The organism is Gordonia lacunae (assembly GCF_002149015.1).
In the GTDB taxonomy this organism is placed as follows: domain Bacteria; phylum Actinomycetota; class Actinomycetes; order Mycobacteriales; family Mycobacteriaceae; genus Gordonia; species Gordonia lacunae.
Genome location: NZ_NGFO01000023.1, coordinates 1 through 97,584, shown reverse-complemented (window position 1 = coordinate 97,584; position 97,584 = coordinate 1). Strand labels below are relative to the sequence as shown.

89 protein-coding genes and 3 pseudogenes are annotated in these 97,584 nt (G+C 67.7%); 54 read left to right on the top strand and 38 right to left on the bottom strand.

Annotated elements, in window-relative coordinates; all coding sequences use genetic code 11:
* The 3 genes and pseudogenes from CA982_RS18630 to CA982_RS18620 form a co-directional block, all read right to left on the bottom strand.
* A pseudogene (locus CA982_RS18630) lies at positions 1-1,825 on the bottom strand (hypothetical protein); the annotation flags it as partial.
* A 785-nt stretch (positions 1,826-2,610) separates the two neighbouring features.
* A complete protein-coding gene (locus CA982_RS18625) occupies positions 2,611-2,913 on the bottom strand; it encodes a hypothetical protein (protein WP_086536745.1) in 303 nt (100 codons plus the stop codon).
* Between the two features lie 36 nt (positions 2,914-2,949).
* A complete protein-coding gene (locus tag CA982_RS18620) occupies positions 2,950-3,609 on the bottom strand; it encodes an MspA family porin (RefSeq protein WP_244176364.1) in 660 nt (219 codons plus the stop codon).
* Positions 3,610-3,861: 252 nt separating this feature from the next.
* Between CA982_RS18620 and CA982_RS18615 the strand changes: the two genes are divergently transcribed.
* Positions 3,862-4,248: a hypothetical protein gene (locus CA982_RS18615; protein WP_244176362.1), complete on the top strand. Its 387-nt coding sequence runs from the start codon at positions 3,862-3,864 to the stop codon at positions 4,246-4,248.
* A 361-nt stretch (positions 4,249-4,609) separates the two neighbouring features.
* On the opposite strand, the gene CA982_RS18610 is transcribed toward CA982_RS18615, so the two are convergent.
* Positions 4,610-5,203, bottom strand: a complete 594-nt coding sequence (locus CA982_RS18610; RefSeq protein ID WP_086536744.1) for a DUF6461 domain-containing protein — start codon at positions 5,201-5,203, stop codon at positions 4,610-4,612.
* Between the two features lie 116 nt (positions 5,204-5,319).
* Between CA982_RS18610 and CA982_RS18605 the strand changes: the two genes are divergently transcribed.
* Entirely contained in the window at positions 5,320-5,835 is a 516-nt protein-coding gene (locus CA982_RS18605) for a hypothetical protein (protein WP_144066056.1), read from the top strand.
* A 722-nt stretch (positions 5,836-6,557) separates the two neighbouring features.
* A complete protein-coding gene (locus CA982_RS18600; RefSeq protein WP_144066055.1) occupies positions 6,558-7,046 on the top strand; it encodes a hypothetical protein in 489 nt (162 codons plus the stop codon).
* Between the two features lie 58 nt (positions 7,047-7,104).
* Here CA982_RS18600 and CA982_RS18595 read toward each other — a convergent pair whose 3' ends face one another.
* From CA982_RS18595 to CA982_RS18585, 3 genes are all read right to left on the bottom strand, one after another.
* Positions 7,105-7,644: a hypothetical protein gene (locus tag CA982_RS18595; RefSeq protein ID WP_086536741.1), complete on the bottom strand. Its 540-nt coding sequence runs from the start codon at positions 7,642-7,644 to the stop codon at positions 7,105-7,107.
* 14 nt (positions 7,645-7,658) lie between these two features.
* The gene (locus tag CA982_RS18590) at positions 7,659-8,249 is read right to left on the bottom strand and encodes an LGFP repeat-containing protein (RefSeq protein WP_279627978.1); all 591 of its coding nucleotides are present in this window, start codon (positions 8,247-8,249) and stop codon (positions 7,659-7,661) included.
* A 75-nt stretch (positions 8,250-8,324) separates the two neighbouring features.
* Positions 8,325-8,600 carry an LGFP repeat-containing protein gene (locus CA982_RS18585; RefSeq protein ID WP_086536739.1) on the bottom strand — a complete coding sequence of 92 codons (276 nt, stop codon included), beginning with the start codon at positions 8,598-8,600 and terminating at the stop codon, positions 8,325-8,327.
* Between the two features lie 392 nt (positions 8,601-8,992).
* Here CA982_RS18585 and CA982_RS18580 point away from each other — a divergent pair, with 392 nt between their 5' ends.
* Positions 8,993-9,664 carry a hypothetical protein gene (locus CA982_RS18580; protein WP_086536738.1) on the top strand — a complete coding sequence of 224 codons (672 nt, stop codon included), beginning with the start codon at positions 8,993-8,995 and terminating at the stop codon, positions 9,662-9,664.
* Positions 9,665-10,424: 760 nt separating this feature from the next.
* On the opposite strand, the gene CA982_RS18575 is transcribed toward CA982_RS18580, so the two are convergent.
* Together CA982_RS18575 and CA982_RS26935 are read right to left on the bottom strand one after the other, a co-directional pair.
* Positions 10,425-11,375: an adenylate/guanylate cyclase domain-containing protein gene (locus CA982_RS18575; protein ID WP_086536737.1), complete on the bottom strand. Its 951-nt coding sequence runs from the start codon at positions 11,373-11,375 to the stop codon at positions 10,425-10,427.
* Between the two features lie 219 nt (positions 11,376-11,594).
* Positions 11,595-12,487 (bottom strand): annotated as a pseudogene (locus CA982_RS26935) (alpha/beta fold hydrolase).
* Between the two features lie 78 nt (positions 12,488-12,565).
* Between CA982_RS26935 and CA982_RS18565 the strand changes: the two are divergent.
* Positions 12,566-13,204 (top strand): winged helix-turn-helix transcriptional regulator, encoded by a 639-nt coding sequence (locus tag CA982_RS18565; RefSeq protein WP_086536736.1) that lies wholly within the window; start codon positions 12,566-12,568, stop codon positions 13,202-13,204.
* A 370-nt stretch (positions 13,205-13,574) separates the two neighbouring features.
* Here CA982_RS18565 and CA982_RS18560 read toward each other — a convergent pair whose 3' ends face one another.
* From CA982_RS18560 to CA982_RS18540, 5 genes are read right to left on the bottom strand one after another with little or no spacing between them, the layout of a single operon-like run.
* Positions 13,575-14,867 carry a DUF58 domain-containing protein gene (locus tag CA982_RS18560; protein WP_086536735.1) on the bottom strand — a complete coding sequence of 431 codons (1,293 nt, stop codon included), beginning with the start codon at positions 14,865-14,867 and terminating at the stop codon, positions 13,575-13,577.
* Complete coding sequence (locus tag CA982_RS18555) at positions 14,867-15,949, bottom strand: AAA family ATPase (protein WP_086536734.1); 1,083 nt, start codon at positions 15,947-15,949, stop codon at positions 14,867-14,869. The genes CA982_RS18560 and CA982_RS18555 overlap by 1 nt, the downstream gene beginning before the upstream one ends.
* Entirely contained in the window at positions 15,946-17,241 is a 1,296-nt protein-coding gene (locus tag CA982_RS18550; protein ID WP_244176361.1) for a DUF4350 domain-containing protein, read from the bottom strand. The genes CA982_RS18555 and CA982_RS18550 overlap by 4 nt, the downstream gene beginning before the upstream one ends.
* Positions 17,238-17,918, bottom strand: coding sequence for a DUF4129 domain-containing protein (locus tag CA982_RS18545; RefSeq protein WP_086536733.1), 681 nt, complete (start codon positions 17,916-17,918; stop codon positions 17,238-17,240). Before CA982_RS18545 ends, CA982_RS18550 begins: the two co-directional genes overlap by 4 nt.
* The gene (locus CA982_RS18540; protein ID WP_244176359.1) at positions 17,915-19,045 is read right to left on the bottom strand and encodes a glycerophosphoryl diester phosphodiesterase membrane domain-containing protein; all 1,131 of its coding nucleotides are present in this window, start codon (positions 19,043-19,045) and stop codon (positions 17,915-17,917) included. Before CA982_RS18540 ends, CA982_RS18545 begins: the two co-directional genes overlap by 4 nt.
* 148 nt (positions 19,046-19,193) lie before the next feature.
* On the opposite strand from CA982_RS18540, the gene CA982_RS18535 reads away from it, so the two are divergent.
* A complete protein-coding gene (locus CA982_RS18535) occupies positions 19,194-19,583 on the top strand; it encodes a nuclear transport factor 2 family protein (RefSeq protein ID WP_064572124.1) in 390 nt (129 codons plus the stop codon).
* 154 nt (positions 19,584-19,737) lie between these two features.
* On the top strand, positions 19,738-21,126 hold the full coding sequence (locus CA982_RS18530; RefSeq protein WP_086536755.1) for a DUF1254 domain-containing protein: 1,389 nt from the start codon (positions 19,738-19,740) through the stop codon (positions 21,124-21,126).
* Between the two features lie 28 nt (positions 21,127-21,154).
* Here the strand turns inward: CA982_RS18530 and CA982_RS18525 are convergent, their stop codons facing one another.
* Entirely contained in the window at positions 21,155-21,835 is a 681-nt protein-coding gene (locus tag CA982_RS18525) for an SDR family oxidoreductase (RefSeq protein ID WP_086536731.1), read from the bottom strand.
* 85 nt (positions 21,836-21,920) lie between these two features.
* Here CA982_RS18525 and ggh point away from each other — a divergent pair, with 85 nt between their 5' ends.
* Together ggh and CA982_RS18515 are read left to right on the top strand one after the other, a co-directional pair.
* The gene (gene ggh, locus CA982_RS18520) at positions 21,921-23,261 is read left to right on the top strand and encodes a glucosylglycerate hydrolase (RefSeq protein ID WP_086536730.1); all 1,341 of its coding nucleotides are present in this window, start codon (positions 21,921-21,923) and stop codon (positions 23,259-23,261) included.
* Between the two features lie 125 nt (positions 23,262-23,386).
* Entirely contained in the window at positions 23,387-23,785 is a 399-nt protein-coding gene (locus CA982_RS18515; RefSeq protein WP_158097821.1) for a DUF1214 domain-containing protein, read from the top strand.
* Positions 23,786-23,833: 48 nt separating this feature from the next.
* Here CA982_RS18515 and CA982_RS18510 read toward each other — a convergent pair whose 3' ends face one another.
* Complete coding sequence (locus tag CA982_RS18510) at positions 23,834-24,859, bottom strand: helix-turn-helix transcriptional regulator (RefSeq protein WP_086536728.1); 1,026 nt, start codon at positions 24,857-24,859, stop codon at positions 23,834-23,836.
* A gap of 103 nt (positions 24,860-24,962) precedes the next feature.
* On the opposite strand from CA982_RS18510, the gene CA982_RS18505 reads away from it, so the two are divergent.
* The gene (locus CA982_RS18505) at positions 24,963-25,412 is read left to right on the top strand and encodes a VOC family protein (protein ID WP_086536727.1); all 450 of its coding nucleotides are present in this window, start codon (positions 24,963-24,965) and stop codon (positions 25,410-25,412) included.
* A 9-nt stretch (positions 25,413-25,421) separates the two neighbouring features.
* On the opposite strand, the gene CA982_RS18500 is transcribed toward CA982_RS18505, so the two are convergent.
* A complete protein-coding gene (locus tag CA982_RS18500) occupies positions 25,422-26,045 on the bottom strand; it encodes a TetR family transcriptional regulator (protein ID WP_086536726.1) in 624 nt (207 codons plus the stop codon).
* 122 nt (positions 26,046-26,167) lie between these two features.
* Between CA982_RS18500 and CA982_RS18495 the strand changes: the two genes are divergently transcribed.
* Positions 26,168-27,643 (top strand): MDR family MFS transporter, encoded by a 1,476-nt coding sequence (locus CA982_RS18495; protein ID WP_144066053.1) that lies wholly within the window; start codon positions 26,168-26,170, stop codon positions 27,641-27,643.
* A 25-nt stretch (positions 27,644-27,668) separates the two neighbouring features.
* Here CA982_RS18495 and CA982_RS18490 read toward each other — a convergent pair whose 3' ends face one another.
* Positions 27,669-28,337, bottom strand: a complete 669-nt coding sequence (locus CA982_RS18490) for a FadR/GntR family transcriptional regulator (RefSeq protein WP_086536725.1) — start codon at positions 28,335-28,337, stop codon at positions 27,669-27,671.
* A gap of 234 nt (positions 28,338-28,571) precedes the next feature.
* Between CA982_RS18490 and CA982_RS18485 the strand changes: the two genes are divergently transcribed.
* Positions 28,572-30,329: a 2-isopropylmalate synthase gene (locus CA982_RS18485; RefSeq protein WP_341865040.1), complete on the top strand. Its 1,758-nt coding sequence runs from the start codon at positions 28,572-28,574 to the stop codon at positions 30,327-30,329.
* Here CA982_RS18485 and CA982_RS18480 read toward each other — a convergent pair.
* Complete coding sequence (locus CA982_RS18480) at positions 30,314-30,646, bottom strand: hypothetical protein (protein ID WP_086536723.1); 333 nt, start codon at positions 30,644-30,646, stop codon at positions 30,314-30,316. The two genes, CA982_RS18485 and CA982_RS18480, sit on opposite strands and share 16 nt — an antisense overlap.
* A gap of 139 nt (positions 30,647-30,785) precedes the next feature.
* On the bottom strand, positions 30,786-31,076 hold the full coding sequence (locus CA982_RS18475; RefSeq protein WP_086536722.1) for a WhiB family transcriptional regulator: 291 nt from the start codon (positions 31,074-31,076) through the stop codon (positions 30,786-30,788).
* A 557-nt stretch (positions 31,077-31,633) separates the two neighbouring features.
* Between CA982_RS18475 and CA982_RS18470 the strand changes: the two genes are divergently transcribed.
* From CA982_RS18470 to CA982_RS18410, 13 genes are all read left to right on the top strand, one after another.
* Positions 31,634-32,017, top strand: a complete 384-nt coding sequence (locus CA982_RS18470) for a cupin domain-containing protein (protein WP_058252945.1) — start codon at positions 31,634-31,636, stop codon at positions 32,015-32,017.
* A 9-nt stretch (positions 32,018-32,026) separates the two neighbouring features.
* Positions 32,027-32,596: a dimethylamine monooxygenase subunit DmmA family protein gene (locus CA982_RS18465; protein ID WP_086536721.1), complete on the top strand. Its 570-nt coding sequence runs from the start codon at positions 32,027-32,029 to the stop codon at positions 32,594-32,596.
* Entirely contained in the window at positions 32,593-33,594 is a 1,002-nt protein-coding gene (locus tag CA982_RS18460) for a PDR/VanB family oxidoreductase (RefSeq protein WP_086536720.1), read from the top strand. Before CA982_RS18465 ends, CA982_RS18460 begins: the two co-directional genes overlap by 4 nt.
* Positions 33,595-33,599: 5 nt before the next feature.
* Positions 33,600-35,123: a heme-dependent oxidative N-demethylase family protein gene (locus CA982_RS18455; protein ID WP_167383374.1), complete on the top strand. Its 1,524-nt coding sequence runs from the start codon at positions 33,600-33,602 to the stop codon at positions 35,121-35,123.
* Positions 35,120-36,118: a PDR/VanB family oxidoreductase gene (locus tag CA982_RS18450; protein ID WP_086536718.1), complete on the top strand. Its 999-nt coding sequence runs from the start codon at positions 35,120-35,122 to the stop codon at positions 36,116-36,118. The genes CA982_RS18455 and CA982_RS18450 overlap by 4 nt, the downstream gene beginning before the upstream one ends.
* The gene (locus CA982_RS18445; protein WP_086536717.1) at positions 36,115-37,116 is read left to right on the top strand and encodes a heme-dependent oxidative N-demethylase family protein; all 1,002 of its coding nucleotides are present in this window, start codon (positions 36,115-36,117) and stop codon (positions 37,114-37,116) included. The genes CA982_RS18450 and CA982_RS18445 overlap by 4 nt, the downstream gene beginning before the upstream one ends.
* Positions 37,117-37,180: 64 nt before the next feature.
* Positions 37,181-38,551 (top strand): ammonium transporter, encoded by a 1,371-nt coding sequence (locus CA982_RS18440; RefSeq protein WP_086536716.1) that lies wholly within the window; start codon positions 37,181-37,183, stop codon positions 38,549-38,551.
* Between the two features lie 227 nt (positions 38,552-38,778).
* Positions 38,779-40,137 (top strand): type III glutamate--ammonia ligase, encoded by a 1,359-nt coding sequence (glnT, locus tag CA982_RS18435; protein ID WP_425269090.1) that lies wholly within the window; start codon positions 38,779-38,781, stop codon positions 40,135-40,137.
* Between the two features lie 65 nt (positions 40,138-40,202).
* Positions 40,203-41,099: a class II glutamine amidotransferase domain-containing protein gene (locus tag CA982_RS18430; RefSeq protein WP_086536715.1), complete on the top strand. Its 897-nt coding sequence runs from the start codon at positions 40,203-40,205 to the stop codon at positions 41,097-41,099.
* Positions 41,087-41,845, top strand: a complete 759-nt coding sequence (locus tag CA982_RS18425; protein WP_086536714.1) for a GltB/FmdC/FwdC-like GXGXG domain-containing protein — start codon at positions 41,087-41,089, stop codon at positions 41,843-41,845. The genes CA982_RS18430 and CA982_RS18425 overlap by 13 nt, the downstream gene beginning before the upstream one ends.
* A gap of 276 nt (positions 41,846-42,121) precedes the next feature.
* On the top strand, positions 42,122-43,453 hold the full coding sequence (locus tag CA982_RS18420; protein WP_086536713.1) for an FMN-binding glutamate synthase family protein: 1,332 nt from the start codon (positions 42,122-42,124) through the stop codon (positions 43,451-43,453).
* Positions 43,450-44,640: an NAD(P)/FAD-dependent oxidoreductase gene (locus tag CA982_RS18415; protein ID WP_086536712.1), complete on the top strand. Its 1,191-nt coding sequence runs from the start codon at positions 43,450-43,452 to the stop codon at positions 44,638-44,640. Before CA982_RS18420 ends, CA982_RS18415 begins: the two co-directional genes overlap by 4 nt.
* Before the next feature lie 50 nt (positions 44,641-44,690).
* Positions 44,691-45,383, top strand: a complete 693-nt coding sequence (locus tag CA982_RS18410; protein WP_086536711.1) for a helix-turn-helix domain-containing protein — start codon at positions 44,691-44,693, stop codon at positions 45,381-45,383.
* Between the two features lie 9 nt (positions 45,384-45,392).
* On the opposite strand, the gene CA982_RS18405 is transcribed toward CA982_RS18410, so the two are convergent.
* From CA982_RS18405 to CA982_RS18360, 10 genes are all read right to left on the bottom strand, one after another.
* The gene (locus CA982_RS18405; RefSeq protein ID WP_086536710.1) at positions 45,393-46,079 is read right to left on the bottom strand and encodes an EthD domain-containing protein; all 687 of its coding nucleotides are present in this window, start codon (positions 46,077-46,079) and stop codon (positions 45,393-45,395) included.
* Between the two features lie 563 nt (positions 46,080-46,642).
* On the bottom strand, positions 46,643-47,929 hold the full coding sequence (locus CA982_RS18400; protein ID WP_086536709.1) for an MFS transporter: 1,287 nt from the start codon (positions 47,927-47,929) through the stop codon (positions 46,643-46,645).
* Between the two features lie 49 nt (positions 47,930-47,978).
* The gene (locus CA982_RS18395) at positions 47,979-48,452 is read right to left on the bottom strand and encodes a MarR family winged helix-turn-helix transcriptional regulator (RefSeq protein ID WP_086536708.1); all 474 of its coding nucleotides are present in this window, start codon (positions 48,450-48,452) and stop codon (positions 47,979-47,981) included.
* Between the two features lie 90 nt (positions 48,453-48,542).
* The gene (locus tag CA982_RS18390; RefSeq protein ID WP_086536707.1) at positions 48,543-49,172 is read right to left on the bottom strand and encodes a TetR/AcrR family transcriptional regulator; all 630 of its coding nucleotides are present in this window, start codon (positions 49,170-49,172) and stop codon (positions 48,543-48,545) included.
* A gap of 113 nt (positions 49,173-49,285) precedes the next feature.
* Positions 49,286-50,815 (bottom strand): acyl-CoA synthetase, encoded by a 1,530-nt coding sequence (locus CA982_RS18385; RefSeq protein WP_086536706.1) that lies wholly within the window; start codon positions 50,813-50,815, stop codon positions 49,286-49,288.
* Positions 50,816-50,822: 7 nt separating this feature from the next.
* The gene (locus CA982_RS18380) at positions 50,823-51,950 is read right to left on the bottom strand and encodes a DUF5938 domain-containing protein (protein ID WP_086536705.1); all 1,128 of its coding nucleotides are present in this window, start codon (positions 51,948-51,950) and stop codon (positions 50,823-50,825) included.
* Positions 51,951-52,020: 70 nt separating this feature from the next.
* Entirely contained in the window at positions 52,021-52,824 is an 804-nt protein-coding gene (locus CA982_RS18375) for an SDR family NAD(P)-dependent oxidoreductase (RefSeq protein ID WP_086536704.1), read from the bottom strand.
* 273 nt (positions 52,825-53,097) lie between these two features.
* Positions 53,098-55,188 carry a PhoX family protein gene (locus CA982_RS18370; RefSeq protein WP_086536703.1) on the bottom strand — a complete coding sequence of 697 codons (2,091 nt, stop codon included), beginning with the start codon at positions 55,186-55,188 and terminating at the stop codon, positions 53,098-53,100.
* A 221-nt stretch (positions 55,189-55,409) separates the two neighbouring features.
* Positions 55,410-57,440, bottom strand: coding sequence for a TPM domain-containing protein (locus tag CA982_RS18365; protein WP_086536752.1), 2,031 nt, complete (start codon positions 57,438-57,440; stop codon positions 55,410-55,412).
* Positions 57,441-57,549: 109 nt separating this feature from the next.
* Positions 57,550-58,341 (bottom strand): LLM class F420-dependent oxidoreductase, encoded by a 792-nt coding sequence (locus tag CA982_RS18360; protein WP_086536702.1) that lies wholly within the window; start codon positions 58,339-58,341, stop codon positions 57,550-57,552.
* A 153-nt stretch (positions 58,342-58,494) separates the two neighbouring features.
* Between CA982_RS18360 and CA982_RS18355 the strand changes: the two genes are divergently transcribed.
* The 4 genes from CA982_RS18355 to CA982_RS18340 all read left to right on the top strand — a co-directional run bounded on the left by CA982_RS18355 (position 58,495) and on the right by CA982_RS18340 (position 61,980).
* The gene (locus CA982_RS18355) at positions 58,495-59,139 is read left to right on the top strand and encodes a class I SAM-dependent methyltransferase (RefSeq protein ID WP_208617998.1); all 645 of its coding nucleotides are present in this window, start codon (positions 58,495-58,497) and stop codon (positions 59,137-59,139) included.
* A gap of 300 nt (positions 59,140-59,439) precedes the next feature.
* Positions 59,440-59,946 carry a peroxidase-related enzyme gene (locus CA982_RS18350; RefSeq protein WP_244176357.1) on the top strand — a complete coding sequence of 169 codons (507 nt, stop codon included), beginning with the start codon at positions 59,440-59,442 and terminating at the stop codon, positions 59,944-59,946.
* 34 nt (positions 59,947-59,980) lie between these two features.
* Positions 59,981-60,580 (top strand): peroxidase-related enzyme, encoded by a 600-nt coding sequence (locus CA982_RS18345; protein ID WP_086536700.1) that lies wholly within the window; start codon positions 59,981-59,983, stop codon positions 60,578-60,580.
* The gene (locus CA982_RS18340; RefSeq protein WP_086536699.1) at positions 60,577-61,980 is read left to right on the top strand and encodes an aldehyde dehydrogenase family protein; all 1,404 of its coding nucleotides are present in this window, start codon (positions 60,577-60,579) and stop codon (positions 61,978-61,980) included. The genes CA982_RS18345 and CA982_RS18340 overlap by 4 nt, the downstream gene beginning before the upstream one ends.
* Here the strand turns inward: CA982_RS18340 and CA982_RS18335 are convergent.
* Positions 61,920-62,861 (bottom strand): LysR family transcriptional regulator, encoded by a 942-nt coding sequence (locus CA982_RS18335; protein ID WP_158097820.1) that lies wholly within the window; start codon positions 62,859-62,861, stop codon positions 61,920-61,922. The two genes, CA982_RS18340 and CA982_RS18335, sit on opposite strands and share 61 nt — an antisense overlap.
* 50 nt (positions 62,862-62,911) lie before the next feature.
* On the opposite strand from CA982_RS18335, the gene CA982_RS18330 reads away from it, so the two are divergent.
* From CA982_RS18330 to CA982_RS18305, 6 genes are read left to right on the top strand one after another with little or no spacing between them, the layout of a single operon-like run.
* Complete coding sequence (locus CA982_RS18330; RefSeq protein ID WP_086536697.1) at positions 62,912-64,087, top strand: acyl-CoA dehydrogenase family protein; 1,176 nt, start codon at positions 62,912-62,914, stop codon at positions 64,085-64,087.
* A gap of 1 nt (position 64,088) precedes the next feature.
* Entirely contained in the window at positions 64,089-64,835 is a 747-nt protein-coding gene (locus CA982_RS18325) for an SDR family oxidoreductase (protein WP_086536696.1), read from the top strand.
* A complete protein-coding gene (locus tag CA982_RS18320) occupies positions 64,832-65,374 on the top strand; it encodes an LLM class flavin-dependent oxidoreductase (protein WP_158097819.1) in 543 nt (180 codons plus the stop codon). The genes CA982_RS18325 and CA982_RS18320 overlap by 4 nt, the downstream gene beginning before the upstream one ends.
* Positions 65,371-66,564 (top strand): LLM class flavin-dependent oxidoreductase, encoded by a 1,194-nt coding sequence (locus CA982_RS18315; protein ID WP_086536694.1) that lies wholly within the window; start codon positions 65,371-65,373, stop codon positions 66,562-66,564. Before CA982_RS18320 ends, CA982_RS18315 begins: the two co-directional genes overlap by 4 nt.
* Positions 66,561-67,487 carry a haloalkane dehalogenase gene (locus CA982_RS18310; protein ID WP_086536693.1) on the top strand — a complete coding sequence of 309 codons (927 nt, stop codon included), beginning with the start codon at positions 66,561-66,563 and terminating at the stop codon, positions 67,485-67,487. The genes CA982_RS18315 and CA982_RS18310 overlap by 4 nt, the downstream gene beginning before the upstream one ends.
* A 54-nt stretch (positions 67,488-67,541) precedes the next feature.
* Positions 67,542-68,792: an esterase/lipase family protein gene (locus CA982_RS18305; RefSeq protein WP_086536692.1), complete on the top strand. Its 1,251-nt coding sequence runs from the start codon at positions 67,542-67,544 to the stop codon at positions 68,790-68,792.
* A gap of 37 nt (positions 68,793-68,829) precedes the next feature.
* Here CA982_RS18305 and CA982_RS18300 read toward each other — a convergent pair whose 3' ends face one another.
* Positions 68,830-69,096 carry a lipopolysaccharide assembly protein LapA domain-containing protein gene (locus tag CA982_RS18300; RefSeq protein WP_208617995.1) on the bottom strand — a complete coding sequence of 89 codons (267 nt, stop codon included), beginning with the start codon at positions 69,094-69,096 and terminating at the stop codon, positions 68,830-68,832.
* A 99-nt stretch (positions 69,097-69,195) separates the two neighbouring features.
* On the bottom strand, positions 69,196-70,911 hold the full coding sequence (ilvD, locus tag CA982_RS18295; RefSeq protein ID WP_208617993.1) for a dihydroxy-acid dehydratase: 1,716 nt from the start codon (positions 70,909-70,911) through the stop codon (positions 69,196-69,198).
* A 307-nt stretch (positions 70,912-71,218) separates the two neighbouring features.
* On the opposite strand from ilvD, the gene CA982_RS18290 reads away from it, so the two are divergent.
* The 9 genes from CA982_RS18290 to CA982_RS18250 all read left to right on the top strand — a co-directional run bounded on the left by CA982_RS18290 (position 71,219) and on the right by CA982_RS18250 (position 82,304).
* Positions 71,219-71,911, top strand: coding sequence for a GntR family transcriptional regulator (locus tag CA982_RS18290; protein ID WP_086536749.1), 693 nt, complete (start codon positions 71,219-71,221; stop codon positions 71,909-71,911).
* Positions 71,908-72,135 carry a 4Fe-4S dicluster domain-containing protein gene (locus CA982_RS18285; RefSeq protein WP_010843879.1) on the top strand — a complete coding sequence of 76 codons (228 nt, stop codon included), beginning with the start codon at positions 71,908-71,910 and terminating at the stop codon, positions 72,133-72,135. Before CA982_RS18290 ends, CA982_RS18285 begins: the two co-directional genes overlap by 4 nt.
* 83 nt (positions 72,136-72,218) lie before the next feature.
* Positions 72,219-73,658: an ABC transporter substrate-binding protein gene (locus CA982_RS18280; protein ID WP_086536748.1), complete on the top strand. Its 1,440-nt coding sequence runs from the start codon at positions 72,219-72,221 to the stop codon at positions 73,656-73,658.
* The gene (locus CA982_RS18275; protein WP_086536690.1) at positions 73,655-74,512 is read left to right on the top strand and encodes an ABC transporter permease; all 858 of its coding nucleotides are present in this window, start codon (positions 73,655-73,657) and stop codon (positions 74,510-74,512) included. The genes CA982_RS18280 and CA982_RS18275 overlap by 4 nt, the downstream gene beginning before the upstream one ends.
* Positions 74,509-75,282 carry an ABC transporter ATP-binding protein gene (locus CA982_RS18270; protein WP_086536747.1) on the top strand — a complete coding sequence of 258 codons (774 nt, stop codon included), beginning with the start codon at positions 74,509-74,511 and terminating at the stop codon, positions 75,280-75,282. Before CA982_RS18275 ends, CA982_RS18270 begins: the two co-directional genes overlap by 4 nt.
* Positions 75,283-75,289: 7 nt before the next feature.
* Positions 75,290-78,025, top strand: a complete 2,736-nt coding sequence (locus CA982_RS18265; RefSeq protein ID WP_086536689.1) for a fumarate reductase/succinate dehydrogenase flavoprotein subunit — start codon at positions 75,290-75,292, stop codon at positions 78,023-78,025.
* Between the two features lie 429 nt (positions 78,026-78,454).
* Entirely contained in the window at positions 78,455-78,742 is a 288-nt protein-coding gene (locus CA982_RS18260) for a DUF1490 family protein (protein WP_086536688.1), read from the top strand.
* 87 nt (positions 78,743-78,829) lie between these two features.
* A complete protein-coding gene (locus CA982_RS18255; RefSeq protein WP_144066058.1) occupies positions 78,830-80,971 on the top strand; it encodes a heavy metal translocating P-type ATPase in 2,142 nt (713 codons plus the stop codon).
* Positions 80,964-82,304 (top strand): carboxylesterase family protein, encoded by a 1,341-nt coding sequence (locus tag CA982_RS18250; RefSeq protein WP_086536687.1) that lies wholly within the window; start codon positions 80,964-80,966, stop codon positions 82,302-82,304. The genes CA982_RS18255 and CA982_RS18250 overlap by 8 nt, the downstream gene beginning before the upstream one ends.
* A gap of 61 nt (positions 82,305-82,365) precedes the next feature.
* On the opposite strand, the gene CA982_RS18245 is transcribed toward CA982_RS18250, so the two are convergent.
* A complete protein-coding gene (locus CA982_RS18245) occupies positions 82,366-83,202 on the bottom strand; it encodes a class I SAM-dependent methyltransferase (protein ID WP_086536686.1) in 837 nt (278 codons plus the stop codon).
* An 80-nt stretch (positions 83,203-83,282) separates the two neighbouring features.
* Between CA982_RS18245 and CA982_RS18240 the strand changes: the two genes are divergently transcribed.
* The 7 genes from CA982_RS18240 to CA982_RS18205 all read left to right on the top strand — a co-directional run bounded on the left by CA982_RS18240 (position 83,283) and on the right by CA982_RS18205 (position 91,475).
* Positions 83,283-83,711 (top strand): YkvA family protein, encoded by a 429-nt coding sequence (locus CA982_RS18240; protein WP_086536685.1) that lies wholly within the window; start codon positions 83,283-83,285, stop codon positions 83,709-83,711.
* A 63-nt stretch (positions 83,712-83,774) separates the two neighbouring features.
* Positions 83,775-85,022 (top strand): DNA polymerase IV, encoded by a 1,248-nt coding sequence (dinB, locus tag CA982_RS18235; protein WP_086536684.1) that lies wholly within the window; start codon positions 83,775-83,777, stop codon positions 85,020-85,022.
* A 191-nt stretch (positions 85,023-85,213) separates the two neighbouring features.
* Positions 85,214-86,686 (top strand): CitMHS family transporter, encoded by a 1,473-nt coding sequence (locus CA982_RS18230; RefSeq protein WP_244176365.1) that lies wholly within the window; start codon positions 85,214-85,216, stop codon positions 86,684-86,686.
* Between the two features lie 162 nt (positions 86,687-86,848).
* Positions 86,849-88,582 carry a sensor histidine kinase gene (locus tag CA982_RS18225; RefSeq protein ID WP_086536682.1) on the top strand — a complete coding sequence of 578 codons (1,734 nt, stop codon included), beginning with the start codon at positions 86,849-86,851 and terminating at the stop codon, positions 88,580-88,582.
* Positions 88,579-89,244, top strand: coding sequence for a response regulator (locus tag CA982_RS18220; protein WP_086536681.1), 666 nt, complete (start codon positions 88,579-88,581; stop codon positions 89,242-89,244). The genes CA982_RS18225 and CA982_RS18220 overlap by 4 nt, the downstream gene beginning before the upstream one ends.
* A 216-nt stretch (positions 89,245-89,460) precedes the next feature.
* Complete coding sequence (locus CA982_RS18210) at positions 89,461-90,720, top strand: TrpB-like pyridoxal phosphate-dependent enzyme (protein WP_086536679.1); 1,260 nt, start codon at positions 89,461-89,463, stop codon at positions 90,718-90,720.
* A 26-nt stretch (positions 90,721-90,746) separates the two neighbouring features.
* The gene (locus CA982_RS18205) at positions 90,747-91,475 is read left to right on the top strand and encodes a DUF429 domain-containing protein (RefSeq protein WP_208617992.1); all 729 of its coding nucleotides are present in this window, start codon (positions 90,747-90,749) and stop codon (positions 91,473-91,475) included.
* A gap of 13 nt (positions 91,476-91,488) precedes the next feature.
* On the opposite strand, the gene CA982_RS18200 is transcribed toward CA982_RS18205, so the two are convergent.
* Positions 91,489-92,064: a GNAT family N-acetyltransferase gene (locus tag CA982_RS18200; RefSeq protein ID WP_086536677.1), complete on the bottom strand. Its 576-nt coding sequence runs from the start codon at positions 92,062-92,064 to the stop codon at positions 91,489-91,491.
* Positions 92,065-92,341: 277 nt separating this feature from the next.
* The gene (locus CA982_RS18195) at positions 92,342-92,959 is read right to left on the bottom strand and encodes a TetR/AcrR family transcriptional regulator (protein WP_086536676.1); all 618 of its coding nucleotides are present in this window, start codon (positions 92,957-92,959) and stop codon (positions 92,342-92,344) included.
* Positions 92,960-93,100: 141 nt separating this feature from the next.
* Here CA982_RS18195 and CA982_RS18190 point away from each other — a divergent pair, with 141 nt between their 5' ends.
* Entirely contained in the window at positions 93,101-94,219 is a 1,119-nt protein-coding gene (locus CA982_RS18190; protein ID WP_086536675.1) for a homogentisate 1,2-dioxygenase, read from the top strand.
* On the top strand, positions 94,216-95,403 hold the full coding sequence (locus tag CA982_RS18185; RefSeq protein ID WP_086536674.1) for an alpha/beta hydrolase: 1,188 nt from the start codon (positions 94,216-94,218) through the stop codon (positions 95,401-95,403). Before CA982_RS18190 ends, CA982_RS18185 begins: the two co-directional genes overlap by 4 nt.
* 34 nt (positions 95,404-95,437) lie before the next feature.
* Here CA982_RS18185 and CA982_RS18180 read toward each other — a convergent pair whose 3' ends face one another.
* Positions 95,438-96,829 carry an acyl-CoA synthetase gene (locus CA982_RS18180; RefSeq protein WP_086536673.1) on the bottom strand — a complete coding sequence of 464 codons (1,392 nt, stop codon included), beginning with the start codon at positions 96,827-96,829 and terminating at the stop codon, positions 95,438-95,440.
* A 271-nt stretch (positions 96,830-97,100) separates the two neighbouring features.
* Here CA982_RS18180 and CA982_RS18175 point away from each other — a divergent pair.
* Positions 97,101-97,283, top strand: a pseudogene (locus CA982_RS18175) (low temperature requirement protein A); the annotation flags it as partial.
* Between the two features lie 33 nt (positions 97,284-97,316).
* Here CA982_RS18175 and CA982_RS18170 read toward each other — a convergent pair.
* Positions 97,317-97,584 (bottom strand): IS3 family transposase (locus CA982_RS18170; RefSeq protein WP_244176355.1); only part of this gene is annotated, 268 nt, incomplete at its 5' end.

Here is a 97,584-nt window from a genome sequence, read left to right as displayed (position 1 = left end):
GAGTGAGGGGTGGGATGGCTGAGCGGGCGGAGTCGATGACGGCGCGTTCGAATCCGTTGAGTGGCTGCGGGACAGGTGTTCCCTTGGGCAGGGTTGCGATCTCGTCGGGGGTCAGTGGTTGTAGCGGCCGGGTGAGCAGTTGCTGGAATTGGTCAGGGGTGTAGCCGTGGTCGCGCAGTGCTGGAGCTATCGCGTCGGTGATCGGGGCGCGGGTCGCGCCGCGGCCGAGGGCTCCGGCCAGCGATTGTCCGGCCCGGGCAGCGGCCTGTCCGCCGCCGGGTATGACTGAGACTGCGGCGATGGCGCCGAGCATGCCCACGGCATAGGCGGGGCTGGTGCGCAGGTACTCGGGGTTGACTCCGGTCAGAGCTTGGAAGAGCGCGTTCTCGCGGTCGGGGCGCTGGTACCCCCCGTTGGGCCTGCCTGCGGTCGTCGCACCGTACATGGCATCTGACATGGAGTTGGGCAGATACATGATCACGGTGCCCAGGTTTTCGCCGAGACCTTTCCAGGTGTCAACTGTGCCGTGCGGGCCCAATCCGACCAAGGATCGTGTGCCGTCCCAGGCTCCCTTGGCGAGGTCGTAACCCGCATCGACGGGACTAAGAGCCGATCCGTCAGCGTGGGTGATCTCGTAGGGCTCGGTCTCTCCTGGCCGGAAATGCCATGCCCGATCGGTGTCGAGGTTGGCCAGGACGCTGCTGCCGTCGGGCTGGAGGGTGAGTTGTTCGTCGCCTTTGGTCAGCGTGACTGGCTGCCCGTCGCCGCTGTCGGCGAACTCGCGGGGTACTGCTTGGGCGATCTGCTCCCAGTCGTAGTCGGCGTCAGGATTGATCAGTGTCGCGTTGACCGAACCGTCGGGGGTGAGGAGAACGTTGACATTGCCATCCGACAAGGCACTGTTGTAGAGATCGCCGCCGTCGGTGGTGTTGAGGAACAGCTGTTCACCGTTCTGGTAGTCGAAGTATCGGATCGTCGTGCCTGCCGATGACCCGTCAGCGAGTGTGCCGCCGCTGTAGCGTTCCTCACGCAGAAGTTTGGTGCCGTCCTGGTCGAACACCTCGGCGACCTGCCCGCCGTACTCCCCGACGGTGAGGATTGTCTTGTTTCCGGTGGCCGGATCGGTGAACTCCACAACGGGGTTACCGGCAGCGTCGACCGACCGGTGGGCCGGCTTCTCTTGACCGTCGTGGCCACGAACCCAGCCCGTGCCGTCGTCATTCCACTGCGCCGCCGGACCGGCCTCAGCCGGCGGCGCAGCCGTAGTCTGCCCGGGCGGCGGCGTGTTGTACTCCACCGCCGGCGCGTCTTGGCCGACGTCTTGACCGAGGTAGTTGTTGGCGACCCAGTCGCCGTAGCCCAGTTGTTGGCCGGGGGCTGGTTCGGCGCCTTGGGTGGGGCTGGTTTCGGTCTCGGTTGCCGGTGGCTGGTCGGTGATGCCGGCGGTGAGCAGGTCAGATAGGCCGTCGTTGGCTGGTGGTGTTTCCTGCGCTTGTTTCGCGCGGGCTTGTTGTTGTTGTTCGGGGGTGACCGGCCCAACGAATCCGGGGTCACCGGGTCGGGGTTTGAGGTAGACGGGGCTGCTCGCAGGGGTGCTGTCCCCAGGGGGGTCGGCGAGGATGGGGTAGCGGGCGTCGGCGGCGGGTTCAACATGCTGGATGAGGTCGCCGTTGTCGTCGACGGTGTACCAGGTCTTTTGAGGTTGGCCGGTGGCGTCGAAGGCCCAGGGGCGGGCGACCTGCTGGATTGGGTTGCCGTCGCGGTCGTAGACCGTTGCTGTGCCGTCGGCGTTGACTTCGGTGTGCCCGCCCGGGGGCACGGTCATGGCGAACCGATAGCTGGTGGGGCTGGTCTCGTCATGGATCAGCACCAGTCGCGAGGAGCCGACTGTGGCGCGGGTTGATCCTCCGCGTGAGAGCAGTGAGCGTGTTCGTGGATGGGATGCGGCCAGGGCGGCGGCGCCGGCGAGGATCCAGATCGGCAGTGGGATCGATGCACCGTTGTCGGTCGCGGTGTCGATGCCGGTAGCGCTGTCGAGGCCGGCGATGGTGTCGGCGGGTGGGGGATCGATGGTCGCGGTGTTCTGTCCGCTGTCGGTGGGTGCAGTACTGCCGGTCGCCGGCGGTCCGGTTGGGGGTGCCGGCGGAACCGGTCGGCCGGTGGGGGGACCTTGTTCGGGCGAGGGCGTCGGGGTAGGCCTGGCTGTGGGCGGGGTTTGTGGTTCGCGGGGTGCTTGGGCCGAGGGTTGGCCGGGGACCGGGACGATGGGTGTGCCGTTRCCTTGGCCGGGGCCTGGTCCGGGGTTGCCGGCGATGCCGGGTCCGCCGGTGGAGCCTGGGTTACCTGGTGTGGTCGGGGTGGCAGGTGTGTTTTGGGTGGGTGGTGGGGTGTAGGTGGGGACGTTGATGCAGGGCCAGCTGGGCCCGTATTGGGCGCGCATCTGGTCGCAGAGTGGGTCGGCGTGCGCGGGCGAGGAGGGTCCGGTGAGCGCGGCTGTGGCGAGCGCGATAATGCCGGCGAGTGTGCCTGTCAGGGCGAGGAGTGTTGTGGCGCTGCGAGCGCGGGATCGTCGAGGGCGGCGGGTCCCGGGTTGTCGATTACGTGTGTGGGTCATTGGTTGCCGATGACTTTGGCGAGGATGGCGTCGGCGCCGGTCCAGAACCAGCGTCCGGCGATGGACATGAGGAGGAAGAAGCCGAGGAACACCGGGATCTGTCCCCACCGGTCGGCCCATTGGGCGAGGTGGGTGAGGTTGGCTGCGGCCAGGACCAGCAGGGCGCACCCGGCGACGAACAGGACCGCTTTCAGAACAGGAAAACCACTGCGATCGTCCTCGGCGCCGGGTGCCTGGCTGGCGGCGGAATGGGGTGACGGTGTGCGCGATTCGGCGCCGGTGGTGGTGGGTGTGGTCATGGCGGTGGGTCTCCTGGACGTACCGGGGCTGGGGTTTTAGAGGTAGTGGGGCTTTCCGTAGACGTTGATGGTGTTGTCGTTGGTGGGGGTGGAGATGGCGAGGGTGACGTAGGCGCGTACGGCGACGGGGCCGAGGCAGCCGTCGACTTTGACGTGGACGCCGTCGACGGTGAGTCCGGCAGAAGGTCCGGCGAGTTTTTTGGTGCCGAAGGGGATGTTGGCGATGGTGCCGGGTTTCAAGGTGGTGGAGATGTTGCCGTTGGCTTGGGCGCCGACGATCAGTGCTGGTGGCCAGGAGATCGACATCTGTGCGGTGGGGCCGGCGGTGATGCCGAGGGTTATCCCGGAGGTGACGTCGGTGTTGCAGCCGATCTGGAAGCCGGCGGTGATGGTGCCGGCCGAGACTGCGGTACGGCCGGCGCCGGTGATGCGTCCTTCGCCGCGTAGTGACAGGAATCCTTCACGGGTCCAGGGTGATTGGTTGAGGGGTGCGACGCTGCGGACTTTCTCGTCGGCTTTGATGGCGGTGACCCGCCATCCGTCGGCGGTGGTTTTCGACATGTGGTGATCGGGAAAGGTGGCCGCGGCCGCAGCACCGGGCCCGGCAACCGCACCGACCGCGACTGCGGCCGCCGCAACACCCGTGACCACACGTCGACGCGCGCTGCCCCGCAGACCATCCCCGATCATCAACATCAACACACCGACCCTTCGCTATCGTGAATACGGGAAGTTCACCACACGAGTCCGACATTCACTATCGGAAACTGCCGGTTGTGACAGAAGCAACATTGTGGGTTTGCTGGTCGTGGCGCAACGTTGCTCCCGTCCGTGGGGCGGCATAGCGCGGTCGCCCCGGATGGCGGAGGAGGTGTGATGGTGGGCGAATCGCCGGATGGCCTGCCCGGCAATGATATCGCAGGTGGCGATTTGTCGTGGGCGGAGTTGGTGTCTGCGTTGTTCGAGCACACGCCGGGCGCGGTGCCGGGTGTGCCGTTGACTGGGCGTGAGGTGTGTCGTCGCGCCAATCAGACTCGGGCGGGGCGGTTGCGAGAACCGATGCTCTCGTCGTTGCGCCGCGGACGGGCAGTCGAACCCGGCTTCGGCATCATCGTGGCGGTCGCCGACGGCTTCGGCGTCGACATCGCGTTCTTCACCCGAGAGTTCCACCACCAACACCAAGATCAGTCGATGGCACAACGGGTGCAGGCCGCGAATGCCACCTGGCCGCAGCTGCTGCGTCTGGCTGCCGACATCGACGACCTACCCGAACCGCACCGCGCCACCATCCAGACCCTCATCGCCATCCTCGCCACCCGGCGGCGGGACGAGTAGGCGGCACTCGTTCCCGGCGCCCCGCACCCATCTACCTGGCATAAAGTGATTGTCGGTGCTTGAGTGATGTTGCGCGAGAAGCGAATTAGGATGTCGACATGAGGGTTGGTTTTGCCCCCGGGCTTGACTGGCGGCTGGGCAGCGTCTATCTGTCGCGTGTGGGGATAGAGCGGGGGAGTGAAACTCCCCGACGACTGACGGGCGGAGTTCGGGCGGTGGGCTTCGATGTTGAGCACAACGGCTCACCAGCTCCGACGTCATAACCCAACATTATCGGCGCTTCAAAATGATTGGGAGACAGGTGTTCACCCACGAAACTGACATAAGCATGCTCCCTGCGGGGGCACCCGCGTCAGCGTTCTTAAGCTTCGCCGCAGGTGAATTCGGCGGTGCGCAGGAATTCAGGGGTGATCGCGAGACCGGTGTGGTTGGCGGCCATCGCCAGAGACCCATCAATGATGTGGTGCAACCCGTCGTCGCCGGTGCCGTCTTCGTAGGGATCGGGCTCGAGGACGGCGGTCTGCATGAGTGATGGCCAGTCGCCGGCGTTCGGGTCGCGGGTATACGCCGAACGCAGCAGCGGGTCGAAGCTGGTGACCTGGGTGCCGTCTTGCCAGATCGTGAACACGCTGACCGCTTCGACATCTCGGGACAGCGACACGATTTCGCGGCCGCGAGACAGTTCAGCCATATCGGTGTCGCTGCCGGCGGCCAGGCTGGTCGGCGCCACGGTGATCGTCCAGGTGTCGAGCTGGGCGGCTCCGATGACCTCGAAGTGCTCCCAGCTGGTTTCGTTGACACCCTCGAGGCCTTTCGTGTTCGGCAGCGATCGAGTGGTCAGCGCCGCGATCACCTCACGAGGGTCGGCGTTACTGACGTAAGCCATGCTGAATGCGTTGGTCGTCCAGGGGTAGTCGATCGCGAGCCATCCGAAGTCGCGGTAGGTGTACGCCATGCGCCGATCCTGACACGTCCGGCGGTCTCGCTGCTGTCCCCTGCTCTACGCATAGAATCGGATGGTTCCCAGCAGCGGTCTCGGTACTCGTCGCGCGTACTTCTATCAGGAGAGAGATGACCCGCTTCGGCCGACTTCGTTCGTGTGTGGTGGCCCTGGCGGTGATGTTGTGCGTCGGGATGCTGGCCTGCGCGTGCGGGTTTCAGGAGCCGCCTTATCGCAAGAGCGTCGACGCAGACGACGCTGCTGCTCGCGTCGAAGGCAAAGGGGTGCACGTGCCCGACGGCTTCACGTTTTCCAAGGGCTTTGTGTGGCCGATAAATTCAGTCGGCACCTCGGCGTTCGCCATCCGGTACGACGGGCCTGCCGATCAGTTCCGGACGTTGCGCGCCGCCGACGTCGGTCGCGACTTGATCGAGTTCGAGGATCTGCCGTGCGCGTCCATCCCCGCACCTGGAGCCAGCAAAGAGCTCGTCGAGCTGGGGTTGACCTGTCCCGCCGGCGGTGGCGCGAGGATCACTCGGACCCAGCGACTGCACGGGGGCCAATCCCTGGACCTTGGCACTCATGCCGTCGTTCTGAACCCCACCCCGTCGCACACCCAGTTGTTCGTTCTGTACGCGGGGACGTAGCCGAGCCACCGATGACAGTCCGGCGACTCGGCTCCTGACCTACCACTGCAGCCCTCCCCACGCGATCCGGGTGCCCGTGACCGAAGACTTGGAACCACTGCTGATTTCGAGCCTGACCCCGCGCGGCGCCAGTCGACCTCGGTCTCGACCTGCGCAGGCCGCACAACCCCGAAATTGAAGGCCTGGCGGTGCGGTGCGTCTCCTCGCCGAGAGGACAATGAACGAGATTCTTTCAACTGGTTGATTTCTTACGGAACGGGAATCCCTGGCTCATGTGGCATCCATCGCTTACGCGTCCAGAAGGCGATCGCGCCGAGGAACGGTAGCGCTGTGACCACCACCGCCCAGATCGCTCCCCGCAGCTTCCCTGTGGGTTCGGCCGCGACCGACCATAAGGCGACGGGCCATATCACCAGCCAGATGCACACCACACCAGCACCAAGCGGCGTAGAGGACTGTCTCCGTGACGAGTCCGTCCATGGTGCAGGTGGTGTCGGTCGCGCAGTCGGCAAGACCCGCCCCCTGCAACCTGACATACCCCACTCATGCCTCAACGGTACGGCTCCGAAGCGGCCGCCACCTACAGTCAGAATCGGTGAATGCAGTCAGGTCGTCCCGTCACACCCATGGCTTACGGTAGATCGATGCCGAGACGTCGACGACAACGAGTAACCGCATCAACAGGCTTGGGTTCCGGGATTGCTCAGTGGCGCAGTCCTGCGGTGCTCGCCGCCGCGGCTGCTGTGGCTGTCGCGGGGTTGTCGGGGTGCGCCGATGATCCGCAACCCCAACTCGAGATTCAGGCTCTGGACGAGGACACGGCGCGGTCGACGTTGACGGAGTCAGGTGTGGTCATTCCGCCGGGATTCAGGTTCGTTGCGGGTGTGAACAACCCGACGGGTTTTCCCGGGTCGCCCAGCAACTACGTGCGCTACGACGGACCTGCAGCAGTCTTCGCTGAGCCGCAGCCGATGTCAGATGCCAACCCGGCGTTTGGGGCCTTCCGTGACACCGACTGCAGTAGTCCGTTGGTGGTGCAGGTGCACGCGCTCACCAAGTTGGGTTTGTCGTGCACGCCGACAACACGCATGCAGGTTAGCCAGGCCGCAGACGAGCCCAATGACCAGGCTGTCCCGCCAGGCGGAAAGGCGCTGGTGCTCGTTGCTGGTAGCGGCGTCTCGCAGCTGTATGTGATCGTGCAGGGCACCTGAGCGCCCCGCCCCCTCGTCGCGGAGGGGGCGGGGCGCTCACGCCGCGCGCTCCATTACATCAGCGCAGCCCCTCCCAGAAGATCTGCGAGCCGCTTCCGTAGATGAAGAACCACTTGGCGATACCCAGTTCGAATGCATCCACGGCCACTTCAGCGGCCGCGTCAGCCTGCGGGTCGGCTCCCGGGTTGTCCCGCTTGAAGTCGTAGCCATCTTGGATATGGGCTTGCTGCGCGAGCTGGATCGGGTGCTTGCCCACCGGCCCTGGTGACGCGATCACCGCGGTCGCCGCCGCCATGGAGTACCTGCCCAACGACTGGACGTGGTCATTGTTCTGCGACCCGGCCCCGGTCACGACCCGGTAGGGGTCTGACACGACCACCTTGACCCGCTTGTTGAGCTTGTCGGCCTGTTCGATCGCTCGGGCCACCGCACGATTTCGATTGGCTGCCCGAACCGCCGCTGGGGCAGGCAGCGGTTTGCCGTCGTCGTCGACGTAGGCGGTGTGATCGGCTTCGTTCCACTGGTCGAGCAGCTCGGTCGGAATCCCGTACGACAGCCCCATGTTGGAGTAGAACCGCTGCCACAAGGTTGCTGCCATCGGGCGGCCTTCATTCACAAAGTAGGCGCCAATTGCCTGGGCACCAAGTCGGTTGTTCTCCGCCTTGGTGCCGTTCGGGTCGGGAGTGATCCCGTAGCGGCTGAAATCGAACTCGATGGTGTACTCGGGATAGGTGTTGGTATGGCATAGGTGATTGCCTCTGAATCGTCGACCGGACGAATGCCCTCGAGGTATCCGTCCCAGAGCCGCAACGTGCCGCGTTGGAACTGCTGCGAAACGTTGTCACCGGTGTAAACCGGATCACCGGTGGGGTATCCGAAGCTGCCCGCCTTGTAGCCGAAGTGAGCCCAGAACAGGTACAGCGGCCCGTACACCGGGTGCGCACCGGTTGCCGGGCTCCAGTAGATCGCCCCGCCCTGGAAGGTGGTGAAACGGCCCTTGCCGTCGGGGGCGACGATCTCATCCGAGGCCGGGAACTTCAGCACACCGGTCTCGGCGCCGAGGGCCTTCCACTTGTCGTAGATCAGGCCCTGGATCGAGTGCGCTCCGGTGGCCGGCGACCAGTAGATGTGGCCGCCCTGGAACTCCTGGCGGCGGCTGATGCCGTCAGACAGCACGATCTCGTCAGTCTTCGGGTACTTCAGGAAGCCGGTTTCATAGCCATGGTCACCCCATTTGAACAGGAATTCGTGCGCTACCGGGTGGGCGCCGGTGGCGGCCTACCAGTAGATGTTGCCGCCGATGAACTCTGATCGTTTGCCGGTGTTGCCCGGGTTGGTCAGCTCGTTGGACTTGGGCAGGAGCAGGAAGCTCGTCGGTCCTCCCATCTGGTTGTACTTGTCGCGGATCGCCCCGCAGACCTGGAACGTCGTGGGCGGGTAGATCTGGCAGCCGGCCGCTACCGCGGCAGTGGTTGCGAAGGCCGGCACGGCCGGCGCGGTGTCCTCGAGGGTGGTTGTCGCGGCCGTGGCCTCGGGGGTGGTGTTGTCGTGCATTACGAATACTCCCTGCGAGTGATGAAAATCCATCGCCGTTTAGTGGCGTCGGATGCTCGACGAGGTGACGAGCTAACGACAGGTTGGCATCCGACACCGACAATTCCGCATCACTCCAGGCCACACCATGAATTGACGCCAGAAATTAGCCAGCCGGTGCCACAGAATGCGTTGTGGACACCAGTCCTCCACACAACAACGCAGATCACACAGGACTTTTAAAACCTCCGACAGTGCATCTGTCGGCAGCTTGCGGTACACCTGAGAGTGGCTTTATACCAATGGGTTTGCGGGCTAGCGCGGTCAAATCAGGGCGGCGAAGCGTCACCGAACGACTCGTCCCCTGCCGTCCCGACAAGTCCCCCTGAATCATCAGAAATGGAGTAAAGATAATGACCGACACATTGTTTGCCGATATTTCCGAATGGCAGCCAACTATCGATGACAGTTATCCCTATAAATGGTTATCGATTCGATCTAATGACGGCACCTATCGTGACCGCAATTTCGCCCACAATTGGAATATCGCCAGGTCGTGGCTCGATTCAGGCCGGTTGCGGGGACTCGTCGTCTACTGCGTGTACCGGCGCAACTGGCGCGACGTGCTGGCCACCCATCGACAGATGCAAGGCGAGAACCGCCCCGACGTCGTGTCGATGGTCGACGTCGAATCGTGGGGCGGACAGATCACCGGCGACAACAGCGATTCGATCAACCGGCTCGTCTGGGGCATCAGCGACTGGCGCGGCCCCCATATCCACGGTCGTCCGCGGCGCGTGATCGGCTACCTCAACCCACACGACGCCCATATCTGGCCCACCCGCCCCCCGATCGGGTTCGTCGTCCCCTCCTACGGCTCACGGCCGCGGTTTACCGCCGGCACCCGCGACCTGGCCGCACAGATGATCGCCTACCAGTACACCGACGGCCAGGGCTACGGCAACGGCCTCCCCGAGGGTTACGGCACGGTCCGCTGCGACATGAACGCCGCCAACGGCTACGACCCCGAACAGCTACGCGCCGCCACCGGAATCGACCAAGCGGCACGATCACCCGCCCGGTAACCCAGACCGCACCCGACCCACCTCGACCCGCCCGGTTGTCACCCCCACCCCCTACAGTTCGCACACATGTTCGATCCGTCGATCGGGAGGTGGAATGCGCCTACTGGTCATTTTCTTCGACAACCGGGCGGGTCGCCGTCAGCCGCCCACCCCCGCCGCAGGGATCGCCGTGGAGGTCACCGTTGATGCACGCCGATAACAGTGCCCATCTGCGTGCGGCCGCGCGCCGCCGCCACGCCGCCACCCGCCGACGTGCCCTCGCAGCCTTCGACGCTCACCCTGCGCCCACGACTGTCGCAGGACTCGCCCGCGCCGCCGGCGTCGCACGCTCATGGATCTACACCCAACCTGACATCCTCGCCCGTATCAGAGCCTCGTCCGCCGCTACAGCCGGGAGGCCCACCGCACCCGACGCGGCCGCTCCCCCCACAGAAAGCCGACACCGTCACAACCCGGATCTCGCTGCCGAAAACGCTCGATTGCGCCACCAACTCGCCGCCGCGCACCGTCAACTACACGCCGCGCAGAACCGGCACGCTCACTAGACCCGCGGCGGTCTGCGCCGCCGCCGGCTCGATGTTGCGCTGAAGTCGGCGTTGAGGAATCGTGCTGGCGCCTACGTCGGGGTGATGACATAACCCATCGTTATCGGCACCTCAATGAGGCTGGGGGAGAACGGTTCTCGGTGCTCTCTGACGCAAGGTTTGTTGGTCGCGATCTAAGGATTCGACTGTCGGACCTTCATGAGGTCGGGGATCGATCAGTCGGAGTAGCGGGGCACGACGGCGAACACCTCGATGTCGCGCGGTACCCCCTTGGCGCGGAATCGCCGGCGACGAGTGGCGTACCGATCGGCGCCGGCGGCCTCGAGGGTCGCTCCGCTGGCCAACAGCTCACCGGCTCCCGCGGCTGCCGCGACCCGAGCGGCGACGTTCACATCGACACCGAGGAAATCGTCACCGACCGCCCGCGGTTCGCCGGTGTGGAGACCGGCTCGCAGCTGTGGCCGGTAGTCCCCGATCGTCAGGGCACTCACGGCGACGATCACCTCGTGACCGGCCTCGATCGCCTCGACACCGTCGATGAACACGGCCATCGTCCCGTCGCCGAGATGTTTGACGATGCGTCCGCCGCGGCTGCGCACGATGTTCTCGGTGACTCCGTTGACGTCGCGCAGGAGTTGAAGGACCTGGTCGTCTCCGGCATGCAGGGCCCACGTCGAGAATCCGACGAGATCGGTGAACAAGATGGTGGCGGGGACCGGGGTGCGATCGGATCGACGACGTCGTGTGGTCACCAACGCCTGCCACACCTGGATCGATGCGAGGCCGAGCTCTCGTATGGCACTGGGTTTCTCGGTCCGGGATTCGCTGATGAGGCGTGCCACGCGGTCGGATGCACGCGGCCCGGTGATCGGGTTCTCGTTGTGCGGGATCAGATCTCGTGCGGCGCGAGCCGCCTTGACGACCCCGGCGCTGGAGTCGGTGCGGGCCAGCAGGTCGGCCATCCGGCGCCCGGGTCCGGGACGGTCGGGATCGTCGCGTCGGACGGGAAGCCGGTCGCTCCGACGACGGGTCGACCCACCGGTCCTATCGTTCGCTGCGGAGGGTTCGTCCGGGCCGTCCGCGGCGGATGTCGCATCGTCGTCGGTCGGACCGGGATCATCCGGGAGACCGTCGTGGTCACGTGTCGAGTCGTCGGCTCCGGTCACGCCTTGATTCTAGTGGCCCCGCTCATCGCGAGACCGACACCGCCGCGTCCTCGGAGACGAACATTGGATATCCACCGGACAATGGCTTGGGAGCGAAGCGCCACACCCGCCGGGTCTTGAAAAGGGCTGAGCCGCGGACTCACGTACCTCAGCTGTCGAGCAACAGTGCTGAGTCGGGATGATGCCGAAATTGGCCGACGACTAACTGTCGGCCCCTCGTCACTCGGGCGCCGACGTTGATGCCCAGCTGCGGACCGCGGCGACGAATTCCGCCGGTGCGTCAGACTCTACGTAGGTGCCTGCGCCCTCGACTATCGCAGTGTGGTGGTGGGGAAAGGTTGCTTCCAGACGCTTGCGCTCCTGTGATCGGAACGCGATGTCGGCATCACCCCACACGATCAGAGTTGGCAAGTCAGCGAGACTGGGCAGGCTGGCCTCGATCTCGGCGAAGAACGCTCGACTGGCCAGAACCCGCCCGGGAAGTACCGCCGATGCGTGGCGGCGGTCAGATGTGTCGAGCGCCCGACGGTAGTGAGTCATCTCGGCCTCGGTCGGCTTTCTTCGCATGTGGCCGGTCGGAATGAACGCATTGACAAGGAGGTTGAGTCGCCGAACCAGGAAGCGGGCCGGAAGCCCGCCCATGATGCGGCCGAACGCCTCAAAGTGCAGACTTCCGTTGACCGGCCAGGCCCAAGTGTTGACAAGCACCAACCTCTCGAAGGCACCGGGCCGCCGGTGGGCGGCGGCCAGACCAATCGGGCCGCCCCAATCCTGCCCACCAGGGTGGCGCCGGTCAGGCCGATGGTGTCGACGAACGCAGCGACGACCTCAGCGTGTTCTTCAGGCAGGAACCGGTAGCCAGCTCTTGGCGTAGACAATCCGAACCCTGGGTAATCGAGCGCCACGCAACGGAAGTCATTGCGCAGCTCGCAGATTACGTCGCGCCAGAGAAATGACCAGGTCGGGTTACCGTGCAGAAGTAACAGCGTTGGTCCTGCACCCTCGTCGACGTAGCGCACGGTGTTGCCGTCGATGCCAACGAAGTGACTCTCGAACGGAAACAGGCCGTCGTCGACCCAGCCCGGTCGCACGGCGTGAGCGGCATCGAACATGTCGGGCCCCCTCATCAAATGATGTGCTTGACGATCTCATCTACACTTGAGAACGTCAAGCAAACGCAAGGAGATGCAATGCGAACCTACGGCCAGTACTGCGGGCTCGCCCGCTCTCTTGAAGTCGTGGGCGACCGATGGAATCTGCTCATCGTCCGCCAGCTGCTCCTCGCCCCCGCCCGGTACCGGGATCTGATCGATGGACTCCCTGGCATCGCCACCAACCTCCTCGCCGATCGGCTCCGCGACCTCGAGGCCGCCGGCGTCATCGAGCGGCAACTAGCCGGCGAAGGCAGCGTCGTTCACTACGCTCTGACCCCGTGGGGCGCCGAGCTCCGGCAGCCGATCGCAAGCCTGATCTGCTGGTCCACCCCACTCATGCTTCGCGGGCCCGGCGGTGACGCCTTCCGCGTCGAGTGGCTCACGCTTGCCATCCCCGCACTCCTCGGTTCGCGCATCGCGATCGGTGAGCGAGCCGCTATCGGTCTCGACGTCGGCGGGCCCCTACTCCAGCTTCACGCGACAAGCCACGGCTTCGACGTCGGCCGCCGTGACGACCGCGAACTCGCTGCAGTCCTTCGCACCGAGCCCGCTTTCGCTCTCGGCCTCGCCGCCAACGCACTTAGCCTCGACGACGCGACCGCCGCCGGACTGGTCGAGATCGACGGTGACGAATCGGCCGTACGCGGATACTTCACCGCCGAAACTCTCAAATAAGTGACTAGCCGCCGTCTTCCCAACCCCATCGTCCACTGATGATGATCGTTATCGGCGAGGCGCGAGAACGAGTTTGAAATGGATGCGGGCACTCGACTGTCCACATCCTTAGTGACTGTGCATGTGGCAGCGGAGCGTGTCGGTTGCTGTCGACTGTCGGTGTCCGTCGTCTCGCCTCGAGAGCAGAGGCTGCAGGTTGCCTGTCAAGACCAAGCTCACAATCGTCTCGGGCGACGCGCGATACAGCTGTGGGAATGCAACGACACCGGTGCCAGCTACAACACCTCACGTGATGGGCGCCGCTGGGATTCATAATTGAAAGCGGTGGTCGGACAGTCACTGTCATGACGAAGAGCGCGAGTCGCACCGGTCAGAGCAACCCCCGCGACTTGAGCAACAGATAGTGATCGGCGAGCCTGGCGGGCAGCTTGTCCGGCGGCGCATCCACCACGTCGACCCCGAGCCGACCCACTGCGGTGGCTGTTCGGTCGCGCAGTGTGAGTGTGCGGGCTGCTGCGGCGGCGTCGTAGATCTCGGTGGCGTCGGCGCGCTCGGCGAGCATGGCGTCGAGCGCGGGGTCGGCGACGGAGCCGATGATGACCTTGTACCGCTGCGCCAGTACCGCCAACGGGGGCAGCAGCGACTCCTCGACGGCCGCGGGTTCGAGAGGCGTGAGCAGGACAAGTAGTGCGCGCTGTCGCCCGATCTTGGCGACCTCGGCCCCGAGCAGCGGCCAATCCGCCTCCAGCAGAGCGGGTTCGAGATCCGCCATCGCGGTGACGAGGCTGTTCAGCAACATCGTGCGGCCGACGCCGACCACCCGTCGGTGGACCCGGCGGTCACCGGCGATGAGATCGACCCGGTCGCCGGCGTGCGACGCGAGCGCGGCCAAGAGCAAAGCGGCGTCCATGGCCGCGTCGAGGCGCGGGGTGTCGCCCACACGCCCCGCCGACGTCCGAGAGGTGTCCAGGACGATGACGATGTGCCGATCCTTCTCCGGTTGCCACGTGCGGACCACCGTCGAGCGACGCCGGGCGGTCGCGCGCCAGTCGATGCTGCGGACGTCGTCGCCCTCGACATAGTCACGCAGCGAGTCGAATTCGGTGCCCTGTCCGCGTACCCGCACCGCTGACCTGCCGTCGAGCTGGCGGAGATGGGCCAGCCGCGACGGCAGCAACCGCCGTGAGTCGAACGGCGGGAGTGCACGGACCCGCCCCGGCAGCGGCACGGACCGCTGGCGTCCGGCGAGGCCGAGCGGACCCACCCGACGAACGACGACCCGGACCGCCAGCCGATCACCGCGCCTGGTGGGGGTCAGAGTCGTTGCCACCGAACGAGTCTCCGCGCGCGGGACGGCCACGGGATGCGTGTTCCCCGACGCGCCGGCCGAGGGCTGCCAGCTGTCGCGCAGGACGCCACGGAAGGTCGTCGAACCGTGATTGGTGACTGCGATCGAACACGTCGTGCTCTGGCCGAGCCGGAGAGGACCGGGCGACGACCGCGACATGGTGATCGTCTTCGTGGATCCCGCCATCGCGATGTCGAGGCAGACGAGAAGGACGCAGAACAGCGCCCACAGCACGGGGACAGCGTAATTCGGCCAGGTCAGGATAGGCACTGCGCCGAGCAGCACCACAATCAGCAAGCGGCCGGTGAGGAACATCAGCGGGGGACGGGCACCGAGTTGATCGCCGCGTCGAGCACCGAACCCACCGACACGCCTTCGAGCTCGGCTTCCGGCCGCAACGACAGGCGGTGCGCCAGCGTGGACTGCGCGAGCGCCTGCACGTCGTCGGGCGTCACGAAGTCGCGACCGTTCAGCCACGCCCATGCGCGGCTCGTGCCCAGCAGGGCGGTGGCGCCGCGCGGGCTGACGCCCAGTGCCAGCGACGGGGAGAACCGGGTGGCCCGGGCGATGTCGACGATGTAGGCGGTGACCTGCGGCGCGACCGTCACCCGGCGGACCTGCTCGGCGCCGGCCTCCACGTCGGCGGCCGAGGCGACCGGTCGGAGTCCCGCGGCGGCCAGGTTCCGCGGATCGAATCCGGACGCGTGTCGCGTCAACACGGTGATCTCGTCATCGCGAGGGGGCAGCGGCAACGTGACCTTCAGCAGAAAACGGTCGAGCTGGGCTTCGGGCAGCGGGTAGGTGCCCTCGTACTCGACCGGGTTCTGTGTCGCCGCGACGAGGAACGGGCTCGGTAGCGGGCGTGGGTCGCCGTCGACGGTGACCTGCCGCTCCTCCATCGCCTCCAGCAGGGATGCCTGCGTTTTCGGCGGGGTGCGGTTGATCTCGTCGGCCAGCAGGAGATTGGTGAACACGGGCCCCTCCCGGAACGTGAACTCCGAGCTGGCGGAATCGAACACGAGCGATCCGGTGACATCGCCGGGCATGAGGTCCGGGGTGAACTGCACGCGTTTGGTCTCGACGTCGAGCGCGGCGGCCACCGACCGGACGAGCAGCGTCTTGGCGACGCCGGGAACACCCTCGAGGAGGATGTGCCCGCGGCAGAGCAGCGCGATCAAAATGCCTGCCACTGCCGGGTCCTGCCCGACGACGGCCTTCGCAACCTCGCCGCGCACGGCCCCGAGCGCATCGCGTGCGCGGTTCGGCGGTCCGCCCGGTCGGTGGTACGCGTTCTCCGGCGGCGGGCCGGCGGACGCCTTCGCGAACGGGTCCGACTGTGCGACAGAGTCTCGGGCGGTCGGACCGGGGCCTGGGTTGCGGGACGGGTCGACGGTCATGGTGTGTGTCGGACTTCCTTCTCGAGGTTGGTCAGTTCGGCGGTGAAGTAGACGAGCTGGGCGTCGGTGGTGGGGAGCGGACCCGCGAGCAGCGCACGGACCTCGCCGAGGTCGCGGTGTGTCGCCCCGGCCGCGGCGATGACGATCGCCGAGACCGACGGGTCCGCGGTCTCGGCCGGCGCGACGACGGCCTCCCAGTCGGGTCGGGAGAGTGCGTCGGTGGCCCGTGCCGCGTCGAACGGCAGGCCGAGATACGACGCCAGCGAACCGAGTGTGTGGATGCGCAGCGCTGCCGCGGCCCGGGCGTCGGCACCGGCGCGGTGATACATCCGGCCCCGTGCACGGGTGGTCTCGACGGCCTTGACGACCGCGGGGAGTGGCTCGGTGACCAGCGACCCGAAGCGCCGTCCGCGCCAGAGCATCAAGGCCAGAACGGCGAACACGGCCAGCACGATCAGCGGCCCGACGGCGGCCGGGATGTCGGACTCGTCGTCGTCGGACGCCACCTGGTCGGTGAAGAACGGTACATACCAGAGGATCTCGTCGGAGCTCGCAAAGATCCGGATGGCGACGCCCGCGTTGTCCTCTTGCGCCAGTCGCTCGTTGGTGAGCATCTCACCGCTGAGGACGACGTATTCGGGGCGCCCCGCGGTCCGCGGCACGATCACGAGATTCGACGCCGCACCGGCGGTGAAGCAGGCGGTCGCCGACGTCGACGTCGTCGAGTATCCGAAGGGGGTGGAGGCGACGATGTCGGTCTCGTCGATGTCGGCGGTGCGGCACCCTGCGGCGACCGCGGCCGGGCCGGCACCGTAACCGGAGGTGACGGGCAGATCGAGCGCGGTCAGCACGGTGTTGTCCGGCGCGATCAGGATCACGCGGTCGGCGTCTCGAACGCGCTCGCGGAACTGTTGAGTGGTACCGGGATTCAGCGACGACGTCGAGCTCACCACCACGGTCGTCCCCCGCTCGGGACGCGGAGCGTCGGTGAACTCGTCGAGTCCGCGCACCTGCCGCAGGTCCGCCCCGTGATCGTCCAGGATCTGCGCGAGCGCGCGGGACCCGGTGGGCTGGGCATTCTCGGGGTCGTTGCTGACGCCGGGCCCGGGCGTACCGCGAACGCCGGTGAGTGCGGTGATCCCGAGGAGTCCGATGCCGGCCACCACGACGACGATCACCAGGACGATGACCACCCAGACCCACGCCGGCGTCCTGTTTCTGGCGGCGGCCGGTCGTTGCGGCGACGACGTGACCGGCCCGGGCGGTGGCGTCGCCTGCGCGGTGCCGGTCATCGGGGTACCGCCAGTCGGCCCGGACGTGGGGCGTCGGCCTCGGCCGGTCGTGTGGACGAGAGAGTCCGCTCGAGGTCCAGGATCTCGCGGGCGGATTCGGAGTCTGCGTGGCGGTCGCCGTAGGCGATGGCGTCGAACAGGTCTGTCGCACCGCGCAACCGGGCGTCCTGTGCGGGGAAGCGGGGCCCGAGGTCGACAGCCACCTCGTGGGCGGTGAGTGAGGGCGTGTCGGCCAGCAGATCGCGCTCGATGCCGCGGCGCGCGACGGCACGTACGGCGGCGATCACGCACGCGTCGTACTGTCCCGCCGCGAAGGCGGACTCGGCGTCGGACCGGAAGTCGGCCGCCGACCGGGCCGGCCCTTTCAGCACCGTCTCGGAGGACGCCGAGCCGGTGGTCCGGGGGAGTCGGGGGTTGCGGCGGAGGTGCCGGACGACCGCGACGACGAGTCCGAGCACGAGTGCGATCGCCAGGACGATGACGATGGCGCGCAGGGTGTCGGATCCGCCGAACCAGCCGAAGACGTTGTCGGCGATCCACTCCCAGACACGTTCACCGAAGCGGTCGAGCCAGGACGGCTCGGGCGGCTGGTAGTCGGACTCGGAGAGTTCCTGCTCGGCCCACCGGCGGGCTTGCTCGTTGTCGGGGTCCAACGGCGCCGCGAGGACTCCGATCACCGGTCGCCCCCACCCGGGGGAAACGCTGTCGGGACCGACGCGGCATCGTCGTAGAGGACTGCCGGCACGACCGTCAGGACCGGTTGCACGACCATCGATGCGACCACGGTGCCGATCACCGAGAGAACGGTCGCGGCGACGCCGGAGTCCGAGGTGCCGAACCACGTGTCGGCGATCGATCCCACCAGATCGAACGGGTACATCATCGTCGTCATCGCGACCCACGCCAGCACGAGCATGACCGCCAGGACGCCGAACGTCCGCCAGAACCGGTCCGCCGTCAGCGAACCCGAGCGGGCGATCGCGTCACGCACCGAGAGTCCGTCCACCACGACCGCCGGAGCGGTGAACGCCGTGCGGACCAGCAGCCACGTGACCGGGACGAGCGCGACGAGGGTGAGGAGAAGGCTCCCGGCGAGCAGGACGAGCCCGCCGGAGGTGACGCCCAGGCCGAACAGCGCGAGGGCCGGGGTGAAGGCCGCCGCGATGGCGAGCCCGAGGAGTGCCGTCCAGGCCAGCAGTCGGGGGAGCGACCGCCGGGCGTGCCGCAGCGTGTCGACGAGGGTCGGACGTGAACCGACACGATGGCGGGTCACGGCGTGGGCGGCGACACCGCCCAGCGTGCCCGCCACGACGATCCACTGTACGAAGACGACCGCGAGGAACACGGAGAGCGGTGCGATGCCCGACGCCCACGTGCTCGGATCGTCGCGGGTGGCGTCCGCGGCCACCAGCCAGAAACTCGCGAACGCAAGCGGAACCGCCGCCGCGATCCAGGACAGGCCCACGAGGCCGAGGTACACCCGAGGTACCGCGACTGTCGTCGAGAAGATCCGCTGCAGCAGGACGCCGGCCGACACCGACGGTGGCTGCCCCCATCCCGCCCACGAGGCGTTCGGTGTGGATCCTGGGTGACCCCACCGGGTTGAACTCCACTGGGTTGAACCCCACTGGGCGGATCCCCATGCGGGCTGCGGCCCGGGCACGGTCGCCGGCTGCTGCGGCGGTGCCGGCGAACGGGCCGGCGCCTCCACCGACGGGACCGGGGCCCACTCGTCGGAGACATCGGGCGGTTGCCATCGGGGCTCACCGGTCGGCGGTGGCGGAACGCGCGGCGGCTCGGTCATCGAGAGGTGCACCGGCCTTTCCGCACGTGGGAGAACTGTGCGGCGAACGTATCAAACAACCGGGCGTGGGCGCCGAAATCATCCACCGGTTGACGGACGCCGTGCTACCGTGCCGAATTAGAACACGTTCTACTTTTCTGGAGGATTCATGACCGTGGAACAAGCCGGGCTCGCCGAGAAGATCGACGCCGCAGTCGATGCCTACATCGAGCTGCTGAATTCGGGTACTGCCGAACAGATCGCCGACCTCTACGCGGCCGATGCGACCGTCGAGGACCCCATCGGGGCCGACATCCGCGACACCCGCGAGCAGCTCGTCGAGTTCTACTCGGTGATCACCGGGATGGACGAGCGCACCGCGACGCTCAAGTGGAAGAAGATCGCCGGCGACACCGCCGTCTTCGAGTTCACCCTGGTCACCAAGACCGCCGGGCTGGCTTTCGAGATCACCCCCGTCGACATCATGGTCTTCGACGCCGAGGGCAAGGTGTCGACGATGCGCGCGGTCTGGCAGCAGTCGGACCTCAAGCAGCTCTGACAGCGCGCCGACGGGCGCTACACATCCACGCAGTTCTGACCGTCTCGGAGTCAGGCTGTGTCGGCCGCTGCGATGATGCACACTGGGTTGGCTGGTGGACCCGGCAATCCTGGCAACCCACGCGGACCACGCGTGCCCGATCCCGGAGGTTCTCGTGAGCGCATTGCCCGGCCGGTTGGGGCAGGTCCGACGCGACGGCGGACTCCCGCACCGAGACGACCTTCCTCTGGTGTTCGACGAGCTCGATTACCAGATGGCCTGTCAGGTCTACATCTGGGCGCTGCCGTTGGTGTCGTACGCGCAATGGCAGAAGGTGCACCGAGAAGTGTTCGGTGCCACGGAGTCCGACATCGTCCACTATGTGACCTACCGGGACCGGCTCGGGCTGATCACCGCCAACGCCACCACGCCGTACATCCTGAACTTCTTCGACCTGAACGACACGGGTCCGTTGGTGATCGAGCTCCCGCCGGGGCCGACCGCTGGTGGTCTGTCCGACTTCTGGCAGCGCGAGATCGGGGTCATGGGAGAAATGGGTCCCGACGCCGGGTCAGGGGGCAGACACCTCGTCATTCCGCCCGGCGCCACCGTGCCCGACGCGGCGGATGGCTTCTATCTCCAACGCGCCACCGGAATGAACATCATGTTCGGTTTCCGCACCCTCGATGCAGACCCGGCCCGTGCTCAGGAACTGGTCGACAAGGTCAGGGTCTACCCCTTCGCCGAACGGACCGACCCACCGGTGACCAGGGTGGTGTCCCCGCAGGGCCGTCCCTGGTCCGGGGATCAACCCCGCGGACTCGACTACTGGGTCCGGCTGCACGACATCTATCAACGTGAAGTCGTCGACGAGCGGGACCGGTTCTACACGGCCATGCTCGCCACGCTGGGCATCGAGAAGGGAAAGTCGTTCGCACCTGACTCGAGACTGACCACGATCCTCGAGACCGCCTCTGCCGCCGGGGAACTGATGGCCCAGGCGAATACATTCGCCAAACGGTTCCCGGGTTCGACGTACTGGGCCGACCGACACTGGGACCTCGTGCTGGCGCTGGACAACTCGAGTCAACGTGCGCAGTTCCACGATCAACTCCTCGAGAGGGCCGCATGGTTCTACGAGGCAGTGAGCTTCTCCGCAGCGATGAAGAGCACAACGCCGGGCCTCGGGCAGGCCTATCTGAGTTGCTATACCGACAGCGACGACCGGTGGCTCGACGGCGCGGAGAGCTACACGCTGCACGTGCCCGCCGATCCGCCCGCAAAGTTGTTCTGGTCGGTCACGGTGTACGACACCGACACGCGGTGCCTCGTCGACAACGACCAGCAGCGCGGCGACCGTGGTTCACGGGATGACGATCTGGCCTACAACGACGACGGCTCGGTCGATCTCCACTTCGGCCCGACCGCACCGGCCGGCCGGGAGAGCAACTGGATACAGACCATCCCCGGTGAGCACTGGTTCTCGTATTTTCGTCTGTACGGCCCGTTGGAGAGCTACTTCGATCGGAGCTGGAAGCTGGACGACATCGTGAGGTCGTCGTAGGGAAGACTCGACTCGATATCGGCAGCGGTCACCCCCGCCCGGTCGGCCTCAGCACGATTTCCTCGGGGTGGGCGTCGGCCGGGGTGTGGACGGCCTGCACGACTGCCCGGGCGACGGTCGCGGGACGAAGGAAACGCGACCCGTCGTAGTCGTCTCCCTCGATGGCGACGATGTCGCGCTGCATGTCGGTGTCGATGCGCCCGGGGAAGACGGACGTCACGCGGAGGCCCGGTTCCTCGGCGCGCAACCCGTCGGCCAGCGCACGTACCCCGAACTTGCTCGCGGCATACGGGGTCCAGCCGGGGTTCACCCGGCGTCCGGCGCCCGAGTTGATGAACACGACGTGGCCGCCGGCTGCCCGTAACGCGGGCAGGAGCAGCCGCGTGAGTTCGGCGACCGCGATGAGGTTGACCTCGAGGACGTGCTGCCATTCCTCGACGGGGGTCTCCGCGACCGGCTCGAGGCTGCTGGACACTCCGGCGTTGTGGACGAGGACGTCGAGTTCGCTGATCGCCTCCACGGCGGCCTCGACCTCGTCGTAGTCGGTGAGGTCGACGGCGAAGGTGCTCGCCCCGTCGAGTTCGGTGGCAAGTCTGTCGAGTTCGGGGGAGGGGCGTCCGCCGAGCAGGAGGTCGTGGGTCGGCGCGAGCTGACGGGCGATCTCGGCTCCGAGGCCACGGCTCGCCCCGGTGATCAACGCGGTGGGCATGCCTCGACCCTAGTGGGAATCCGCGACCGGGAGTCGCCTCGGGCTCGATGAGCAGACGCCGACGTCGCGGGGCACAATCGTCGACGTGGCCAGGTACGGATTCACCCCAACGCAGCTGTCGGCACGCGCCGCGTACCTGCTCCGAGGCAACGACCTGGGCACGATGACAAGCGCTGCGCCCAAGTTGTATCCGCACATGTGGAGCTGGGACGCCGCATTCGTCACGGTCGGTCTGGCGCCGTTGTCGGTGGAACGAGCCGTCATCGAGATGGACACCCTGCTGTCGGCGCAGTGGCGCAACGGCATGATCCCGCACATCGTGTTCGCCAACGGCCGCGACGGATACTTCCCCGGGCCGGCTCGCTGGGAGTGCGCCCGCCTGGCCGAGTGCGCGCCGGATTTCCCCGACACCTCCGGAATCACCCAGCCGCCCGTTCACGCGATCGCGGTGCAGCGGATCCTGGATCACTCCCGACGCCACGGTCGGACGACACGGGCGGTCGCCAACGAGTTCATCGATCGGCGGTGGAGCTCTCTCGTCCGCTGGCACCGCTGGCTGGCGCACGCTCGGGATCCCAACGGGCGCGGCCGGATCACGATCTTCCACGGCTGGGAATCGGGCATGGACAATTCGCCCCGCTGGGACTCCGCATACGCCAATGTGGTTCCCGGCGCGGACCTTCCGCCATACCAGCGCGCCGACCTCGACCATGTCGACGACTTCTCGATGCGACCCACCGACCTCGAGTACGACCGTTACATCTGGCTCGTCGAGCAGATGAAGCGGGCGAACTACGACGACGAGTTGCTCCCGAAGGCGATGAGCTTCGCGGTCGAGGACGTCTTCGTCAGCGCGATCTTCGCCGTCGCCTGCGATGTATTGGCGACGATCGGTGAGGACTACTCCAAACCGCGGTCGGATGTCCGGGATCTCCGCGCGTGGGCCGACCGTTTCCGCGCCGGGGTCGTCTCCGCTGCCAACGACCGCAACGGCTCTGCACGGGATTTCGACCTACGGGCCAACTCGTGGATCAACACCGAGACGATCGCGGTGTTCGCGCCGCTGCTGTGCGGCGGGCTCTCCCGGGACCGCGAACGCGCCCTGCTGCGCCTCTTCGACGGCCCGCGGTACTGCGGTCACCCGGACCTGCGCTACGCGGTCCCGCCGTCGACGTCGCCGATCTCGGCGGACTTCCGGCCCCGCGAGTACTGGCGCGGCCCGGTCTGGCCGGTGATGACCTGGCTCTTCAGTTGGGCATTCGCCCGCCGCGGTTGGACCGAACGGTCGGCACGGCTGCGTGAGGAAGGGCTCCGGCAGGCGACCGACGGCTCGTTCGCCGAGTACTACGAACCGTTCACCGGTGAGCCGCTCGGCAGCATGCAGCAGAGCTGGACCGCGGCGTCCGTCCTGGATTGGCTGGACTGACAGTATGCCCTGGTGGCGATCCGCATCCTCGTCGACCCTGCTGTGGCCGGGGACCTGGTCGCGGCGCAGCGGCTTCAGGACCTGATCGCGCACCACGTCTCGGAGCTCGGCTTCTCCGAGCGGCAGTGGCGTACTCGCAGATCTACATCAACCCGGCCACCGAGGCCGTGTATCCGGTATGCGAGACGGACCACCTCGGGCGGTCACTGACCGGAGCGCACAACTACTCGATCACGTTCGCGCCGGACGATCTCCCTCCAGCGGAACACTTCTGGTCGCTCACGATGTACCACCGGCGAGGGTTGTTGTGCGATAACGTCATCGGGCGCCATGCGATCACCGACCGGACGCCCGGTCTCGAGGTGAACGACGACGGGACGCTCGCTCTCCTCCTCCAGCACGCGAGACCGTCGTCCGCGGCGAACTGGCTACCGTGTCCGCCCGGCGAGTTCCGGGTCATGCTTCGGTTGTACGGGCCGCGGGACCTGTCCTGGTCGCCGCCGGCGATCGTGCGCGTCGGGTAGTCCCCGACGCGGCGTCGCTGCGCACCGGTGTCCGTTCATGTTCGTCGTTCACTCGGAACGTCTCCCGTACCACGTGTCGGCCGTGGTGGTGTTTCGAGCCGCGAGCATGCGGAAGGCGTCCGCGAGGTCGGCGGGGAAGACGACATCGACCGCGCAGTCGAAGCGGTTCAGCGATGCAGCCATGCCGATCCAGGACCAGGAACCGATCTCCAGGCTGCAGCAGGCGGATCCGAGCTCCTCGACGGTGCCGTCACCGGCGAACGGCGCGACTGCGCGAGCGGGCAGGTCGAGTATCACTTTGCCGCGGCACGGCCAGGTGTCGGAACCGGTCGAACCCTTGAATCGTGCACCGACGAACGATGCGGCATCCCCCGTCGGGAGGGCGCGTCGGGTGAACTCCGGGCCGGTGGGTACTCGCGGGCTCACGCGATCGGCTCGGAAGATGCGCCAGTCGTGCCGGTCGAGATCCCATGCCACCAGATACCAGCGTTGCCGTGCCGTCAGGAGGTGGTGAGGTTCTACCCGGCGCGGTGGGGAGATCTCGATCGAGCCTGCAGCGGAACGTGTTTCCGAGGAGCCGGCTGAACCTGGATGGCGCGGGTGGTCGAAGCGGAGGATCTGACGGTGATGGATCGCGTCCGCGATGGCACTCAGCACGTCCGGTGACGCCAGATCGGTGGGGTCACCGGCGGAAGTGGCGGCCGCGGGGAGCGCATCGAGGCGATGGCGGAGATGTGAGGGCATCAGTTGCCTGACGGTCGCCAAAGCGCGTGCGGCCGACTCGCCGACGTCCGCGCCGGTGGCGGTTGCTGTCTGCAGCGCGAGTGCGAGCGCGATCACCTGATCATCGTCGAACAGAAGTGGGGGCAGTCGGGCTCCGGCGTCGAGCCGATAACCGCCCTCCGGTCCCATCGTGGCGTGGATGTTGTAACCCATGGCCCGCAGACCGTCCACGTCCCGGCGAACGGTGCGATGACTGACCTGCAGGCGCTCGGCCAGGAGCGCGCCGGGCCACTCTCGTCGCGTCTGCAGTAGAGACAGCAGTTGCAGGTGCCGAGCGGTCGGTGTGCTCATCACACGAATCTAGGCGTAGTGGCGGACAGAATGTGACCTACTCGCAGGCCATCCTGGTCGTGCAGCCGGGGAATGCCTGGCGCCGACACCATCGAGGAGAACGATGATCACCACCACGACGCACCTCAACTTCCGCGGCACCGCGCGGGCAGCCCTGGAGTTCTACCGCTCGGTATTCGGCGGCGAGATCGTCCTCCGCACCTACGGCGATCTCGGGATGCCCGCCGACGCGCCGGACGCCGATCACGTGGTCTTCGGAACGGTGATGGCCGGCAACGGGTTCCGGGTGATGGCCTATGACGTCCCAGGTGCGGGAGCCGATTCGGCGCCGGTTGTCGACTCGACGAGGCGGGAGAACGGGATGACGATCACCGACGCGACCTTCTTTGTCTCCGTTCGCGGCGAGACCTTCGATGAGGTCCAGGGTTTCTGGGACGGCCTGTCCGTCGGGGCCGCCACCATCGAACCGTTCGCGGCGTCGCAGTGGAGCTCCGGTTTCGGCATGTTGACCGACCGGTTCGGGGTGACCTGGGTGCTGGACGTCGCGTCCTGACGCGTCGTCCTACAACTCCCGCATCCGACGACACACGTCGTCATAGACATCCACCAGCGCGCGGGCCGTCCCCGATGCGCCTGCGCCCTCGTTGATGTCGACCCATTCCTCGAAGGCGCATTGGACCTCCAGATTGGCGATCTCCAGGATCATCCTGATCTGGCCCCGGGTGCGCGCGGAACTGCGGTCGCCGAGAGCTTCGGGTCGTCGGCGTGACTTGTCGGCGTAGCGTCCGAGTGCTGCTCTACTCAGAGTGGGTGTCGCGAGCACGAGTTTCTGCACCCGCACGAAGTGTGCGGACACGTCGTCGCTGCGGTCGCCGAACCCGTCCAGGAGCGCTCGGTAGACGCGCTCGATGTCGGCGAGAGCCAGGGTGTCGGGATCGATCTCGGCCAGATGGTCGTCGAGTGCCTGATCGAAACCGAAGCGGTCGAAGAGCACGCACTCTTCTTTGGTCGGGAAGTAGCGGAAGAAGGTCCGCGGGGAGACCCCGGCAGCGGCGGCGATCTCGTCGACCGTCGTCTCGTCGAATCCGTTGCGCTCGAACAGTTCCACCGCGGCCTCGTGGATCTCCATGCGCGTCGCATCCCGCCGGCGGGCCCGCAGTCCGCCGGTCTCGGAGGAATCTGGCATGGATCGAGACTAGCGCGGCACCCCGCACGGGTGGCACCTACTGCCACTGCGGCAGTCTCTGCCACCTTCCGGTAGCGTCGTTCTGTGACCGACCGGACGACCGACGCGATGGAAGAACGACAGTGACCGAGAATGCAGCCCTGCAGGGCACCGGCAACCGCACCGACACCAGCACGGAGCGCAGCGCCGTGCTACTGATCGGCGTGCTGCTGGTCGCGGCCTTCGTGGTGATCCTCAACGAGACGATCCTGAGCGTCGCGTTGCCCACCCTGATGGCCGACCTCGACATCACCGCCGCCACCGCACAGTGGCTCACCAGCGGATTCCTCCTGACCATGGCGATCGTCATCCCGATCACCGGATACCTGATGCAGCGGTTCACGCTCCGCTCCATCTACATCGCGGCGATGACGCTGTTCACGGTCGGTACCCTCGTTGCCGCGCTCGCCCCGGGATTCGAGCTCCTGATCGTCGCTCGCGTGGTGCAGGCGTCCGGCACCGCATTGATGGTCCCGCTGCTCATGACGACGATCCTCAACGTCGTGCCAGAGCAGAACCGCGGCCGCACAATGGGGCTCGTCTCCATCGTCATCTCTGTCGCGCCGGCCATCGGGCCCACGGTGTCCGGTCTGATCCTGCAGTCCCTCAGCTGGCGAGCGATGTTCTGGATCGTGCTGCCCGTCGCGATCGGCGCGCTGATCCTCGGCGGGGTGTTCGTCCGCAATGTCACCGAGCGGCGGCCGGCGCGACTCGACATCATCTCGGTCCCGCTGTCGGCGTTGGGCTTCGGTGGGGTCGTCTACGGGTTGAGCAGCATCGGGGAATCCGCGGGCGGGCACGCGCCGGTCCCGCCGTGGGTACCGCTGGTCGTCGGCGCCGTCGCGCTGGCGCTGTTCGTCGCGCGACAGCTCACACTCGCCGACCGCGGTCTGGCGCTGCTCGATCTGCGGACCTTCGCGATCGCACCGTTCCGGCTGGCCGTCGTGCTGATGGCGGGCTTCATGCTGACGCTCTTCGGCGCCCTCATCCTGCTGCCGCTCTTTCTGCAGAACGTGATGGGCAAGGACGTCCTGACCACCGGCCTCGTGCTGCTGCCCGGCGGTCTCGTGATGGGATTGCTGGCGCCGTTCGTGGGAGCGTTGTTCGACAAGGTCGGCGCACGACCGCTGGTCCTACCCGGCACGGTCGCCGTCAGCGCGGGGACCTGGTTGCTCACCACGCTCGACGCCGGGTCGTCGTTGGGCATGGTGATCGCGGCCCACGTGATCCTCAGCGCCGGCATCGCTTTCGGGCTGACCCCGCTGATGACCTCGGCGCTGGGTTCGCTGAGCCCGGAACTGTACTCACATGGCAGCGCGACGGTCAGCACCATCCAACAGGTCGCCGGAGCGGCCGGCACCGCGTTGTTCATCACCCTGATGTCCCGGGGTACGCAGTCGGCCGTCGACGACGGGGTCAACCCGCTGCAGGCGGGTGCCGACGGCATCCATCTCGCATTCGTCGTCGCGGCCTGCCTGTCGGTCGTTCTCATCGCGGCGGCCGCGCTCGTCCGAGGCCGAACCGGTGCGCCGACTGCCGGAGTGCCCGAGCCGGTCTAGCCGGGCCGGACGTTCGCCGCCGGCCTCAGCTGAGCAGTTCCTTGAGCACGGTGAGGTGCGCCCGGGTGAGAGCTGCGGCCGCTTCGGGATCGCGTGAGGCGATCGCTTCGAAGATGTGCTCGTGAGTGTCCTGGTCGACGTCGTCTCCGTGGTGGCCGCGCAGGCGGAGCATCCCGGCCATGGCCCGACGACTCCGGGATTCGAAGCCGTCGAACAGTTCGAGCAGCACCGGACTGTGGGCTGCGACGATGATGCCGCGGTGAAAGGCGAGGTCGGTCTCGACATGCACGTCGAGGTCGGCACGGTGGCGGTTCCGATCGTCCAAAGCCCCTCGTAGAGAACGAAGCTCGGCAGACGTGCGACGTTCGGCAGCAAGAGCGGAAGCCTCGACCTCGATCGCGGTCCGTGCCTCGATGACCGCGACGATGTCTGCGCGCTGGAGGATCACCACCCAGCTCGCGGGGATGTCGGTGGCAGTGACGAACACGCCGGCCCCTTGGCGGGTGGCGAGGACACCGCGACCCGCGAGGATGCGGATCGCCTCCCGCGCGGTGGACCGGCCGACGCCGAGCTGGGGGGCGAGCGTCGTCTCACCGGGCAGTTTGCCGCCGACCTCCCATTCCCCGTCGCGGATTCGCGTGAGGAGGAGTTCGGCGGCCTGCTCGGCGAGGGATTCGCGGCGCACGGTCGGCATGGGGGCATTCTTCCATCGCGCACAACTCCTCTACTTGTCTGAGGAGTTGTGGTAGCTTGTGCGTCGTGTCCGACTCCTGGTCTCTCCTCCTTCGCCGCCACGGCGGGGCCTAGCCTGACCGGCTCCCCGACGTGGGGCCGAAACACGCGCCGGTCGACCGACTGTGAACGACCCGGACAGGACCAGGCAATGACCAGCAGCAGCACCTCTTCGACACTTTCCACGCCCACGGACATGATCCCGGCGGGCGCGCCGGCGTGGAATCGGCAGCGCCACTCGCAGATGCCCTCACATCGCTACCGAGATGTGTACTCGCGGGTCTCGGTACCGCTCACCACCCGCGACTGGCCGGCCAACCGGTTGACCCATGCGCCCCTGTGGGTGCCGGTTGATCTGCGCGACGGGAACCAGGCACTGGCCGAGCCCATGGACCCGGCGCGCAAGCGGCGCTTCTTCGAGCTCATGGTCGCGATGGGCTACAAGGAGATCGAGGTCGGTTATCCCTCGGCCTCGCAGACCGACTACGACTTCGTCCGTCTGATCGCGGAGACCGACATCGCTCCGGACGATGTGGCGATCGTGGTGTTCACGCCGGCGCGACGCGAGTTGATCGAGCGAACCGTGGCGTCCATCGGTGGAATCCACAACCAGGTCGTGATCCACATGTACACCGCCACCGCACCGACGTGGCGCGACGTCGTCCTCGGCCAGGATCGAGACGGATTGCGGGAGTTGATCACGGCGGGGGCCCGCGACGTCCTCGAATTCGCCGGGCACCTGCCGAACGTGCGCTTCGAGTTCAGCCCGGAGGTGTTCAACCTCACCGAACCCGAGTACGCCCTCGACATCTGCGACGCCATGACCGAGCTGTGGGAGGCGACCCCGGAACGGCCGGTCATCCTCAATCTGCCCGCCACCGTGGAGATCGCGACGCCGAACGTGTACGCCGACCAGATCGAGTACATGCACAAGAATCTCGCTCGTCGCGATGCGGTGATCCTGTCCGTTCACCCGCACAACGACCGAGGCACCGGAATCGCCTGCGCAGAGCTCGCCGTCCTCGCCGGCGCGCAGCGCGTCGAGGGATGCCTCTTCGGCAACGGCGAACGCACCGGGAACGTCGATCTCGCCACCCTCGCGCTGAACCTGCACGCCCAGGGCATCGATCCGATGATCGACTTCTCCGACATCGACGAGATCCGCCGCACCGTCGAGCACTGCAACCGTATCGAGATCCACCCGCGCCACCCGTACGTCGGAGACCTCGTGCACACTGCCTTCTCCGGCACGCATCAGGATGCGATCAGCAAAGGCTTCGCCGAGCACCGTTTCCGGGCGACCGCCGAAGGCCGGCCCGAGCGAGACCTCGAGTGGAGAGTGCCCTACCTGCCGATCGACCCCGCGGACGTCGGACGCAGCTACGACGCCGTCATCCGGGTCAATTCGCAGTCCGGCAAGGGTGGCATCGCCTACCTGCTCGAGACCGGATACGGCATCGAACTGCCCCGCCGGCTCCAGATCGACTTCGCTCGTCACGTTCAACAGCACACGGACGAGACCGGCAGCGAGGTGACCGCCGACAACCTCTGGGACATCTTCCACAGCACCTATCTCGCGATCCCGGCCGACGCCCCGGTCGAACTCGTCGGCGTCGTGACGGATGACCGGAGCACGACGATCACGATCCGTGCGAGCGGCGGTGAGACCACCACCAGCCATGACGGCGTCGGCCCCGTCGAAGCGCTCACCGCGGCACTCGCCGACATCGGGTTCGCGGTCGAGATCCTCGGTCTCCACCAGACGAGCACTGGCGCCGGGAACGAGAGCACGGCGATGACGCTCGTCGAGTATCGCAATGGTCAGCAGGCCGGATGGGCCGCGGGGACGGACCGATCCGTGCTCACCGCTTCCCTCACCGCGGTCGTGAACGCGGCGACGGCCGGGGTCGGGGCGCTCGGTTCTCGACGCCGCGCCGGTCACCGGATTCGGTAATCCAGTAGGCCGGACCAGAACTCGTCGGGAATCTCCTCGCCGGCGCGCAGCACCTGGGCGAGACCGGCGGCCATGAACACGCCGAGCAGCCCGAGCCACAGCCCGGACACCGAGATCGCGACCCAGGCGATCACGACGGCAACCGGCCACGGGTCGAGCATCAACAGGACCGGCGCGAAGAAGAAACCCGTCCCGATGAACCAGGACGACAGGGCCCGGTCGCACCGCATCACGGCCGTCAGCCAGCGTGGACTCGTCGTCGTGGGCGCACCGCGCGCAGGGGGCCGCGGGCTCGCGATGGTCGGGTGAGTGGTCATCGGGACACCTCCTCCGGGAATCGTCGTGATCCCAGAGTCGGCGTCGGACGTCGTGAGAGCCACTACCTCTCAGGTAGCCGCGACGCCGGTGGCCGGGTCGCGCGTCGCGGGGTCGGCCAGGCCGGCCTCCCGCTCGGGGTCATGCCGTCGTCCGGTGGTCCTCGTGCGGCATCGCCTGCGGGAAGCCGATGGAGCGCAACCGGTCCAGTGCATGGGCCCGCGCCCGGTGCTGATTGCCGGGCGGCGGGACGTAGACACCCGCCCAGATCCCGGTGAGGTGGGTCGGGTCGTCGAGGGCGAGGCGGGCGCAGCTGGAACGGATCGGACAACGGACGCACCCGTCGAGGGCGTGACGGTTCGCCAGGCTCCGGGCGCCGGCCGCCTGCTCGGGGAACCACGCGTCCGGGTTCGAGGTACAGGTGGGCCGCACGTCAGACCCTCCGCCGGGGTCGAAGCACACCGGTCGCACGACGTGTCGCGTCCGCGTGTCCGGCGGCGGCGACCATCGTCTCCCACTGACGTCGTTGTCCCACAGATCCCTCCGATCAAACTGAGAACGTATGTTGTCAGAGTCTGTCACGGGGCGCAACACCGACCGTGGGATACGTTGCCGCCCTGCGCGAAGAGGCAAGATGTACGCGTCGGGCCGGGAGACTCGACCGCTGGGCACCGGGCCGCCGGGCGGTGCCCGGCTGGGTTCTCAACCGGGCACCTGGGCCGGATCGCTCGCATGAGGCGGAACCGGCTTGCCGTCCGCGGTACCCGTCGTGCCGGGGCCCGAAACGAGCAGCGCCGGTGCGCGGTGTCGGAGGCGGGTCGGGTGTGTAGCACGGCATTACAGAGCCGTCACACGTCCGAAACACAATGCTTGTTTCATAAGAGGGGACAAAGTCCACTGAGGGGAGTCATCGCCCTGCGGCGGATCCCCGAAAGTCATCGACGTACCGCTTCCCGCGAGTACGCCCCGTGAAACCGTGAAGGAGCATCGTGACCATCGAGAGTGCCAAGGCGTTGGAGTTCCGCGTGACCAGCGGCGGATACGAGGATCTGCCGAAGATGCCCGAGGCCGAGTACCCGGGCACCGAGGGCTTCATCGGAGACGTCTACGAGAACCCCGACGGAAGTCCCATGTGCAGCGGCTATTTCGAGCTGCGCCACACCGACGAACCGCTGTACTACGAATACGAGTACGACGAGATGAAGGTCGTCCTCGAAGGTGAGTTCCTCCTGGAGAACAAGGAGACCGGGCAGAAGACGGTGGCCAAGGCCAAGGACGCGATCTTCTTCCCGAAGGGATCGAAGATCTACTTCAGCACCCCCGACTACGCGCTCGCCTTCTACACCGGGCTGCGCGACGCCACCCTCCTCTGAGCCGCGGCCATGTCGCAGATCGCCTTCTCCAGCGTGCCGACCTGGGCGCGCCCCGGTGATCCGAGCCAGGTGACGTCGCCGATGCCGACCGGCAGTTCCTATGTGCTGGTCGGTGTCGGGGACGTCGCCGAGACCCTTGCTCGCTGGGAGTCGGATCTGCCACCGCGTGCCACCCGGCGTATCCACTCCGACACCGACTCCGCAGCCACACTCCTCGCCGGCGTGCTGGCCGACGCCGTTGTCGGCGTTCGGGTCTGGATAACCGCGGAGGTCGGATCGGCACTGGCACTGCGTGCGGTCGCGCTCGGCGCCGGGCTGGAGGACGACGAGATCGCGGTCGCGCCGGTGAACACCGGGCAGGGGGTCGTCGTGGAGGTCTTCTGCGCACACTGTCGAGCGGTGACCCGGACAACCGCCGCCGTCGACGACGTAGTCCCGTGTGCCGGGTGCCGCCGTGACCTGCTCGTGTACCACCACGTCTCACGCCGAACCGGGCAGTACCTCGGTTTCATGGTCGACGCCGAGACGGCCCAACCTCTTTGTCCGGGTACCGAATCAGTCGAGGAAACCGTCTCATGAACACCGGAGTCGCCGAGATGAGCACGACCGAGCCCGCTCTGCGCCGCGCGTCTGCCGCGGCGACGAGGCAACTCGTCGTGACCGCAATCGAGAACCCCACGCGGGACATCCGCACGATCACTCTCGCCGACCCCGACGGGAACGCGCTGCCCGGATACGTCCCGGGCAGCCACCTGGTCGTGCACGCGGGCCCCGTCACCAACGCCTACAGCCTCACCGGTGACGGCACACATCCGTCGCACTATTCGATCTCGGTGCTGCGCCACCACGACGGGAAAGGCGGGTCGCGCTGGCTCCACGACGAGCTCGACGTCGGCACGACCGTGACCGTCGGTGTGCCGCGCAGCGCGTTCGCACCGATGGCCCGGGCGCGCAAGCATCTCCTGATCGCCGGCGGGATCGGGATCACGCCGATGGTGTCGCACCTGCGCGCCGCGGTGCGGTGGCGTCGTGACGTGCAACTCCTCTATGTCTTTCGCGAGTCGGCCGCGGCTCATCTCGACGAGGTCACCGCGCTCGCCGGGATGCGTGCCGAATTGTTCACCGACCGTCTCTCTTTCGCCGATCGTCTCCCACGGTCGCTGCGGACCCAACCGATCGGGACGCACCTGTACGTGTGCGGGCCACCGGCCATGATCGACGCCGTGGTCGACGCCGCCGCGGACGCAGGCTGGCCCGGGTCACGGGTGCACCACGAACGTTTCGGTGTCGGTGCCCTCGACGACGGTGACCCGTTCCGCGTGGCGCTGACGGCATCGGCCCGCACGGTCGACGTGCCATCGGGGACGAGCCTGCTGGATGCCCTCGAGAACGAGGGTGTCGTCGTGCCGAATCTCTGCCGTCAGGGAGTGTGCGGCCAATGCCGCATCCCGGTCGCCGGCGGTACCCCGATCCACCGCGACCTCTACCTGAGCGCCGAGGAGAAGAACGCGGGAACTGCCATCATGCCGTGTGTCTCACGCGCGGCCGCCGCGAGCATTCTGGAGGTTCCGCTGTGACGACCATGTCCGACCCGTCGACCGGGGCCGACGCACTGGCCGGCCTCGTCGCCGGTTTCCCGTTCCCGTTCCCCGAGGACCGCTATCGGTACAGCACGAACGTCGAACCCGCTCAGACGCCGGTGACCACCGCGGCCGGCCGATGGGGCGCTGCGGTGGTCGACATCGACTCGGAGTACCGAGACGAACTCGACCGACGCGCGATGATCCTCGCCGCCGATCCAACCCGCCACGCGGTGCTGCCGCACATGGTCCCGGCCGCGTGGGACGCGATGCTGACCCTGATGCGAGAGCTCGACGAAACCTATCCCGAACAGATGCGACTCCGGCCGACCGGCGCCGACACCTGGCTGTGGCGCAACGAGATCCTGGGGATCGAGCAGCGCTTCCGCTATGGCGATCCGGCGACTCTCCCTGAAGAACCGTTGCGCTACATCACCTCTCAGATCCAGGAGGACATCGCGCTCCTCGACCAGCGCAACGACCAGCTGTACGTCGACGCCGGCGTCGTCACCTTCGCCGCCGACTGGAGCTTCGGCTTCGACGTCGGGATGAGTTTTCTCGAGATCCACGGCCCGGTGCCGCGCGTACGCCAGGAAGGCGTGATCACCCGCGCACACGAGTTCCTCAAGCGTCTACAACCCCATCAGCCCTACCGGCGGACCAACTGGACCTTGACCATCGACCGTCGACTCGACGTCTCGACCGAGATCTACCACGAGTGGGGGCCCGACCGGGAGACCATCCAGCGGGTGTCCGACGACGAGTTCGGTAGACGGGTGCATCTCCGGGTGGAAGTGCAACATCTCATCCGGTTACCCGATTCGGGTGCGGTGATGTTCCTGATCCGGACCTACATGCTGCCGCTCGAACAACTCGCGAGCGTCGAGGTCTGGCGTCGGCGCACCGCGGAGGTGTTGGCCGAATTGCCCGGTGACATGGCCGATTACAAGGGCATCATCAAGTTCCGGGATCGTGCGGCGCAGTGGCTGCGCGGTGCCGCGCCCGTACCGACCACGACACCCGGTCCCGGGATGCCGCGCTGGCCCACCTCGCCGCCGGCCGTCGACACCTCCGGGTCCGAGTTCCTCGTCGTGGCGATCGGAGACGACGCGGGGGTCGCGCATGTGTCCCGGAACTGGGTCGCGGCGGCTGAGGCTGCCGGCCCGACGCGGCTGCTGGTCCTGGATTCCCTCGTCGGATCGCACGACCGCTCGGCTCTTCGGACGGCTCTGGCCGAGTGCCGCATCGGCACCCGGATCCTGGTGACCGGTGGACAGTATGACGTGATGACCGCGCTGGCGATGGCTCGCACTGCCGGCGCGGTGGCAGCCGAATTGTCGTCCTATGTTACCCACACCCGCGACCTGCCGCTCTACTGCGCGCACTGCCGGGACACCTTCTGTGTCGATGTCGTCGTCGGCGGGGTCGTCGCGTGCCCCGGGTGTGCTCGGGATCTCGAAGTGCACGAACACCATTCGCCGGTGGTCGGAGGTTTCCTGGGTTCCGCCGCGGGTGGCGACGCATGACCGCGCCCGTGGTGGGGGAGTATCCGGCTCATCTCCACCCCGCCTACGTGACCGGTCCCCGGCCGATGCGCGTCCTTGCGGTGCGCCGACTGACCGACGACGTGACCCATTTCCGGTTCGGATCGGTCGACGGCGCCGCGCCGGTCCTGACCGCGTATCAACCGGGCAGCCACCTGATCATCGCCGCAGGCGGACAGCGAAACGCCTACTCGCTCGTCGACGACGGGATGTATCCGACCAGTTATGGCATCTCGGTGCTGCGTCGAGGTGCCGGCGGTGGTTCGGACTGGTTGCACGACAACCTCATCGAGGATTCCATCGTCGAGATCGAGGGTCCGCGTTCGATGTTCGCCCCGGTGCTCGATCAGCGAGGGGCACTGCTCGTGGCCGGCGGGATCGGGGTGACGCCGGTGCTGTCCCATGCCCGTGCGCTCGCCCGTGACGGACGTCGCACCGACATCGTCTACTCATATCGCCGCGGCAGCGGTGCTCATGCCGATGATCTGCGAGCTCTCGCGGCGCAACCCTCCGTGACGCTGCACGAGGTGTCCGGTGCCGTGGCGACCGCGGAGCTCATCGCCGATCGGTTGCGTGCCCAACCGCTGGGCACGCATGCCTACGCGTGCGGCCCCGCGTCGCTGCTCGAGGTCTACACGCGGCTCGCGGACGCCGCCGGGTGGCCCGGCGCGCGCGTCCATCTCGAGCGATTCACCGCGCCGGAGCAGGAGCCCGGCGACCCGTTCACGGTCACGGTGGCGTCCTCCGGTGTCCGCGTCGACGTGCCGGCGGGTGTGTCGCTGCTGCAGCGACTGCGCGACACCGGGATCCCGGTGTCCAGTCTGTGCCGCCAGGGCGTGTGCGGGGAGTGCCGCATCCCGGTGCGGAGCGGTCGGATCGAGCATCGTGACTTCGTCTTGACCGACGACGAGAAAGCGGCGGGGGACGCCATGCTGTGCTGTGTGTCGCGCGGCGAGGACATCGAGGTGGACCTGTGAGCATCGATTCGTTCCCGACCCGGAGGGTCGACCACCTGGCGAACCTGCCGTGGCCCTTCCCGGACGACCTGGACGAGTTCTCCTACACCGTGAACGTCGAGCCGGCGCGGAACCCGCGGCCGACTCGCGGCGGCGAATGGGGTAGGCACCTGGTCGATCTCGGCGGCGCCGAGTACCCGGAGATCATGGCCGAGCGCCGGCGCATCCTCGACGCCGATCGGACACGCGTGCGGGTGCGCCCCGGTATGGAACTCGCGTGCTGGGACCTGCTCCTGTACTACTTCCGCGATCTCGCCCACGCCTACCCCCGCGACATGACGCTCCTCGAACACGGCGACGGCCGATTCCGCTGGCGGAACCGGCTTCTCGGCACGGATCAGAGCTTCGTCCTCGGGGACGCGGCCACGCTCCCGTGCGGCCCGATGGAGTTCCTGGCCCGAGAGATACCCGACGACCTGTTGCTCGTCACCGAACGCGACGGCCACCTGTACTTCGACGCCGGCGTGGTCACCTTCGCCGCCGCATGGTCGGTGTCGTTCGACGTCGGCATGGACATGTACGAGATTCACGCACCCGTTCCCCGCATGCTCCGCGAAGGCATCGTCGCCCGCGCCGAGCAGTTCCTGCGCAGGCTACCCGCCGATCAGGTGTACCGCCGGGTGAACTGGACGCTGTCGGCGTCGGACTCACACAAGCTGGACGTCAGCCTCGAGGAACTACCGGAGTGGGCCGGCGACGTCCCGGGCATGGTCGCCGATGGCGATTTTGCCCGCGCACGACTGCGAATCGAGCTGGAACACTTCGTCCGGTTGCCGATGACGGGTGCGGTGACGTTCAATATTCGGACATTCATGGCCTCACTCGAGGAGGTGAAGCGCATTTCCGAGTGGGCCGGTCAACTGGCGACCGTCATCGAGACGCTCGGCGAGGACATCGCCGCCTACAAGGGATTTCTCGACTATCGCGACAGTGTCGTCGCCTATCTGCGCGGTCAATGATGCCCGTGAGCTCCGGTCCCGAACACCCGACTTCTCGCAGAGTCCCTGAACCGAAAGATCGCTCATGGAACCCATACTCGCCGCCAATGCCGATCTGGCATGGATGCTGGCGGCCTTCGTCTTCGTCCTGCTGATGTTCCCCGGCCTGGCGTTCTTCTACGGCGGCATGGTCGGATCGAAGAACGTCCTCAACATCATGACGATGGTCATGTCCACTCTGGCGATCACGGCGGTCCTCTACGTCGTGATCGGGCACGGGCTGGTGTCCGGTCCGTCGGTGGGCGGGTGGGGCCTCATCGGCAACCCGACCGACTACATCGGCTTGACCAACTGGCTCACCGACGACGCCTCCGGCGCCACCCAGACCCTGTATTACGCGGCCTGGTTCATCCTGTTCGCGGCCATCACGATCGCCATCGTGGCCAGCGGCGCGGCCGGCCGGATGAAGTTCTCGGCGTGGCTCGTCTTCGCGCCGATCTGGCTGCTGGTGGTGTACTTCCCGGTGGCGCACTGGGTCTTCGCGGCCGACGTCGATGACAATTACCGCGGCGGCTTCCTGCTGAACGACCTCGAGATCGTCGACTACGCAGGCGGAACCGCGGTGCACATGAACTCCGGAGTCGCAGCACTCGCGCTCGCCGTCGTGCTGGGCGCCCGGAAGCGACGGATGGAACGGCCGCACAACGTACCGATGACCATCATGGGCGGCGGCATCCTGTTCTTCGGCTGGTTCGGATTCAACGGCAGCTGTGCGCTCGGTGCCAACTTCCTCGCGCAGGCGGTCATCCTGAACACGCTGCTGGCCGGTTCCGCCGGCATGATCGGCTTCGCGATCATCGAGAGGTGGCGCGAAGGGCACGTGACCTCGCTCGGGATGATCACCGGCACCGTCGCGGGTCTGGTCGGCATCACCCCCGCGGCGAGCAGCATGGCACCGCTCGGCGCGCTCTGCGTCGGCATCTTCGCCGCCGCGGTCGTGGCCTTCCTGCTGAGCTTCAAGAACCGGCTCAAGATCGACGAGACGCTCGACGCCTTCGCCGTGCACGGAATCGGCGGCATCGTCGGAACCCTCTGCATCGTGCTGTTCGCCACCGAGGCCGCTCCGGCCGGGGTCCAGGGCATCCTGTTCGGCGGTCCGGTGGACATCGTGTGGCGTGAGCTCGCGGGCATCCTGATCACCTGCACCTATTCGTTCGTGATGACCTGGTTGATCGCGAAGGGACTCGACAAGCTGATCGGCCTGCGCGTCGACGAAGAGACCGAGGTGACCGGCCTCGACGCCGTGCTGCACGCCGAGACCGCCTACGAAATCCCCAGTGCATCAGTGGGACACGCCGGCGGATTGGCGACGATGTCACCGGCGCGCGCCGCGGAGAAGGTGGAGGAGGCGATGCCGGCGTCCGCTCCGGCCTCGGCGCCACCGGCCGGGGTCTGATCGACGCCGAAGTCGTCCGACACGACAGCTCGGGGGCCCACCGTTCGCCGGTGGGCCCCCGATCCGTCTTCGTGGTCGGCGCGGAAATCGTTGTCGGGCAAACCGACACCCACCGCTCACGAACTCGAAACAGGGTCGAAACATCCAGCAGGTCTACTAATAGTAGACAAAGGTTCACAAGAGTGGACACGCGGACCAGAAGCCCCTAGAGTCGACCCCCGGAGCACATGATGACAACCACCGAGACGACGACCGGCGACCTCGCCGATCTCTGCGCGACGCACGGCACCAAGTTCATCCTCGCGATGTTCGTCGACCTTCGCGGCAAACCCTGCGCCAAACTGGTGCCGGTGGAGGCGGTCGACGAATTGGCGTCCGACGGCGTAGGTTTCGCCGGCTACGCGGTAGGCGCGATCGGGCAGGAGCCAAAGGATCCCGACCTCATCGCGATCCCCGACGTCCGTTCCTTCCTACCCATCCCGTTCATCAAAGAGGGCCTTGCCGTCGTCCAGTGCGATCCGCATGTCGAGGGCAAGCCCTGGCCATTCGCGCCCCGCAACATCCTCAAGGCTCTCATCGCGCAGACCGCGGACGCCGGGTTCGAGCCGTGGGTCGGTGCCGAGGTCGAGTACTTCCTGCTCAAGCGGGGAGCAGACGGTTCCCTCGTCACTGCCGACGCTGCCGATGACTCCGACAAGCCCTGCTACGACGTGCGCGGCCTGACGCGGATGTACGAGCACCTGACCACGGTCTCCACCGCGATGAACCAGCTCGGTTGGAGCAACTACGCCAACGACCACGAGGACGGTAACGGCCAGTTCGAGCAGAACTTCGCCTATTCCGACGCGCTGACGACGGCAGATCGCGTCGTCACACTCCGCTACCTGCTCTCGGCCCTGGCCGCGGACAAAGGCATGATCGCGACCTTCATGCCGAAGCCCTTCGCCGAGCGCACCGGATCGGGATTGCATTTCCATCTCTCGCTGACCCAGGCGGGGGACCCGGTGTTCCCCCAGGTCACCGACGACGACCGCGGACTCGGCCTGTCGGAGACGGCGTACGGTTTCATCGGCGGAATCCTGGAGCATGCGCCCGCCCTGCAAGCCGTCATCGCCCCGACGGTGAACTCCTACAAGCGAACCGGGGCAACCGCGACCCGTTCGGGGGCATCCTGGGCGCCGCGGCGGGCCACCTACGGCGGCAACGATCGCACCCATTACATCCGCGTGCCCGACGAGCATCGCGTCGAACTCCGCGGTGGCGACGGATCGGCGAATCCGTACCTGGCCGTCGCCGCACTCCTCGGAGCCGGACTCGACGGCATCAAGCGGAGTCTCGATCCCGGTGCCGTCGGAAACTGTCCCGGCCACATCGCCGAACTGCCGCTCACGCTCCTGCACGCAGTGGAGGCGCTCGAACTCGACGCGGTGGTCGCCGGCGCGCTCGACGCCGCGATGCCGGAGGACTGGCCGGACGATCAGCAGCGGGTCTCGGCGTACTTCGCCGGACTCAAGCGCGACGAGTTCTTCGACTGGCACGCGGCGGTCACGTCGTGGGAGGTCGACAAGTACCTCACCGCGTTCTGACCGCCGACTCCGACCGAACCATCTCTCAGACAGCAACATCCACTTCTCGACGTAAGGACCTGACCATGTGCGGAATCGTCGGGTTGCATCTGCGCAACCCGGACCTCCACCCCCGGCTCGGCGAGATGCTCGCCGAGATGCTCGGCGAGATGCAGGACCGCGGAGCGGATTCGGCGGGTATCGCCGTCTACGGCAACCCCGCCTGGGCTCCCCCGGGGCACGGCTGCATCTCCCTCCTCGAACTCGAGGTCGTCCCCGACGAGGTGTCGGCCACTCTGAGCTCGGCACTCGGCGTGACGGTCTCGGCGCAGACGATCGACGTCACGCTCGTGGCCTCGGCAGCGGTGACGGCCGACGAACTGCTGGCCGCCGCACGCGCCGCATACCCGCACGCGCTCGTCGCGGGCTTCGGGTCCGACCTCACCGTGCTCAAAGGCGTCGGTGCGCCCCGAGAACTGACCGAATCCTGGGGACTGGCAGCGGCTTCGGGGTGGCAAGGGGTCGGACACACCCGGATGGCGACCGAGTCGGCCGTCACCTCCTCGGGTGCCCATCCGTTCGCGGTCGGTCCCGAACAGTGTCTGGTCCACAACGGCTCGTTCGCCAACCACGCCACCATCAGGCGCGAACTCCGCGCCGCGGGGGTGGAGTTCGACAGCGAGAACGACACCGAGGTGGGTGCCCGCTTCGTCGCGCACCAGCTGGCGGCGGGCAAAGACGTGGAGACAGCGCTGAAAGAGGTGTGCGCGACCTTCGACGGCTTCTACACCCTGCTCGTGTCCAACCGCGACTCGTTCGCCGTGGTCCGGGACGCGATCGCGTGCAAACCGGCCGTCATCGCCGAGACCGACGACTGGGTGGCGATGGCGAGTGAGTACCGTGCGCTGGCCAAGCTGCCCGGTGTGGCGAACGCACGCATCTGGGAGCCCGAGCCGGAGGTCGTCTACGCATGGACGCGATGACCGCCGAGTTGCCCACCCGACCTTCCGTTCCCGCCTCCACCGACACGGCGAAAGCTGAGACGATGAGCCCCAATCACACCTTCGACCTCGCGGATACCGCCCTGCGCGAAATCAATTCGATGCTGCACGGCGACATCTCGGGAGAGATCGTCATCGACAACCCAGCCGGCGCCCACAGCGTCGCCGCCGGGGTCAACCTCCCGCTGAAGATCACCATCAACGGGCACGTCGGCTATTACGCGGCCGGTATGAACCAGCAGGCGGAGGTGACGATCAACGGCAACGCCGGTACGGGTGTCGCCGAGAACATGATGAGCGGCAGCGTCATCGTGAAGGGCAACGCCTCGCAGTCGGCCGGTGCCACCGCGCACGGCGGGCTCCTCGTCGTCGAGGGCGACGCCGCGGCACGGTGCGGCATCTCGATGAAGGGCGTCGACATCGTCGTCGGTGGAAACGTCGGGCACAACAGCGCGTTCATGGCACAGGCCGGCCGTCTGGTCGTCCGCGGCGACGCCGGCGACGGTCTCGGCGACTCGATCTACGAGACGCGTATCTATGTGCGCGGCGAGGTCGCGTCGCTCGGCGCCGACTGCATCGCGAAGCCGATGCGCGCCGAACACCTCGAAGAGCTGGCCGGTCTGCTGAAGGCCGCCGGGTTCGGCGACGACGATCCCCGCGACTACACCCGCTACGGGTCGGCCCGGGAGCTCTATCACTTCAAGGTCGACAACACCTCCGCGTACTGAGCCTCCGTTGCTCCCTGAGGTGCGAGGGGCGTCCCCCCCTGCTCCCTGAGGAGCGTCCGGAGCCTGCGGAGGGTGCGCAACCGCCTGCTCCCTGAGGAGCGTCCGGAGCCTGCGGAGGGCGCGCAACCGCCTGCTCCCTGAGGAGCGTCCGGAGCTTGCGGAGGGCGCGTCACGAAGGGTCTGGGGACCGAGCGTGCGAGACCCTTCGTGACGCTCGCAAGCTCGCTCCTCAGGGAGCGGAGACGGCGCACGACCACACGACGAAAGAGAATCACCATGACCAACGAACTGAGCATCGAACAGCGCGGCCTGCGGGAGTCGGCCACCTTCGACCGCACCACCATCGCCGCGATCCAGCGCGCCGCCGAGACCGGCATCTACGACATCCGTGGCTGGGGCGCCAAGCGCAAGCTGCCGCATTTCGACGACCTGCTGTTCCTCGGCGCGTCGATGTCCCGCTACCCCCTCGAGGGGTACCGCGAACGCTGCGACACCGACGTCGTCCTCGGCAGCCGAAATGCGAAGTACCCGTTGCATCTCTCTACTCCGGTGACGATCGCCGGGATGAGCTTCGGGGCGCTGTCGGCCGGGGCGAAGGAAGCACTCGGGCGCGGCGCCTCGGAGGTCGGCACGTCCACCACCACGGGCGATGGCGGCATGACGCCCGAAGAGCGGGGGCAGTCGAAGCATCTCGTCTATCAGTACCTCCCGTCGCGGTACGGCATGAATCCGGACGATCTGCGCAAGGCCGATGCGATCGAGATCGTACTCGGCCAGGGCGCCAAGCCCGGTGGCGGCGGAATGCTTCTGGGACAGAAGATCTCGGAGCGCGTCGCCGGCATGCGGACCCTGCCGCAGGGTATCGACCAGCGGAGCGCGTGCCGTCACCCCGACTGGACCGGGCCCGACGACCTGGCGATCAAGATCAACGAGTTGCGGGAGATCACCGACTGGGAGAAGCCGATCTATGTGAAGGTCGGTGCCACCCGCACCTATTACGACGTGAAGCTCGCGGTGCACTCCGGTGCCGACGTCGTCGTGGTCGACGGGATGCAGGGTGGAACGGCAGCGACCCAGGATGTCTTCATCGAACACGTCGGTATCCCCACGCTGGCCGCGATCCCGCAGGCGGTTCAGGCCCTGCAGGAGTTGGGGGTGCACCGAGAGGTGCAGCTCGTCGTGTCGGGTGGAATCCGCAACGGCGCCGACGTCGCGAAGGCGATGGCGCTCGGCGCCGACGCCGTCGCCATCGGAACAGCGGCGCTGATCGCGTTGGGGGACAACGACCCGCGTCACGCCGCGGAGTACGAGGCGCTGGGCTCGGCCGCCGGATTCTACGACGACTTCCAGGACGGGCGCGACCCCGCGGGCATCAGCACGCAGGACCCCGAACTGTCGGCGCGTTTCGATCCGGTGCTCGGCGGGAAGCGTCTCGCGAACTTCCTTCGCGTGATGACGATGGAGGCCCAGACGATCGCCCGTGCGTGCGGCAAGGCGCACCTGCAGCATCTGGAGCCCGAAGACCTCGTCGCCATCTCGATCGAGGCGTCGGCGATGGCACGCGTTCCGCTCGCCGGGACGAACTGGATTCCGGGGACCGGGCTGTGAGCACCGAGACCGCGTCGGTCGTCATCGTCGGTGGCGGGCTCGAGGGCGCGGCGGCCGCCTGGGCGTTGGGACAACGCGGCATCACCGATGTGATCGTCTGCGAGCGGGACACCGTCGGCGGTGGGATGACCGGCAAGTCGTCGGGCATCGTGCGGTGCCACTACGGAGTGGGTTCGCTGGCGGCGATGGCCGCGATCGGTCTGGAGGTCTTCGAGAAGGCAGAGGAGATCTTCGGCTCCGACATCGGGTTCCGCCAGACCGGTTACGTCGTCGGCGTGGGCGAACCGAATGTCGAGAACATGCGGAAGAGTCTGGCAGCGCAGCGCGCGGTCGGCGTGCAGACCGAGGAGATCGACGCCGCCGACGTGGCCGCGATGTGGCCGGCCGCCGACCTCGAACCGTTCGCGGCGTTCGGCTGGGAAGAGCGCGGCGGCTACGGGGATGCCTACCAGACCGCGCAGGCCTTCGCGGCCTCGGCGCGGGCGACGGGAATCCGAATCCGTCAGGGCACCACCGTGACCGGCCTGGTCCTCGACGCGGACCGGGTGACGGGGGTTCGTCTCGCGGACGGTTCGACGATCTCCGCGGACACCGTCGTGGTCGCCACCGGAGTCTGGTCCAGGCCGTTCCTCGCTCCCTACGGAGTCGACGTCCCGATCGAGGTGCACCGCGAACAGATCGTGATGATCCATCCCGGTGACGCGCTCGGCGACGTGCCCGTGTTCTCCGATCTGGTGTCGCTGCAGTACGTCCGCCCCGACGTCCGCGGTGAGATCCTCTTCGGCAACAGCGATCTCGCGGCTCTCGACGTCGCAGATCCGGACGACTACCGCAATCGCGCGGATTCGGACTTCATCGACCTCACCGTCGAGAAGGTCGGCACGCGATTCCCCGGTTTCACCGATCCGGCGATCACCACGAGTTATGCCGGGTGTTACGACGTCACGCCCGACTGGAATCCGATCATCTCCCGTGGACCCCTGGAGGGGCTCGTGCTGGCAGCCGGGTTCAGTGGCCACGGGTTCAAGATCTCGCCGGCGGTCGGCCGGTTGATCGCCGATCTCGTGGTCGACGGGCGTAGCGCGGACCCGCGGATCCCCGAGTCGGACTTCCGGTTCACACGGTTCGCGGAGGGTGACCTGCTGACGACGCGCTTCCCCTATGTCGGAGCCGGCGAGATGCGCTGACCGGCCCGACCGAGTGCGCTTCGGCTCGACCGTCGACGGGAGGTGTCTTCGTGTGTCAACTGTCAGTGAACGGTGTTTCTCACTATGCTGGCAGCGTGACGGACGACCCTTTGATCCGGAATCAATCCGGCACAGCGCGAGAGCGGCCCGTCGACCAGTCGGTCGAGGAGTTGGAACTCGAGACCGCGATCGCGCACAACGTGCGGCGCCTGCGACGCCAGCAGGGACTCTCCGTGGGAGACATGGCGACTCGCGTCGGCATCTCGAAGGCGATGCTGTCGAAGATCGAGAACGCCCAGACCTCGTGCAGCCTCAGCACCCTGGCCCGCCTGGCCAACGGATTCGACGTGTCGGTCACCTCGCTGTTCCGGGGTGCCGAGATGGAGCGCTCGGCGGTGTTCGTCAAAGCGGGTGAGGGCTCGGAGATCATCCGCGAGGGATCTCGGGAGGGCCACGAGTACGAACTGCTCGGGTCGTTGCGCGGAGAGCACAAGCGGCTCGAATGCCTACTCGTCACCCTGACCGAGAAGTCGGTCACCCAACCGCTGTTCCAGCACGCCGGAACCGAATTCCTCTACGTCCTCGAAGGCGTCCTGGATTACGCTCACAGTCGCTCGGTGTACCGGATGCACCCGGGCGACTCGCTACAGCTCGACGGCGAGGGGGCACACGGTCCCGTCGAACTCGTCGAACTGCCGGTGCGCTTTCTGTCGGTGATCGCGTTCCCGGATTCGGCTGTGTGACAGCCTGATTCAGGCCCGCGACCGGTTGAGGTCGAAGTCGTGACGCGAGGTCGGCACGACGTCGAGATGGCGATCGGCACCGAACCGCGTGACGCTCTCGAGCATCAGGGTCATCCGCCGTTCCAGTTCCTGCTGGTCTCCGCCGCTCCCGTAGAACGCGTGGATGTCGTTGACCGCCTCCATCGGGAACAGTTCTTCGACGATGGCCGCGACCGACGGGGCGTTCTCGGTCAGCGGTCGTTCGACGATGTTCTGGACATACCCGAACGTGGCCTGGGTGTCGATGGCGACCTGTGTGTGATCGTCCAGCCACCGTCGGAGCCACTCGTCGCGGTCGAGGTCGTCGGGGCGGCGCAGGAACGCGATGTTGGACAGCGCGTCGATGCGCGACCCGTCGGCGGGGAGTTTTGGATTCAGCGGCGCTCGATCGGTGACCTCCCAGGCGGCGATCGGACCGTGGAGGCCGTCGTCGACGACGGCGAGAACCGCGCCGGGGTCGGGGGCCCAGAACGCCACCACCGCGGTGATGGGCGGATCGAGTTCGTCGATGCGCATGGCGCCCGACACCGGGTCGTCGCTGAGGTTGACCTGGACGCGCGTGGCCCCGGCCGCTGCGCATCGTTCGACGAGGGCGGCGACATCTGCACGCGCGGGTCCACCACCCCGGATGGCGACGATCACTTTGGAATCCGTCATCCCGCGGACGGTACCGGGCGATCCGCCTGCCGGTCATTGATTCGCAGATCCGCACCCGTCCCGCCTTTGCTCCCTGAGGGTGCCAGGCGCGACCAATCGCCGTTCCCTGAGGAGCGGCCGGAGCTTGCGGAGGGGGCGACCAGTTGCCGTGCCCTGAGGAGCGTCCGGAGCTTGCGGAGGGAGAGACCAGTTGCCGTGCCCTGAGGAGCGTCCGGAGCTTGCGGAGGGCGCGTCACGAAGGGTCTGCCACGCATCTCACCAGGACCCTTCGTGACGCTCGCAAGCTCGCTCCTCAGGGAGCGGGGGTGACGCTCGGCCGTCGTGGACGACGAAAGGGCCCGCCCGACGGAGCGGCGGGGGCCTGCTTCTCTGCTCCCTGAGGTGCGAGCGAAGCGAGCCACGAAGGGCATGGTGACGTGCCTCGCCGGCCCTTCGAGGCTCGTCGCTATCGCTCCTCACACCTCAGGGACCAGGAATCATGTGGTTCTTTCGGATTAGGTGGGGGAAGGTCGCGACGCTCGCAGCTCGCACCGCAGGAGCAGAAAGGTGCGCGTGCGGGAGGCTCAGAACTCCTCGGCTCCGATGAGTGCGGCGTCGTCGGCGACCTTGCGGTCGTGGGCGACCTTCGCCAGCGACACCGCGCCGAGCGCGACGACGCAGTATCCGGTGGCGAACCACCACGGCGTCGCCTCCGAGCCGGTCCACTTCGCGAGGTAGGCGACCAGCACGGCCGCGATGGCGGCGCCCATCCAGCGGAGGAAGCTGAACCCGGCACTCGAGACCGACCGCGGGGTGTCGCCGCCGACCGCCGACATCGCGACGTCGGTGAACAGGGTGTTGAGCACGCCCGAGGGGAAGCCGGAGAGGATGACGGCCAGACCGATCAGCCAGACCTGTCCGGTGGCCGTGCCGATTCCGGCCAGCACCATGACCAGTCCGTACGTCGAGATGGCGACCATGACACCGGCCTTCTCACCGACGAGCTTGGCCAGGAGCGGTGCCACGAAGACGCCCGCGACGGCGGTGAGCAGGCCCCAGCCGAAGAAGACCAGGCCCGCGTAGATGGGCCGGAGACCCATCGCGATGGGCGCCCAGGCGATCACGGTGAACAGTGCGCCGGTGTAGAAGGCGGAACCCACGGAGGTGACGAACAGCGTGCGATTGCGCAGGACCTTGAGCGGGTCGACGATCCGCACCCGGACCCGTTCGGATCGCGGGCCGTCGGCGGGCAGCATGACCGCACAGAGAACGGCACCGGCCAGCATCAGCAGCGCAGTTCCGGCAAACGGTGCGCGCCACGTCCATTCGCCGAGAGTGGCGCCCAGGAGTGGGCCGACGGCCAGCCCGATCCCCAGCGCGGCCTCGTACATCATGATGGCGCTGTTGCGGTTGCCGACCGCGGACTGGACGATGAAAGCCAGTGCGGTGGCGAGGAACAACGCGTTGCCGAGACCCCAGATCACCCGGTAGGCGATGAGCTGGTCGATGTTGTCGGCGAAGGCCGAGACGCCGGCGGCGACGACGATGAGTCCCAGCCCGACGGTGAGGGTTCGCCGGGGGCCGAAACGGTATGCGGCCCAGCCGGTCAGCAGCATCGCGACGCACTGGACGCCGACGTAGACACCGAACAGGAGGGTGAGCTTCTCCGGCGGGGCGTTCAGCGCTTCGGCGATGCTGTGCAGGATCGGGTCGACGAGGCCGATGCCCATGAAGGCGATGACGGCGGCGAATGCGGTGATCCACACCGCGCGCGGTTGCGCCCGGAGGGAGGCGAGCATCGACGGTTCGGCCGCGGCCTGGTCGGCGCCGCTCGCGACGGTGCCGCTGGGGGTGTGTTCGGTGACGGTCATGGGGTCCTTTGCCAGATCAGGCGGGTCGGCCGGCGCCGCGGCCGCCCGCTCACACGCGCGCCGGGGATGCGGCGCGCGATGCCGGATGGTTGTCGAGTTGGTCGCGCAGGGCCTGCAGGGCCGGTCCGGCCGCGGCGATGGCGTCGCGCTGCTCATCGCTGAGTTCGGCGAGTGCACCGGTCAGGATGACGTCGCGCTGTTCGCGGATCTGCCGGACGAGGGTGCGCCCGTGCTCGGTGAGGCCGACGAGCACGGCTCGACGGTCGTTGGGATCGGGACTGCGTTCGACCAGTTCGTGTTTCGTGAGTCCGTCGATCACCGACGTCGCTGTCGGCATGCGGATGGATTCGCGGTCGGCGAATTCACCCATGCGCATCGACCCGTGGTCGGCGAGGACGCTCAGGGCGGACATCTGCGCCGCGGTCAGCTCGACCGACGGTGCGCGCCGGCGAAGAGCGAGGTAGAGCCTCGTGATCGTCGGCCGCAGGGTCTGGGCGAGCTGGGCGGGGTCGGAAGCGGGCACGTTTAGAAAGTCTAATACTTAGGACTTCGAAGTATTAGGGCAGGGTGCTGTGATGCTGCGCACGAACGCGCGACTCGACTGGTCAGACGGTCAGCGGTGCCCCACGACGTCGAAGAACGCGATGAGGTCGCGTCGGGCGCTCGCTACACCGTCGGGCCGACCGTCGATCTCGCTGAGCAGCCCACGCTGGAAGATGCCGTCGAGTGCGATGTAGGCGACCGCGGGCGTCACCGCGGGCTGGTTCCCCGACAGCTCGCAGAACCTGTCCACGACGCGCCAGATCATCTCTTCGCGCCGGCTCTCGATCTCGATGACGTCCGCACGGAACGAGTCGTCGAACATGCTCTGATTGCGCAGGTCGTACCAGAGCCGGTGAATGGACGCCTCGGAGTGCATGCCGGCGAAGAACGTGTCGGCGAACTCGTCGCGCAACCGGGTGGCGGTGACCGCGTTGGCGACGACTTCGTCGTAGCGGGTGACGCAGACGGCCTCGTACTGCCGCACCGCGTGGGCGATGAGATCGAGTTTGTCGGTGAAGTAGTAGTGCAAGACCCCGTGTGAGTACTCGGAATTCTGCGCGATCTCGCGCAGACTCGTCCGCGCGTACCCCAGTTCGGCCAGCGTCGTCAGAGTCGCCATGGCCAGCTCGTCGCGCTTCGCCTGGAACTTGTCGCGTGAGCGGGCCTCGATGCGGGCCTGTCGGTCGACGACCTGTGTCATCTCGCCGTCCTTGCTGGGGAATCGTGGAGTTCGAGACCCGAGTGTACCCACCCTGCCGGATTCGACGCTTGTCCGCGTCCGGCAGGGTGGGCGCTCGGCGGGTTCCGATCCGGCTAGCCGAAAGCGCCTCGGACCTCGGTTTTCAGGATCTTGCCCACCTTCGAACGAGGCAGTTCGGTCCAGATCTCGATCTCCTTCGGAGCCTTCACGCTGCCGATCCGTTCCTTGACGAAGGCGATGAGCTCCGCGGCGTCGACATCGTGACCCGCGCGCAGTTCCACCGCGGCGGTCACGCGTTCGCCCCACTTGGGATCGGGCAGACCGATGACAGCGGAGTCCTTCACCGCCGGGTGCGCGAGGAGCGCCTGCTCGACCTCGGCCGAGTAGACGTTGAATCCACCCGTGATGATCATGTCCTTGGCCCGGTCGACGACGAAGAGGTATCCGTCGTCGTCGAGGTAGCCGATGTCCCCGGTGTGGTGCCAGCCGTGCGCACTCACCTCGGCCGTCGCCTCGGGGTTCTCGTGATAGCCGTCCATCACCAGCGGGCCGCGGACGACGATTTCGCCGCGTTCACCCCGTCCCAGCAGGGTTCCGTCCGCACCCATGATCGCCACCGTGGTCAGCGGTGTCGGCTGACCCGCCGAACTGAACCGCTCGGTCGCCATCGTCCCGTCGTCGTGGAAGTGTTCGGCGGGTGCGAGGGTCGCGATCATGTTCGGCGCCTCGGTCTGACCGAACAACTGGCCGAGCACGGGACCGATGCGGGTCAGCGCTTCCTCGAGTCGCGTCGGTGACATCGGCGCGGCGCCGTACCAGAGGCACCGCAACGACGACAGGTCCCGATCGTCGAGATCAGGGTGGTCCAAGACCCCGTAGATCACTGTCGGTGGCAGGAAGGCGTGCGTGATCCGATGCCGCTCGATCAGCGCCAGGAACTCGCCGATGTCGGGCGCCGGCATGATCACGACCTCGCCGCCGAGGCTGAGGATGGGAAACGTCAGCACCCCCGCCGAGTGGGTCAGCGGGGCCAGCGCCAGATAGCGCGGACGGTCGCCGAAGGGGTAACTCATCAGCGCCAGCGCGGTCGAGGTCATCATGTTGTCCTCGGTCAGTCGCACCCCCTTCGGACGCCCGGTCGTTCCGCCGGTGCCGGCCAGCATGCACAGGCCGCCGTCGGGCCGTCGGCTCTCGTCCGGTTCCGCGCGGTGCGCGTCGAGCCAGCCGTCGAACGAGGTCGCCCAGTCCACCTCACCGTCGAGACAGATCAGCCAGTCCAGCTGCGGCAGCTGATCTCTGATCTTCTCGACCAGACCGGCGAACTTCGCCTGGAAGAACAGCAGCCGACATCCGAAGAGGTCGAACAGCTGCCGGTTCTCGTCGGCCTCGTTGCGGGGATTGACCGGGCACCACACCGCACCGGCGCGCGAGATGCCGAAGACGCACGTCAAGGCCAGCGGGTCGTTCGCCGAGAGGACGGCGACGCGATCTCCCGCCTCGATCCCGGTGTGTTGCAACGCACCCGCGATCGCCGTCGACCTGTCCTGGACCTCGCCATAGGTCGAGGTGACCCCGCCGGTGGTCAGGCACGGCGCGTCGCGCCCCAGCGAGGCGCCCTTGTCGAGATACTCCGAGAGTCGCATGTCGTCCTCAGCGGTGCACGGTCACGATCGGGTCCAGCACCAGACCGAAAGCGCGCAGGGTGCCGAGCAGTTCGCGGTGTCCGAACGCCTGGCAGCTGGAGACGAAGCCGACACGTCGCGGTCGTGCCTGCAGCAATTCATTGGCGGCGTGCGCGTTGAGCAACGCGGTCTGCTTGTAGTTGGAGTTTCCGTGGATCACACAGTGCGCCCGGCCGAGCGGTCCCGATGCGTAGACCGAGTCCAGCGAGGTGTTCAGACGCGGATTCTCCCGAGGCGGCATCTCGCTGCGGATGGCGGCCGACTGCTCATCGATGATGCGGTACTTCTCCTCCTCGGACTTGCCCTCCATCTGTTCGAGCGCAGCCGCGACGAGGACCGGGACACCCTGCATCAGCGGACGATTGAACACGCCACCGAGTGCCTTGGCAGTGGCCACGCGCGGATCGTTCTTGAACCACACCGGGTGTGACGTACCGCCCCAGGGAAGCGCGAGCCCGAGGTCGTGCTGACCGGGCACGCTCACGGTGTACAGACCTTCATCCGCCGGCCACTCGACGTACTCGTTCTCCTCGAGGTAGTACGCCTTCGCGAACGCCGCGTTGGTGAGGATCGTGTTGGTCGACGCGACCGTCGGGTGGCCCTTCCAGAACACCTGGATGTCGAGGGTGTCCAGTCCCGGGTTCTCCAGGCAGATGTTCGCCGCGATCTCGCCGATCGAGTACATCTGTGCCAGGCCGGGGGTCAACACCAGTTCGCGCGAGGCGAACTCGGCACCGTACTGGGCCTCGGCGTCGATCATCCAGTTCTGCTCGCCGTTGGTGTCGGTGTAGTGTGCCCCGATCTCCAGGCAGGCCTGGACGACCTCGTGACCGTAGCGGGCGAACGGCCCGACCGTGTTGAGCACGACGTCGGCACCGCGGAACGCCTCGGTGAGTGCCTCGACCGTGTGCTCGACCTCGACGATGTCGTAGGCGACGGTGTCGATGCCGGGCACCGCCTCGACCGCGCTCGTCAATCGGGCGTGGTCGCGTCCCGCGGCCAGGAACGGGATGTTGTACTCGCGCAGGTATTCACAGATCAGCCGGCCGGTGTAACCGGACGCTCCGTAGACGACGACGCGCTTGTCAGTGGGCATGGTGGGACTCCTCGGGTCTGGTGCGGATGGTTCGTGGAAAGCGTTGTGGCGAGCGGAGTTCGACGGTCTGCTACATCCCCATCCCGCCGTCGACCGGCAGGCCGGCGCCGGTGATGAACTTCGCGGCGTCGGAGACGAGGAAGACCACGGCGTCGGCCATGTCGTCGACCTGCCCGAGTCGGCCCAGGGGGGTCAGCTCTGCGACCGCCTGTGCAGCCGCCTCCGGGGACTCGAACAGCCCCAGCGCCGCGGTCTCGACGGCGAGCTTGTTGCCCATCGCGGTCGGGGTGAGTGCGGGATAGATCGAGTTGACGCGGACGCCGTACCCCAACTTGCCCGACTCCGCGGCCGCGACGCGGGTGAGGCGATCGATCCCCGATTTCGTTGCGGAGTAGACGCTGATTCCCGGGAAAGCGATTGTCGCAGCGACGGATGCGATGTTCACGACCGCACCGCCCGTGCCCGCGAGCCCGCCGGGCCGCATCGCCCGAAACGCGTGTTTGATGCCGAGGGCAGTGCCCAGCACGTTGACGCCCAGCATCTTCGATGCCTCGTCGGCGTCGAGATCGACCAGGAGGTCCGTCACCTCGATGCCGGCGTTGTTCACGACGATGTCCAGGCCGCCGAGCGATTCGACGGTGGACGCCACGGCGGCTTCCCAAGCCGAATCGTCGGTGACATCGAGCGAGACGAACTCGGCCTTGGCGCCTTTCGCACGCAGGGCCTCGACCGTCTGCTGGCCGCCGTCCGAGTTCACGTCGCCGATCGCGACGGAGGCACCCGCTGCGGCCAGTGCTTCGGCCATTCCGGCGCCGAGACCCTGCGCGCCACCGGTGACCAGTGCCGTCCGTCCGGTCAGGTCATAGCTCGTCATCGTTACACCTCCAGTGAGAACCGCCAGGGCCGTCGGCGTCAGGCGGCGAAGCAAGACACAGTCGAGACAACATGTGCTGCACGCCACACTAGGGCGAACTCTTGACAGTCGTCAAGAAAAAACTTGACGACTGTCCGGAAGTGATCGGAAGAACGGAAAACGCGAGGTGAACGGGTTGTCGATGCGCGGCCTGTCGGTGAGTGAAGTGGAAACACCCCCGAGACCGGCCGCGCAGGCCGACACTCGGGGGTGCTCGAAACGAGGAGGAGCGGGTCAGACGCCGATCTCGGCGCCACCGTCCCGCCACACGGCGACGACTGCGGGTCGCGGCTGGGAGTCACCGCCATCGGGCCAGTGCGACGCCGGGTTGTCGGCGGAGTGATCGTCGAGTTCACCCGGGTGCTGGACCGCGATGAGGACGCGATCGGTGTCGATGATCGGACCGCAGGTCTCACCGCCCTTGGGCACGGTCAGGAACTGCTTGGTCTCCCCGCGCCGCTCGCCGTCGAGCGCGACCGCGAACAGCCCATCGTTGCTGTCGAGTGCGTTGCCGTCGGTCGAGATCCACAGGTTCCCGTGCGGATCGAAGGCGACGTTGTCCGGACAGGAGATGGCGCTGACCTTGGTCTTGTCGAAGCCGCCGTAGTAGGTGTCCGCAGCGCCGGGATCGCCACACACCAGCAGGAGTTCCCAGGTGAATTCGGTGCCGGTGTGGTCGTCGGTCATCTCGAGAACCTGGCCGTTCTTGTTCTCGTTGCGGGGATTCACCGCGTCGGCGGCGGCCTTCCCGTCGGTGCCGCGGTCGTCGTTGTTCGTCAGTGCGCAGTACACCTTGCCGGTCTTCGGGTTCGGCTCGATGTCCTCGGGCCGGTCCATCTTGGTCGCGCCGACGGTGTCGGCGGCCTGTCGCGTGAAGACCGCCACCTCAGCGGGTGTCATCCCCGGGATGTAGGAGCGCGCCGACCCGTCGGCGTTGACCGTCAACAAGGGCTTCCACGATCCCTTACCTGCGAATTTTCCTGAGGCGGGCGGGGTTCCGGAACCGTCGACGGGGTCGGGGGAGTCCCCGGTGAAGGTGGCGACGTAGAGGGTGCCCTCGTCGAGGATGCCCATGTTGTGCTCGCGCGCGGTCTTCGACAGTCCGGACTTCATCTTCCGGCTCGACACGAACTTGTAGATGTACTCGAACCGCTCGTCGTCGCCGCTGTACGCGACGACGGTGTCCTTGTCCGGCCCGCTGCCGACGACGTAGATGTTCGCCGACTCGTGCTTGAAGCGGCCCATCGAACTATGTTTGACCGGAACGGCATTCGGGTCGTGCGGGTCGACCTCGACGATGTAGCCGAAGCGATTGCCCTCGTTCGGCTCGACAGCCAGATCGAAGCGTCTGTCGAACCGTCCCCAGTGGTGCTCGTCCCCGTCGTCGTCGAACGAGTAGCGTTCGAGTCGCTCGGCGGCCTTGGGGTCGGTGATCGTGCTCGGGTTGGCGAAGTAGTTGTTGAAGTTCTCCTCGCCGGAGAGCATGGTGCCCCACGGGGTCAGTCCGCCGGAGCAGTTCGCGAAGGTCCCCAGGACGGTGGTCCCGGCCGGGTCGGCTGCGGTCTTGACGAACTCGCTGCCGGCGGCAGGTCCCGTCAGGCGGAACGGGCTGGAGGCGGTGAGGCGCCGGTTGCGCGGGCCCACAACGGGTGTGAGTGCACCGGTCCCGGCCTTCGATGTGACCTCGACGATCGCGATGCCGACCGACGCCATCGCGATCCTGGCCTGTTGTTCGGTGGGTTCGCCGTCGATGTACCCCGCGAACATGAACGGCTCGGTCGGATACTCGAGGTTGGCGACCAGGTAGTGGTGGTCGGCGACCCCGTCCACCGGGATCAGTCCCGCGAAGTCGTTGTTGAACCCGAATTGCCCGGCCTGAGCCTCCGGGGTCTGGTTGGCGAAGTCGAACTCGGGAGCGCCGGGCAGAACCGGGTCACCCCATCTGATCACGACCTCCTGGCGGTACCCGTCCGGGATCACCACGGCGTCCTCGGTGTTCGGTGCCACGGCATCGAACCTCATGCCGGGCAGTGCATCTCCAGACGTGGTGCTGCTCGCCGAGGCCGAGTTCGACGACCCGGAATCCCCGCACGCGGCCAGGAGCGACGTCGCACCGACCGCCACGGCTGCGCCGGCCGAGGTCTTGAGGACGCTGCGACGCGACACCGCCGTCCGAACGACGTCTCGGAAGTAGGTGTTGTCGCTGGTGTTTCCCGGATCGTGGCGGCACGCGTCGCCGCATTTGTAGCGGCAGGTCACGTAGGCGCGGGATGAACGCCCGGCATCCTCGCCGGTGGACATGAACAGCTGCAACGGAATACGCACACGGGCTCCTCTGAAAGCATGGTCGCGCCACGGGGCCGGCGCACGACGAGGAGCACGTTAGGAGGGTGAAACGAACCGATGGCTACCCGTGTGTGAACGGCAACCCAACACCCCTGTTGGTTCCACGTGGAACATCGCGGCGCCCTGATTCGGCCCGCTCGCTGCGCTCCCGGCGCCGGCGCTCCGATCTGGCCCGCTCGCTGCGATCCCGGCGCCAGGACTCAGAAGCGACCGCCGGTGCCGATCCGGCCCGACGACCCGGAGCCGCCGAACGACCCGGGACTGCGCCCGCCGCTGCCGAATCCGCCGCCGCCGAAGCCCCCGCCGAAGCCACCTCCGCGACCGCCGATGGTGCCGCGCAGGAAACTGTCGACGAGGATGCCGCCGAGGACCGCACCGGCGGTGGACCCGCCGGTCGGATGCCGCTGCTGCGACTGCTGCCAGCTGACCACGTCGCCCTGGGCGGCCATCAAGGCCTGATCGGCGAGGGAACCGGCACGACGGGCCGTCTCCGTCGCCGCGGGTGGATCGGTGGCGGCGACGTCCGTCGCGGACCCGAGAAGGCGTTGCGCCTCGGCGAGCCGGGTGCGGGCGGTGGACTGGACGGCGCCGCGGCGGGTGCCGATGAAGTCGGCGGCCGCGGTCACCTTGGCACCGGCCGACTCGAGTGCGGCCGTGAGGACCTGTGCGCGCCGCATGCGCTCGGCTGCGGCGTCACGTGCGGCGGCGAGTGCGTCGTCGAGGTCGGCATCGGCGTCGACCAGCGCGGTGAAGGTGCCCAGGGGATCGGCGTCGAAGTTGCTGTGTGCACCGGCGACCGCGGCGCTCGCGGTCTCGATCGCAGTCACCAGGGAAGTCTCACCTTTCTCGGCCAGGGCGTTCGCCTCGGCGAGCTCGTCCTCGACCTCGGCGATGAGCGCAGGCATCCGGGAGCGGGCGGCGGCGATGTTGGCATCCGCGTGATCGATGGCGTCGAGGAGCACGGTTGCCTGCTCGATCGAACCCTCCGCCGACCGGATGGCGGCGACCGCAGGCCCCTGCTGGCCCACCGGAGCGGTGATCGCGGCACGGCCCTGGTCCGCGGTCGCCTCCGCGAAGTCGATCTGGGAACGGGCGAGGTCGACGTTGTCGAGAATGGAGGTCAGCGTGTTCTCACCGTGTTTGCGGATGAGATCGGTGAGCTGCTGCGACGCGGTCTCCAGCCGGGCACGCAGACCGATCAACTGCTGGGTGATCGAGTCGAATCGGGCGTCGGCGTTGATCAGGAGGTTGCGCATCGCGTCGAAGTTCTCGACCTGATCGTCGAGCACGCTGTCGATCTCGGTGCTCGTGGTGATGATCTGCACCAGGATCGAGCGGCGCTCGTCGTCGGTCTCGGGGACGTTGTCGTCGAGCCGTTGACGCAACGCGAACGCCCGGGCCAAGGCCTGTTCCGCCCGCCGAACGGTGTCGGAGAACGGTGCGGTCTCGACCTCTCCGAACTCGCCGACCGCCAGCTGGAGTTCCTCCTTGCTGGTCCGGATCGCATTGTCGAGGTCGGTGAGCACCTCGCGTGACCACGGGTCGAGCACCTCGACGGGCTGGGCGGCCAGCTGGTCGACGGTCAGTTCCTGCTCGCGCAGGGTCTCGACACCGTCGGAGATCCGGCGTTGCCGCCGTCGTCGTGAATAGAGGTACGCGCCACCGCCGCCGAGGACGACCACTCCGCCGACGACACCGGCCGCGATCACGCCGGTGTGGCTCGGATCGAGCGCCTCGGACAGACCGTTGACCGCGGCCAGCCCGGCACCCGCCCAGTTGCCGTCGCGCAGCTGCGGGACGACGTCGTCGTTGGCCACCTCTTCGAGCGTCGACTGATCGAGGCCGCCGACGCTGTCGGGGGCGAACAACCGGTACGCCCGGTCCTCGGTCGCTACGGCGAGCAAGGCGTCGTGATCACCCAGCTCACTCGCGGCGGCGGTCTGATCCGCCCACTGCTCGCTGGTGAGGCCGTCGAAGTCGCGGACGTACACGATCCACATCTGGACCGCGTGGTCGTTGTAGAGCGAGTCGATCGCGGCCTCGAGCTCGGTGCGCTGTTCCGGTGTGATCGCGTCGGCGGAATCGACGACGTAGGTGGGCAGCCGGGTCGGCGGTTCGGCCGACGCCGTGCCGGGTGACGCCAGGGCCACGACCAAGCCCAGCAATCCCACCAGCGCGGCCGCCGAGGCCACACGTGTCAGCAGTTCCCGAAGTGCCGGCACTCGATGCATGATCACAAACCTAGCCGTGCGGGTGTGCGGTGTCGTCGAGGCATTCGGTCGAGTGTCGGCATCCGGCGGGGTGTAGGGCGGGACCCGTCGTGGCCCGCCCGCCCCGCGGTCAGTTCCGCGCGTCGCGCCACCGGCACAGCGCCTCGAGGGCGGTGAGGTCGTACTCGGGACCCGTGACGCCGACGGTCAGCAGCGTCACGCCCTCGTCGGCCAACGCGTCCGCGTCGCGCAGCAGTGCGTCGACGTCCCCGTCGAACTGCACACCCGACGAGCGCTCGATGGTCTCTGGGTCGCGACCCACGGCGGCGCAGTGCTCGGCCAGCACCTTGGACTTGTGCCGGTACTGCTCGACATCGTTGAAGCCGTGCCAGACGTCGCCGTGCTCGGCGATGTAGCGCAGCGTCTTCTTCTCGCCGCTGCCGCCGATGAGGATCGGGATGTCGCGGGTGGGAGCCGGATTGAGCTTGGCCAGACGCGACTTGATCCGCGGGAGGGCGGCACCGAAATCGTTGAGCCGCGAACCGACGGTGCCGAATTCGTAGCCGTACTCGTCGTAATCCTTCTCGAACCAACCGGCCCCGACGCCCAGGATGAGGCGGCCGTTGCTGATGTGGTCGACGGTGCGGGCCATGTCCGCGAGCAACTCCGGATTGCGGTAGGAGTTGCAGGTCACGAGTGCGCCGATCTCCACGCGCGAGGTCTGTTCGGCCCAGGCGCCGAGCATCGTCCAGCACTCGAAATGCTCGCCTTCGGGTGCGCCGTACAGCGGATAGAAGTGATCCCAGTTGAACGCGACGTCGACGCCCGTGTCCTCGGCGCGTCGAACCGCGTCGCGGATCAACGAGTACTCGGGCGCGTGCTGGGGCTGGATCTGGACACCGATACGAATGGGGAAGGCCATGTCGACCAGTCTGCCTGCTGTCGGCGGAATCGTCGACGGACGTGATGGGCGCGGGCGTCCGGCGTGACCCGGCCTGCCCAGCCACCGAGTCGATTCTTGCCGCATCGGCAACCGTTCTGGTCACTTGCGAGGTCGCATGCCACAGTCGAATGCATGGCCTCCGACAACAGCAGCCCCGACACCGTGACCGAGCCCGCGAAGCCCCACGACCCGGGGACCGCCGAGGGGTGGGATGCGCGCTACCGCGGCGCGGATCGGCTCTGGACATCCGACGTCAACCCCGCGCTCGTCGCCGAGGTGTCCGACCTCGATCCGGGCACCGCACTCGACATCGGATCGGGCGAGGGCGCCGACGCCCGGTGGCTGGCCGACCGCGGATGGCAGGTCACGGCCCTGGACATCTCACAGGTCGCGGTCGACCGGGCCCGCGAGATCGACCCACGACCGTCGATCACCTGGTTGCGTGCCGACGTGATCGCCGATGACGTTCCTGCGGCCGACGTCGATCTCGTGACGGCGCACTACTTCCCGATCCCGAAAGAGAACATCGACGCCGCACGCCGACTGGTCGAGGCCGTCGGGCCCGGCGGGTCGCTCCTGGTGGTCGCGCACGCCCCCGAAGGCGTGCGGGCGCACGGCTTCGACCCCGACGCCTACGTGCAGCCCGGCGACTTCGCCGATCTGCTCGGCGACGGTTGGGACACGGTCACCGATGAGACCCGAGAGCGTGGACGAGTGGCCGGCGGCGGTCACCACACGCACGACGTGGTGTTCCGGGCGCGACGGCGTACGACCTGACTTCGCAGGAGGCGGGTCGACACGAGTGCGCCGTCCGGCCTGCCCGTCGCACACGGTGTGAGTGATCGTAGGAAGCGATCACCCGCACCCACCCATCGATTACGTCGCGTCGGCAACTTCGATCTCGTCGAGTTCTTAATCTGGGCCAACCTCTGATCGGTGCCTAGCGTGAACTCTCGTCGCCCCACGCCAACGGGGCCCGATCAGACGAGGACCGCCGTGACCGATATCTTGGAAACTCCTGCCACAACGTCAATCTCGCGCCTCTCCGTTCCCGAGTTCGATGAGCTGCCGGAGCGTTTGAAGGAACAGATCAGCTCCCTGGAGCGGCAGCTCGGATACATCCCGAACTGGGCTCGCGCCTTCGCGCTCGGTGGTGCGCACGCCGCACGATTCAACGACTACCTACTGGCGCTGCTCGACCCGAACTCCGGACTGCTCCCGTACGTCGATCGCGAGATCTTGGCGACCGTCACCTCGGCCGAGAACGGTTGTTCCTACTGTCGTTTGAACCACGCGGGCAGTCTGGGCGAGGCTCTCGGCGATCGCAAGCTCGGCACTCGCGTCGCGATCGACTTCCGCGAGGTCCGTGAACTCGGCGAGCGACACCGCGTCCTCGCGCGCTTCGCCGCCAAGCTGGCGCTGCATCCCGGCGAGGTCGACGACACCGACATCGAGTCACTGCGCGACCTGGGACTCGACGACAAGCAGATCTACGAGGCAGTCCACGTGGTCTCCGCATTCGCAGCCGCGAACCGGTTCAGCATCTTCCTGCAGGTGACCCCGGACGATCAGTTCTTCAACTGACGGCACCGAGGCCCCGACCGACCAAGGACTCCCCATGACCACTGCCGCCCAACCTCAGATCGCCCGTCTGGCAATCCCAGCCGAGGACGACCTGTCCGACAAGACCAAGAAGTTCTTCGCCGCGACCGAGGAGCAGTCCGGATTCGTCCCGAACTGGCTACGCGCCTTCGCCATCGACGAGGGACATTTCGACCGACTCAATGCATACCTCTTCCCGCTCCTGCAGGGCTCGCCCGACGTGGCCACCTCCATCACCCGGCGTGAGCGCGAGATCCTCGCCACCGTCGTCTCGGTCCGCAACGGATGCTCGTACTGCCATGCGCTGCACGTTCATGAACTAGGGGAGTTCCTGCACGATCCCTGGCTCGCCCACCGGATCTCCCTCGACCACCGGGAGGTACCCGAGCTGGCGGAGCGCGAGCATGCCCTGGTCGAGCTCGCCCTCGCACTCACCGACGAGCCCGGGGAGGTGTCGGATGCTGCCATTGAGAGGCTCCGTGACCTGGGCCTGTCGGACGTCGACATCTACGAAGCCGTACAGATCGTCGCAATCATCAACGGCACGAACAGAATCTCGCTGGCATTGGGCCTGTTGCCCGACCCGGAGGTCTTCGACGCCGGCGCCACTCGATGACCCTGACCACTGCGGCGCGCGCCGTCGATGACATCGTCGACGGCGCCGCCCACGGTCTCGCCGTGCTCGCCGAAGCTGATTCCTGGCAACGCCATTCGTGGCTCAATGCCCTCGCCGTGCTCGCCGAAGCTGATTCCTGGCAACGCCATTCGTGGCTCAATGCCCTCGCCGTCGAGTTCGAGGCGGGTTCTGAGACGATCGCGGCGGCGATCCACGCGGACACCGGAAAGCCCGACAAGTGGGCACGGACGGAGGTGGAGCGGGCCACCCAGATCGTCCGACTCGCCGCGGTCGAGACACTCGATCTGCACCCGCAGGCTCAACGACTCGACGCACAACCTACCGGGTCGGGGCGACTGGCAATCACCGTCCGCGAGCCGCGTGGACCGGTTCTGGCGTTGTCTCCGTTCAACTTTCCGCTCCACCTCACCGTCCACAAGGTTGCGCCCGCGGTCGCCGCCGGAGCATCGGTGATCGTGGTGCCCAGCCCCCGGACCCCACGGACCGCGGCGGCGCTGACACGGGCGGTCGACGCGGCGGGGATCCCCTCGGGGATCGTCACCGTTGTCGAACCCGACACCGACCATCGTCGGACCTGGCAGCTCATCACCCACCCCGCGTTGCCGACCGTCAGTTTCACCGGGTCTGATGCGGTCGGTTGGCGCATCGTCGATGCTATTCCGCGGAAGAAGGTCATCGTCGAACTCGGCGGCAATGCCGCCGCGGTGATCGCGCCGGATGCCACCTCGATCGAGGATCTGCGTCACGCCGCTGAACGAATTGCACTCTTCGGGTTCTACAACGCCGGTCAGGCCTGCACGTCGGTCCAGCGCGTCTATGTCCCGGAGTCGGCGGCCGAAACCTTCGTGCCGCTGCTGGTCACCGCCGCCGAAAAGCAAGATCAGCACGCCGACGTCGGACCGGTGATCGACGACGCATCCGCGGACCGGATTCGTGGCTGGGTGGGGGAGGCCCTCGACGCCGGCGCGCGGCTCGCGACCGGAGGACCCGGTGAGGGTCGATGGCTGCCACCGACAGTGCTGCTCGACCCACCGCCGTCGGCCCGGGTGATCACCGACGAGGTGTTCGGGCCGGTGGTCTCGGTCCTGACCTACACCGACCTCGACGAGGCTTATGCGCGCGTCAACGATTCCCGGTTCGGCTTGAGTTCCGGTGTGTTCACCCACGATCTCCGCACTGCGTCGCATGCGGTGTCGGTGCTGCGAACAGGTCAGGTCGTCATCGGCGACGTGCCCACCTACCGATCGGACGTCACCGCCTTCGGCGGGATCAAGGAATCCGGTCGCGGCCGGGAGGGAGTCCGCGCCACCATCGAGGACTACACCGTGTCCCGGACCGCGGTCTTCGCCGAACCACCGGTCTCCGGGCGGACACCGTGAAGCCGCCTGCTGTGCCAGCGAATCCGATCCGTGAGCCGGCCCAGTCCGATCGATGCACGGATCCGCGCCGGACTGACCAGTACCAGGTCGATCCGCTCGGCCGAATCGGTCAGCTCACGCCACTCCACCCGGTCCCCGGCGGCCACGCTGAATCGGGGAACGAAGCACATGCCGACCCCCGCGGACACCAGACGCACGGCTTCCGGCGTCGACTCGACATGGGAGACGGCACGCGCAGTGGTCTGGGCAGCCATGCGCCGACCCACCTGATGCATGAGGTAGCCCGCGCGGAAGTCGATCATCCGTTCGCCGTGCAGGTCACCGAGCGTGACGGAGTCGGCCCGGGCGAGCCGGTGACCCACCGGCATGGCCACGCCGACCCGCGCCGAGAGGAGTGTCTCGCTGCGGACACCCGAGGTCGGCGGGCGCACACCGGGTTCACACACGATCAGACCGAGGTCTGCGCTGTCGTCCAGGACCTGACCGATCACGTCGTCGGAACCACCGATCCGCACCTGCACCTCGAGCCGCGCGTCGTCGAGGACATCGTGCAGCGCGACCGGCAGCACGGTGTTGACCGCCGACGTCACCGCGGCCACCCGCACGAGCTCGGGCCGGCCGTCGCCGTATTCGGAAAGAACCCGGCGAAGGTCGTCCTCGGCCCGGCACACGTCGCGGATGGGGGCCAGCGCCGCGCGGCCGGCCTCGGTGAGCGTCGTCCCGGTCCGCGTGCGGCCCAGCAAGGTCACCCCGAGCTCGGCCTCCAGTCGCTGGATCGACGTACTGAGAGACGACTGACTGATGCCGAGTCGCGCAGCGGCCGCCCGCAGCGACGAGGTCTCGGCGATCACCGTCAACGCCCGCAACTGCTCGGTTCTCACCACGCACATCGTGCGCGTTCCGCGCACGGTGCACCAGGAAAGGATTCTCGATGACCGAAACCACCGCTCTACCCGATTCCGACACCGAGTGGCTCATCCCGGAGGATGCGCTCGAACGCTTCCGGGAACGGGCCGTCGTGCATGATCGCGACAACACGTTCTTCGCCGAGGACCTCGACGACCTGCGCGAACTCGGCTATCTGCGGGCCGCGATCCCCCGCGAGCACGGCGGACTCGGGCTGACGCTGCATCAGGTCAACGCCGAGCAACGCCGGCTCGCGGCCCACGCACCGGCGACCGCCCTGGGCATCAACATGCATCTGTACTGGACGGGGCCGCTCGGCGACGCGTTGCGCGCGGGCGACACCTCGCTCAAGTGGCTGGCCGACGAGGTCGTGGCGGGCAAGGTCGTGGCGGCCGGCCACGGTGAGCCGGGCAACGACGTCTCGATCGACGACTCGACCACCGTCGCAACCCCGGTCGAGGGCGGGTACCGGCTGTCCGGGCACAAGATCTTCACATCATTGTCGCCGGCGTGGCAGTGGCTGGGTGTGCACGCGCGCGACAACTCAGACCCGGACCACCCGAAGATCGTGCACGGCTTCATCTCTCGCGATCAGGAGGGTGTGTCCACGGTCGAGACCTGGGACACCCTCGGGGTGCGAGCGACCGCGAGTCACGACACCCTCCTCGACGACGTGTTCCTGCCCGCCGACCGTGTCGTGGAGATCGTCGATCTCGGTCAGCCGCCGACGGGTTACATCGCGGGAGTCTTTCCGTGGGTCCTGCCCGCGCTCGGGAACATCTACCTCGGAGTCGCACGCCGGGCCCTGGACGTCGCCATCGCGACAGCGCGCTCGCGGACGGCGGTGAGCCTGGGCGGAGAATCGGTCGCGCACAAGCCGTTCACCCAGTATCACGTGGCCGAGGCCGAACTGGCACTCGAAGGTGTCACCGGCCAGCTGGACGCCCTGACCGCGGCGCTCACCGATGGAGCCGATCTCGGCGATCGCGCGTTGCTGCGGCTGTTCGCCGCCAAGGAGAACGGCACCCGGGTGGCGCGCACCGTCACCGACCTGGCCCTCGAGATCGCCGGTGCCGGGTCACTGCACCGTCGTGGTGAGCTCGAGCGCCTCTACCGCGATGTGCGCGCCGGCAGTTTCCACCCGCCGAACACCGACAGCATCCGCGCGTACGTCGGCGCCTTCGCACTCGGGGTGCTCTGACGTGACATTCACCTCGGACACCCTCGCCGGTCGTGTGTTCGTCGTGTCGGGAGCAGCCGGCGGAATGGGTGCCGCGCATGCCCGGGCCATCGTCGGGGCCGGTGGCAGCGTCGTCCTCGGCGACATCGACGTCGACGGCGTCAAGCGTGTCGCCGAAGGCATCGGCCCCGCGGCCACCGCTCTGCAACTCGACGTGACTTCGGCCGAACACTGGCACCAGGTCGCGGAGGTGGCCGGCGCCCAGGGGCCGGTCGGTGGGCTGGTGAACAACGCGGGCATCTTCGGATCCGGCTCCGTGCTCGACACCGATCTCGATGAGTACCGGCGCGTGCAGGATGTCAATGTCACCGGCAGCCTCCTGGGCGTCCGGGCCCTCACGCCGGCCCTCCGGGAGTCCGGCGGCGGGAGCATCGTCAACATCTCGTCGATCGCAGGGCTCATCGGAATCCAGGACCGGGTGGCCTATGTGACGGCGAAATGGGCAGTGCGCGGTCTGACCCGTTCGGCCGCACTGGATCTGGGGCGCTGGCACATCCGCGTCAACTCGATCCACCCGGGCCGGATCGCAACGCCGTTCATCGACGGCCTGGACTCCGACGTGCTACCGAACCAGATCATCCGGGAGCCCGGGCAGCCCGCCGACATCACCGCCCTGGTGTTGTTCCTGCTGTCCGATGCGTCGCGATTCTCGACCGGCTCCGAGTTCGTCGCCGACGGCGGCCGCTACGTCGGGGAGTACCGGCCGTGAGCGCCGTCGTCGACGATCCGATCCCGCTGCGCTTCGACAGTGCGGACGGCCTCCGGCACGGGATCGAGCTGGCTCGATCCGCTGACCATCGGCAGACCGGCACGCTCGTCGTCGACACCACCGGTTCCGATGACCTGGACCCCTTCGTGGTGGCTGCTGCCATCGCGCAGGCCACCGATGTCATCGGGATCGCGGTGGCGGTACCCGTGCCGCAGTGGCAGCCGTACCCGACCGCTCGGCGGTTGGCGGAGATCGACAAACTCTCCGCAGGCCGAGTGGTGTGGGGACCGGTCGACTCGGACCCCCGTCGCGCAGCGGAGATGGTGCAGGTCGTGTCGTCCTTGCTCACCTCGTGGCGGCCGGGCGCGCTCGTCAACGACCGCGTCACCGGCCGGCATGCCGACCCCGCCCGGATCGTGCCGGTGACCGCGTCCGGACGGTACTTCACCATCGATTCCCCCCTCGACGTACCCGCGGGGCCACAGGGCGTGGTGCCGGTGGTCGACTTCGCGGATTCGATCCGAGGAGGCGGCGGGTGAGTCCGACGCCGCTGCTGTTCGCCGACATCCACCATTCGGGTGACCACGAGGGCGCCTGGCGGTTGCCCTCGTCTCCCATCGAACAAATCAACGATCCCGGTTACTACCTGGATTTCGCACGGTCGGTGCAGGCCGGGGGATTCGACGGGGTCTTCTTCGCCGACTTCGTCGGGTACGACCCCCTGGTCTCCTCGGTGATCCGGTGGCCGTTCGAACCCACGACGCTGGCCGCCGCGATTCTGCACGAGGTCCCCGATCTCAACATCGTCATCACCTCGTCGACGGTGTTCACCACGCCGGAACAGCTCTATCGCACCTTCCGAACGCTCCACGCGCTCTCGGATGGACGCATCGGCTGGAACATCGTGACCACCGGGGCACCGAAGACGGCGAGGGCGTTCGGAAACATAACCGTCCCGGGACATGACGAGCGATATCAGGTGGCCGACGGCATCGTCGACAGACTGCGTGAGCGGTGGGGCTCCGACCGTCCGCTGCTGGTGCAGGCCGGGGCGTCGGACACCGGGCGGGCGTTCGCCGCGCGCCATGCCGACGTCGTCTTCGGTGCCACGCCCACCAAGGACGCCGCTCGCGCGTTCCGCACCGACCTGCGCCGTCGAGCCGCCGAGGCCGGACGTGACCCCGACGAGATCCGATTCCTGCCGGGCATCCTCACCACCCTCGGTGCCACGGGAGAAGAAGCGTCGGCGTTGCGCGACACCCTGGACGGCCTGGTCACCGAGGAAGCCGCGCGACACATGTTGGCCATGTACGGGATCTCGATGCCGCCCGGCGCATTCGATGACGCGGTCGGCGCACTCGTCCTCGAACCCCGCCACAACGGGATCCGTAGTCGGGCAGGAGTACTGGGGGAGATCGTCGAGAAGATCGGACCATCGGCCACCTGGCGTCAACTGGTCGCCACGATTGCCGGCAGCCGTGGGCACCTCTCGGTCACGGGCACCGGCGCCGACGTTGCCGCGGTCATGAACGACTGGCTCGACGACGAGGTGTGCGACGGCTTCATCGTCAAGTTCGCCCACAGTCCCGGTGGTGTCACCGACTACGTCGCATCAGTGTCACCACATCTGAACGCCCGGGGAATCGGCCACCGTGCCGGCTGGCCGGCTGCGGCGCGACCCCTGACCATCCCACGACACGAACCCACATCGCACAGGAGATCCACATGACAGTTCCCTCAGCACCATCCGCGACGACATCGCCTAGCCCGGCCCGGCCCGAATTCGGAGCCGGTGCAACCAGCAACACCGTCGACGTTCTCGGCTCCGCGCTGCACTACGTAGAGTCCGGGTCCGGCGATCCCATCGTCTTTCTGCACGGGAACCCGACCAGTTCGTACCTCTGGCGGGGGGTGTTCTCCCGGCTCCAGGGGAAGGGACGACTCCTCGCGCTCGATCTGATCGGTTTCGGGGAGTCGGGCAAGCCCGACATCGAGTACTCACTGGAGGACCACCAGCGCTTCGTGGACGCTTGGTTCGACGCGCTGGACCTGCGGAACGTCACCCTGGTCGCCCAGGACTACGGTGCGGCCTTCGGCATCACCTGGGCACGAACCCACCCCGATCGTGTTGCCGGCCTCGTGATCGCCGAACCCGTGCTGCGACCCATCCGATCCGACGATCTGCCGGCGGAGTTCGTCGCCCTCCGGGCCGAGGTGCTCAAACCAGGCGTGGGCGAGCAGATCATCCTGGAGGAGAACCGATTCGTCACCGGCCTGCTACCCGGCGCAGTTCTGAACGGACTCACCGACGACGACCTGGCGGTGTACACGGCACCGTTCCCGACACCCGAGAGCCGCCGACCGGTCCTGGTGTTCCCGCGTGCGCTCCCCGTCGACGCCGAGCCGCAGACGACCGTCGACTTCCTCGCCGCAAACGAAGACTGGCTACGGACCAGCACGATCCCCAAGGCTCTGTACACCTTCGAGCCGGGGTTTCTCCTGACCCCGGAGATCGTCGACTGGGTACGTGACAACGTCGCGAACATCGAGATCCGGGCTCTGGGCGCAGGCGGACACTACGTCCAGGAGGATTCACCGGCAGAGATCGCAGAGGCCGTCGCGGCATTCGTCTCGGAGAGGGGGCGGCAGTAGGTAAGCGCGGCCCGTTCACGCGACATATTCAGTGCACACCTGTACACTCGGGGCATGACCGCCTCGACCACGCGCGAGTCCGAGCTGCGGGCGCTCACCGACCTCGGGCTCTACGAGGCCGGCGCTGCGACGCGCGGCGTCGGAGCGATGCACCGCGTCATCGCCGGTGGTGTCTTCCGGATGCTCCGACCCGTCCTGGGGGGTTCCGTTGACACCGCACGGATGGTGCACGACGCCGTCAGCGAGGGGGCATACAACTCGATCACCGCGGCGCTCGACGCCGGTCGATCGGCCGCGGACCATGTGCCCTGGTCGGAGGGCCGCGCGCCGTCGCAAACCGCTCGTGGCGCGGTGCTCCTCGGCATCCTCAACGGTCTCATCGGCGACGAACTGGAGACCGCGGACTCGCCCCTGACGGCCGACATGTCGGTCCGCGTCGACGGCCGGCCGGTCTCCCTCGACGCCGAGTCGCTCCGAGAAGGTTTACCCGACGCGGGCGGACACGTCGTCGTGTTCCTGCACGGCCTGATGGAGTCGGAGTTCGCGTGGTCGCTCAGTGAGCGACCCACCTACGGCGAGAGACTGGCCCGCGACATCGGCGCCACCGAGGTCCAGCTCCGGTACAACACCGGCCGCCACATCAGCGAGAACGGCCGCGCCCTCGCCGACCTTCTCGACGCCCTCGTCCTGCTCTGGCCGACGCCGGTGACACGACTGTCCCTCATCGGGCATTCGATGGGTGGGCTCGTCGTTCGAAGTGCTTGTCACGCAGCCGATCAGCGCGGTGACTACTGGCCGGGCCTGGTGTCGGAGACGGTGTGCCTGGGCACGCCGCACCTCGGCGCTCCGCTGGCCCGCGGTGTACATCTGGCCACGAATGCCCTGCGCCGGACGCCGGTCACCCGTCCTATCGGCTCATTGCTGCGTCGTCGGAGCGCCGGGGTTCGAGACCTGTTCCACGGCAGCCTGACCGACGACGACTGGATCGGTCACGACCCGGACGCGTGGTCGCAGCCGCCCGGAGCCGATGTACCGTTGCTCAAGGGCGCACGACATCTCTTCGTCACCGCCACCATCACCCGCGACCCCGATCATCCAGTCGGACGCCTGTTCGGTGACGGCCTGGTGCTCGCACCGAGCGGGCGCGGGCAGCACACGCGCCAGCGTCGCGGACTCCGGTTCCACGAGGGATTCCACATCGGCAACGCACACCACTTCACCCTGCTGAACAGCGACGCGATCTACGACTGGCTGCGGGGTCACCTCACCCCACGCCGGCAACTGCCGCCCGGCCGATCGTCGTGAGGCCGCGCGGGGTTACGTCGACGAGGCGGCAGCGGATTCAGTGGGGACGACGCTGCCGGTAGCGGCCGCGAGCGGCGAGGACGCCCACGACCCAGCCGACGATGAAGACCACGGCCAGGATGAACCACAGCGGGGACTCGACGCTCACCCAGAACAACTCGATGCGCACGGTGGTCCGGTTCTGGAGGATGAAGACCACCGCCAGGATCGTCAGCCCGAGTGCTATCCACTGCGGCAGCGACACCTTCGAGACCGCAGACGACTTCCCGGTTGCGGGTTTCGGGGTGCCACGGTCCTTGGCCATGCTGGAACTCTAGATCCATCTCCCGCACGGCACCGGATTTTGTGCATCGACTACGACACGAAACCGCGGAGGTTTCGTTCCGGCATCTCGGTGGGCCCGTCAGCGGCAGACGGCCCCTTGCGATGCGGAGGTGACGAGCTTGGAGTACTTGGCCAGCACCCCGCGCGTGTAGCGTGGCGGCAGCGGAGTGAATTCCTTTGCACGTGAGGCGAGTTCGTCGTCGTCGACCAGAAGGTCGAGGAGGCCGCGGCCGACGTCGAGGCGGATGCGGTCGCCGTCGCGCACCAGTGCGATCGGCCCGCCGTCAACGGCCTCCGGCGCGACGTGACCGACGCACAGACCGGTGGTGCCGCCGGAGAACCGGCCGTCGGTCATCAAGAGCACGTCCTTGCCCAGGCCCGCGCCCTTGATGGCGCCGGTGATCGCGAGCATCTCGCGCATCCCCGGTCCGCCCTTGGGACCTTCGTAGCGGATGACCACGACGTCCCCCGCGGTGATCGTGCCGTCCTCGAGCGCGTCCATCGCGGCGCGTTCGCGATCGAAAACCCGGGCCGTTCCCTCGAAGACATCCGAATCGAACCCCGCCGACTTCACCACGGCGCCTTCGGGTGCCAGTGATCCCTTGAGGATCGTGATACCGCCGGTGGGATGGATGGGCGACTTGGTGGCGCGCAGGACCTGACCGTCCGGGTCCGGCGGCGCGATGTGCGCCAGGTTCTCCGCGACGGTCGACCCGGTCACCGTCAGGCAGTCGCCGTGTAGGAGACCTGCGTCGAGGAGTGCCTTCATCACCACCGGCACACCGCCGATGCGATCGACGTCGGTCATCACGTGCCGGCCGAAGGGTTTGACGTCGGCGAGGTGCGGAACACGGCTGCCCACGCTGATGAAGTCGTCGAGAGACAACTCGACCTCGGCCTCGTTGGCGATGGCGAGGAGGTGCAACACCGCGTTGGTGGACCCGCCGAACGCCATCACCACGGCGATGGCGTTCTCGAAGGCCTCACGGGTCATGATGTCGCGGGCGGTGATGCCGCGCCGCAGCATCTCGACGACGGCGATGCCGCTCTGCCGGGCGAACTGATCGCGGCGCCTGTCGGGGGCGGGGGGCGCGGCGCTGCCGGGGATGGACATGCCCAACGCCTCGGCGGCGCTGGCCATGGTGTTGGCGGTGTACATGCCGCCGCACGCGCCCTCACCGGGACAGATCGCGCGTTCGATGGTGTCGACGTCCTCGCGGCTCATCAGCCCGCGGGAGCACGCGCCGACCGCCTCGAAGGCGTCGATGATGGTCACCTGACGCTCTTTGCCGTCCGACAACGTGGCGTACCCGGGCAGCGTCGACCCGGCGTAGAGGAACACCGATGCGAGGTCGAGGCGCGCGGCGGCCATGAGCATGCCGGGCAGGGATTTGTCGCAGCCGGCCAGCAGAACCGAGCCGTCGAGCCGCTCGGCGCTCATCACGGTTTCCACGCTGTCGGCGATCACCTCGCGGGAGACCAGCGAGAAGTGCATGCCCTCATGGCCCATCGAGATGCCGTCGGAGACCGAGATGGTGCCGAACTCGAGTGGGTATCCGCCGCCTTCGTGCACACCCTCCTTCACGGCCTTGGCCAGTCGGTCCAGTGACAGGTTGCACGGGGTGATCTCGTTCCACGACGACCCGACACCGATCTGCGGTTTCACCCAGTCGTCGTCACCCATGCCCACCGCGCGGAGCATGCCGCGGGCGGCGGTCTTCTCCAAGCCGTCCGTGACGTCACGACTACGCGGCTTGATGTCGATCTCGGCGTCCGGTTCGGTTCGCTTGGTCATGAGGCCAAGAGTAGTGGTGATCGGTGGGGCGCGGTCGGAGTCGGCCGGGGATGTCGGTCCGCTCGGAATCTCGCCGAGCGCTTTGCGTGCGCCGTGATTCTAAAGTGATCGCGAGCCGGGAAGGTGGCGCAATGGTGTGCGACCGGCCGTGGCTCGCAGGTCAGCACCTATCTCCGGTGGCGCATTGCCGTCGGCGTCCGGCTTGGGTTCTCAGCGGTCGACCCGGGTCGGTCGCAACCGCGTTATCGTCCCATCCATGCAGCTCAGGACCACCGCAGCCGGACGACTTCGGGCGGACAACGCCCGGATGGTCGCCGACGTCCTCCGGCGCCAGATCCACGATGGCGATCTCACCGACGCGCTCGACGAACGTGCGCTCATCGCCGACTTCAATGTCTCGCGCAACACCATCCGGGATGCGCTCGCGATCCTCACCGAGGAACGGCTGATCGAGCGCGCGCCTCGAGTCGGCACCCACGTGGTGGCCCGCAAACTCGACCACGGGCTCGACGCGCTGCAGGGATTGAAGGAGACGTTCCGCATGCACGGCGAGGTGCGCAACACGGTCAAGATCGCCACCCTCGTCGACGCACCGCGTGCGGTTGCGCGACGACTGCAACTCGTCGATGCGCAGGCCGTCTACATCGAGCGGCTGCGCTACCTCGACGACGAGCCGATCAGCCTGGACATCACCTACCTCGTACCGGATCTCGGCATCCCGTTGCTCGAGCACGACCTCGAGAACAATGACGTGTTCACCCTGCTCGAGCAGATCTCCGGCGGACCACTCGGACACGCGACGATGACGGTGGAGGCCGTCGACGCCGATCCGCACTCGGCCGCGCATCTGGAGATCGGTTCCGGGACATCGCTTCTGCTTCTCGAACGGCTGACCCACCTCGCGCACGAGAGCCGGCCGGTCGACCTCGAGTACATCCGGATGCGCAGCGACCGTGTCTGCCTGCGGAGCACCGCCCGACGCGAGGTGGCCGGATCATGAGCCAGGTCAACAACCGGGTCGACGTGCCGGTCACCATCGACGAATCGCTGTGCATCGAGGGTTGTACCCTCTGCGTCGAGGTCTGCCCGCTGGATTCGCTGGCCATCAACCCGGAATCGGGCAAGGCCTTCATGCACGTCGACGAGTGCTGGTACTGCGGGCCGTGCGCGGTGCGGTGTCCGACGGGCGCCGTCACCGTCAACATGCCCTACCTTCTTCGCTGACTTCCTCCGACCCACGACGCCGGTGTGCACCGCAACCGGCGGCCATGACCCATGCCCACAGTCCCAGCCCGAAGGACACCCCGATGAGAACACGTCTCCGACACCGACAACTGGCGGCGCTCACCGCCACCCTCGCCGTTGCTCTCGGCAGTGCCGCCTGCTCGCTGGAGGACTCCGGTGACTCCGACGCGGTGCGGGTCGTCGTCGGCTACCAGTCGAAGACCATCAACACGGTGACGGCGGGTACGCTGCTTCGCGCGGAGGGCCAGTTCGAGAAGCGGCTCGCCGAGGTCACCGAACGGACCGGCCAGAAGTACGCGGTCGAGTGGCAGGACTACGACACCGGCGCGCCGATCACGACAGGGATGGTCGCGGGCAAGATCGACATCGGGTCGATGGGCGACTATCCGTTGCTGATCAACGGATCTCGCGCCGGCGCCGAGGAGAAGACCCGCACCGAGATGCTGTCGGTCGCGGGGTCCAGCCCTCGGGGTTCGCTGAACATGGTTGTGGTTCCGCCGGATTCACCGGCCGCGACGATTGCCGATCTGCGCGGCAAGTCGATCTCGGCCAGTGTCGGATCGGCGGGTCACGGGACGCTTGTCCAGGCCCTCGACCGGGCGGGTATCGACCCGACGACCGGCGTACAGATGCAGAACCAGCAGCCGCAGGTCGGTGCGTCGGCGCTGGAGTCGGGCAAAGTGGATGCCCTGGCCCAGTTCGTGGCCTGGCCGGGGCTCCTGGTCTTCCAGGACAAGGCCCGGTTGCTCTACGACGGGGCGCAGCTCGGGGTCCCGACCCTGCACGGGGTCGTCGCGAGATCGGCTTATGCGCAGGAGAACCCGGACGTCGTCGCGGCATTCCTGCGAGCGCAGCTCGATTCGGCTGCGTCCCTGACCCGCGACCCGCTCGCGGCCGCCGAGCGCGTCGCGAAGAACAGTGGTCTCCCGGCCGAGGTCGTCTATCTGTACAACGGACCGGGTGGAACGGACTTCAATCCGGCCATCAAGTCGAACCTCGTCGAGGCGCTGCACAACGACGTCCCCTACCTGAAGTCCATCGGCAGTTTCCCCCACGAGATCGACCTGGACACCTTCGTCGATCCGGGGCCGCTGCAGGAGACCTTCGCCTCGGCCGGCGTCGACTACTCGGAAGCGGTGAGCCGCAACAGCAACGCTTCGGTCATCCGTGGCACCGACCCGGTTTGTGGGGTGGAGGTCGACCCGGCGACCGCCGGTGAGATCTGGCTACGCGGACGAGAACGGACCCAACCTGCCGCGGACCCGACCTGCCTGCTGCGTGCGATCGAACAGGCTCGGCGCCAGGGGAAGGAAGTCCGGGCCGCGTACATCTCGGACCCGCAGCTGGGGACCCGCTGGTTCGCCGACAAGGCGGTGTGGCTGCGGGAGGGCAACCGGTACGTGGCGTTCACCACCTCGGACAGCGCGCAACAGTACCGGGCGACGCATCCCGGCGCCGCCGACGTGACCTACGAGCAGGCACTGACCGAGGTCGCGTCATGACCGCCGCGACGATCACCTCCGTCGTCGTCGACGACGTGGTCCCCGACGAGCCCCCGATGCGTGCCCCAGACGGACCGAACCGGCTCTGGCAGTGGGGAATCCGACTACTTGTCCTCGTCGCGACCGGAGTCGTCTGGCAACTTCTGACGACGCACGATGTGGTTCTGTGGGCCAGGTTCGACACCATACCCTCACTCACCGATGTGGCCCAGGCGTTCTGGAGCGCGCTGGGCACCGAGCAGTACTACCTGGACCTCGGGCAGTCCTTGATCAGGATCGGCTCGGGGTTCACGGTGGCGGTCCTCGTCGGCATCCCGGTGGGTATCGCTCTGGGACGCTCCCGGGCAGCGCGACTCACCGCAGGCACGCTCACCGAGGTTCTCCGCCCGATCCCGGCGATAGCGCTGGTTCCGGTCGCGATCCTGGTGTTGCCGACCGATGAGGCCGGCATGGTTTTCATCACCTTCGCGGCAGCGTTCTTCCCCATCCTCGTCGCGACCCGGCATGCCGTCCGGGCGCTGCCCACGATCTGGGAGGACTCGGTGCGGACGATGGGAGGCACTCGCCGTGACGTCGTCGTGCGGGTGATCCTGCCCGGTATCGCACCGGGGGTGTTCAGCGGTCTGTCGGTGGGTGTCGGCGTCGCGTGGATCTGCCTCATCTCCGCCGAGATGATCTCCGGCCGCCTGGGGGTCGGGTACCGGACATGGCAGGCGTACACGGTGGTCGATTACCCGCAGGTGTTCGTCGGGATGCTGACCATCGGCGTGCTCGGCGCGGTGACGTCCGGGCTGATCGAGCTGATCGGTCGGCGGGTCACCCGGTGGCTGCCGCGGGGGCAGGAGCAACGATGAGCACCGCGAGAACAGTGCCGTTGGACCCGGCGACCGCGATGCGGCTCGACCTGGAGGACATCCGGATCGGATACGGGGATTCGACGGTCATCGACGGACTCGACCTCGTCGTCGGTGCCGGCGAGATCGTGGTGCTGACCGGACCGTCCGGGTGTGGGAAGTCCACCGTCCTACGCGCGATCGCGGGATTGCTGCCGGTCCGCGGGGGACGAGTCCTGGCCGACGGCGACCCGGTCGTCACCACCTCTCGGGATCGGGCCATGGTGTTCCAGGAGGATGCACTGCACCCCTGGCGAACCGTTCGGAAGAACATCCTGCTGGCGTTGGCATTACGCGGAGTTCCGCGGCAACAGCGTCGCGAGCACGCCGAGCAGTGGATCGCCGAGATCGGCCTCGACGGCTTCGGCGACTACCTGCCGAAGTCGTTGTCCGGCGGTATGCGTCAGCGGGTGCAGCTGGCCCGCGGACTCGCGGGCTCGCCGAGAGCCGTTCTGATGGACGAACCCTTCGGTGCACTCGATGCCCAGACACGGACCTCCATGCAGGAGCTTCTGCTGCACACCTTGGCAGGTCATCCCTCGACCGTGGTGTTCGTGACGCACGACGTCGACGAGGCGCTGCTGCTGGGTGATCGGGTCGTCGTCCTCGGCCGCGCGGGTGAACCCGTCCGCGCGGTCGTCGACATCCCGCACCCGCGCGACCCGCGACGACGCGGGGACGACGCCACCCTGCGGTTACGCCGTACCATCCTCGACGCATTGGAGAAGTGAGCCAGCCGTGGACATCCCAGACATCGCCGACCGCAGCCGACTCGACTGCGACGTGTTGGTCATCGGCGGCGGGACCGCCGGGACGATGGCGGCTCTCACCGCCGCCGAGAACGGCGCATCGGTTCTGCTGCTGGACAAGGCGCATGTCCGGCACTCTGGGGCCCTGGCCATGGGAATGGATGGTGTGAACAACGCCGTCATCCCGGGCAAGGCCACGCCGGAGGACTACGTCGCCGAGATCACCCGCGCGAACGACGGCATCGTGAACCAGAAGACGGTGTTCCAGACGGCGACTCGTGGGTTCGCGATGATCGGACGCCTGGAGCGCTATGGCGTGAAGTTCGAGAAGGACGAGTACGGAGAGTATGCGGTCCGCCGGGTCCACCGGTCAGGGTCGTACGTGTTGCCGATGCCCGAGGGCAAGGACGTGAAGAAGGCTCTGTATCGCGTTCTGCGCAAGCGGGACATGCGCGAGAAGATCACGATCGAGAACCGCCTGATGCCCGTGCGGGTCCTGACCGCGAACGGCCGCGCTGTCGGTGCGGCCGCATTGCACACGCGCAGAGGCGAGTTCGTGGAGATCGGCGCGAAGACCGTGATCCTCGCCACCGGGCCCTGCGGGCGCCTGGGCCTGCCCGCATCGGGTTACCTGTACGGCACCTACGAGAACCCGACGAACGCCGGGGACGGGTACTCGATGGCCTACCACGCGGGCGCGGAGCTCAGCGGCATCGAGTGCTTCCAGATCAACCCCCTGATCAAGGATTACAACGGTCCGGCGTGCGCCTATGTGGCGAACCCGTTCGGGGGATACCAGGTCAACGCTGACGGTGAGCGGTTCGTCGACTCCGACTACTGGTCCGGCGACATGATGGCGGAGGTGAAGTCCGAGATCGAGTCGGCGCGCGGCCCGATCTACCTCAAGGTCAGTCACCTTCCCGACGAGACGCTCGACTCCCTGGAGTCGATCCTGCACACCACCGAGCGGCCGACGCGGGAAACATTCCACAGCAACCGCGGACACGACTACCGAACCCACGACATCGAGATGCACATCTCCGAGATCGGCTTGTGCAGTGGACACTCCGCATCGGGCGTCTGGGTCGACGAGCACGGGCGCACCACCGTCGACGGCCTGTACGCAGCCGGCGACCTCGCCTGCGTGCCGCACAACTACATGATCGGCGCGTTCGTCTACGGCGAACTCACCGGCCAGCACGCCAGCGACACCGCCCGCGACCTGACGGCGCCCACCGACCTGCCGATGGACCAGCTGCGCGCGGCCCATGAGCTGATCTACCGACCGCTGACCCATCCCGACGGCCCGCCCCAGCCACAGGTCGAGTACAAACTGCGCCGTTTCGTCAACGACTACGTGGCGCCGCCGAAGACGTCGAACAAGCTCGCCATCGCCATCGAGACGTTCGAGCGCATGCGCTCGGAGATCGAGCAGATGGGCGGCCGGACCCCGCACGAACTCATGCGGTGCGCGGAGGTGTCGTTCATCCGCGACTGCGCGGAGCTGGCCGCGCGGAGTTCGTTGACGCGCACCGAGAGTCGGTGGGGCCTCTACCACGAACGCGCCGATCTGCCCGAGCGCCGGGACGACGAGTGGGGCTACCACCTGAATGTCCGCAAGGCCGCCGACGGCACGATGGAGTTCCTCGGGCGGCCGGTGGAACCGTTCCTGGTCGGCGTCGAGGGACTGGACCACATCCCGCCCGCCGACCGTTCGGTGATCGCCATCGAACAACCGGTCGTCACGACGGGCCCGGGTTACCGCGGCGTCGAGAGTCCCGTTCGCGAGACGCCGCGCGACACGGAGCCCGCCGCACCGGGTTCGCCGCGGATCGTCGAACTGCTCGGTACGTCGGTGGCACACGCGTCGGATCTCGCGGACTACCTTGACGATCCGGACCCGACCGTCCGCCGGACCGCGATAGCGGTGCTGACCGAGAACACCCCGGACGGTTTCGAGATGGCCGTGGTCGGGGCGCTGTCGGATTCGGCGGCTCCGGTCCGCGGGGCGGCGACGCTGGGACTGCGGGAACTGGTGGAGATCATCGACCCCACAGCGGAGTTCGTGTCAGCTCTTGCGGGTCACGTCGAGTCGACCGACCCCGCCGTGCGTGCGACCGTCGTCGACCTGCTCCGCGCCGTGCGCGCCGACCGCGGCGACCTGTTCGTCGCCGCGGCAGGCGATCCCGACCACCGAGTGCGCATCGAGGCCATCCGCGCGCTGGTGTCTCGAGACGAGTCCGGTCTGATCGCCGGTCTGGCATCGGATCCCGACCGCGAGGTGCGCGTCGCGGTGGCCGAGGGGTTGGCGACGGTCGGCGCGGGTGGCGCGGAGGCCGTGCGGGCGCTCGGCACCGACCGCGATCCCCTGGTCCGGGCCGCGGCCTTCTCGGCGATGGCGATCGTCGGTGACGGCGATGTCGACGGCCCGGCCCTCGTCCGGGCGTTGCGGGAGACCGCGTGGCAGGTACGCGTCGGTGCGGCGCGCGGCTTGTCGATCGCGCGACACGAGGCGACGATCCGGGCCCTCGAGAAGGCCCTCGCGGACGTTCACAACGACGTTCGACGCGCCGCGGCCCTCACGCTCGCGGACTGGGGCGACGATCCGGACGTCCGGCGAGTCCTCGAGGGCGCCGCGGGCGACCCCGACGCCGACGTACGCGCCGCGGTACGGCGAAGTCTCGCGAGCTCTCCGGCCGCTTCCTACCAACCGTCTGCTGGTTGAGCCGAAGCCACTTCCTGCGTCACGAAGGGTCTGTCACGCTTCTCGCCAGGACCCTTCGTGACGCTCGCAGGCTCGCTCCTCAGGGGGCAGGAGGTGGCGCGCAGGCTCGCTCCTCAGGGGGCAGGAGGTGGCGCGCAGGCTCGCTCCTCAGGGGGCAGGAGGTGGCGCGCAGGCTCGCTCCTCAGGGGGCAGGAGGTGGCGCGCAGGCTCGCTCCTCGGGGGGCAGGAGGTGGCGCGCAGGCTCGCTCCTCAGGGGGCAGGAGGTGGCTCGCAGGCTCGCATTTCAGGGAGCGGAGAGACCCTCGCTTCCATAAGCGAGTTCGCATGTCCGACAACCGCACCCGCCGCCGAGGGGTGTCAGTCGGTGAGCGCATGTAGCGTGGTGTCCTGTCACCACGTGCGCAGCACATCGGATAGCGAGGACACCACATGGCACTTCACGCATTGCTCGCCAAAGCCGGCGCCACGGTCGCGACCGGGTTCGTCGGCGCCGTGGCCTACGACGCCGTGCGCACCGTCGCCCGGAGCGCTCCGCTGCGTGAAGGGGCAGTCGTCGCCACCACCTGGGGTATCCGCGGAACGCGCAAGGCCGAGGAGGTCGCCGAGTCGGTGCGGCTCAACACCGCCGACATCGTCGCCGAGGCGAAGGAACGGCTTGGCGAGGAGTCCACTCCGCCGGGAACGGCCGTCGCACACGATCACGACCACGATCACTGAGTCGTGAGCACGTCCGCGCCGGCGTACTCGCCGGAGCTGCCCCCGACCGACATCGTGGTCCGGTCGTCGGCGGCGGGCCGGGTCCGCATGACGGTTCCGTGGCTGCGGGTTTCGAACCGCGCTGTTGCCGATCGGCGTGCTGTAGCCATCGAGGAGAGCGTCGCCCGGGTGGCGGGTGTGCGCGCCGTACACGCCTATCCGCGGACGGCGTCGGTCGTCGTGTGGTTCCGCGCGGACACCGACCGGGGTGCCGTCGAGCACGCGATCGCCGCGGCCACCCGGGCCGACCCCACCAACCTCCCCGATCGGGCACCGCACTCGGCCGATGTGACCAATGCCGACCTGCTGCGGATGGGCATCGGCGCCGGAGCGCTGGTCCTGCTGGGTTTCCGCCGGTACGGCTTCCGCCGTCCGCCGCTGCTCGGGCCGGCATCGCGCACCGTCGCCACCGGTGTCACCATCTTCTCCGGCTATCCGTTCCTCCGGGGTGCGCTGCGATCGTTACGCGGCGGACGGGCCGGGACCGACGCGCTGGTCTCGGCGGCCACGATCGCCAGCCTGCTGCTGCGGGAGAACGTGGTCGCGCTCACCGTGCTGTGGCTGCTCAACATCGGCGAGTTCCTGCAAGACCTCACGCTGCGTCGCACCCGCCGCGCCATCGCAGACCTCTTGCGCGGCACCCAGGACACCGCATGGGTCAGGCTCGCCGACGGTACCGAGGTGCAGGTGGCGATCGACGCACTGCATGTCGGGGACGCGGTGATCGTGCACGAGCAGGTCGCCGTCGCGGTCGACGGAGTCGTCGTCGGCGGTGAGGCGGTGGTCGACCAGTCCGCGCTGACCGGCGAGAACCTGCCGGTGACCAAGCACGTCGGTGATCGAGTGCAGGCCGGGTCGGTGGTGCTCACCGGGCGGATCGTGATCGAGGCCGACGCCGTCGGGGACGACACGTCCATCGGTCGCATCATCGGTCGCGTCGAGGAGGCCCAGCGCGACCGCGCACCCATCCAGACGGTCGGGGAGAACTTCTCGCGCCGGTTCGTGCCCGCGTCGTTCGCGTTGTCGGCGCTGACGTTGCTGGCGACGCGCGATCTGCGTCGGGCGATGACGATGTTGCTCATCGCGTGCCCGTGTGCGGTGGGTCTGTCCACACCGACCGCGATCAGCGGGGCCATCGGCAACGGCGCCCGACGCGGCATCCTGATCAAGGGCGGGTCGCATCTCGAGATCTCGGGGCGGATCTCGGCGGTGGTGTTCGACAAGACGGGCACGCTGACCGTCGGACGCCCGGTCGTGACGAACGTGGTGTCCTTCTCCGACGCCTGGCAGCCCGAACAGATCCTCGCGTATGCCGCCAGTTCCGAGATCCATTCGCGCCATCCGCTCGCCGAGGCGGTCATCCGCTCCACCGAGGAACGCCGCATCGAGATCCCGACGCACGCCGAGTGCGAGGTCATCGTCGGACTCGGTATGCGCACCCGCGCCGATGACGGCCGCGTGCTCCTGCTCGGCAACCCGTCACTCCTCGACCGGCACGGCGTCGCGATCTCCGAGGACGCCATCGAGTGGGTGGACCGGTTGCGGACGGCTAGCGAGACCCCGCTGCTGCTGGCCGTCGACGGTGCACTGGTCGGCTTGGTGAGTCTGTCCGACGAGCTGCGTCCCGAGGCGCGGGAGGTGCTCGACGCGCTGCGCGCCGACGGCGTCACCGAGATCGCCATGCTCACCGGCGACCACCCGGTCACCGCGGCGACGATCGCCGCCGAACTCGGCATCGACCGATGGGCCGCCGAGGTCACGCCCGACGACAAGCTCGCCGTGGTGCGAGAACTGCAGGCCGCCGGTCACGTGGTCGCCGTGGTGGGTGACGGCGTCAACGACGCGCCCGCGCTGGCCGCCGCGGACATCGGCATCGCCATGGGTCTGGCAGGCACCGACGTCGCGGTCGAAACCGCCGATGTCGCATTGGCCGGAGACGATCTGCGCAAGCTGCTCGACATCCGGGACCTGGGCTCGCACACGGTTGAGGTGATCCGGCAGAACTACGGCATGTCGATCGCCGTCAATGCGCTGGGTCTGCTGATCGGCGCCGGCGGCGCCCTGTCACCGGTGCTGGCCGCGGTGTTGCACAATGCGTCATCGGTAGCGGTGGTGCTCAACAGTTCTCGACTCATCCGCTATCAGGTCGACTCACCCTCACATCGCACCGAGGAGTCCCACTGTGCCTGACCTGCCGCTGACCGGTCCGACCGTGGAGTGTCCCGCGGGTACGATCATCGCTCGCGTGGACGGAGACGTCCTGCGCGCCACCGGTATCCGCTACGCGCACGCAGCGCGCTTCGAGGCCCCGTCGCCGCAACCGCCCGCGGACGAACCGATCGATGCGACGTCGTGGTCTCCGGCCTGCCCGCAGCGCGACGGCGAGGGAATCGTCCACGACACCTTCGGCGACGCCGCGCTCGGGGAGATGGTCGGCGACGAGCACGCGCAGTATGTGTCGGTCACCGCGCCGGCCGACCGCCGCCCGGACGAGATGCTCCCGGTGATGGTCTGGATCCACGGCGGGTCGTACATCATCGGCGCCGCCGACGCGCCGTGTCACGATCCGGCGGCGCTGGTCGCCGAGCAGCGGGTCATCGTCGTGTCGGTGACCTACCGACTGGGATTGTTCGGGTTCCTCGGCGACGGCGTCGAACGGCCGGCGAATCTCGGCTTGCTCGACATGATCGAGGCCCTCCGCTGGGTGCAGCGGAACATCGCGTCGTTCGGCGGCGACCCCGGCGCCGTGACCGTCTTCGGCGAATCGGCCGGCGGCGACGCGATCGCGCAGCTGATGGCTGCCGACGGCGTGCCGGGGCTCTTCCGGCGCGCCATCGTGCAGAGCGCACCGCTCGGGATAACCCGACGGCGCGAGCGGTTGCACGCCGACATGTTCGCCGCCTCGCATCAGGTGTCGGAGTCGGCGACCGTCGACGAGGTCCTCGCCGTCCAGGAATCAATGATGGGTCTCAAAGCGGTTCTGCAACATGGCCTTCCCGCGTTCATGTCCTTCGGGCCCCAATACGGTCATGATCCGCTGCCGCCGGAGAGCGAGGTGGACGCCGTCTGGGAGCAGCGCGCCCCGGAGGTCGAGCTCTTGATCGGCTGGAACAGCCGCGAGGCCGGGTTCTTCACCGCGGCCATCGGCGGCGTGTCGTCGCTCCCCGCGGTACCGGTGGTCGGTACCCGTCTGTACGAGTGCCTCGTCCGGCAACTCACCGGTGCCATCTACACGTCGGCGGCCGATCGGTTCGCACGGCGCCACCGACGGGCCGGCGGCAAGGCCGCCCAATACGTCATCGACTGGGGCGCAGCCGATCACCCCCTGCGTTCGGTGCACACGGTCGACATCCCATTGCTGTTCGGAAACCCGGAGATCTGGGACGGTGCCCCGATCCTGGCGGGCCACGACGCCGATCGGGCGGACCGCGACGGTGGCCGGTTGCGGCAGATCTGGGCGGACTTCGCCCGGGATGGTTGGACCGCCCCGTCGGATGTCCCAGGACTGATCCGCTTCCCCTGACCCGCGGGCGTCCTTGGCGAACGGCGCGCCATATGCGGTGTAGCGCCGGATATCCCGGGGTTCACTCGGCGGGTCTCGCGGCGACGGCGATCAGTGTGTCGCAGTCGACCTCGGTGATGCCCTCGTCGGACAGTCGCTGGAGGAAACCGGTTCGCACGTCTTCGACGGTGTCGGCGTCCATGCCCGACAACGCGCCACGCAGCCCGCTGCCGAGGACCATCGACCACGAGAACTCATCGGTCCGCGGTACACGTAGATCGAGGATCGACGCCGACGCATCCACCGCGCCAAGCGTTTCGAGCCAGCCGACAATCTTGTCGACCGTATCGATGCGGGTGATGGGGTGAGGCGGTCCGTCGGACGGAGCACGCGGGCCCGGTGGTGGCGGGGTGTTCGTCACGCGGGCGACCTCGGCGAAGTACGCGCTGGTGAAGTCGTAGAGGGCGTCGTCGTGCCAGACGGCGACCGCGAGGCGACCGCCCGGACGCAGAAGCGGCAACAGATTCCGCACCGAGTTGTCCATGTCCGGTAGAAAGAACACGCCGAATCCACAGGTGAGGACGTCGTACTCGCCCTGGTCGTGTCCGGACAGTGCCGTCACGTCGCCGACGCGGAAGTCGATGTTGCGCAGTCCCGCCGCGTAAGCGCTGGTTCGTCCGCGATCGATGAGATCTGCAGCGAAGTCGACGGCCGTGACGTGTCCGTCGGGACCGACGACGCGAGCGGCCGCCAGTGCGCTCGCACCCGTTCCGGAACAGATGTCGAGAACGCGATCGCCCAGCGAAACCTGCGCTCGCGCAACAAGGGTCTCGCCTGCCGGGCCCCAGACGAGGGGGGTCACCAGGTCGAACTCGGGACTGGTCGAGTCGAAGATGTCGGCGATGCTCGGTCCTGGCATGGACTCAGCGTAGACCTGATGACAACGGTTCCCGATAAAGTGGTGGACGTCTCACTTCCCGACAGAACGGATCGGCACCGATGGAGCACCTCGTTCCCATCGCGATCTCTGTGGCATGCGGAGTGCTGGTGCTGTGGTCGATCCTGGTGGCCGTTCTCCTCGTCGCTCGGCCAGCCGATCTCCGGGTCGCAGACGTCCTCCGATTGCTGCCCGACACCGTCGTCCTACTGCGACGCCTGGCCGCTGACGCGGAACTACCCCGCGGCGTACGCGTCCGGTTGGTGCTGCTCCTGGTCTACCTCGTGCTGCCCATCGACCTGATTCCCGACTTCATTCCCGTCCTGGGCTACGCCGACGACGCGATCATCGTGGCGCTGGCACTGCGCTCGGTTGTCCGCCGGGCCGGACCGGCAGCGCTACAGCGACACTGGCCCGGCAGTGCCGAGGGGCTGGCCGCGGTGCGCCGGCTGGCGGGCATCAGCGATCCCACCCGGCCGATGGATACGTAGCCCGCGCATCGCTCGCTTCTGATGTGCTGGTCATTGTCGCAACCGCATGCGAACATATGTTCTATGCGCATCGACCGGCGGGAGCGACGGGATCCGTCGATCCTGCATGCCGATCTCGACTCGTTCTACGCCTCGGTCGAGCAGCGGGACGACCCTTCGCTGCGCGGTCGGCCCGTCCTCGTGGGCGGCGGTGTCGTCCTCGCGGCGAGCTATGAGGCCAAGGCCCGGGGTGTGCGGTCGCCGATGCCCGGCCACGAGGCGCGTGCCCTCTGTCCCGACGCGATCGTCGTGCCGCCGCGTTTCGAGGCCTATATGGAGGCCAGTCGTGAGGTCTTCGACATCTTCCACGACACGACTCCGGTGGTGGAGGGGATCTCGGTCGACGAGGCCTTCCTCGACGTCGGGGGTCTCGGGCGGATCAGCGGTACGCCGCATGACGTCGCTGCGACGATCCGCCGGCGCGTCCGCGACGAGGTCGGCTTGCCCATCACGGTCGGCGGTGCGCGGAGCAAGTTCCTCGCCAAGGTGGCCAGTGCCGTGGGCAAACCCGACGGCCTGCTGATCGTCGAACCCGGAACCGAGCTCGCCTTCCTGCACCCGCTCCCGGTCCGCCGGCTCTGGGGAGTCGGCCCGGTCACCGAGGCCAAGCTGCACGAGGCAGGGGTCGAGACCGTGGGTCAACTGGCCGAGCTGGGGGAGCGGTCGTTGCGCGGCATCGTCGGTTCCGGGGCCGGACGGCACCTGTTCGCCCTGTCGCTCGCCCAGGATCCGCGCCGGGTCGAGACCGGCAGGCGGCGCAGTTCGATCGGATCGCAACGCGCGCTCGGTCGGCGCCCGACATCCGAGGCCGATCTCGAGGCGACGATCACCGCGATCGTCGAGCGGCTGGGCAAGCGACTCCGAACGGCCGAGCGGGTGTGCCGGACGGTGGTGCTGCGGTTGCGCTTCGACGACTTCACCCGGGCCACTCGGTCCCGCACGCTGCGGGAGTCGACCGACCGGACCGACTTCCTCATGGCGTCGGCACGCGGACTCCTCGCCGACGCGATGCCGATCATCCGCGAACGGGGTTGCACCCTCGTCGGCCTGTCGCTGACCAACCTGGACGACCACGACAGCATCCAGCTCACCCTGCCCTTCGACACCGATCATCCCGGCGCCGGGAGGGAAGCGAGCGGGCCGACAGCCACCGGAGCGAAGCTCGACGCGACGATGGATGTGTTGAAGGACCGGTTCGGGCGCGACTCGGTCACCCGCGCGGTCCTCATCGGACGCAACCACGGCGACGACGCACCGATGCTGCCCGACTAGGGATTCGTGTGGGAATGCGCGCCGCCTCCACCCCTCTCGCCATGGATCGCGCGGCGGCCGGGCGGGGTGCGCGAAAAGCGCAAAACGATACTTATGCGCTCAAGCGTGACTGTGATGCCGGTTACGCCAACACTTCTGATGTGACCACCGTTGTGGTCGTCCTCACAACCGCCTCAGAATCGAGCAAGACAATGTTGGTAGCACTCGGCCTCGGGATGGTCGCCACCTTCATGGTGCTGATCATCACCAAGCGGGCAACGCCCGTGGTGGCGCTGATCCTCGTCCCCGTCGCATTCGGCCTCTTCGCCGGTGCCGGTCTCGACATCAGCGACATGATCACCGATGGGATCAAGGACCTCGCCCCGACGGCGGCGATGCTGTTCTTCGCGATCATCTTCTTCGGCATCATGATCGACGTCGGGCTCTTCGACCCGGTGGTCCGAGCGGTGGTCCGCGCCGTGCACGACGACCCGGCACGGCTGGTGGTCGGCACCGCGGTACTCGCCGGTGTCGTGTCCCTCGACGGTGACGGTTCGACGACCTTCATCATCACGACGGCCGCACTGCTGCCGCTCTATCTGAAGCTCGGTGTCAGCCCGGTCGTGCTCACCGTCGTCGCCGGACTGACCAACGGCACGATGAACATCCTGCCGTGGGGCGGTCCCACCGCCCGCGCCGCGAGTGCGCTGAACATCGACACCAACGATGTCTTCGTCCCGATGATCCCCGCGCTGGCGGCTGCCCTCGTCGTCGTGCTGCTCTTCGCCTATCACCTCGGCGTGCTCGAACGTCGTCGAATCGGCAAGCTGGAGATCAGGGACTCGCTGCTCGCCCCCAAGGAAGAGGTGCTGGTCGCCGCCGGTGGCGGAACCGGGTTGCCGCCCAGGGGTCGTCGGGTCCGCGGTTCGGGCTCGGCGGGCACCGGATCGACCGGTGTCGACGACGCGCCCACCGGCGACCACGACCTCGGCCGCCCCGCCGCGAACCCGGATGACGACGACCGCGACGCATCCTTCTCGGGCGTCCTCGACCCCAACCGGGAAACCCTGCGTCCCAAGCTCTTCTGGGTGAATGCCGGCCTCACTGTCGCCCTGCTGGCCATCCTCGGCGCCGACATCGTCGCCATCCCGGTACTGTTCATGATCTTCGCCGGCATCGCCCTGGCCATCAACTTCCCGCACATCAAGCAGCAGCAGGAGGCCATCACCCGGCACAGCTCCAGCATCGTGTCGGTCGTCGCCATGGTCCTCGCCGCCGCCGTGCTCACCGGCGTCTTCAACGGCACCGGAATGGTCGACGCCATCGCACATTGGCTCGCCGACGGCATCCCCGACTGGATGGGCCCCCACATGGCGATCGTGATCGGTGTGCTGTCGATCCCGCTCACCTTCCTGATGAGCAACGACGCCTTCTACTACGGGGTGCTGCCGGTGCTGTCCGAGACCGCGACCCGCTACGGCATCGACCCGACGGAGATGGCTCGCGCATCGATCACGGGTCAGACCGTCCACATGCAGAGCCCCCTCGTCCCGGCGATCCTGCTGCTGGTCGCGCTGGCCGGGGTGACCCTCGCCGACCACCACAAGAAGGTGCTGTGGCGCGCCACTGTCGTCTCCCTCGTGATGCTGGCTGTCGGTGTCCTGGTCGGGGCCGTCCCGTTCTGAACCGGCATCGATGGCCGGGGGCGAGGAGCGCAAGTGTCGGAACCCTTCGTGACGGCCCTCCGCAAGCTCCGGGCCTCCTCAGGGGGCGGGGGCGGGATCGCCGCATCGGCGCGCCCGCCACGGTCGACGACACACCACCAGTGGTGTGTCTAGGCTGACGTCATGCGTTTGCGGACGCAGGTGCTGCTCCTGCAGCTGGCGGTGATAGCGGTCAGCCTCGTGGTCGGGTTCGGTCTCGTGATCGCCGGAGCCGACGATCGAGTGCAGGACGAGTACGCGCAGCGCGCGCTGGCGATCGCCCAGTCGGTCGCCGCCGACGCCGAGGTCCGCAGCGAGGTGGCCGCCCATCCCGGCGCCCAGGTGGATGTGGCCGACCTGCTCGACGGCCCCCTCCAGCGTCATGCCGCCGCGGTGCGGGCACGGACCGGGGCCCTGTTCGTCGTCATCGGCAACGATCGCGGCATCCGTCTCGCTCACCCAGAGGCGTCGAAGCTGGGCAAGACCGTCTCCACCGATTCGTCGAAGGTGCTGTCCGGGTCGGACGACGTCAACACCGACTGGGGCACGCTCGGGGAGTCGGTGCGCGCGAAGGTCCCGGTCCTGAGCGCGGACGGCAGGGTCGTGGGGTTCATCAGCGTCGGCGTCTCCACCGAACGGGTGGGTTCCGAGACCCGCAGCGACATCCTCGCGACCTCGCTCCTCGCGCTCGCGGCACTGGGCATCGGCGCGGTGGGTTCGGTGCTGCTGGCCCGCCGCTGGCGCCGGCTCACCCTCGGACTGGAGCCCGACGAACTGGCCGGACTCGTGCGGGAGCAGGGCGCGGTACTGCATTCGCTGGCCGACGGCGTGCTCGCCGTCGACGCCGACGGCATCGTGCGCGTCGTCAACGACAGGGCGCGGGGACTACTCGATATCGACGCGCCCGTCGGGACCCCCGCCGCCGAGCTCGGCCTCACCCCGCGGGTGGCCGCCGTCCTGGCCACGCCGACCGACGAGCCACTCGCCGCGAGCGTCGGCGAACGGGTCGTCCTGGTGAGCTCCCATCGGGTGCGCGCCGACGGACGCGACCTCGGCATCGTCCTGTCGGTGATCGACCGCACCGACGTCGAGGCACTCAGCCGCGAGGTTGACTCGATCCGATCGATGAGCACCGCCCTGCGCGCGCAGCGCCACGAGACGGCCAACCGGATGCACGTACTCGCCGGTCTCCTCCGGCATGGACATGCCGACGAAGCGCTCGCCTACCTGGACGAGGTCACCGGCACCGGACCGGGAGGGCCGCTGCTCGCCGGGCTCGACAACGTGCGCGAACCACATCTGCACGCCTTCCTCGACGCGAAGGCGGCCCAGGCCCGCGAGCGCCGGGTCACGCTGCGGCTGGGTGACCAGACCTGGCTGCAGGGTGTCCTCACCGAGCCAGTCGTCGTCACCACCGTGCTCGGCAACCTCGTCGACAACGCCATCGATGCTGCCGGTTCGGTCGACGTGGTCGGGTCCGGTGCGGGCACGGGAACCGTCGAGGTCGAGGTGATCGCCGACGGCGACACCATCCTGGTCACCGTCGGGGACTCCGGGCCCGGCATCGCCTTCGACGATCCCGACGACGTCTTCGCCGAGGGCGCCACGACCAAGTCGGGCGCGCTCGTTCCCGGCGGCCGCGGGATGGGACTCGCCCTGGCCCGTCAGATCGCGCGTCGGATCGGTGGTGACGTATGGGTCGCCGACGCGGGTGGGACGGCGCACGACGATGACGAGGAACCGCGCGGGGCCGTGTTCGTAGCGCGACTTCCGGGCGTCCTCGCGCCGACGGACGGTGCCGAGGAATTCGGGAGTCCCGACGAGTTCGGCAGCATCGATGCATTGAGCGACACCGACAAGCCGGGAGGCCTCCCATGACCGATGACCTCGGCGTCCTGATCGTCGACGACGACTTCCGGGTCGCCGCATTGCACTCGACGATCGTCGATGCGGTGCGGGGGTTCACCGTCCGCGCCCGAGCGGGGAGCATCGGGGCCGCCCGGCAGGCGGTCGCCGAGCACCCCGACATCGATCTCGCGCTCCTGGATGTGTACCTGCCCGACGGCTCGGGCATCGACCTGGTCGCCGAACTCGACTGCGACTGCTTCATCGTCGGCGCCGAGACCGACGCATCGGCGGTCCGCACCGCGATGCGCGCCGGTGCGCTCGCGTATCTGATCAAACCCTTCGACGACGCCGACCTCGCGCGCCGGTTGGCCGGTTACGCCCAATACCGGCGGGTGCTGGCGGGCGAGAACGTCGACCAGCACGCGGTCGACTCCGCACTCTCGGCACTGCGCTTCGGTACGCGTGCCGCGGACCGCGCGGAAGGTGGTTCGTCGACCGAACAGCGCATCCTGGCTCTGTTCGACGCCGGTACGCCGTTGTTCGCCGACGACGTGTCCCGCGAGATCGGCATCGCGCCACCGACCGCGCGCCGACACCTCGCGAATCTCGTCGCCGCCGGGCGTCTCAGGATGTCCCTGCAGTACGGCACCACGGGCCGGCCCAGGCAGGAGTATCGGCTTCCGGGGGCGTGAGGCGATCGGATTGTTCGGCGCCGGTCGCCGGCGCGGGCGCGAGGATTAGAGTGATGACCCATGACAACGCATGTTGAAACCGGCGCCGGGAGCGAAGCGAGCGGGCCGAATGTCACCGGCGCCGGGAGCGGAGCGAGCGGGCCGAGAGTCACCGGCGCCGGGAGCGGAGCGAGCGGGCCGAATGTCACCGGCGCCGGGAATCCGGATCTGATCACGGTGGACGTCCCGACGCATTGGTACAACCTCGCGGCCGAGCTCGACTCCCCGATCCCGCCGCATCTGCATCCCGGCACCAAGGAGCCGGTCGGTCCGGACGACCTCGCCGCGTTGTTCCCGAGCGGGCTCATCGCGCAGGAGGTCTCCACCGAGCCCTATGTCGAGATCCCCGAACCGGTGCGCGAGATCTACCGCATGTGGCGGCCGGCGCCGCTGATCCGCGCGCGTCGTTTCGAAGAGGCGCTGAACACCAAGGCGCGAATCTACGTGAAGTACGAGGGCGTGAGCCCGGTCGGCAGCCACAAGACCAACTCGGCTGTGGCGCAGGCGTATTACAACAGCCTCGACGGCGTGACCAAACTGACCACGGAAACCGGGGCCGGTCAGTGGGGCAGCGCCCTGGCGTTCGCGGGTGCGCAGTTCGGCATCGATGTCGAGGTGTGGCAGGTCCGCGCCTCCTACAGCTCGAAGCCCTACCGCGGGTTCCTGATCCGCACCTACGGTGGCACCGTTCACCCGAGTCCGTCGGAGCTGACCGAGTCGGGCCGCGCGATGCTCGCCAAGGATCCGAACACGACCGGGAGCCTCGGCATGGCGGTCAGTGAGGCCGTGGAGGTCGCTGCCTCGAATCCCGACACCCGGTACGCGCTGGGCAGCGTGCTCAATCACGTCGTCCTGCATCAGAGTGTCATCGGGCAGGAAGCCGTGGATCAGCTGAATGCGGTGGAGCCCGGTGGTGCCGACGTCGTGTTCGGTTGCGCCGGAGGCGGTTCGAATCTCGCTGGATTGTCGTTCCCGTTCCTGCGGGAAAAGCTGCACGGGCGCTCGGATCCGCGGGTCGTCGCCGCCGAGCCCGCCGCCTGCCCGTCGATCACGCAGGGGGAGTACCGCTACGATCACGGCGACGTCGCCGGGCTCACCCCGCTGCTCAAGATGCACACGCTCGGAATGGATTTCGTGCCCGACCCGATCCACGCCGGTGGCCTGCGCTACCACGGTATGGCGCCGGCGTTGAGTCACACGGTGGAGCTCGGTCTGGTGCAGGGCGTCGCCATCTCCCAGCACGACGCGTTCTCCGCGGGCGTGCAGTTCGCCCGGACCCAGGGCATCGTCCCGGCTCCGGAGTCGACGCATGCGATCGCGGCCTGCGCCGCGCACGTCGCCGACAGCGACAAGGAAGAGGTCGTCGTGATCGGGTTGTCGGGTCATGGACAGCTCGACCTGCCGGCCTATGCCGAGTTCCTCGAGGGCAACTTCTGAGTCGACCCGGCGCAGGGATCGCGGTGATGCGGACGGTCGGCGTCGACCTGTCCGCATCGCCGGCGAAAACTGCTGTCGCAACCGTGGATTGGCTTCCCGATCGGGCGGTGCTGACCGGACTCGTCGTCGCCGCGGACGACGCCGCCATCCGGCGCCTCGCGACAGGGGCGACCCGGGTCGGGATCGACTCCCCCTTCGGCTGGCCCGACGAGTTCGTCGACTTCGTCGTCGCGCACCACCGCAACCGGTTGCCGGTGGGGCGCGGGCTCGACGACATCGCTCGCCGTCGGCCACTTGCGTTGCGTCGCACGGATCTGCGGATCGTCGACGACGGTGCCGGTCGCCCACTCAGTGTGTCGGCCGACCAGATCGCGCATGTCGCGTTCCGTTGTGCCGGTCTACTCGCGGACCTGGGTGTCGACGACCGCGTCGACGGGTGGGCGGTCGAGGCGTATCCCGCGGGAGCACTCAAGCGTTGGGGACTGATCTCACGGGGATACAAGCGCCGCGCCAACGTCCCGGTTCTCGCCGAACTGGTGCTCGCCCTGCAGGCGGCTGCACCATGGCTCGATCTCGGTGATCACGCCGAGACGATGGCCCGCGACGACGACGCGTTCGACGCCGTGATCACTGCGTTGATCGCGCGTGCCGCCCAGCTCGGCCGGACCACGCGACCCGACGCCGCCGACCGGCCGGTCGCCGCGCGCGAGGGCTGGATCCACGTTCCCACCGCCGAACTGGCGGAACTGATCTGACTGGGGCAGTCGATCAGTCCAGCGAGAGCCGCATGAGCACGCGCGGGAACCCGGCGAGGACCGACGAGGTGTCGGCGGCTCGGACGAAGCCCGCCTTCTCGAACAGGCCGCGGGTCCCGACGTACGCCATCGTCAGATCGACCCTGGCGCCCTTGTTGTCGACGGGGTAGCCCTCGATCGCCGGGGCGCCGTTCGACCGCGCGTAGTCGACGGCCCCGGCCAGCAGCGCGTGCGAGATTCCCTGTTTGCGATGACCGGGACGGACGCGAATGCACCAGACCGACCACACCGGCAGGTCGTCCACGTGGGGAATCTTCCGGTTCCGTGCGAAGGTGGTGTCCGCGCGCGGCGAGACGGCTGCCCAGCCGACCACCTCGCCCGCGTCGTCGTACGCGAGCACGCCCAGCGGAATACCGCTGTCGCACAGCTCTTTGACGAACTCGCCACGCTGCTCGCGGACCAGCTGCTGGTTCTGGGTGCCGGGAATGCGGTAGCTCAGACACCAGCAGACGTTCGACGTCGGCTTCTTCGGACCGACCATCGTCGCGATGTCGTCGAAGTTCACCGCGGGACGGACCTCGATGGGCATGCGTCCCATCGTCGTCGGCGCGCCATGGGAGGGCAAGCGGGCCCGTGCCAGCCCGGTGACTGTCGTCCCACCCCTGCTCCCTGAGGAGCGGGCTTGCGAGCGTCACACCCGCTCCCTGAGGAGCGAGCTTGCGAGCGTCACCCCCGCTCCCTGAGGAGCGAGCTTGCGAGCGTCTCACCTGCTCCCTGAGGAGCGAGCTTGCGAGCGTCACGAAGGGTTTCGCAACCTCGGTCGCCAGACCCTTCGTGACGCGCCCTCCGCAAGCTCCGGGCGCTCCTCAGGGAGCAGGGGTGACGGGGCCGGCGGCGAACACGGTCCGGTACCAGATGGCGGTGAGGATGTCGATGGCGGTGTCGTCGTCGGGGACGGGACCGGTTTCGTCGCCGCGGACCGCCAGCCAGGTCCAGCACGTGGATTCGAGAGTCGCGACCAGCGCGGACGCCAGCGGCTCGAGCGGGAGTCCGACCGCGTAGCCCGCGCGTTCGGCGCCGTGCAATCCGGACAGCACCTGTTTGACGCCGGACACGCGGTTGGCGTGCCATCGGGCGCGGAAGTCGTCGTCGAGCATCGACATCTGGAACAGCCCGATGATCTCGGGCAGGTACTTCTTGTAGGTCGTCCAGTACGCCGTCACCGCCGCGCGGACGCTCGCCTCCGGGTCGGTGTGCCGGGTCGCGAGCGATTGCTCGACCACTTCCTCGGAGAACTGGTCGAGGAGGGCTTCGAGCAGGCGATCCTTGCTGTCGTAGTAGTTGTAGAACGATCCCGTCGAGCGTCCCGCGGCCGCGGAGATGTCGGCGATCTTGGTGTTCAGGTAGCCCTTCTCGGCGAACGTCCGACGCGCCGCGTCGAGAAATGCGGCCTCGGTCTGGCGTCCCTTGTTGGTCGGCGGCACCGTGAGCTCCTTCCACGCACCGGTTCCTCATCGAACCACGTGGTCGGGCGGTTGCGGCACGCGGATCGCGACGAAGTGTGACCCTTGTCATCTCCTGAAACTGAATCTAGCATCAGAAAATCGCAGAGACAGGAGTTCGGCATGGAATCGTTCATCCAGCACCGCAAGGGGCGCACGCCTCGGCAGGTGCACCGAGATGTCGACGACCTGAAAGACGATGAGCTCGGACGGTATGGATTCACCGGGCGCACGGCGCACCTGTACCGACGCAATGACCCGACTCGGTTCCGGGCGGTCGGCACCCATACCGGAGTCGACCGGATCGTCACCGACCTCACACCCACCGATCAGACCGACCCGGCGGGTGAACCGCTCCTGATGTTCCACAACGAGGACTGCCGAATCTCGCTGAGTCGCCGAAATCAGGACGCTCCGTTCTGGTTTCGTCCGGTCGACGGCGACGAGCTCGTCTTCGTCCACGAGGGGGCCGGCTACTTCGAGACCGAGTTCGGCCGGTTGCCCTATCGCCCAGGCGATTACGTGTACATACCGAAGGGATGCACCTATCGTCAGGTACCCGATGGCCCGTCGTTGCTGCTCATCATCGAAGCGGTCGACGAGTTCCGGGTTCCCGAGCCAGGAGTCCTCGGCAGATTCTTTCCCTTCGATTCATCGCTCGTCGTCGTTCCCGAGGCCGAGGCCTTCAACAGCGACGGCCGAGACGAGTACGAGGTGCGTTTCCGGCAGCGTGACGGGCAGACCTCGCTCTTCTACCCCTTCCACCCGCTCGACGTAGAGGGCTGGCGCGGAGACAATTTCCCGTTCTCCTTCAACATCGAGGACTACGACGTCATCACCTCCGAGACCGTGCACCTGCCGCCGACGGTCCACCTGTTCATGCAGGCGACCGGTGTGTACGTGATGAACTTCCTGCCGCGGCCGGCCGAGGCCCGGAAGGGCGCCGAACGCCTGCCCTGGTACCACCGCAACACCGACTTCGACGAGATCGCATTTTTCCACGGCGGCAGCATGTTCGGCATCGGCATGCCGCCGGGGTTGATCTCCCACGCACCCCAGGGCATGCACCACGGTATCCCGGAACGGGCGCGGGAGCGCTCCCGTCGCAAGTTCGACGAGTTCGATCGGGTGGAATGGCAGGTGATCTCGATCGACACCCGTCGTCGACTCATCGCCGCACCGGCGATGCTCGACTCGGGCCTTCCCGACGCCGCGGAGACCGAGGACGGGTCGCGCATATGAGCACCGCCGCCGACCCGACCCGGCACGAATACGACCGTATTCCCTATCTCGTTGTCTTCGACGATCTCTCGGCCTATCAGGACACCTACGGCGGGGTGACGGAGAGCGTGGTCCTCGAGAGCTACCTGCTACGGCCCAGGGGAGTGCCGTCGAAGAACGTCATCGTCTTCATGCACCCGATCGGAGGTGGCGCGTACCTGCCGATGACCAATGCGCTCGCGCGCGCCGGTCACCATGTCATCTACTGCAACAGCCGGTATCGCGGTGTCGACAGTGCGCTGATCATGGAGAAGGTCGTTCAGGATCTCGGCGCCTGCGTGAAGGATGCGCGAGACCGTCTGGGCTACGAGAAGGTGATCCTCGCCGGCTGGAGTGGGGGCGGCGCCCTGTCGCTGTACTACCAGCAGCAGGCACAACACGCGACGGTCACCGCGACCCCTGCCGGCGAGCCCCCGGATCTGACGGCTCTCGACCTGCCGGCCGCGGACGGCATGATGCTGCTCGCCGCGCACGTGTCGCGACACGGGACACTGACCGAGTGGATGGACCCGTCGATCCTCGACGAGTCCGATCCGGACCGGCGCGATCCGGAACTGGACCTCTACAACCCGGCGAATCCCAACCAGCCGCCGTACTCGGCGGAGTTCCTCGACCGGTATCGCGCGGCGCAGATCGACCGGAACAGGCGGATCACTGCCTGGGTCAAGGAACGGCTCGACGATCTGCACCGGCGCGGTGAACCGCTGATGGAGCGCGGTTTCATCGTGCACGGAACGATGGCCGACCCGCGATGGCTGGATCCCACCGTCGACCCCAGCGACCGCAAGCCCGGTTGTTACCTCGGCGATCCCCGGATCGTCAACATGGGGCCGGTCGGACTTGCCCGGTTCACCACTCTGCGTAGTTGGTTGTCGCAGTGGAGCTTCGACGACGCGAACGGTGACGGGCCACGGTGCGCGGCCGATCTCGCGGTTCCGACACTGGTCATCGGCAACTCCGCCGACAACGCCTGCACGCCCAGTCACACGCACCGGTTGTTCGCCGCGGTCGGCCATCCCGACAAGACGCTCCACACGATCGTCGGTGCAACGCACTACTACTCGGGGCGCGACCAGATCCCGCACCTGACGGAGGCGGTCGCGACCATCACCGCGTGGATGGCCGAACGGTCGTGGGCCAACTGAACGATGCCGGGCGGTTGTCAGAGATGCCCTACCCTCAACCCAGCAGCTTCTTCTGCACCTTGCCCATGGCATTGCGCGGGAGGGATTCGACGAACCGGATCTCGCGCGGCCGTTTGTGATTCGACAACTCGCCGGCGACGAACTCGATGAGCTCGGTGTCCGCCACCTCGTCGCCGACGACGTACGCGACGATGCGCTGGCCCAGATAGTCGTCGGGCACGCCGATCACGGCCACCTCCCGGACCGCCGGGTGGGCGAGTAGGACGGTCTCGATCTCGCCCGCCCCGATCCGGAACCCGCCGGACTTGATGAGGTCGGTCGCGCGTCGGCCGACGATCCGGTGCATCCCGTCCGCGCCGATGACGGCGACGTCTCCGGTCGCGAAAAATCCGTCGGGAAGCCATGATTCGGCGGTGGCATCCGGACGATTCAGGTACCCCGACGCCATCATCGGTCCTCGGACGTGGAGATCGCCGACGCTCTCGCCGTCATGCGGGAGCGGCTCGCCGTTCTCCACCAGGCGGGTCTCCACGCCGGCGAGAGGCGATCCGACCCACCCGGGCCGGCGTTCCCCGTCGACGCGGGTACTGACGGTGATCAGCGTCTCGGTCATGCCGTAGCGCTCGACGATCTGGTGTCCGGTGAGTTCGCGGATACGGTCGAAGACCGGAACGGGCAGCGGGGCGCTGCCCGAGACGAGAACGCGCGCTGCCGAGAGTGTGTGTGCAGCAGCGGGTTCAGCGGCGACTCGGTTCCAGACCGTCGGTACCCCGAAGAGCATGCTTGCGCCGGAACCCGCGGCGGCGGCGTAGGCGTCGGCGGTCGGCGTGACGGTGTGGATCAGTCGCCCACCACGCCGCAGCGGGCCGAGGACCCCCAGGATCAGCCCGTGGACGTGGAACAGCGGAAGGCCGTGCGCCAGAGTGTCGTCGGCGGTCCACAGCCAGGCGTCGGCGAGCGCATCGAGCCCTTCGGCGATGCTCTGCCGGGTGATCGGCACACCCTTGGGGAGCCCGGTCGTACCGGACGTGTAGAGGATCAGCGCCGTCGAGTCGGCGTGCGGTTCGGGGTGTCGATGCCACGACTTCGCGTACCGCCGGACCGGGACGACCGGCAGCGTCGGGTCGGCCGGTGCCTGCCCGAGCCAGGCCTGGGCGCCGGAATCGGCGAGGATGTGCTCGAATTCGCGAGGACCAGAGTCGGGCGGAACAGGGACGACCGGGACTCCGGCGATCAGCGCGCCGACCACCGCGAGCACCGTCTCCACCGTCGGCGTGGCCAGGACTGCGACGGTGCGTGCGCCGGCGATCCGTTCGGCCACCGCGGTCGCCGCCCCGACGAGGTCTTCGCGCGACAACTCGTCGTCGCCGACGCGGATCACGGCAGGGTCGTCCGGCGCGGTGGGGGTCAGGGTGGGCAGCAACACGTCTTCACTGTGCCACGACGGGACGATCCCGCCCGTCACCTGCGCTGATCGCCGAGGTCACACGGCGTGCGGCGGGAACACCGGGCGAAGACAGCGTGCGGTGCTCATCGACCAGGCTGTGTCCACAACGAGCATGTGTGCCGGCACAACACCTCGTTGATCAACGCGCCTCGACGGGGCGCACGTGTTTGGATGTCCCGGACCACGGGTCGTTCCGACCCGGTGGGATGATCTCGTGCACCAGGATCGACCGATCGGGGGGTTGGCAACGATGTCCACACGCTTTCACCTGAGCAGCATGCGCCCGCGGGACCCGGCCGAACCGGGCCGGACCGCCAGCACTCTCGAGCTCTTCTTCGACCTCGTGTTCGTGGTGGCGGTGAGTATTGCGGCGGTCCAACTGCATCACGCACTGACCGAGAACCACATCGTCGACGGTGTGGTGTCGTACGCCTTCTGAATCGCCCCGGGTTTGCTGGAGGCTCGGTTAGTTGGTTCCAGCGTTTGCGGGGACCGGGTTCTCACGGTAGCTGGTGACGGTGTGGGTCGACCAGTAGGCGCTCTCGTACTCGACGGGTGGGACGTGTCCGATCTCGCCGTGCAGGCGGCGGTGGTTGAACCATTCGACGTACTCAGCGACGGCGATCTCGACCTCGCCCACACCTGCCCAGCCGCCTCGCGGGCGCATCACGGGGTTACGGATGCATTCGGCTTTGAACAGCGAGTTGAACGCCTCAGCCATCGCGTTGTCGTAT

Excerpts from the sequence above, each read along its gene's own strand:
- CA982_RS18500 (WP_086536726.1), bottom strand. The coding sequence starts at position 26,045 with ATGCCAGATTCCTCCGAGACCGGCGGACTGCGGGCCCGCCGGCGGGAT.
- CA982_RS18405 (WP_086536710.1), bottom strand. The coding sequence starts at position 46,079 with ATGACGGATTCCAAAGTGATCGTCGCCATCCGGGGTGGTGGACCCGCG.
- CA982_RS18465 (WP_086536721.1), top strand. The coding sequence starts at position 32,027 with ATGTCGCAGATCGCCTTCTCCAGCGTGCCGACCTGGGCGCGCCCCGGT.
- CA982_RS18425 (WP_086536714.1), top strand. The coding sequence starts at position 41,087 with ATGGACGCGATGACCGCCGAGTTGCCCACCCGACCTTCCGTTCCCGCC.
- CA982_RS18190 (WP_086536675.1), top strand. The coding sequence starts at position 93,101 with ATGGAATCGTTCATCCAGCACCGCAAGGGGCGCACGCCTCGGCAGGTG.
- CA982_RS18400 (WP_086536709.1), bottom strand. The coding sequence starts at position 47,929 with ATGACCGTCACCGAACACACCCCCAGCGGCACCGTCGCGAGCGGCGCC.
- CA982_RS18365 (WP_086536752.1), bottom strand. The coding sequence starts at position 57,440 with ATGCATCGAGTGCCGGCACTTCGGGAACTGCTGACACGTGTGGCCTCG.
- CA982_RS18440 (WP_086536716.1), top strand. The coding sequence starts at position 37,181 with ATGGAACCCATACTCGCCGCCAATGCCGATCTGGCATGGATGCTGGCG.
- CA982_RS18225 (WP_086536682.1), top strand. The coding sequence starts at position 86,849 with ATGCGTTTGCGGACGCAGGTGCTGCTCCTGCAGCTGGCGGTGATAGCG.
- CA982_RS18380 (WP_086536705.1), bottom strand. The coding sequence starts at position 51,950 with ATGCCCACTGACAAGCGCGTCGTCGTCTACGGAGCGTCCGGTTACACC.
- CA982_RS18460 (WP_086536720.1), top strand. The coding sequence starts at position 32,593 with ATGAACACCGGAGTCGCCGAGATGAGCACGACCGAGCCCGCTCTGCGC.
- CA982_RS18385 (WP_086536706.1), bottom strand. The coding sequence starts at position 50,815 with ATGCGACTCTCGGAGTATCTCGACAAGGGCGCCTCGCTGGGGCGCGAC.
- CA982_RS18485 (WP_341865040.1), top strand. The coding sequence starts at position 28,572 with ATGATCCCGGCGGGCGCGCCGGCGTGGAATCGGCAGCGCCACTCGCAG.
- CA982_RS18620 (WP_244176364.1), bottom strand. The coding sequence starts at position 3,609 with ATGTTGATGATCGGGGATGGTCTGCGGGGCAGCGCGCGTCGACGTGTG.
- CA982_RS18330 (WP_086536697.1), top strand. The coding sequence starts at position 62,912 with ATGACCGAAACCACCGCTCTACCCGATTCCGACACCGAGTGGCTCATC.
- CA982_RS18430 (WP_086536715.1), top strand. The coding sequence starts at position 40,203 with ATGTGCGGAATCGTCGGGTTGCATCTGCGCAACCCGGACCTCCACCCC.
- CA982_RS18300 (WP_208617995.1), bottom strand. The coding sequence starts at position 69,096 with ATGGCCAAGGACCGTGGCACCCCGAAACCCGCAACCGGGAAGTCGTCT.
- CA982_RS18255 (WP_144066058.1), top strand. The coding sequence starts at position 78,830 with ATGACGGTTCCGTGGCTGCGGGTTTCGAACCGCGCTGTTGCCGATCGG.
- CA982_RS18205 (WP_208617992.1), top strand. The coding sequence starts at position 90,747 with ATGCGGACGGTCGGCGTCGACCTGTCCGCATCGCCGGCGAAAACTGCT.
- CA982_RS18360 (WP_086536702.1), bottom strand. The coding sequence starts at position 58,341 with ATGGCCTTCCCCATTCGTATCGGTGTCCAGATCCAGCCCCAGCACGCG.
- glnT (WP_425269090.1), top strand. The coding sequence starts at position 38,779 with ATGATGACAACCACCGAGACGACGACCGGCGACCTCGCCGATCTCTGC.
- CA982_RS18355 (WP_208617998.1), top strand. The coding sequence starts at position 58,495 with ATGGCCTCCGACAACAGCAGCCCCGACACCGTGACCGAGCCCGCGAAG.
- CA982_RS18510 (WP_086536728.1), bottom strand. The coding sequence starts at position 24,859 with ATGAGCACACCGACCGCTCGGCACCTGCAACTGCTGTCTCTACTGCAG.
- CA982_RS18625 (WP_086536745.1), bottom strand. The coding sequence starts at position 2,913 with ATGACCACACCCACCACCACCGGCGCCGAATCGCGCACACCGTCACCC.
- CA982_RS18280 (WP_086536748.1), top strand. The coding sequence starts at position 72,219 with ATGAGAACACGTCTCCGACACCGACAACTGGCGGCGCTCACCGCCACC.
- CA982_RS18455 (WP_167383374.1), top strand. The coding sequence starts at position 33,600 with ATGTCCGACCCGTCGACCGGGGCCGACGCACTGGCCGGCCTCGTCGCC.
- CA982_RS18285 (WP_010843879.1), top strand. The coding sequence starts at position 71,908 with ATGAGCCAGGTCAACAACCGGGTCGACGTGCCGGTCACCATCGACGAA.
- ilvD (WP_208617993.1), bottom strand. The coding sequence starts at position 70,911 with ATGACCAAGCGAACCGAACCGGACGCCGAGATCGACATCAAGCCGCGT.
- CA982_RS18610 (WP_086536744.1), bottom strand. The coding sequence starts at position 5,203 with ATGGCGTACACCTACCGCGACTTCGGATGGCTCGCGATCGACTACCCC.
- CA982_RS18535 (WP_064572124.1), top strand. The coding sequence starts at position 19,194 with ATGACCGTGGAACAAGCCGGGCTCGCCGAGAAGATCGACGCCGCAGTC.
- CA982_RS18585 (WP_086536739.1), bottom strand. The coding sequence starts at position 8,600 with ATGCACGACAACACCACCCCCGAGGCCACGGCCGCGACAACCACCCTC.
- CA982_RS18200 (WP_086536677.1), bottom strand. The coding sequence starts at position 92,064 with ATGCCCATCGAGGTCCGTCCCGCGGTGAACTTCGACGACATCGCGACG.
- CA982_RS18550 (WP_244176361.1), bottom strand. The coding sequence starts at position 17,241 with ATGACCGGCACCGCGCAGGCGACGCCACCGCCCGGGCCGGTCACGTCG.
- CA982_RS18230 (WP_244176365.1), top strand. The coding sequence starts at position 85,214 with ATGTTGGTAGCACTCGGCCTCGGGATGGTCGCCACCTTCATGGTGCTG.
- CA982_RS18290 (WP_086536749.1), top strand. The coding sequence starts at position 71,219 with ATGGTCGCCGACGTCCTCCGGCGCCAGATCCACGATGGCGATCTCACC.
- CA982_RS18240 (WP_086536685.1), top strand. The coding sequence starts at position 83,283 with ATGGAGCACCTCGTTCCCATCGCGATCTCTGTGGCATGCGGAGTGCTG.
- CA982_RS18580 (WP_086536738.1), top strand. The coding sequence starts at position 8,993 with ATGACCGACACATTGTTTGCCGATATTTCCGAATGGCAGCCAACTATC.
- CA982_RS18275 (WP_086536690.1), top strand. The coding sequence starts at position 73,655 with ATGACCGCCGCGACGATCACCTCCGTCGTCGTCGACGACGTGGTCCCC.
- CA982_RS18480 (WP_086536723.1), bottom strand. The coding sequence starts at position 30,646 with ATGACCACTCACCCGACCATCGCGAGCCCGCGGCCCCCTGCGCGCGGT.
- CA982_RS18270 (WP_086536747.1), top strand. The coding sequence starts at position 74,509 with ATGAGCACCGCGAGAACAGTGCCGTTGGACCCGGCGACCGCGATGCGG.
- CA982_RS18375 (WP_086536704.1), bottom strand. The coding sequence starts at position 52,824 with ATGACGAGCTATGACCTGACCGGACGGACGGCACTGGTCACCGGTGGC.
- CA982_RS18220 (WP_086536681.1), top strand. The coding sequence starts at position 88,579 with ATGACCGATGACCTCGGCGTCCTGATCGTCGACGACGACTTCCGGGTC.
- CA982_RS18540 (WP_244176359.1), bottom strand. The coding sequence starts at position 19,045 with ATGACCGAGCCGCCGCGCGTTCCGCCACCGCCGACCGGTGAGCCCCGA.
- CA982_RS18450 (WP_086536718.1), top strand. The coding sequence starts at position 35,120 with ATGACCGCGCCCGTGGTGGGGGAGTATCCGGCTCATCTCCACCCCGCC.
- CA982_RS18505 (WP_086536727.1), top strand. The coding sequence starts at position 24,963 with ATGATCACCACCACGACGCACCTCAACTTCCGCGGCACCGCGCGGGCA.
- dinB (WP_086536684.1), top strand. The coding sequence starts at position 83,775 with ATGCGCATCGACCGGCGGGAGCGACGGGATCCGTCGATCCTGCATGCC.
- CA982_RS18565 (WP_086536736.1), top strand. The coding sequence starts at position 12,566 with ATGCGAACCTACGGCCAGTACTGCGGGCTCGCCCGCTCTCTTGAAGTC.
- CA982_RS18390 (WP_086536707.1), bottom strand. The coding sequence starts at position 49,172 with ATGACACAGGTCGTCGACCGACAGGCCCGCATCGAGGCCCGCTCACGC.
- CA982_RS18345 (WP_086536700.1), top strand. The coding sequence starts at position 59,981 with ATGACCACTGCCGCCCAACCTCAGATCGCCCGTCTGGCAATCCCAGCC.
- CA982_RS18490 (WP_086536725.1), bottom strand. The coding sequence starts at position 28,337 with ATGCCGACCGTGCGCCGCGAATCCCTCGCCGAGCAGGCCGCCGAACTC.
- CA982_RS18260 (WP_086536688.1), top strand. The coding sequence starts at position 78,455 with ATGGCACTTCACGCATTGCTCGCCAAAGCCGGCGCCACGGTCGCGACC.
- CA982_RS18185 (WP_086536674.1), top strand. The coding sequence starts at position 94,216 with ATGAGCACCGCCGCCGACCCGACCCGGCACGAATACGACCGTATTCCC.
- CA982_RS18310 (WP_086536693.1), top strand. The coding sequence starts at position 66,561 with ATGACAGTTCCCTCAGCACCATCCGCGACGACATCGCCTAGCCCGGCC.
- CA982_RS18595 (WP_086536741.1), bottom strand. The coding sequence starts at position 7,644 with ATGGCAGCAACCTTGTGGCAGCGGTTCTACTCCAACATGGGGCTGTCG.
- CA982_RS18555 (WP_086536734.1), bottom strand. The coding sequence starts at position 15,949 with ATGACCGTCGACCCGTCCCGCAACCCAGGCCCCGGTCCGACCGCCCGA.
- CA982_RS18605 (WP_144066056.1), top strand. The coding sequence starts at position 5,320 with ATGACCCGCTTCGGCCGACTTCGTTCGTGTGTGGTGGCCCTGGCGGTG.
- CA982_RS18340 (WP_086536699.1), top strand. The coding sequence starts at position 60,577 with ATGACCCTGACCACTGCGGCGCGCGCCGTCGATGACATCGTCGACGGC.
- CA982_RS18245 (WP_086536686.1), bottom strand. The coding sequence starts at position 83,202 with ATGCCAGGACCGAGCATCGCCGACATCTTCGACTCGACCAGTCCCGAG.
- CA982_RS18305 (WP_086536692.1), top strand. The coding sequence starts at position 67,542 with ATGACCGCCTCGACCACGCGCGAGTCCGAGCTGCGGGCGCTCACCGAC.
- CA982_RS18560 (WP_086536735.1), bottom strand. The coding sequence starts at position 14,867 with ATGTTCCTCACCGGCCGCTTGCTGATTGTGGTGCTGCTCGGCGCAGTG.
- CA982_RS18525 (WP_086536731.1), bottom strand. The coding sequence starts at position 21,835 with ATGCCCACCGCGTTGATCACCGGGGCGAGCCGTGGCCTCGGAGCCGAG.
- CA982_RS18420 (WP_086536713.1), top strand. The coding sequence starts at position 42,122 with ATGACCAACGAACTGAGCATCGAACAGCGCGGCCTGCGGGAGTCGGCC.